Origin of the sequence: uncultured Gimesia sp., assembly GCF_963976445.1 — a bacterium.
Taxonomy (GTDB): Bacteria; Planctomycetota; Planctomycetia; order Planctomycetales; family Planctomycetaceae; genus Gimesia.
This window is the reverse complement of sequence record NZ_CAXBKP010000004.1, coordinates 1-115,343: the sequence shown is the minus strand read 5'-3', so window position 1 is coordinate 115,343 and position 115,343 is coordinate 1. Positions and strand designations below refer to the sequence as shown.

The 115,343-nt window shown below is 49.7% G+C and carries 86 protein-coding genes and 1 tRNA gene (1 of these 87 running past the window's edge); 41 read left to right on the top strand and 46 right to left on the bottom strand.

Features of this window, described 5'->3' with window-relative positions; genetic code table 11:
• Both AAC022_RS06400 and AAC022_RS06395 read left to right on the top strand, forming a co-directional pair.
• Positions 1–883 carry the 3' end of a cation acetate symporter gene (locus tag AAC022_RS06400; RefSeq protein ID WP_339729169.1) on the top strand. Its footprint begins 1,067 nt before the window's first position, so the window shows 883 of its 1,950 coding nt (coding positions 1,068–1,950); its start codon lies beyond the left edge, outside the window; its stop codon occupies positions 881–883.
• Positions 884–886: 3 nt separating this feature from the next.
• Positions 887–1,324 (top strand): DUF695 domain-containing protein, encoded by a 438-nt coding sequence (locus AAC022_RS06395; protein WP_339729166.1) that lies wholly within the window; start codon positions 887–889, stop codon positions 1,322–1,324.
• A gap of 32 nt (positions 1,325–1,356) precedes the next feature.
• Here the strand turns inward: AAC022_RS06395 and AAC022_RS06390 are convergent, their stop codons facing one another.
• Positions 1,357–2,319, bottom strand: coding sequence for a bestrophin family ion channel (locus AAC022_RS06390; protein ID WP_339729163.1), 963 nt, complete (start codon positions 2,317–2,319; stop codon positions 1,357–1,359).
• Between the two features lie 67 nt (positions 2,320–2,386).
• The gene (locus AAC022_RS06385; protein ID WP_339729159.1) at positions 2,387–3,580 is read right to left on the bottom strand and encodes a fused response regulator/phosphatase; all 1,194 of its coding nucleotides are present in this window, start codon (positions 3,578–3,580) and stop codon (positions 2,387–2,389) included.
• A 973-nt stretch (positions 3,581–4,553) separates the two neighbouring features.
• Between AAC022_RS06385 and AAC022_RS06380 the strand changes: the two genes are divergently transcribed.
• From AAC022_RS06380 to AAC022_RS06370, 3 genes are all read left to right on the top strand, one after another.
• Positions 4,554–4,892 carry a zinc ribbon domain-containing protein YjdM gene (locus AAC022_RS06380; RefSeq protein ID WP_339729156.1) on the top strand — a complete coding sequence of 113 codons (339 nt, stop codon included), beginning with the start codon at positions 4,554–4,556 and terminating at the stop codon, positions 4,890–4,892.
• Positions 4,893–4,928: 36 nt separating this feature from the next.
• Positions 4,929–6,263: a PQQ-binding-like beta-propeller repeat protein gene (locus AAC022_RS06375; RefSeq protein WP_339729153.1), complete on the top strand. Its 1,335-nt coding sequence runs from the start codon at positions 4,929–4,931 to the stop codon at positions 6,261–6,263.
• Between the two features lie 1,114 nt (positions 6,264–7,377).
• Positions 7,378–8,802, top strand: coding sequence for a sialidase family protein (locus tag AAC022_RS06370; protein ID WP_339729150.1), 1,425 nt, complete (start codon positions 7,378–7,380; stop codon positions 8,800–8,802).
• 241 nt (positions 8,803–9,043) lie between these two features.
• Here the strand turns inward: AAC022_RS06370 and AAC022_RS06365 are convergent, their stop codons facing one another.
• On the bottom strand, positions 9,044–10,219 hold the full coding sequence (locus tag AAC022_RS06365; protein WP_339729148.1) for an FAD-dependent oxidoreductase: 1,176 nt from the start codon (positions 10,217–10,219) through the stop codon (positions 9,044–9,046).
• A 906-nt stretch (positions 10,220–11,125) separates the two neighbouring features.
• On the opposite strand from AAC022_RS06365, the gene AAC022_RS06360 reads away from it, so the two are divergent.
• A complete protein-coding gene (locus tag AAC022_RS06360; protein WP_339729146.1) occupies positions 11,126–11,413 on the top strand; it encodes a hypothetical protein in 288 nt (95 codons plus the stop codon).
• Positions 11,414–11,462: 49 nt separating this feature from the next.
• On the opposite strand, the gene AAC022_RS06355 is transcribed toward AAC022_RS06360, so the two are convergent.
• The 4 genes from AAC022_RS06355 to AAC022_RS06340 all read right to left on the bottom strand — a co-directional run bounded on the left by AAC022_RS06355 (position 11,463) and on the right by AAC022_RS06340 (position 17,614).
• Positions 11,463–12,200: an SGNH/GDSL hydrolase family protein gene (locus AAC022_RS06355; protein ID WP_339729143.1), complete on the bottom strand. Its 738-nt coding sequence runs from the start codon at positions 12,198–12,200 to the stop codon at positions 11,463–11,465.
• Between the two features lie 122 nt (positions 12,201–12,322).
• Complete coding sequence (locus AAC022_RS06350) at positions 12,323–14,755, bottom strand: prolyl oligopeptidase family serine peptidase (RefSeq protein WP_339729142.1); 2,433 nt, start codon at positions 14,753–14,755, stop codon at positions 12,323–12,325.
• A gap of 197 nt (positions 14,756–14,952) precedes the next feature.
• Positions 14,953–17,019 (bottom strand): FAD-dependent oxidoreductase, encoded by a 2,067-nt coding sequence (locus AAC022_RS06345; protein WP_339729141.1) that lies wholly within the window; start codon positions 17,017–17,019, stop codon positions 14,953–14,955.
• 151 nt (positions 17,020–17,170) lie between these two features.
• Entirely contained in the window at positions 17,171–17,614 is a 444-nt protein-coding gene (locus AAC022_RS06340) for a hypothetical protein (RefSeq protein ID WP_339729140.1), read from the bottom strand.
• A 268-nt stretch (positions 17,615–17,882) separates the two neighbouring features.
• On the opposite strand from AAC022_RS06340, the gene AAC022_RS06335 reads away from it, so the two are divergent.
• From AAC022_RS06335 to AAC022_RS06320, 4 genes are all read left to right on the top strand, one after another.
• Positions 17,883–18,593, top strand: coding sequence for a FadR/GntR family transcriptional regulator (locus AAC022_RS06335; protein WP_339729139.1), 711 nt, complete (start codon positions 17,883–17,885; stop codon positions 18,591–18,593).
• A 65-nt stretch (positions 18,594–18,658) separates the two neighbouring features.
• Positions 18,659–19,615: a DUF1559 domain-containing protein gene (locus tag AAC022_RS06330; protein WP_339729137.1), complete on the top strand. Its 957-nt coding sequence runs from the start codon at positions 18,659–18,661 to the stop codon at positions 19,613–19,615.
• A 220-nt stretch (positions 19,616–19,835) separates the two neighbouring features.
• Positions 19,836–20,126 (top strand): hypothetical protein, encoded by a 291-nt coding sequence (locus tag AAC022_RS06325; protein ID WP_339729135.1) that lies wholly within the window; start codon positions 19,836–19,838, stop codon positions 20,124–20,126.
• Between the two features lie 226 nt (positions 20,127–20,352).
• Entirely contained in the window at positions 20,353–21,723 is a 1,371-nt protein-coding gene (locus tag AAC022_RS06320) for a DUF1501 domain-containing protein (RefSeq protein ID WP_339729133.1), read from the top strand.
• 511 nt (positions 21,724–22,234) lie between these two features.
• Here the strand turns inward: AAC022_RS06320 and AAC022_RS06315 are convergent.
• Together AAC022_RS06315 and AAC022_RS06310 are read right to left on the bottom strand one after the other, a co-directional pair.
• Positions 22,235–22,654: a hypothetical protein gene (locus AAC022_RS06315; RefSeq protein WP_339729131.1), complete on the bottom strand. Its 420-nt coding sequence runs from the start codon at positions 22,652–22,654 to the stop codon at positions 22,235–22,237.
• 133 nt (positions 22,655–22,787) lie between these two features.
• On the bottom strand, positions 22,788–23,684 hold the full coding sequence (locus AAC022_RS06310; protein ID WP_339729129.1) for a dienelactone hydrolase family protein: 897 nt from the start codon (positions 23,682–23,684) through the stop codon (positions 22,788–22,790).
• 232 nt (positions 23,685–23,916) lie between these two features.
• Between AAC022_RS06310 and AAC022_RS06305 the strand changes: the two genes are divergently transcribed.
• The gene (locus AAC022_RS06305; RefSeq protein WP_339729126.1) at positions 23,917–24,630 is read left to right on the top strand and encodes a class I SAM-dependent methyltransferase; all 714 of its coding nucleotides are present in this window, start codon (positions 23,917–23,919) and stop codon (positions 24,628–24,630) included.
• 73 nt (positions 24,631–24,703) lie between these two features.
• On the opposite strand, the gene AAC022_RS06300 is transcribed toward AAC022_RS06305, so the two are convergent.
• Positions 24,704–25,222, bottom strand: a complete 519-nt coding sequence (locus tag AAC022_RS06300; RefSeq protein WP_339729123.1) for a GNAT family N-acetyltransferase — start codon at positions 25,220–25,222, stop codon at positions 24,704–24,706.
• 442 nt (positions 25,223–25,664) lie between these two features.
• Between AAC022_RS06300 and AAC022_RS06295 the strand changes: the two genes are divergently transcribed.
• Positions 25,665–27,248 carry an arylsulfatase gene (locus tag AAC022_RS06295; protein WP_339729120.1) on the top strand — a complete coding sequence of 528 codons (1,584 nt, stop codon included), beginning with the start codon at positions 25,665–25,667 and terminating at the stop codon, positions 27,246–27,248.
• A gap of 104 nt (positions 27,249–27,352) precedes the next feature.
• Positions 27,353–28,333 (top strand): HAD family hydrolase, encoded by a 981-nt coding sequence (locus AAC022_RS06290; protein ID WP_339729118.1) that lies wholly within the window; start codon positions 27,353–27,355, stop codon positions 28,331–28,333.
• A gap of 10 nt (positions 28,334–28,343) precedes the next feature.
• On the opposite strand, the gene AAC022_RS06285 is transcribed toward AAC022_RS06290, so the two are convergent.
• Positions 28,344–28,604 carry a hypothetical protein gene (locus tag AAC022_RS06285; protein WP_339729115.1) on the bottom strand — a complete coding sequence of 87 codons (261 nt, stop codon included), beginning with the start codon at positions 28,602–28,604 and terminating at the stop codon, positions 28,344–28,346.
• A 72-nt stretch (positions 28,605–28,676) separates the two neighbouring features.
• Here AAC022_RS06285 and AAC022_RS06280 point away from each other — a divergent pair, with 72 nt between their 5' ends.
• The 3 genes from AAC022_RS06280 (at position 28,677) to AAC022_RS06270 (ending at position 34,279) form a co-directional block, all read left to right on the top strand.
• On the top strand, positions 28,677–30,311 hold the full coding sequence (locus tag AAC022_RS06280) for an arylsulfatase (RefSeq protein WP_339729113.1): 1,635 nt from the start codon (positions 28,677–28,679) through the stop codon (positions 30,309–30,311).
• A gap of 210 nt (positions 30,312–30,521) precedes the next feature.
• On the top strand, positions 30,522–32,078 hold the full coding sequence (locus AAC022_RS06275; RefSeq protein ID WP_339729110.1) for an altronate dehydratase family protein: 1,557 nt from the start codon (positions 30,522–30,524) through the stop codon (positions 32,076–32,078).
• 380 nt (positions 32,079–32,458) lie between these two features.
• Positions 32,459–34,279, top strand: coding sequence for a hypothetical protein (locus AAC022_RS06270; protein WP_339729108.1), 1,821 nt, complete (start codon positions 32,459–32,461; stop codon positions 34,277–34,279).
• Between the two features lie 79 nt (positions 34,280–34,358).
• Here the strand turns inward: AAC022_RS06270 and AAC022_RS06265 are convergent, their stop codons facing one another.
• Entirely contained in the window at positions 34,359–36,059 is a 1,701-nt protein-coding gene (locus AAC022_RS06265; RefSeq protein WP_339729106.1) for an arylsulfatase, read from the bottom strand.
• A gap of 149 nt (positions 36,060–36,208) precedes the next feature.
• Between AAC022_RS06265 and AAC022_RS06260 the strand changes: the two genes are divergently transcribed.
• On the top strand, positions 36,209–36,892 hold the full coding sequence (locus AAC022_RS06260; protein ID WP_339729104.1) for a hypothetical protein: 684 nt from the start codon (positions 36,209–36,211) through the stop codon (positions 36,890–36,892).
• 21 nt (positions 36,893–36,913) lie between these two features.
• Here AAC022_RS06260 and AAC022_RS06255 read toward each other — a convergent pair whose 3' ends face one another.
• The gene (locus AAC022_RS06255) at positions 36,914–37,222 is read right to left on the bottom strand and encodes a hypothetical protein (protein WP_339729101.1); all 309 of its coding nucleotides are present in this window, start codon (positions 37,220–37,222) and stop codon (positions 36,914–36,916) included.
• Positions 37,223–37,757: 535 nt separating this feature from the next.
• On the opposite strand from AAC022_RS06255, the gene AAC022_RS06250 reads away from it, so the two are divergent.
• Both AAC022_RS06250 and AAC022_RS06245 read left to right on the top strand, forming a co-directional pair.
• On the top strand, positions 37,758–38,819 hold the full coding sequence (locus tag AAC022_RS06250; RefSeq protein WP_339729099.1) for an Ldh family oxidoreductase: 1,062 nt from the start codon (positions 37,758–37,760) through the stop codon (positions 38,817–38,819).
• Positions 38,820–38,831: 12 nt separating this feature from the next.
• Positions 38,832–39,113 (top strand): hypothetical protein, encoded by a 282-nt coding sequence (locus AAC022_RS06245; RefSeq protein WP_339729097.1) that lies wholly within the window; start codon positions 38,832–38,834, stop codon positions 39,111–39,113.
• A 68-nt stretch (positions 39,114–39,181) separates the two neighbouring features.
• On the opposite strand, the gene AAC022_RS06240 is transcribed toward AAC022_RS06245, so the two are convergent.
• The 5 genes from AAC022_RS06240 to AAC022_RS06220 all read right to left on the bottom strand — a co-directional run bounded on the left by AAC022_RS06240 (position 39,182) and on the right by AAC022_RS06220 (position 45,530).
• Positions 39,182–40,894, bottom strand: a complete 1,713-nt coding sequence (locus AAC022_RS06240) for a serine/threonine-protein kinase (protein WP_339729094.1) — start codon at positions 40,892–40,894, stop codon at positions 39,182–39,184.
• A gap of 277 nt (positions 40,895–41,171) precedes the next feature.
• Positions 41,172–42,206 (bottom strand): hypothetical protein, encoded by a 1,035-nt coding sequence (locus AAC022_RS06235; RefSeq protein ID WP_339729092.1) that lies wholly within the window; start codon positions 42,204–42,206, stop codon positions 41,172–41,174.
• Between the two features lie 112 nt (positions 42,207–42,318).
• Complete coding sequence (locus AAC022_RS06230; protein WP_339729090.1) at positions 42,319–43,191, bottom strand: dihydroorotate dehydrogenase electron transfer subunit; 873 nt, start codon at positions 43,189–43,191, stop codon at positions 42,319–42,321.
• Positions 43,188–44,363 (bottom strand): pseudouridine synthase, encoded by a 1,176-nt coding sequence (locus AAC022_RS06225; RefSeq protein WP_339729088.1) that lies wholly within the window; start codon positions 44,361–44,363, stop codon positions 43,188–43,190. The genes AAC022_RS06230 and AAC022_RS06225 overlap by 4 nt, the downstream gene beginning before the upstream one ends.
• 117 nt (positions 44,364–44,480) lie before the next feature.
• Positions 44,481–45,530 (bottom strand): sigma-70 family RNA polymerase sigma factor, encoded by a 1,050-nt coding sequence (locus AAC022_RS06220; RefSeq protein WP_339729086.1) that lies wholly within the window; start codon positions 45,528–45,530, stop codon positions 44,481–44,483.
• A gap of 680 nt (positions 45,531–46,210) precedes the next feature.
• Between AAC022_RS06220 and aceE the strand changes: the two genes are divergently transcribed.
• The 4 genes from aceE (at position 46,211) to AAC022_RS06200 (ending at position 52,947) form a co-directional block, all read left to right on the top strand.
• Entirely contained in the window at positions 46,211–48,904 is a 2,694-nt protein-coding gene (gene aceE / locus AAC022_RS06215) for a pyruvate dehydrogenase (acetyl-transferring), homodimeric type (protein ID WP_339729085.1), read from the top strand.
• Positions 48,905–48,961: 57 nt separating this feature from the next.
• A complete protein-coding gene (locus tag AAC022_RS06210; RefSeq protein WP_339729082.1) occupies positions 48,962–50,287 on the top strand; it encodes a dihydrolipoamide acetyltransferase family protein in 1,326 nt (441 codons plus the stop codon).
• A 58-nt stretch (positions 50,288–50,345) separates the two neighbouring features.
• Positions 50,346–51,773: a dihydrolipoyl dehydrogenase gene (gene lpdA / locus AAC022_RS06205; protein WP_339729079.1), complete on the top strand. Its 1,428-nt coding sequence runs from the start codon at positions 50,346–50,348 to the stop codon at positions 51,771–51,773.
• 94 nt (positions 51,774–51,867) lie between these two features.
• On the top strand, positions 51,868–52,947 hold the full coding sequence (locus AAC022_RS06200; protein ID WP_339729076.1) for a hypothetical protein: 1,080 nt from the start codon (positions 51,868–51,870) through the stop codon (positions 52,945–52,947).
• A gap of 6 nt (positions 52,948–52,953) precedes the next feature.
• Here the strand turns inward: AAC022_RS06200 and bioA are convergent, their stop codons facing one another.
• The 5 genes from bioA to argH form a co-directional block, all read right to left on the bottom strand.
• On the bottom strand, positions 52,954–54,321 hold the full coding sequence (bioA, locus tag AAC022_RS06195; RefSeq protein ID WP_339729073.1) for an adenosylmethionine--8-amino-7-oxononanoate transaminase: 1,368 nt from the start codon (positions 54,319–54,321) through the stop codon (positions 52,954–52,956).
• A 99-nt stretch (positions 54,322–54,420) separates the two neighbouring features.
• On the bottom strand, positions 54,421–55,413 hold the full coding sequence (locus AAC022_RS06190; RefSeq protein ID WP_339729071.1) for a malate dehydrogenase: 993 nt from the start codon (positions 55,411–55,413) through the stop codon (positions 54,421–54,423).
• A 223-nt stretch (positions 55,414–55,636) separates the two neighbouring features.
• Positions 55,637–56,821: a hypothetical protein gene (locus AAC022_RS06185; RefSeq protein ID WP_339729068.1), complete on the bottom strand. Its 1,185-nt coding sequence runs from the start codon at positions 56,819–56,821 to the stop codon at positions 55,637–55,639.
• Positions 56,822–56,923: 102 nt separating this feature from the next.
• Positions 56,924–57,727: a tRNA pseudouridine(38-40) synthase TruA gene (gene truA / locus AAC022_RS06180; RefSeq protein WP_339729065.1), complete on the bottom strand. Its 804-nt coding sequence runs from the start codon at positions 57,725–57,727 to the stop codon at positions 56,924–56,926.
• Between the two features lie 63 nt (positions 57,728–57,790).
• Positions 57,791–59,170, bottom strand: a complete 1,380-nt coding sequence (gene argH / locus AAC022_RS06175; protein WP_339729063.1) for an argininosuccinate lyase — start codon at positions 59,168–59,170, stop codon at positions 57,791–57,793.
• 282 nt (positions 59,171–59,452) lie between these two features.
• Here argH and AAC022_RS06170 point away from each other — a divergent pair, with 282 nt between their 5' ends.
• Positions 59,453–60,112 carry a hypothetical protein gene (locus AAC022_RS06170; protein WP_339729059.1) on the top strand — a complete coding sequence of 220 codons (660 nt, stop codon included), beginning with the start codon at positions 59,453–59,455 and terminating at the stop codon, positions 60,110–60,112.
• Between the two features lie 120 nt (positions 60,113–60,232).
• On the top strand, positions 60,233–60,928 hold the full coding sequence (gene queC, locus AAC022_RS06165) for a 7-cyano-7-deazaguanine synthase QueC (RefSeq protein WP_339729056.1): 696 nt from the start codon (positions 60,233–60,235) through the stop codon (positions 60,926–60,928).
• Positions 60,929–60,936: 8 nt separating this feature from the next.
• On the opposite strand, the gene AAC022_RS06160 is transcribed toward queC, so the two are convergent.
• Positions 60,937–61,893, bottom strand: coding sequence for a nitrilase family protein (locus AAC022_RS06160; protein WP_339729055.1), 957 nt, complete (start codon positions 61,891–61,893; stop codon positions 60,937–60,939).
• Positions 61,894–61,978: 85 nt separating this feature from the next.
• Between AAC022_RS06160 and AAC022_RS06155 the strand changes: the two genes are divergently transcribed.
• The gene (locus AAC022_RS06155; RefSeq protein WP_339729052.1) at positions 61,979–63,478 is read left to right on the top strand and encodes a leucyl aminopeptidase; all 1,500 of its coding nucleotides are present in this window, start codon (positions 61,979–61,981) and stop codon (positions 63,476–63,478) included.
• An 11-nt stretch (positions 63,479–63,489) separates the two neighbouring features.
• Here AAC022_RS06155 and AAC022_RS06150 read toward each other — a convergent pair whose 3' ends face one another.
• A complete protein-coding gene (locus AAC022_RS06150; RefSeq protein WP_339729049.1) occupies positions 63,490–64,938 on the bottom strand; it encodes a right-handed parallel beta-helix repeat-containing protein in 1,449 nt (482 codons plus the stop codon).
• A 48-nt stretch (positions 64,939–64,986) separates the two neighbouring features.
• On the bottom strand, positions 64,987–65,667 hold the full coding sequence (locus AAC022_RS06145) for a hypothetical protein (protein WP_339729048.1): 681 nt from the start codon (positions 65,665–65,667) through the stop codon (positions 64,987–64,989).
• A gap of 221 nt (positions 65,668–65,888) precedes the next feature.
• Between AAC022_RS06145 and AAC022_RS06140 the strand changes: the two genes are divergently transcribed.
• From AAC022_RS06140 to AAC022_RS06105, 8 genes are all read left to right on the top strand, one after another.
• Positions 65,889–66,794, top strand: coding sequence for a YihY/virulence factor BrkB family protein (locus tag AAC022_RS06140; protein WP_339729046.1), 906 nt, complete (start codon positions 65,889–65,891; stop codon positions 66,792–66,794).
• Positions 66,795–66,958: 164 nt separating this feature from the next.
• Positions 66,959–68,338, top strand: a complete 1,380-nt coding sequence (locus tag AAC022_RS06135) for a DUF1501 domain-containing protein (protein WP_339729045.1) — start codon at positions 66,959–66,961, stop codon at positions 68,336–68,338.
• Positions 68,339–68,366: 28 nt separating this feature from the next.
• A complete protein-coding gene (locus tag AAC022_RS06130; protein WP_339729044.1) occupies positions 68,367–68,642 on the top strand; it encodes a hypothetical protein in 276 nt (91 codons plus the stop codon).
• An 81-nt stretch (positions 68,643–68,723) separates the two neighbouring features.
• Entirely contained in the window at positions 68,724–69,260 is a 537-nt protein-coding gene (locus AAC022_RS06125) for a SelL-related redox protein (protein ID WP_339729041.1), read from the top strand.
• Positions 69,261–69,365: 105 nt separating this feature from the next.
• Positions 69,366–70,403, top strand: a complete 1,038-nt coding sequence (locus AAC022_RS06120) for an NAD-dependent epimerase/dehydratase family protein (protein ID WP_339729039.1) — start codon at positions 69,366–69,368, stop codon at positions 70,401–70,403.
• A gap of 64 nt (positions 70,404–70,467) precedes the next feature.
• A complete protein-coding gene (locus AAC022_RS06115) occupies positions 70,468–71,529 on the top strand; it encodes a dihydrodipicolinate synthase family protein (RefSeq protein WP_339729036.1) in 1,062 nt (353 codons plus the stop codon).
• Between the two features lie 203 nt (positions 71,530–71,732).
• Positions 71,733–72,116: a GlsB/YeaQ/YmgE family stress response membrane protein gene (locus AAC022_RS06110; protein WP_339729034.1), complete on the top strand. Its 384-nt coding sequence runs from the start codon at positions 71,733–71,735 to the stop codon at positions 72,114–72,116.
• Positions 72,117–72,252: 136 nt separating this feature from the next.
• Positions 72,253–72,336, top strand: a tRNA-Leu gene (locus tag AAC022_RS06105).
• Positions 72,337–72,401: 65 nt separating this feature from the next.
• Here AAC022_RS06105 and AAC022_RS06100 read toward each other — a convergent pair.
• Positions 72,402–74,504, bottom strand: a complete 2,103-nt coding sequence (locus AAC022_RS06100; RefSeq protein ID WP_339729031.1) for a pentapeptide repeat-containing protein — start codon at positions 74,502–74,504, stop codon at positions 72,402–72,404.
• A gap of 331 nt (positions 74,505–74,835) precedes the next feature.
• Here AAC022_RS06100 and AAC022_RS06095 point away from each other — a divergent pair, with 331 nt between their 5' ends.
• On the top strand, positions 74,836–77,424 hold the full coding sequence (locus AAC022_RS06095; protein WP_339729028.1) for an ATP-binding protein: 2,589 nt from the start codon (positions 74,836–74,838) through the stop codon (positions 77,422–77,424).
• Between the two features lie 27 nt (positions 77,425–77,451).
• Here the strand turns inward: AAC022_RS06095 and AAC022_RS06090 are convergent, their stop codons facing one another.
• Together AAC022_RS06090 and AAC022_RS06085 are read right to left on the bottom strand one after the other, a co-directional pair.
• Entirely contained in the window at positions 77,452–79,143 is a 1,692-nt protein-coding gene (locus tag AAC022_RS06090; protein WP_339729025.1) for an ATP-binding protein, read from the bottom strand.
• Positions 79,144–79,571: 428 nt separating this feature from the next.
• Complete coding sequence (locus AAC022_RS06085) at positions 79,572–80,213, bottom strand: response regulator (protein WP_339729022.1); 642 nt, start codon at positions 80,211–80,213, stop codon at positions 79,572–79,574.
• Between the two features lie 839 nt (positions 80,214–81,052).
• Between AAC022_RS06085 and AAC022_RS06080 the strand changes: the two genes are divergently transcribed.
• Positions 81,053–81,652, top strand: coding sequence for a response regulator (locus tag AAC022_RS06080; protein ID WP_339729019.1), 600 nt, complete (start codon positions 81,053–81,055; stop codon positions 81,650–81,652).
• A 66-nt stretch (positions 81,653–81,718) separates the two neighbouring features.
• Here the strand turns inward: AAC022_RS06080 and AAC022_RS06075 are convergent, their stop codons facing one another.
• The 8 genes from AAC022_RS06075 to AAC022_RS06040 all read right to left on the bottom strand — a co-directional run bounded on the left by AAC022_RS06075 (position 81,719) and on the right by AAC022_RS06040 (position 91,757).
• Positions 81,719–82,750 carry a nucleoside hydrolase gene (locus AAC022_RS06075; protein ID WP_339729017.1) on the bottom strand — a complete coding sequence of 344 codons (1,032 nt, stop codon included), beginning with the start codon at positions 82,748–82,750 and terminating at the stop codon, positions 81,719–81,721.
• An 88-nt stretch (positions 82,751–82,838) separates the two neighbouring features.
• Positions 82,839–83,627 (bottom strand): DUF1080 domain-containing protein, encoded by a 789-nt coding sequence (locus AAC022_RS06070; RefSeq protein WP_339729014.1) that lies wholly within the window; start codon positions 83,625–83,627, stop codon positions 82,839–82,841.
• A 72-nt stretch (positions 83,628–83,699) separates the two neighbouring features.
• Positions 83,700–85,115 (bottom strand): hypothetical protein, encoded by a 1,416-nt coding sequence (locus tag AAC022_RS06065; RefSeq protein WP_339729011.1) that lies wholly within the window; start codon positions 85,113–85,115, stop codon positions 83,700–83,702.
• A 31-nt stretch (positions 85,116–85,146) separates the two neighbouring features.
• Positions 85,147–86,484, bottom strand: a complete 1,338-nt coding sequence (locus AAC022_RS06060) for a sulfatase (protein WP_339729008.1) — start codon at positions 86,482–86,484, stop codon at positions 85,147–85,149.
• A gap of 302 nt (positions 86,485–86,786) precedes the next feature.
• On the bottom strand, positions 86,787–87,554 hold the full coding sequence (locus tag AAC022_RS06055) for a 3-hydroxybutyrate dehydrogenase (protein ID WP_339729006.1): 768 nt from the start codon (positions 87,552–87,554) through the stop codon (positions 86,787–86,789).
• On the bottom strand, positions 87,547–88,491 hold the full coding sequence (locus AAC022_RS06050) for a 3-hydroxyacyl-CoA dehydrogenase family protein (RefSeq protein ID WP_339729004.1): 945 nt from the start codon (positions 88,489–88,491) through the stop codon (positions 87,547–87,549). The genes AAC022_RS06055 and AAC022_RS06050 overlap by 8 nt, the downstream gene beginning before the upstream one ends.
• Positions 88,492–88,521: 30 nt before the next feature.
• Complete coding sequence (locus tag AAC022_RS06045; RefSeq protein WP_339729002.1) at positions 88,522–89,721, bottom strand: acetyl-CoA C-acetyltransferase; 1,200 nt, start codon at positions 89,719–89,721, stop codon at positions 88,522–88,524.
• A 5-nt stretch (positions 89,722–89,726) separates the two neighbouring features.
• Positions 89,727–91,757, bottom strand: coding sequence for an AMP-binding protein (locus tag AAC022_RS06040; RefSeq protein WP_339729000.1), 2,031 nt, complete (start codon positions 91,755–91,757; stop codon positions 89,727–89,729).
• A gap of 310 nt (positions 91,758–92,067) precedes the next feature.
• Between AAC022_RS06040 and AAC022_RS06035 the strand changes: the two genes are divergently transcribed.
• Positions 92,068–94,140 (top strand): M20/M25/M40 family metallo-hydrolase, encoded by a 2,073-nt coding sequence (locus AAC022_RS06035; protein ID WP_339728997.1) that lies wholly within the window; start codon positions 92,068–92,070, stop codon positions 94,138–94,140.
• Positions 94,141–94,158: 18 nt separating this feature from the next.
• On the opposite strand, the gene AAC022_RS06030 is transcribed toward AAC022_RS06035, so the two are convergent.
• Positions 94,159–95,277, bottom strand: coding sequence for a DUF481 domain-containing protein (locus AAC022_RS06030; RefSeq protein ID WP_339728994.1), 1,119 nt, complete (start codon positions 95,275–95,277; stop codon positions 94,159–94,161).
• Positions 95,278–95,906: 629 nt separating this feature from the next.
• Between AAC022_RS06030 and AAC022_RS06025 the strand changes: the two genes are divergently transcribed.
• Positions 95,907–96,599, top strand: coding sequence for a hypothetical protein (locus tag AAC022_RS06025; RefSeq protein ID WP_339728991.1), 693 nt, complete (start codon positions 95,907–95,909; stop codon positions 96,597–96,599).
• 12 nt (positions 96,600–96,611) lie between these two features.
• On the opposite strand, the gene AAC022_RS06020 is transcribed toward AAC022_RS06025, so the two are convergent.
• From AAC022_RS06020 to AAC022_RS05990, 7 genes are all read right to left on the bottom strand, one after another.
• Positions 96,612–99,539 (bottom strand): FG-GAP-like repeat-containing protein, encoded by a 2,928-nt coding sequence (locus AAC022_RS06020; RefSeq protein ID WP_339728989.1) that lies wholly within the window; start codon positions 99,537–99,539, stop codon positions 96,612–96,614.
• 72 nt (positions 99,540–99,611) lie between these two features.
• Positions 99,612–103,163: an efflux RND transporter permease subunit gene (locus AAC022_RS06015; protein ID WP_339728986.1), complete on the bottom strand. Its 3,552-nt coding sequence runs from the start codon at positions 103,161–103,163 to the stop codon at positions 99,612–99,614.
• 24 nt (positions 103,164–103,187) lie between these two features.
• Positions 103,188–104,471 carry an efflux RND transporter periplasmic adaptor subunit gene (locus AAC022_RS06010; protein WP_339728983.1) on the bottom strand — a complete coding sequence of 428 codons (1,284 nt, stop codon included), beginning with the start codon at positions 104,469–104,471 and terminating at the stop codon, positions 103,188–103,190.
• A 69-nt stretch (positions 104,472–104,540) separates the two neighbouring features.
• The gene (locus tag AAC022_RS06005) at positions 104,541–104,996 is read right to left on the bottom strand and encodes a MarR family transcriptional regulator (protein WP_339728980.1); all 456 of its coding nucleotides are present in this window, start codon (positions 104,994–104,996) and stop codon (positions 104,541–104,543) included.
• 199 nt (positions 104,997–105,195) lie between these two features.
• Positions 105,196–106,419: an SUMF1/EgtB/PvdO family nonheme iron enzyme gene (locus tag AAC022_RS06000; RefSeq protein ID WP_339728978.1), complete on the bottom strand. Its 1,224-nt coding sequence runs from the start codon at positions 106,417–106,419 to the stop codon at positions 105,196–105,198.
• Positions 106,420–106,519: 100 nt separating this feature from the next.
• Positions 106,520–107,857: an HD domain-containing protein gene (locus tag AAC022_RS05995; RefSeq protein WP_339728976.1), complete on the bottom strand. Its 1,338-nt coding sequence runs from the start codon at positions 107,855–107,857 to the stop codon at positions 106,520–106,522.
• Between the two features lie 37 nt (positions 107,858–107,894).
• Positions 107,895–108,557, bottom strand: a complete 663-nt coding sequence (locus AAC022_RS05990; protein WP_339728972.1) for a nucleoside 2-deoxyribosyltransferase — start codon at positions 108,555–108,557, stop codon at positions 107,895–107,897.
• A gap of 203 nt (positions 108,558–108,760) precedes the next feature.
• Between AAC022_RS05990 and AAC022_RS05985 the strand changes: the two genes are divergently transcribed.
• A complete protein-coding gene (locus AAC022_RS05985; RefSeq protein ID WP_339728970.1) occupies positions 108,761–110,875 on the top strand; it encodes a DUF2079 domain-containing protein in 2,115 nt (704 codons plus the stop codon).
• A 394-nt stretch (positions 110,876–111,269) separates the two neighbouring features.
• Positions 111,270–112,943, top strand: coding sequence for an energy-dependent translational throttle protein EttA (gene ettA / locus AAC022_RS05980; RefSeq protein ID WP_339728967.1), 1,674 nt, complete (start codon positions 111,270–111,272; stop codon positions 112,941–112,943).
• A gap of 64 nt (positions 112,944–113,007) precedes the next feature.
• On the opposite strand, the gene AAC022_RS05975 is transcribed toward ettA, so the two are convergent.
• On the bottom strand, positions 113,008–113,871 hold the full coding sequence (locus AAC022_RS05975; protein ID WP_339728964.1) for a hypothetical protein: 864 nt from the start codon (positions 113,869–113,871) through the stop codon (positions 113,008–113,010).
• Between the two features lie 363 nt (positions 113,872–114,234).
• On the opposite strand from AAC022_RS05975, the gene AAC022_RS05970 reads away from it, so the two are divergent.
• Entirely contained in the window at positions 114,235–115,257 is a 1,023-nt protein-coding gene (locus AAC022_RS05970) for a Gfo/Idh/MocA family oxidoreductase (RefSeq protein ID WP_339728961.1), read from the top strand.
• Positions 115,258–115,343: the final 86 nt, after the last annotated feature.

Sequence of the window (115,343 nt, the reverse complement as noted above, 5' to 3'; positions counted from 1 at the left end):
AGATGGCTCCGTAATCACTATCTATTTCCCCAAACCCACAACGGGTAAGAAGGTACTCAGTCCTGGGAATCATCCGAAGTTCGCCGGCATTCGAGGTTCCGACCTGAAAGGCAAACTCAACTTCCTGTCGTTGATGCTGGCGCTATTTTGTGGAACCGCGTCCCTGCCTCACATCCTGATCCGCTATTACACGGTGAAAGACCAGGCCAGTGCCCGAAAAAGTACCATCGTCGGCATCGGAACCATTGGTTACTTCTACATCCTGACCTTATTCATGGGTCTGGGTGCGATGACGAGTGGGGCCCTGGATGTCACCAACACCAACATGGCAGCCCCTCTGCTCGCCAAGAGTTTCGGCGACTGGTTATTCGCAATCATCTCAGCCATCGCCTTCACTACCGTACTCGGAACTGTCAGCGGTCTGATCATCGCATCCAGTGGCGCGGTCGTGCATGACCTGATGTCAAGCTTTATGAAAATCGAAATGAACGATTTCGCCAAAGTTCGCATCGCGAAAATTGCCTCCGTTGTCGTTGGTCTTATCGCCATTATATTGGGGATTCTGTTTGAGAAATTTAACGTGAATTACCTGGTAGGCTGGGCCTTCAGTGTCGCCGCATCCGCGAACCTGCCGGCGCTCGTCATGCTCCTGTTCTGGCCGAAAACCACCAAACAGGGAATCACCGTCGCCATTTTCACGGGCATGATTACCTCCTTAGGCTGGATTCTGCTGAGCGCCGATTCCTATAAAGGCATTTACGGATGGAATCCGGAAGATGCAATCGTGCCGTTCAGTCAGCCCGGTCTCGTTACGATTCCACTCGGATTTATCATCTTGATTATCGTCTCCTTAATGACACAACCCAAATCACAGGAAAATTGAAAGTTGACAGAGCCACAACCAGAACAAGAATGGTTAAACGCGACAGCCACGGAAGAAGGGCTGACGGTCCTGTTTCGTCTCCTGCCCGAGATCCCACAGGAAATTTCTCCAGCCGATTTTCCTGCCCGCGTTGAGATCATCTGGAATTACCAGTCTCCCAACGAAACCGGCATGCCCGGGCCGGAAGATCAGGAAAGCATGAACGTATTTGAAGAGACCCTGGTTGCCGCCTGGCAGGAAACAGGCATCGGCTTCCTGACCATGCTGATTACCGGAAACCAGATGTGTGAATGGCAGTGGTATCTCAAAGATGCCGACCAGGCACTTCTGGTCCTGAATGAAGCGGCTACTGAGCTGCCTCCTCTGCCAATCGAAATTCATACCGAAACGGATCCTGAATGGTATGCCTATTCAAATTTCATGCAGCAGGTCACTGAATAAGACGGCCTGCCTCCAGTCAATGCAACTAACCCTCAGGGTGATGGGGGTTGGTCAAAGGTGATGGAAGACATTCCCGGGCGTGCGATTTCACCGGCGTTTTTCCCGAATCGGTCCAGGATTTCGTTCACAGTCGATCGAATGGTAATACATAAACCATCCAGGTCCAAATCGTCCTCATCCAGGCCGAACGGTTCTTCTACTGAGTGAGCAATCACTTCGATCCCGATCATGAAATAAGCCAGAATGACCGTGATGGGGATCGTCCAGAAATCAAAATCCTTAACCAGACCCCAAGGCAGCGTACATAAATAAAGTCCGATACAATGCCGCACAAACAACCGATACGAAGGAGAGAGCCGGGTACGTCGAATACGTTCGCACCCACCACAGATTTCCATCAATTCGCGGGTCTCCGAATCCAGAATTCGGAGTTCGTCTCCGTCAATTAAACCAGAACGCTTCCAGCCGATCACACGGCGGTAGATTAAGTCTGCAATATAAGCTGGTATGTGGCGGGGAGGCGGATCAATCTGTTCCAGTTCAGGGAACATGTCAAAGTCGTCGTCTTCCCGCAGGTGATCTCGCAGTGCTTCTGGAAAAGCAACAATCAGATCCCCCAGTTCACGAAGTTCATCGGAACCAAAATTCGTAAACTCACGAAATTTGATCGCCATGTTGCGGCTGATATTTACCAGTTTTCCCCATAACTTGCGCGCTTCCCACCAACGAGCATAGGAGCTGTTTGTCCGAAATACTAACAATAAACCAAGCACTAAACCCAGAGTGGTGTGAATATCAGAAGACACATCACCCATCTGTCGCACTTCATTAATCACTCCAGGATCGATTCCAAAGACAGTTAAAAAGCCGCTATTAACTTTTAGCACAGGAATCAGACTATAAACTCCGAGTAATCCCGCATAGAGAGAAATTCGTCCCAGGGTCCCCAGTTTTTTCTCAATGAACGTCAGGTTCAGTTCTGCATCAGCAGTCATAAAGCATAAATTCCTATATCAATCAGATAAACTTCTCTAATCAAGTCGTATTGACGATATGGGAACTCTAATTTTTTCGCCCTAATAACACAACAGACGTATCATCGTGTCTGCCAGATCCATCCGTAAAAGTATTTGAATCGCGGAATAAATTTGACAACGCCGTTTCCAGAGTATCCGAGCGAGAATTCTGCAAAGACTTCATAATCCCCGGAATTCCAAACTCGCCAAACGTCTCTTTCTCGCCGGGAAATGCTTCTGCCAGCCCGTCAGTAAAAATCAGCAGGCGGCTGTCGGGAGGCACCACCGATGTGTGAATATCATATTCCACATCAGGCAAGATACCCAGAGGCAGCCCGCCATCGTCGTTCGTCCCGAGTTCATAAATTTTGTTCGTTTCCAGCTCATGCACCATCGGAATCGGAGCGCCGGCTGACGTCCACTGAAATTCATTCGTCTTGGAATTCAGAATCCCATACAGCAGTGTAATAAAGCCGCCGTCATCATTCACAATCGCCTGATCACACAAACGATTATTCACATCAGACACAAACGCTGCCGTATCCAGATACTTATTCGAACGAATCATGCCCACCAGAGTATGCATGGTCATAATCGACATGCAGGCTTTCATTCCATGCCCCGAGGCATCGCCGACTAACAGCACCAGATTATCATCGTCCAACATGAACACATCATAATAGTCACCACCGGCCAGCGTCACAGGTTGACCGCCAAACACACGAATCTGAGAAGATTCATACCGGGCCGTCACATCAAATCGGTCGGGAGATTCGAGATCGCTGGGAATAATCGATTCCTGTAATTTCCGCACCGACTCGATTTCTTCACGTAGGCGCTCCGCCACAAACCGCTCGCGTTCGGCTTTGACGGAATCAACCACACTCTGCAGCGTGGTTTCTATCAGGAACATAAAGTCCCCGCCTTCATCGCGAATAATATAAGCCCGCATCCCCGCAGTTAAGAAACGGGCCACATGAAATGTGCCCTGAGTCGGGCAGGCCCCCACAATAGGAGTATCAAGATGCTTCTGGCGGATCTGCTCAAAATGATCAAACGCCATTTGAGGATCAGGACTCATGATTGACATCAGAATGATGTCCCAGGTGTTATCCTCTAATGCTTGAGACAGAAACTCTTCCGTCGTAGAACAGATGACTAAGTCATTGTCACTCACTCCCAGATAAAGAGAAATGAGATCACTCTCTTCGGGATTATCCCACCCGATCAGAATCCGCATAGTTGGCCCCACAAATTCGAATTCACTGAATATTAACCCGCCTATCATATGAAATTCACGTTCGAATATCGACAGAATTCCCGCAGAATGAAGCAGACAAACAGAGATACCCGTTCAGCGATAATAAACGTGTACAGACTCGCTTCCACTGAAGAGACTCCCCTTGACACGATCCCGCCATTCGAAATCATTCGATGTTACCTGCGTCGCGCGCGAGAAACACTACTGGTTCAGCTGAACCCCTCGAATCTCTGAGAAAATCAGCACTATAAAACCTGCTCGTTTCAGCAAGATTTCCCAAACCACTGCTCGCCCGCACCTCTGTTATCAATCGACATCGCAGCCCTTCACACCGCCTTCCCGTTTCTTCATAAAGCGTTCCCTGGCGATCGCGTGTCGTTCGCGAGATTAATTTCCCACTCCCCATTGACTCCCCCACGCCCCTGACGATGATCCGAATATCAGACAATTGCTCAAATAAAAGTAGCAGCGATAAATGTAGCGGCGAACCCATGTGTATTACCGCGTAATAGTGGGTAGGCCCAAATGCACATTCGGGCCGAGCGCAGCGAGCAGGAAACCGATAGATCGACTCACAAAAACAGAGCATGAATTCATCCATATAATAAGTAGGGGCGAGCCCCATGTGGCCGCCCGCCTGGCGAAGTTCAATCCCAACTCATGGTTGGAACGGAACCAGAGATCAACATCACACGCCAATACCGTCCCACCAGTGATCGGCACGGCGACAGCCGCCGTTTCAAACCAGAGCACCAAAACAAATCAGTGACAAACCAATCCTACCAGATATCACCGGCAGCAACGCAGCTGAACATGCCGCACATCTCACACGATTGAGACAACCTCAGCCTTGACTATTCCTGAAAGCGATGAAACGTTATCTTAAGTATTACGAGATGCCGAGCATGAAACCGGCGAGGAAAGACTGATCCTACAAGCTGCTGGAGATGAAATGAGCGATTTGCCGAATTGCCCGGAATGCGACTTTGAATATACCTACGAAGACCGGGGTATGCTGGTCTGTCCCGAATGCGGGCACGAATGGAGCAAAGACGCCACAGACGATACACCCACCGGCCCCGTCGTCAAAGATGCCAACGGCAACGAACTCAAATCGGGCGATACGGTGACCGTCATCAAAGACCTGAAAGTGAAAGGCTCATCCACGGTCGTCAAGGTCGGCACAAAAGTCAAAAACATCCGCCTGGTCGAAGGCGACCACGACATCGACTGCAAAATCCCCGGCATCGGCGCCATGCAGTTGAAATCAGAATTCGTGAAGAAAGCATAACAAAGTTGTCAGAAGGTAATTGGACAGGAAATGATGATGAAACTGCAAATATTTCTACTTTTGATGCTGTTCTCACCTGAAATCAATGCTCAGGACCGCTGGCCGGGATTTCTTGGTGCGGATGCAACTTCCATCACCGCTGCTTCGATTCCTACGGAATGGTCTCCCCAAGAAAGCATGGCGTGGAAAACCAGTATCCCCGGTTATGGACAATCGAGTCCCGTGATCTGGGGAGACAAGGTCTTTGTCACTTCCGTTGAGGGACCGAACAAGGAAAAGCTACACGTTGTCTGCTATGCCATTGGTACAGGAAAATTGCTCTGGGACCATATTCAGCAGTCAACCTATCCTGAGAAGAACAGCGTCTACATCAGCCGGGCTGCTCCCACGCCGGTCATCGACGAAGCTGGTGTTTACGCTTATTTTGAAAGTGGCGACGTGGTTGCATTGTCACACGAGGGAAAACGGAAATGGACTTCATCCCTGACGGAACGTTACGGGCCACCCAAAAATAAGTTCGGATTATCCGCGTCGCCCGTTCAATGGAAAGATCGACTCATCATCCTGATCGATGACGAGGGACCGTCCTACGTGACTGCGCTGAGTAAAGCAGACGGAAGGGAACTCTGGAAAACCGATCGCAAAAGTCGCGTCAGCTGGAGCTCGCCGATGCGCGTCCCGGTGGGCGATACTGCGCAGGTGGTTTGCAGCTCTGCGGGCAGTCTGGATGGATATGATCCCCAGACAGGCAAACGGCTCTGGTCATTTGACAAAGTCGGCGGCAACAACAAAACCAGCCCTATCTCCGCTGGCAACGGTGAATTCTTAGTCGGCGCGTCTCCGGGACGTTCGGGAGAAAATGACCAGCTTGCCAAACAGTCGAACGGCTTATTCAAAGTGGGCTTAGACGGAGCCGAGTGGAAACCGGAATTTATCTGGACCAATTCGAGCCCGGTTCCTTCCTGGGCGACTCCCATCGTGTATCGCGGCTACGCTTACTGGGTCAATCGCGCGGGAGTCGTTTACTGCCTCGATATCAAGACAGGGAAGGCCGCCTTTACCAACCGCATCAAAGAGTCCTGCTGGGCAACGCCGGTCGGCCTGGGAGACCACATTTACTTTTTCGGCAAGAACGGCACAACGACGGTTCTGCAGGCGGGTAATGAGTTCAAGGTGGTATCAGAAAACGGACTCTGGACAGAAGAGTCACCGCCTGAAAACAACATTCCCACTGCAGCTGAAACATCAGCAGAACGCAGTCGTTCCGCAGCCATGTTCTCCCGACCGACGCTCTATGGCGTCGCGATTGTCAATGAGTATTTAATCCTCAGAACAGGCAGCCAACTTTTCTGCATTCACCCAACAAAATAGCAGCACCAAGAGATAAAATCCCAAAACGGAAGTGTCAGAAACAAATGACGACTTTTTCTGTCCGCATGGTTCTACTTGTGAAGGTGCTGTTATGTTCGGCTTGAGAAGAATAACCAGGTGCTGGGTAGTTCTTGCAATATTATGTATATTCTGTCACGCGTTGATGTACGTATTCGTGGGACCAGACTACATTGTTCCAGCTCAACTCAACTGTGTTGCAACGTTTTTGGTCTCAGTGTCGTGTGCTCTTCTCTCACTATACGATTATTTCAAGTATAAAAATCGATTCGCGATCTACGGATTCGTAGTGGGTGTCCTTACATTGCTTTTTGTTCCTACTTTATATCTTTCTGCCTTCATTTTCGGGGGCAGGTCATAATGACATGCAAAACGTATAAGGGGTCAGAACCTGAATAGAGCCCTCAACCACAGGCCCATATGTATTCTAGCTGATTTGAACTACTCTGCCACAGCTTTTGTTGGCTGCTGACTGAGTTTGAGAGATCGCGTTTTTCTAGCCTGTAATTAAACGGCAGCTAGCGCTTTGCCGCTCAGGGGTTAAAAACTCAGTTCATCCTGTTTGCTGCTTTCGGTACTCGCGACTTTTCATCAGATACCGTTGCGGCGTCATTCCCATTGTGCGGCAAAGTACGACTGGAGACTGCGGACACTCAGGTCGCACGCTGCGGCGAGTTCCGTGACTGTCAGTGGTTCATGAAAGTTTCGGGCCACCAGATTCAGTGCCGGTGCGATCCGTGAAAGGCCGGTTGCATCGGGCGTTGTCTGTGCGGCTGTGTCGCGACGAAGTACGCTGCGATGGAGTTCCTTGATCAGCAGCAGCGAGCGCAGGTTACTGTTGCGATATTCGTCCTATCGCTTCGGCGATCAACAACTTCATCAAGTCATGCAGCGAAGCGTTCGGATTCCCAGACGAACTCGAATCTGCCACCTATTAACTGTCCCTTGATTGAACGCGTCTCCTGACACGTGTACGATGGCATCTATAAAGCCGCTGGTCCCACTCGCGGACGCAAATCAAATCCTGGCGTACCTGAAATGGACCTGCAGCAAGATCTACCGGGGCCGTATGTAGACGGGCCCTAGGAATTCATTAATGAACAAAATGAGAATCACCATGCGTTTCATCGTCCGTTCCTTATTAATTGTGATCGCCTGCACGACCAACGTAGTCGCAGAAGACAACGCCAAGCCCCTCACAACAGAGAAACCCGCCGCACCGATCAAACTCACGATGGGGGAACCACATGTCATCGTGCGGGGCATCCGGCCGGAGGAGCAACTCTGGGGGCCGTATCAGTTTCCGCGTCCCTTTAAACTGGGGGATCGGCTTGTCGTTTCCGTGCATGTCAAAAACGACGACATCAGCAACTACGGTTCAACGGCCCTCTGGTTTGAGAGCCGCGACAAAGGTCAGAGCTGGAACAAGGTCGACGCTTCAATCGCGCAAGAGTGCGGCCTGTTGCTTCCCAACGGTGATCGGGTCTACCTTCCCCCGGAATCAGGCATCGACGTGAGCGATTTTAAAACGACGCCCTGGAACAAATACACGCCCGCCTATGACTTCTCTAAGCAGGCGAAAGAAGGAGTACTGCCGATTCCCGACGGCATGACCTTTTGGATGGGGGGCACGACGATTAATGCCTTTAACGCCGATCGCCTGCCGCCGAGCCTTTCGAAGAAGGAATGGTCGCTCTTTCGAATTCCCGCGGGAGAGACAAAACCCGTTCTCGAACACGCCCAGGTAGACTGGCCGTACCTGACGCGCGTGGTCCACGTCAGCCGCAACGGAAAGAAGGTCCTGAAGTCGATCTTCCCGCGTGGCAATCCGAAGCTGGGCCCCGATGGGGCGATCTGGGTCAGTGTTTTTTCTGGCGAGGGCCATCTCAATCCGGAAAACGGACAGTACAGCCCCTACTACTCTGCGGAAATCTTCCGCTCTGAAGACAACGGTAAAACGTTCCAGCGGCGGGCGCATCTGGAATACGAGGCCGACGGGCACGAGTTCCCCTACAAGAGTGGCGGCTTCAGCGACAGCGACTTTGAATTCATGCCGGATGGCTCGATTGTGTGGTTCCTGCGATCCACCTGGTATTCTTCCACCGGCAAGGAATGGGATCCCATGTATATGACGCGTTCCACAGACGGCGGCCGCACCTGGTCGAAGCCAATCAAGTTCGATAATGTCGGTATCCTGCCACGGTTATGCCAGCTCGACTGCGGCGTGACGCTGCTCTGCTATGCCCGTCCGGGTACCTTCGTGCGTGCCTCTCTCAACGACAGCGGAACAAAGTGGACCGACCCCCTGGTCGTCATGACGCCGAACGACCGCAGCGCGCTGGCCAACAAACCAGTCGCTGATCCCACCTTCCACGACTGGGACGGCTCCTGCAACAATCCGGAAATCATCCCCCTCGACAAAAACACCGCCCTCATCTTCTACAGTGATTTCTACTACCCGGACGAAACCGGTGTTAAACGAAAGACCATCCTCTGCCGAAAGATTACTGTCGAGAGATAGACTGCGGAGAGATTGAAAAGTCATCAAGCTCCAAGGGCACTACCAATGATTGCTAGACGACTTAGTCTGCTTTTAGACAAAAAAAGGGGGCAGCGACTGTGCTGAACGCAGCATTGCCTGGCTGCACAACGATCGCCGCATTGTTACACGCTGGGAATACTACGATCAGCTCTATGAAAGCTTTATGAGTCCTGGTTGCTGATCTACACTGCTAAAACAGTTCTGAGATGCCCTCTCGATTTTATTCCTGAATATCCCAAGGAGGATCCTCCGATGGGATATCGGTGAGTTTGAATTTCTCCAAGATCGTTTTTCGGGTCTCCTCGGCCAGTTGCGGCCAGAGTGTTGCTCGGCCTGGGAAAATGCTGAAGAGATTTTGTCTGCTAGGTGATTCAAGCGAATGATCAATCACGGTCGGCAAAGGAGCCTGCCCTGGTTCGATTTGATCGACATGCATGGCCTGAGTGGCAATGCCTGACCAACTATTAATTTCATGTTCTTCGCGACTGAATGTCGGAATCAATTGTTTTATCGTTTGCAGAGTCTGTTCAATTTCAGCGGGATCGACATCGGGACCGTTAGAGTAGGGAACCGTTTTCCAACGGTTGTTTCCGAAGATAGAATCAGCGGCGTGAGGAATATGATTAAAGCCCCCGCGATCAACGACACAGAACGGAAGATTACTCAATCCAGGTGATACTGAGACTAAGTGCGATTTCAATGCCACCCATGTAAACTCTGATTGTTCGCCTACTTGAATCTCTCGAGAACTTGACCACAGCGATACACCAGCGGCACCACAGGCTAACACAACAGCACGTCCTGGAATTTCCTCACCCGACCCAGTAACCACGCCGGTAATGGAGCTATTCTCTTTCAGAAAACCAGAAATGTGTGTTTGGGTTCGGATTTCGACACCCAGCTTTTCTGCCGTAGTCGCAATTTGATTGAGCAGAATTTCGGGGCGAATAGATCGATCAGGCAGTAGATAGCCGTCATAAATCTGAGACTTGTCGAGTCTTGGAATTTGCTCGAACATATCCTCAACCGGAAGCTTCTTAAACGGAATCCCGACCTTTTCCCAGGCTGTCAACCAACTGGAAACATCCGTATCGGGATTTGAAAACAGATAGGCCATTCCCTGCTGTTGAGGTTCCAAGCAGTCGGGACAGCACTGTATCGTCTGTTGCAGCGACTTGTAACACCGGCTTGCCAAGTGAATGTTCTCTTTTGCAAACCAACCTCCAGAATGCAACCACCCTTGATTGCGCGTGGAAGCACCATGCCCTAAAGTCGATTCCTCGAACAGCGTCACAGGTAAACCGGATTGTGCTAAACGAACCGAGGCCGACAAGCCAGCAATTCCGCCGCCAATGATTAAAATTCGATTTGATGAAAGACTTGGAATCCCTGTCATAATAAATCACTCCGATGGATCTAATCTCGATGCAATTACCACTCAGTCGCACTTCAAGTTCATAAAATTCGTTCCCACTACATTATACTTCATTATACCTCTCGCCGAGACAAATGAAATAATAAAGAATTTAAATACATCACTAAGTAGAATTGAACATGGTTAGAATTGAACATGGTTGTGCCCCACAATCATTGAGGCGCTAAAAAAGTGTCAGCGACGAATGGCACTGCCGGTTGTGTCAGGAACCGTTTTCTATCTAGTCGGGCTCAATCATCTTCGGGCCTGTTACTATTGTCTCAATAATTTACTATTGTCTCAGCAATATTGTCAGAGTCATGCACGAGCTGCGAAACATCCATTTCAAGGCGCACCAAGACAATGACAATTTGATCGATTAACTGTCTGAGAACCTGCCGATAGACGTCTGGTCTCTGTGTCTCCTGCTTATCAGAAGTCAGGAAAATAGTAAATCCACGTCCTTATTTTGTTAAAAGACTGCGGGGCCTTTGATTTCGGGTTCTATGAGATCTGCCTTGGCGCTCATACGGAACATTAGATCCAATTCTTTGGCCTACTTATTGATAAACAAGTTCGAAGGATGTATCTGTTGCGTCATTTCTTTACCAAGATAGACCTGAAAGAGTTGCGAAAAAAGATAATTTACATCGGCTTCGATATAGATCTGCGCGACATAGATATTCACGGTTTAAGCCTTTTCCAATTTTCTATCGATATTGATCCCAGTATTTTTCAACTTTCGGGCGTGAAATAGTTGTCAGTTGACAACTTTTTCTATTCAAACATCGAATTCCCTTGGACTTAAAAAACGTGAATCGATATCATCCACAACGCTAACACCTCTAAATTGTTTCACATAAGTCAAAGAACTAAAGGATTAGAACAATGATCAACTATGATCCGCATGGTGCACCAAGTCAGCCTTCCCAGGAAAATGTGGAACAGGCTAATCAAAGAGGTGCGACGTCGATCGGGGTAGAATGTCAAGATGAAAATAACGAATTCATTTGCGACTTTATTGCCTTTGTTTCGCACATCCCCAGAATTGATGAAATTCTATTCATGAAAGACGGAACAAAATACAAAGTCTACAATATCTCCCACCATGTTTCAGAATCATCCGAGCTCATCACCACAAATATCACCGTATTTGCCAAAAAAGTTGAAGCGTGACAAAGACGTCAGGAACTTTTTCTGCTTCGTCTTCCCGGCCACACAAATATCAGGGTTGAAGAACTTTCAGAATCGCGTCGGCAATCGCCTGCATCCCTTGATCGCCGGGATGGGCGGCGACTCCGGCATGCTGATAGTCTCGTTCCGATCGCGCGTAGTTCGCTTCATCCTTGCCGAGACTGCTGATATCAACAAAAATTCCGCCGGCCTGCTCACAGGCCTGACGCAGCGCTTCGTCTTTCGCCTGATTAGACCAGAAGCTGCTCCGCACGATGATGGTCGGCTGGTTGTCAGACCGCAGCTCCTTGAGCAGTTGATCAATGCTGGCTTTAAACTTCGCTTTCGCTTCCTCTGAGTCCAGCTTCAGAACATTTTCTCCAATCGCGACCACGACCAGATCGGGCTGAAACGCGAAGGCATCCTTCAAGTTTTTTTTCAGATCGTATGTAGCGTACTGCCGTTCAAAACTGGCGATATTCTTAACCATCGTTTCCGGTGTCACTCCTGACGATTTGGCAAGCGAACGCGTCACGATGTGGACGTAGTCCTTATCTTGGTTGCTGGCGGCCATCCCCCAGTTACCCTTCCAGCCAATTTTCGGTGCTGGCCCATGTAGCGTAATGCTGTTTCCCAGGAATAATATTTTCTGAAACTTGACCGCAGCCTTGGGTTCGTCGGCCCGAGCATTTGCGCCAACAGTTCCCAAAACAATGCTGCAGACAAAAGCAAGTGCGATCAAGCAGAACGCCCCATGACTGCGTGATTTATCAAGCGTGTATTTCATCATTTCGTATCTCTCAATTATTACGAACTAAAAAAGGGGTAGCGACCGTCCTAAATATTGAGTCCTGCTAAAGGAGTCAGATTCCCACCTCATGCAATCCTCAGTTTCTTACTTCCGGCTTGCTTTTAATCCACCCCAAGATGCGTTTTCAAGAAGTTCAGACGCTTCCGTGATGCCCACGGTGTTTCGGCGGAACCATGTCCCACTCCGGTTACCAATACAAACTCAAAGTCTTTATTGTGCTTGATTAATTGGTGAACCACTTGTGTGGTGCTGGCAGGGTCCACATTACGATCCAGTTCCCCCACGATCAGCATTAAATGGCCCTCAAGCAAATGGGCGTTTGCGGAATTGGAGTTGGTCACATAACTTTCGTCGACGGGCCAGCCCATCCACTGCTCATTCCACCAAATTTTGTCCATCCGGTTGTCATGACAGCCACAATCGGCAACCGCGACCTTATAAAAATCGTGATGCCAGAGCAAAGCCGCCATCGCGTTCTGGCCACCGGCGGAACCACCGTAGATTCCCACTCGGGAAAGATCCATCTGCGGATATTTTTCCGCCGCTGCTTTGATCCACTTAATCCGATCCTGAAACCCCGCATCGCGAAGATTTTTATAGCAAACATCATGAAATGCTTTTGATCTCCAGGCGGTTCCCATGCCATCGATCTGCACCACAATCATCCCAGCATCAGCAATTCGATGCTGGTGCCGATACCGGGTTCGAAATGCCTTAGGCACATGATGGTCATGAGGACCGGCATAGATATTTTCTACCACCGGATACGTTTTAGTCGGGTCGAACTCAAGAGGCCAATGAATGATCCCCCAGATGTCGGTCGTTCCATCGCGGCCTTTGGCAACGAACCGTTCCGTCATACGTCGCTTGCCGAATTTCATTACCGTATCATCATGGTGAAGTTCACAAATCAGTTCGCCAGATTGACTATCACGCAATTCGGCAACCGGGGCTAAGTCGACCCGAGAATAAGTATCGACAAAGAACTTATCTTTTTGTTCGAATTGAATCTGATGTGTGCCATCCCCTTCTGTAAGGACCTGGAACTGACTGCCATCAAAATTGACGCGGCAGAAGTGTTCGTGGTAAGGGTCTTGATTTTCGCGTACGCCGACTGCGTAGAACCAAATTTGCTTTGATTGAGGATCAATTTTTTCAATCCGTTTCACATTCCAGTCACCCGTTGTCACCTGATTTACAAGTTGACCGGTAGCGCGACTAAAACGATATAAATGGTTCCAGCCACTCCGTTCACTCGCCCAGAGAATTTCATCTTGCCCCAATGCTTCAAAGACAAGTTTACCGGGATTAGAATAATGAATGAAGGTCTCGCTGGATTCCTCAATGATCGGCTTTACTGCGCCATCAACGACCGAGACTTCTAACTCACGCACCATTTGATGCCCGCGTTGGTTGTAATGCAACCAGAAACGATCACCAGATTCTGACCAGCCGCGAAAGCGTAACGTCCAGGGATTTTCAAAAAGGTGATCAGATACCGGGATCTCCTTTTTGCTCGGCACAGCAAATAATCGCAAGGTCTGTTTGGGTAATTCATCACCGGGTTTTCGATATGCATGACTCAGAATCCGTGGTTGCAATTGATCGGCAGGCGAAGATTCGATGAGATGCACTTCGCGTTCCGCCACACTCTTTGTTTGAAATGCCAACAGATGTTTGGAGTCGGGAGACCATTGAACGCGTGGATTCCCCTGCTCTCTGAACTCAAACGTCTTGTCTGGAGTCCCATCTGAAGTAAGCTGCAGCTTCTGCTCGTCGTGGCGAATCCACAGATTATGACCCTGAACGAAAGCCGTCCATTTCCCGTCAGGTGAAGTCGATTTGTTTTGCTTCTCTGCTCGTGTTCGCCGTGGAGTATCTCGACGCAGTTTTTTAAGCGTCCCTGGATCGAGATCCAAAACATCATTGCCTCTGCAGATGAAGCACCCCAGATCACCACCCGACTTATTACGGAGCAACCATGCGTGTCCGATGAAAGTATGTTGTTCATATTTCTGATCGACGTCGATGCTGCCGTAGTATCGTTTCTCACCAGAGGGACTGACCCAATAAGCATCGATCGGCTCCTTCAGTCGATTGTGAATCATAATTGAAGTTGATTCCCCACCCCCTTTGCTGTTGCGAGCCGGTAGAAACAACCGCCGTTCTTTGGCGATCGTATCCTCGTTCTCAGAGGCAATCAATTCATATGCAGGTAATTTCAGGAGCCATGTGGCACCACGAATCTTCAACAGGAATTGTTGCTGAATCTCGGTGAATCCGATCTGTTCGACAGCGATGTTTTCAGCCGACACCTGCTCTTGAAGAACTTTTGACACTGCTTCAGCAAGCCGATGCTTGTCGAAGACCGGCGTGCATTGGCGCGTCTGAACATTCGCAACGAAGTAGTCCTTGTCGATTCGAAACCAACATCGATTGGCATCTTGGGCCCAATTCAGCTTAATGGGCTGTGCGTCAACTTGATGCAGAATTGAAAAGATCAGCAAACAGGTAAGCAGAGTGCATCGTATCATCGCTTTGACTCGATCTTAGTTCCAAAGAATTGATCATTTCCCGTCGTCTTCCCTGCACGAGATTAATTCTGCGCGAGATTAATCAGGGGGCGCATACAAAAGGAAAAAGAGAACAGACCTTCTAATATATAATCTGCGTCCTACTTGTGTCCACACTTCACATCAAGAAGCACCCGATCGCTTACTTCAGATTCAATTCAGGGGACCGGCAGGAGTTGAATTGCATCCAGAATCACAAATCCGTTGGTACCTGCATTCGTAACGGTAATGGTCGTCTCTATATCCCCTGTCAGGTAGACCGTATCGATGGGTCGAAAGTGTTTCCCCTGTGGCATCGGTCTGGTTTGGTCGACAGTAAACGTGTTTTTATTGGTTCCGCAGGAAACGGTCAAAGGTACATTTTTTCCCCGGGTTTCATGTGCCGAGTAAGCCATCAAAATCTGATATCGCCCCGCCTTAAGTGCCTTGAAACGAAAGGTGGCAGACGCGTTACCGTCGCCTTTTTTCTCGTCATGAATATAGTCAGTCCCAATGTAGGGTTTGAAATTGGTAGAACGGGCCCAGTCACCAGAAAGCTTGGCGCTGCTGTTATCCAATACAATACCCGGCAGCGTCTTCACTGCGATCGACTTGACCGTCTGTGGTTCGGGAACGACGACAGGTAACTCAAGCACCTGACCTTGTGCCAGTAGCCGCTTGCGGAGCTGAGGATACGATAGTTCCTGCACGGGCAACATTTCTTGCACAGACATTGCGGCTGCGATGCCGGCACTCTGGCCGAGAATCATCCAGGTCGGCTCTACCCGGATGGAAGAAATCCCAACGTGTGTGCAAGACAGCGCGACCGGAACAAGTAAGTTGGTACATTCGTCAGGGCGAGGCAGAATCGAGCGATACGGAATGTGATAAGCATAACCTTGCTTGGGATTGGATCTCCTCACGGGAAAGATTGTCCCTTCATTAATGACGCTTCCCCCTTTTAACGCAACACGCTGGCAATCATGGGAATCAATCGGAAAGGAAGAGATCACAATCGGATCGTTCTTTTTTGGATGATCGAGAATATCCTTCTGACTAAGCACATACATGCCCCGCATCCGTCTTCCCTCGCGAACATACAGTGCAGGTGAAAAGTGTCCGTATTCAGGAAACTCGTCCTGACACAGTCCCAGCCGGGCATACTTGTTTCGGATTGTTTCGGGCACAGCCGGGTCTGTCGTGAGGAAGTGGTAAAATTCCAGCGTGTATTGCTTGTGTGCTTCCCAGATCGCAGCTCGCCCTGCTGCGTCGGCTTCGCTCCAACCATTGCAGGCACCAACCAGACCCAGCGAGAATTGCCCGCCGATGGAATTATTGCCATCAAGCTTCCCGCCAGGCAGCGGATAGAGATCCCAACCCACACGGCCTCCGGCTTTCACATAGCGTCGCACCACTTCGAAACGGGCAGGATCATAGTTCGCGGGCTGGGGAAAGGGCACGCGGTTCTCAGGATCTTCGGTCAGACAGAGTCGAAAGCTGTAGACCATCACGTTGGAATCACCGTCCTCTTCCGGGCCGGCATCGGTGGTTGTAATAAAAGGCAGTGGCTTGCCGTCATCGTCGAAACCATCAATGCCCATTGTTTTCTTGGGGTAACGTTTTCCTGCCAGCGACTCACCATATTCGGCCTTCCCTTCTCTGCCAATCACCCAGCTGACTCCCGCCGCCGCCATCAGGTCACCTTCATACGTCGCATCGATAAATACCTTCGCAGAGAATGTACCATCGCTGGTGACCAGTTCTGTAATCCGCGTGCCTTCTTTCTTAACCGACTGCAGGTAACATTTCGTCAGCACCTTGACTTTCGCTTCCTGCAACATTTCCCGAGTCACTCGCATTGCCACATGCGGCTCGTAGGTCCACTTTGACTGGTCCTTCACACGAACTTGATAAGGCAGCTTCACTCCCCGATCCGCATAGTCTTTCTCGATGCGTCGGTGCCATTCGTCGAACAATCCCATCATCGTACTGCGAACGGTTTGATTGGAATCACTGAAGCTCAGTCCCCCGGTATTCAGTCCGCCGACATGATCGGTCGGTTCGAGCAGAATGACTGAGGCACCTTCTCTCGCCGCGGCAATCGCAGCACAAAAACCGCCGGGCGTCGCGCCATACACAACAATGTCGGCGCGGGTCACTTCCCGGTTGTCTGGTTGCTGGGCGAAAAGGCACGTTGGTAGCATCAGAAACAGAGAGGCGAGCGCGTGGACTAGTTGTTTCTTCATGGCAAATCGTCTTTGAATTTTCTAAAAGTTTACACAAGTCAAATACCGTCAGTAGAATAGATGACTATACGCTCTTTTTGACTGCTTCACCAGTCGACAGAAACACGCCCCCTTTTTTACGTCTTTTCCCGTGGTCACACAAATCCGATGACTACTTGTTGGTCCAACGCATCCATTCCCATTTTTTCCCCGGATGATGTGAGTGTTTCTCGGGAAAGATCAGCGTTTTTGTTTGACCATCCTCACTGAATTCGATTTCCCACGTGACCGAGTCCGTCTTATCAATTCTGCGTAGTTGGCCAAGAAAACTACCAACGCTAGAAACGCCTTGAAAACGAAGCGGTTCCCAGTACTCAATTGTCAGTCTGTGGTCATCGATGAACCATGTCCCTTTGAAGTCCCCAGTCGCTGTTGAAAAACGGTGGTCGGAATGAAAAATGCGATTAATCCCCCTGACATCATGTGCCCACTCACCAACGAGTCGCGCTTCCAGCGGAGACAACTGGCGTTGCCTGTATCCGCAAAAAACAATACCGGTAAAAAGCAGAATGGCAGCAATACAAACAGTTTTCCGCGATCGAAGTCTTCGAGCCATGGGGCAATTCCTCAAGTTCAAATACAGGTATAAGTATGAGACCCCGTTTCGACTTCTGATTGTTCGATTAATCTAAGCCCTGCAGTTGTTTTCTAAAGAACGCGATGGTCCGTTCCCAGGCCAGCTTTGCTGACACTTTGCCCACCAAATCACATAGAAAGCCAGTGATTCACATAATGTCAGGTAAAATGTTTGACAGACCAGAGACCGATTGGTAAGGTGGTCTTACCAATCAACTGGTAAGACCAATTTAAGGTGGACTTCAATCATGGAACTGGAAGAAGTAAAACGTCATACCCTGGTCGAGAAAGTCTCAGACCAACTTGCGAAAAGCATACGCAGCGGTTTCACCTTTACGGGAGGGGTACTGCCATCGGAACGCCAACTGGCTACTAAGTTTGGCGTCAGTCGACCGGTCGTTCGAGAAGCGACGAAACTGCTGGAGTTCCAGGGGCTCGTTGAAATCCGCCAGGGTTTGGGAATCCGCGTTGTCAATCGGCTTTATGCCCCTTTAAGTGCGGCGGCAAAACTATTGTTACCTGATGATACCGAACGCCTACGTCAAACATTGGACGTACGTATGGTATTGGAACCGAAGATTGCGGAGCGGGCTGCAGTGCGCGCGAATGAAGAAGGCATTGCCCGCTTGCACGCGATTCAAAGCACTTTGGAAAAAGCATCTTCGCTCGAAGAGGCTATGGAAGCCGACATCGCCTTTCATAGTGAACTGGCCCGGATTTCAGGAAATGAAATTTTCGGCATCATGCTCGATTCCATCGCCGACTTAGGACGTGACAGTCGTCGCGCCACAATGACTCAGGTTGGCTTCGATCGCGCATTTCAACAGCATGCCGTCGTCTTGAAGGCGATCGAGCACGGCGACGCCCGTGCCGCAGAGAACGCGATGCAGATTCATATCCAGTCAGCGGTGAGTGACCTGCTGGCCCATTTTGAAACAGGCGACGGTTCAAAACCATAATCGACAATCAAGATACATTTTATATTAATACTGCCCTATTCCACTATTTTTAAAGGGGAAGAGACGTGAAATGGAATCGCTCATCCAAACATGGTTTTACACTCATTGAGTTACTGGTCGTGATTGCCATTATTGCAATCTTAATTGCGCTGCTACTCCCCGCGGTGCAGCAAGCACGCGAAGCAGCGCGACGAAGTACGTGTAAGAACAACCTGAAACAATTGGGACTGGCACTGCATAACTACCATGAAACGCATCGTGTCTTTCCCCCCGGCATGATGAACACAATCGCGAACTGGCCCGAAGATGGGAGCCTGGGAGCATCGGCCCGCGGTGGTTGGTTCGCCTTGGTTTTGCCTTTCATCGATCAAGCTCCTTTGTACAACACCTGGGCTTCGGAACAGTCAGCGGGAACGGCAAACCTGTTTTTTTCCTTACGTACCACGCCTGTCTCTGCATTTATGTGTCCCTCGGATCCTGAAGCAGGAAAGATCACGACCAATGGTTTCGCGGGTAACTATTTGCTGAGTGGCGGCGGGTTTGCCTGGGGACTGAGAGGAACCATCACAGACGTGAATGGTAAGAAACCGACGGGAATGTTTTACACACGTTCGAAGGTCCGGATGCGCGACGTGACTGATGGCACTTCAAGTACGATCATGGCAAGTGAAATCAATCTGGTGAATGATACGGACGGGACCGTCGGTTCTGGCTGCGGCTCACGCGACATGCGTGGTCTGTATTGGAACTACGTCCACATGGGATCATTGATCGTCACCGCACGTCCTCCCAACTCTCCTGCGGGCGATGTCATGAGCTGGGGCGGCAGAACCACACCCCATGCGCCTATAGCCAGTTGTTCCAATGATTATACCATTGTGATTCCGCGTAGTCGGCATACAGGAGGCGTGCACGTGTCGCTCGCAGATGGTGCCGTTCGATTTGTTTCCAGCAATATCGACACCAGTCTCTTCCAGAATCTCGGTACAATTGGCGGAGGCGAAGTGATCAGCGACTTCTAACAGACACGATGGTTGAACGATACCTTCGACCGCGCATTGCCAGTGAAGCGTCTGCGATCAGTATCTTGCTTTGTTGAGCCTATTTTCGTTTAAGGACTGGATGATGGACTTCTTGCGTATCTGCCTTGTACTCATCGGAGTGGCGTGCCTCTCGTCGGGATGTTCGAATTCTGATAACAAAGACGCCCCTGTTCTCTACGATGTCACAGGAGAGGTTTTCGTGAATGGAAAACCTCTCACGAATGGGTCCATCACACTGGAGCCCGCCGATGGAAAAGGAGGCGTCTACGGCGAGCAGATTCAAGCCGGACATTTTTTGATTAAAGCCTCTGCCGGCGAAAAACGCGTGAGTATTACTGCCAGCCGCCCCTCAAACGAATTAGGACCTGACGGGAAACCAATGGACGAGCAGTTCATACCCGCGCAATACAACGCAAAAACAAAACTGACAACGAAGGTTAGCCCGAATCAGAAAAATGTTTTCGAGTTCAAGATCGAAATGGATCAATGAGAATCAGTAAGACGATGTTGCCAGACAATCAGCCTGGCTGTTTACTGCCATTGGGTAATTGCAGTTGATTATTCAAAATACAGAGAGTCGTTTTTAGATAGTTACCGTTCATTACCATGAACCGCAGAGGAAAGTTCGTTTTTCGACTCGCCTCTGAGATGCTGGTAATGTTAAGATATATTCACAGTTGTTCTATTCGAGACATTCGATGAGCAGGAGATCGATAATGAATGAGAGTTCGTCTGAGAGTCGATTCTCGCGCCGGGAGTTACTGCGCGTTGGTGGCTTGGGATCAGTCGGAATTTCACTGCCTCAACTGCTGGCGTCACGCGCCTTGAGCGCAGAGAATGTGATCAGTGGTCTGGCGCCGAAAGCAGATGCCTGTATCATCCTGTTTCTGAATGGTGGCCCCAGTCATCTTGATATGTGGGACATGAAACCCGGGAGCCCAGTCGAGATTCGCGGGGAGTTCACCCCCATCGCCTCGTCGCTCAAGGGAGTGAGTGTCTGCGAACATCTGCCGCGGATGGCCCAACAGATGCACCGCGCAACGTTGATACGGTCCATGAATCATAGTGTGAATAATTCACACGCTGCAGCTGTCTACGCGGCACTCACAGGACATGATCGCGGCGAACAGGGAGGCGGCGCCAAACCAGATGACCATCCTTCACCGGGTTCCGTGCTCGCAAAGCTGCGACCTACGCCCTCCGGTTCGCTCCCTTATATTACACTTCCCTATAAAACCAAAGAGGGTGCCGGCGGTCCGCTGCAACCCGGTTTTCTGGCTGGGTTCATGGGCGCGACCTACGATCCGTTTTGGGTTCTTGACGATCCGAACACGCCTAACTTTCACGTTCGCAATCTGGCGTTGCCAGACGGACTGCCATTAGATCGAATGCATGCACGCCGCAGTTTGCTAGCGTCGCTCGATCGAGGTTTAGGGGCAGAGACCAATCGGTCATTAGGCTCGATGGACGATTTCCAGAGCCAGGCATTTGATCTCTTAACGTCCAATCGGGCACAGCGTGCTTTCAAGCTAGATGAAGAACCAGCGAGTGTGCGAGACAGCTATGGGAGAAACATCTACGGACAAAGCGTGTTGTTGGCGCGTCGGTTGATCGAAGCGAAGACGCGGATGGTAACCATGTCCTGGGCCCCCGATGCCAACGCAACATGGGACACGCACGGCCAGAATTTCAAGAAGCTGAAAACCAATTTACTGCCCCAATTTGATGCCGCCTGCAGCAGTTTGATTGATGATCTTGCCCAACGTGGCCTATTGGAGCGAACTCTGGTCGCCGTACTGGGCGATTTTGGTCGCTCCCCGAAAATCAATAACAACGCCGGACGCGACCACTGGAATTCCTGTTATTCGATCATGCTGCTCGGCGGTGGTGCCAAAGCCGGTCTGGTTTACGGCGCGAGTGACCGCTCGGGTGCGGTGCCCACCCACAGTCCGGTCACTCCCGGCGATATCGTCGCGACCATCTATCAATTACTGGGTGTCAGCCACGATCACATGCTATACGACACACTCAATCGCCCGCATACAGTCGTTCCCGAAGCCCGCATTATTCACGAGCTACTCACCTGACAGGATCTTAAAAAAAGGTCAGGAAAACGGAATCGGTTGTAGATCGCCAAACTCGTCGGCTTGGCTCCTCTGGTTCAAGACAGCGGCAAGTCTAAAGGGCAGAGAGGAACATATGCCGGCAGAAGTCATATACGACGCATGCTTTACATAGCGACCTTAGTGGCAACCCGCTGGAACAGTCGCATCAAAGCATTTTATCTCTCTTTATCGGAAAGCGGCATACCGAAGAAGCTGGCCATCAGAGCCTGCATGAGAAAGTTTCTCACGACCCTGAACTCGATGATGAAAAACAATCAGACGTGGAATCAAATCTCGCTTTACTTCTTGACCTTTTTCAACACAGCCACTACCCCCTTAAAAACCACCCTCTTATGCCGGTCGCGGTTGCTGGCACATCGGGCATCATTGTCGAACCGTGCCCTAAAAAGTAGGGAGAAATCAATGAAAACAAGAAATCCCCACTTTTGAACACTGAAACTAAAAATCGCTTTTATACATACGACTAATGGAATCAACGGGAGAAGATCACGATAAATGTAATTACTGTTGCAAAAATGCCAGCTGCGAGAGCAATTTTTTCAAATGTTTTAGGTGGATATTTTTTTTTAAAAAACAAACCAAGTCCGAACCCGAGAAACGCTGCAAAGATCATTATAAAGAATGGATAGCTATCTAACCAATTGCCACCAGAAATAACTGGGTGCACCGCCTGTGCTATAAAAGCCCCCAACAAACCGAACATCATCGAATACTGTAGGCAGGTGGAGTAATCGAATTTATTTTGTAAACGAAAAGCGATTCGCAAGCCTAAAAAAGACCAAACAACAATAGTACAAAAATAGAAAGTGAGATCACCAGGAAGGAAAGTTCCCGCGACCATTCCTGAAAGTACGATAAGCAATACTACCGAATCTATGATGTGGTTTCTCATCTTCAATACGCAATCTTTGGTCAAATATTTAATCTTCGCTTCACCAAAACATAAGGGGGCAGCGACTCTTTTTCCAGTCGTGGGGCGGGTGATTATAACTAAAGTGGGGTAGACCTCGATTTTGTATGCTGGCTTAATCCTGATCAGCAAGCTGCTTTTTGAAAAACGCGATCGTTCGTTTCCAGGCCAGTTTGGCAGAGGGATCGTCGTAACGGGGAGTCGTGTCGTTGTGGAAGCCGTGATTGGCGCCTTCGTATACGTAAGCCTCGAAGGGTTTATTGTTCTTCTTCAACGCCTGTTCCAACTGAGGGGCGCCGGCCATGATGCGTTTATCGAGCGACGCATTGTGAATCTGTAATGGCGCTTTCAGCTTCGGTATTTCTGACAGAGTCGGCTGGCGACCGTAGTACGGAACCCCCGCATCGATCACATCGGGAATCTGCAGTGCGAGTTGATACACCATACCGCCACCAAAACAGAATCCAACCACTCCTACTTTCCCCGTTGATCGTTCATTCGTTTTGAGCCATTTCGCCCCGGCAATGAAGTCCTGCATCATTTTCTCACGATCCCGTTTTCGCTGCATCACGCGACCGTCATCATCATTCCCGGGATAACCTCCCAAAGGAGTCAAGGCATCAGGAGCCAGCGCCAGAAACCCTTCCGTAGCCAGCCGCCGTGTGACGTCTTCAATGTAGGGATTCAATCCTCGATTTTCGTGAATGACCAGGACGGCCGGAAACTTATTCCCCTTAGCAGGATAAGCCAGCAGCCCCTGCATCTTGCCGGCACCGTCGGGTGAGTTGTAGGTCACTCTCTCGGTTTTAATCCGGGGATCATCGGCTTTGACCTGTTCCGCCCAGGCATAATTAGGAGCGAGACTGGACAGCAGCGATTCCACTGTAAGTCCTCCCACAGCAAACGCACCGAGACGTTTCATATAATCCCGCCGATTCAGTCGCCCGTGAGCATAGTCGTCATACAGATCCAAAACTTCCTGGTCGAATTGTGAAGCTGGCTTACGATCCATTTTGCAGACTCTCTCTTATATAAGGTAAACACGACTTGGTTTCAGACAAACTGTCAGAGTTCATGATATCGACTGCATTACAGAATTGAAAAGTTTTTCCACGAAAAAGGTTTCTACTAATGACATGCCGGGGTTGAATTGACAGACCATCTCAGATCAATTACGTTTAAAACAAATTGAAAAAGACGACTCGATCTCCCTGCTTCTCGACTTAATATTTGAGGAAATTCCGATGCGAATTCTGTTGTTTGCCCTGATGACTGCCATTGCATTGCACGTCTCCCCTGTTTTGGGGCAGGAAGCCGCTCCTGCTGCGCCCCTTAAAAGTGTGAAGCCGGGAATCAATCAGAAATTTCTCGATCCCAAGCTGGATGTGGATGAATGGATTAAGCGGTTCGAAGTCGAAAGTCGCGAAGTCTTTCGCGGCCGAAACCAGATCGTCAAGCAGCTGAAACTTGCTCCTGGTGACCGCATCGCTGACATCGGCGCGGGAACAGGTCTGTTTCTCGAACCATTTTCGATGGCGGTCGGCAAAAAAGGCTGGGTGTATTCGCTGGATATTGTCCCCAAGTTTGTGGAACGTTATGAAAAAATGGCAGACATCCTGAATCTGACCAATGTTACGCCGGTCCTCTGCGGCCAGAACGACATCCGTCTTCCTCCCGGTTCCATCGATGCCGCCTTCATTTGTGATGTTTATCACCATTTCGAATACCCGGCCGCATCACTGGCTTCGATTCACAAAGCAATGGTTCCGGAAGGCCAGTTGATCTTGATCGATTTCGAACGCATCCCCGGCACATCCCGCGAATGGACGCTCGGTCATGTCCGTGCGGGGAAAGAAGTCTTTCGGAAAGAGGTGGAAGAGGCCGGCTTCGAATTTGTGGAAGAAGTAAAGATCCCCGCTTTTCAGGAAAACTACTTCCTGCGTTTTAAACGGAAGTAGGTCTGTAGAGGATAAGAGACTAGCCTTACCACGAAAGTACCTGATACGAATCGTACCCGCTCATCCTTATGGCTTACCGAGGAAAATTCGCGGCACGAATCCGGTACAGCCAGCTTTCCATTCCCGACGGATCTTTTCGGCTGCCATCATGGACGCCGCCGATCTTTTCAACGGCTCGTTGTGAACGCCAATTTTCAGGGCCGATCAGAAATACGACTGAATCAACATAGCGAAACGCATGCTGCAGCATCAACCGTTTCATCTCGCCGTTATACAGACCACCCCAGTGTGAACGGGCCAGAAAAGTCCAGCCGATCTCAACCTCAGAAGCAGCCTCGTTATAGCCGTGGTAACGTGAAGAGCCAATCACACCGTTCGTATTGTTATCAACGGCAATCAACGCGCCACCCGAATCCAGGGCATCCTGAAAGAATTTCTGAAACACAGTCGCTTCGTACCGATCAGATGCCGGATGCTGTTCCCAGATCAACGGATCAGACGCGACGGCATACAGATCGTTATAATCTTCTATCTGCAGCGGACGGAGCTGAAGCAGGTCACCGGTAAGCGTGGGTTGCGCGTCAAATGTCATCTTTACGTTTGCCTTAAAAACACGAGACCTGATCCTCATAAGACTTCTTTTTTAATGATCACATCTCTATTCAGCTCTGACGTCCTGTCGAGTTTATAGCAAGCGAAAGATTCATCAGCAATCACTGCTATCAGGTTCATTCCAGAATTTCATCAATGCCAATATGAGATAAATAGATATTGCATTATGGAAGCATCGTTAAGAATTTCCCAAGCTTCCATATCAAGAAGAATTCAATCTTCACCCATTATTCTTTGGAAATCGCAAAGGCCATCGGTTAGAGTTCATAACAAGAGTGCAGCGCAATTCATTTATTTTTATTTTCACTACTTTCAATTTATACATCTCTGGCTAAAAAGTCTTTGGAACAGTTTTCTTTTCTGAATTCAGATACTTCAGGCGTCCTGTTCGTCCAAAACACTCGGTATATGAGGAACCTCACATGAAATTCTGCACGCTCAAGCGATCTCTCTGGATCGTGTTCGTCACACTACTCCATTTACCGACTTTGTCTTCCGCCGAAGAGCAGAAACCTAATATTCTCGTCATCTGGGGCGATGATATCGGCACCTGGAATATCAGCCACAATAATCGTGGCATGATGGGCTATCAAACTCCCAATATTGACCGGATCGCCCGCGAAGGAGTTTCCTTTACCGACTACTACGGCCAGCAAAGCTGTACCGCAGGACGTGCCGCGTTTATTGGAGGTAACGTTCCTGTACGCACCGGAATGACGAAAGTTGGCTTGCCCGGCGCCAAAGAAGGTTGGCAGAAAACCGACGTCACGATGGCGACCATTCTGAAGAGCAACGGTTATGCCACGGGTCAGTTTGGGAAAAACCATCAGGGAGACCGCGACGAACATCTGCCGACTGCCCATGGCTTCGATGAGTTCCTGGGCAACCTCTATCACTTGAATGCGGAAGAAGAACCCGAGCATGAAGACTATCCCGGCGACATGGTGTTACCGAATGGAAAAACATTCAAAGAACAGTATGGCCCACGCGGGGTGATCCATTCCTGGGCAAAGGAAGATGGCACACAGCAAGTTCAAGACACCGGTCCGCTTACGAAAAAACGCATGGAAACCATTGATGACGAAACGGTCGCCGCTGCCAAAAAGTTCATCAAAGAACAGAACGCAGCTGGCGAGCCCTTCTTCTGCTGGTGGAACGGAACTCGGATGCACTTTCGGACTCATTTAAAAAAAGAACATCGCGGGCTGAGTGGCACCAGCGGCGATGTATATCATGACGGTATGGTCGAGCACGACTTGCACGTCGGTGAACTCCTGAAATTACTGGATGAACTGGGGATCGCCGACAACACGATCGTGCTTTACTCCACCGATAACGGCCCGCACTTCAACACCTGGCCCGATGCTGCAACGACACCGTTCCGTAACGAAAAGAATTCCAACTGGGAAGGCGCTTATCGTGTCCCAGCGTTTGTACGCTGGCCCAAACATTTCCCCGCTGGCAAAACACTAAATGGGATTGTGTCACACGAAGACTGGCTGCCGACATTCGCTGCCGCCGCCGGCGACACCACAATTAAAGACAAACTGAAAAAAGGAGTCGAGCTCAACGGCCGGAAGTATCGCAACTATATCGATGGCCATAATCAACTGGATTATCTCGCTGGAAAAACGAAAGAGCCGCCGCGCAAAAAATTCATGTACGTGAACGACGACGGTCAGATCGTTGCCATCCGGGCGGGAGACTGGAAAGCTGTCTTCCTGGAAAACCGGGGTATGGCATTCGAAGTTTGGCGCGAGCCTTTTATTGAGTTGCGCGTACCACTGTTGTTCCACCTCCGCCGCGACCCCTTTGAAAAAGCACAACACAATGCGACAACATACAACGACTGGTTCATCGATCGAGTGTACGTCATCGTGCCGATGCAGCAAATTGCGGCGAATTTCCTGAAATCAATGCAGGAATATCCTCCCAGCCAGAGCCCCGGTTCCTTTAATCTGGAAAAAATCAAAAAGACGATCGAAAACGCCGCCAGCGGGCGGTAGTCTAAACGCTTCGTTACGAACAACAACGACTGGCTTACGTTATCGAAGCCAGTCGTTCTTTTAAATCTCTGACAACACAGTAAATTCGTTTCCGAGAAAGTTTCATGAGATACACGCTCGTATTATTCATTCTGTTTTCGATCAATGTAACTTCCGCCGCCGATCCACTTCCGTCCTGGAATGCCGGTCCCGCGAAAGATGCGATCATCAACTATGTCAAGTGCGCCACCAATGATGGCTGCCCGCTATACGTGCTGCCGAAAGAGCGGATCGCGGTCTTTGACAACGACGGCACACTCTGGTCTGAGCAACCCGCTTACTTTCAGTTGCTGTTTGCCCTCGATCGGGTCAAAGCGCTGGCAGATCAGCATCCGGAATGGAAAACCGAGCAACCGTTCAAAGCAGTCCTGGAAAATGATTACCAAACCATCGCTGCTTCCGGAAAAGCCGGATTACTCAAAATCATGGCGGTCACTCACAGCGGGATGACGACCGACGAATTCGCAGACACCGTTCGCAATTGGATCAAAACCGCCCGGCACCCTGAGAAAAAAGTCCCCTACACAAAGTTAGTCTATCAGCCGATGTTGGAAGTGATGAACTTCTTGCGCGCCAACGGCTTCAAAACCTATATCGTCTCCGGCGGAGGCGTCGACTTCTTGCGGGTCTGGGCGGAAGACGTTTATGGTATTCCCCCCGAACAGGTCATCGGCAGCAGTATCAAAGTGAAATTCGAAGAGCGTGACGGCAAGCCCGTAATTGTCCGACTGGCAGAGATCGACTTCATAGACGACAAAGAGGGCAAACCGGTTGGCATTCATCGTTTTATCGGCCGCGCGCCGGTCATCGCGTTCGGCAACTCCGACGGCGATCTTCCAATGCTGCAATGGACCGACCGCAGAGAAAATACCCTCCAAGTGATTGTCCATCACACCGACGCCCAACGGGAATACGCCTACGATCGAAACTCACACATCGGACGGCTCGATAAAGCATTAGATGAAGGACAAGAAAAAGGCTGGACCGTGATCGACATGCAGCGCGACTGGAAACGCATCTATCCTGCACCTGCGTCAGATGACTAACCTGTCTGTTCTAGTCACTCGGCCTGCTCGAAAACTCGAACCAGCGCCGCGTTCCTTTCGTCTTCACTCCCACAGCCAGAGAATCGCCTGACCTACTGAAAACCAGATCGACCAGTTCTCCCCGTGGCAGAGGTTCATCCAGAACGATATTCCAGGTGCGAGTATCGTAGATCTCCAGGTGCCCGTCATTTCTGGCCACTACCAGGAGTGGCTCACAGGGATGAAACTCGGCAAAAACCGACGGGGCTTTATCACCGAAAGTTGACGCCACTACAATTCCCCACGACAATAGACAGACTGTTCCCGATTCTTCGCGCTACAATTCAGGAGAACAAACTTCAGCATGGTTCACTCAACACGCCGCCACCTGTTCTACAAACTGTTCATCCTGCTGCTTTTGGTCAGTGCCACGCTCACGCTGCCTTTCGCAAAGAGAGCCGACGCTGCTCCGAATGAGCGTCCCAACATCGTGCTGATCATGGCCGATGACCTCGGCTTTTCTGATCTGGGCTGTTACGGCTCGGAAATCAAAACGCCGCATCTCGACCAGTTAGCGAAAGATGGTCTGCGGTTCTCCCAGTTTTATAATGCGGGCCGCTGCTGTCCCACCCGGGCCTCGCTCATGACGGGCCTCTACCCGCATCAGTCAGGTATGGGCTGGATGAACCGCAATGACAATCTGCCCGGCTACCAGGGTGAACTCAATCAGCACTGCGTCAGCATCCCAGAAGTTCTTTCCTCAGCCGACTACCGCTGTTACCACGTCGGCAAATGGCATCTGACCTATCGCATGCGCGAAGCCAACGAAAACTGGCCCCTCGGTCGCGGCTTTCATCGCGCTTATGGCACCGGAGGAGGCGGCAACTATTTCGCCCCTCGTCCGCTCTATGAAGACAATCAACTGATCAAACCACCAAAAGAAAATTATTACATCACCGACGCCTTCAGCCAGAGAGCCGTCGATTATCTGAAAGATCATGCGCAACAGACTAACGAAAAACCTTTCTTCCTTTATCTGGCTTACACCGCGCCCCACTTTCCACTCCATGCCCTGCCCACTGATATCGCCGCTTATCGAGGCCGTTACCGTACCGGCTGGGATGAACTCAGAAAACAACGCCATCAGAAGATGACCGAACTCGGTCTGATTAATAGTCCCCTCTCTCCCCGCGATCCCGATGCCAAAGCATGGGACTCACTTTCCAAAGCGGAACAGGAAGAATGGGAACTGCGCATGGCCGTTTACGCCGCCATGGTCACCAGTATGGATCGCGGCATCGGTCAGGTCCTCGCCCAGATCGAGCAAATGGGCGACACGGAAAACACACTCGTCTTCTTTCTCTCTGACAACGGCGCCAGTGCCGAATATATTGATCGTGGCCATCACCCCGGCGCCATCACCGGCACACGTGAATCGTTCCGCTGTGCCGAAGTCGGTTGGGCCAACGCCAGCAATACGCCATTCCGCTTCCATAAAATGTGGATGCACGAAGGGGGCATTTCCACTCCGCTGATTGTCCGCTGGCCTGCACAAATTCAACAGACCGGCGGCTGGACGAAACAAACCGGTCACGTGATTGACTTAATGGCGACCTGCGTTGACGTTTCAAAAGCCGACTACCCGGCAGTCAAACAAAACCAGCCGATCATTCCTATTAAAGGCAAAAGTCTCCGTACCACCTTCCGTAATCCAGAGAAAACAGAAGATCGCACGCTGTACTGGGAACACGAAGGCAACAAAGCAATTCATCAGGGGAACTGGAAACTAGTCAAACAGCACAAACAGGGCTGGGAACTCTACGACTTGAATCAGGATCGCAGCGAATTAAACAATCTGGCGAAACAGCACCCCAAACGTGTCGCGTCGCTGGAGGAAGTCTGGAGCGTCTGGGCAGAGCGCGTCGGCGTTGTCCCCTGGGATCAACTCCCCCCACCCGGCTATCGGAAAAAGGGCCCCAGCTTCTACCGCAAGAAGTAAACTGCTTCTCTGTAGAACGGTTCCGGTATCGAAACCCGAAGCAAACAGACCAGATAAAACCGGTGCAAAACGTCCGATCCCTTGATTCTGGACTAAGAAATCGGGATATTCTAGTTATTGTGACCTGCCGGTCTTTTATTGACAGGTTTTGAATCACCGCTGTCCCCGCGATGTCCTTCTGCCCCCTTATTAATAGAACGTCAATTCCCCATGTCATCCGTTGCCTCTTCGCCGCTGTTAAAACTGCACCCGGAAGATAATATTGCCATCGCCCGTAACTCGGTGGCGGAAAACCAGGAGTGTCCCATTTCGGACAACGAAAGCGTGACGGCCCGGGAAGACATCGATCTGGGGCACAAAGTCGCCATTCAGCAGATTGCCAAGGGAGAACCAATCCGTAAGTTCGGTCAGGTCATCGGTTTTGCGACGTCCGACATGCAGCCCGGAGACTGGATTCACAGCCACAACCTGGAAGCAGGGGAACTGAGCCTGGATTACGCCTATTCTAGTAATGTACCTGCTGATCCAGAACCGATTGAAGGTCGGACCTTTATGGGTTACCGCCGTCCCAACGGCAAAGCGGGCACGCGGAACTATCTGGCGATCATCAGCACAGTCAACTGTTCGGCGACGGCATCAAAATACGTTGCCCGGGAATTGGCCAAGACATCACTGGCAGACTACCCAAATATTGATGGCATCATTCCACTAGTCCACAAGGGTGGTTGTGCCATGCAGTATGATGGGGAAGACCATCATCAGCTAATGCGAACACTAGGTGGGTTTGCCAAACATCCCAATATCGGCGCGTATGTCGTTCTGGGTCTGGGATGTGAGACGGGGCAAGGTTCATTCCTCTCCGATTCCGAAGGGCTGGTTCAGTTACAGAATCTCAACACACCCAAGCCCCAGGAACCACTGGTGCTCAACATCCAAGACATGGGGGGGATAGCTAAGACAGTCAAAAAGGTCACTGCACTTTTAAAAGACTATTTACCCATTGTGAATGACGTGAAGCGTGAGCCAATTCCAGTTTCCGAACTGATTCTGGGCACCGAATGCGGCGGCAGTGATGGAAACAGTGGTGTGACCGCCAATCCCGCGCTGGGCATTGCCAGCGATCTACTCGTCGCGCATGGCGCCACATCGATCCTGGGAGAAACCTCGGAGATCTATGGCGGCGAACATCTTCTTACCCGTCGTGCGATTACTCCTGAAGTGGGCAAGAAACTGATCGAACGCATTAAATGGTGGGAAGAATACACGGGCAAATTTGGTGTCGTGATCGACAACAATCCCTCTCCAGGCAATAAACGTGGAGGTTTAACCACGATTTATGAAAAATCGTTGGGTGCCATCGCCAAAGGAGGCAGCACCGCCTTACGCGAAGTCTATCGCTTTGCTGAACCAGTGACCGAAAAAGGCTTTGTCATTATGGACACGCCCGGTTACGACCCTGCTTCCGTCACTGGAATGGTCGCCGGTGGCGCCAATGTTGTCGCTTTCACCACAGGCCGAGGCAGTTGCTTCGGATGTAAACCGGTCCCCAGTATCAAAATCTCGACCAATACCCCCATGTATGAGCGGATGGAAGATGACATGGATCTGGACGCCGGCCGCATTTTGAACGGGACCTCAGTGGAAGAAGTCGGACGGGAAATCTTTGAACTGGTCATTGAAGTCGCCAGTGGTAAGAAAACCAAAAGTGAAGCCCAGGGTATCGGTGACGAAGAATTCTGCCCCTGGAGCATCGGCCCGGTTCTATAAATCGTTTGATTTCTTTGTTCTAACGCCTGTGAGAGCCTCGCCTGGCTCGCATTTTACGCAGAAAAAGTAAAACTGCCTCTAACAGAATCACCTATCTACTTAATATAATGTCACTTACATCCTGTAGATCGTTTTAACCAGGCGGAGACGGTTTGCGAGTTTTGTAAATCACCGCCCAAAAACATAGACGCACGACCACATAAACACACACTCAATACAACCGTTAGATCTATTGAAACAGGAAAATTCGGCATCTTCCGAATAATCGCTACAGTTTACCAGAAGCGATGTCCGATATAACCAGCAACAGACTCCGCGCAATTCCGTATTAGATCGCGCGGATTGTTATCAAAGTTTCCGCTGTTTGTAAGGACGTATAGATGCGGCTTCTTAATTGGCTAGCACCGGTATTGAGTATCGTTCTGATCTCACACGCATATTCCACAGTACATGCGCAGGGATACCCCTCCCCACCTTCGATGCCGCAGTCTGGAATGATACAACCTGTATCTTATAATTCCTCAAGTCTGCCGGGAGTTTTTCAGAACGCACAAACCATGGGTGCCCCTCCACCACCTGATTTCTTTCAGGCGGCAACGGGCGGGTATGGAGCACCAGGTATGCCTGGAATTCCGATGAACGCAGGGCCGCAATCTTCACTGAGTGCGTTCCCTCGAATATCTCCCTTCGAAAAGATGTTTCAACAACATCGGGTCGGCGATAACGGCTTATGGTCCTACAAGTCCAGCAACGCTGGCAAAAAGTACTTCTTCAGTGCGGAAGCACTCTTTGCCCGCTACCAGAATCCTGGTGGTGCCCTGCTTGGAAATAGTAGTTCCATCTCCTATCTGGATATGGTTGAAGACCAACTGATTGATGCAACCGATGATGAAGTCTTTGATCAATTCAGTGAAAACGAAGGTTTAAACTATTTTGATGCAGTCCACTTCAACAAGGTACCCAGCCTGGATGCACCTGGTACTCGTCTACGTTGGGGATGGATGAACGACGACGATAGCGGATTTGAATTCACCGGCTGGTGGATTTCTCAGGCGAATTCATCATGGTCTGCCATTGAGAATTCGACCCACAAACCCAATCCAGCAAACCAAGCGATCATGGACATCCTGCTGTCCCCTCCGAGCTTTATTGATCCATTAGGTAATGGGACGTTTACTTCAATTCCTGGTATTACCCAGACAGAAATCAATACCATTCTGCAAAACGAATTGATGAACCTTGCCGGTCTCCCTCTTGATGACGGCACAGTAAATGGAGTCACGGTTCCTTATGACTTGGATTTCAGAATTAAATCTGTCAGTCAAGCCTGGGGTACTAATGCCACCTGGATGTCAACTCCGCTTGTGGACAAGAAAGCATTGAAGATTCGGACTCTGGCAGGTGCCAGATATATGAAGGTCCGAGAAGGATTCGGATTCGTAGGTGTCGACAGTGGCTTACTCTATAGCGATGCTAACAATGCCGCCAGTATTCTCCCTGACTTAAAACTGTTCTCACTGCCCACCGGTAGTGATGAAAACGAAGACGGAATTGTTGACAATGCAGGTGTAGTCGAAGATGAAGGTGCGGGTGGCGGTACTGACACCGCATTCTTTATTGCTCCTACCGATGCCGTTACTGATATTCCAATCATTCCCACAACCACCTATATCAACAACAAGGTCGATACCCATCTGGCTGGACCTGAATTTGGTATTCAGTATGACATCGGTGGTGACAAATTTAAGATCTGGGGACAGACCAAAGTGGGTATCATGGCCAATCAGGAAACAATTGAACTGGAAGGTGACAACGTTGGAATGATCACCCGCGTCGAAGACCCAAATAACCCCACGTCTGATCGTCCTAAAGCGTTAATCGACCCGACCGCGGGCAACCCAAATCCAAATGCCTTCAGCGACCGCCAGACACACACCCACATTTCACCATTGTTTGAACAATCCATCTTTATGGAAATGTCTATCTTCGACAAAGTTCCGGTACTGAAACGTATGAAAATCCTTGAGGAAGCAAAATTCAAGTTTGGTTATACTTATATTGTCGCTGGAGAAATCGCTCGACCTTATGACAGTATTCTCTGGCAAGGGATGCCCACTAGAGGTTTATTCCCTTCCATCAACGTGAAACGTGAATCCTGGAGTGTCGGAAGCTGGAGTATCGGTATCGACTGGCTCTATTAAACTCGAAATCAAATCACATTCATGCATCCAAACGACCTGGAATCTCTTCCAGGTCGTTTTTTTTGCAAACCAATCACCTCTATTTAATCTGCTTCAGAGTCACATCTCCCAGGGTACTGTTGTTCGCGGGATAAACGCGATCTTCACCGTCCACCTGAAACCAGATATCGAGCATCCCCGTGCCGGCCGACAGTTCAAACTCGGCAGAGACTTCATTCGCTTGTAAATATTCATGAGTCTGCTGACCTCGCCAGTTCACAAACAGCTTACCCGGCTTCTGCATCGCGTTTCTGTGAATCTGAACCTGATATAACCCCGCGTTCTTGATCTGCACCATCCAGCCTTGAGAGACTCCTTGAAAATAGCTGCCATCCTGGTAGCGGCAGAGCACGCTGGGATCTTCTTTTTCTTTATCAACAATAATGGTTCCTGGTGTGAAGTTGCGAGTCTTCTGCACTTCGGTAAACCAGTCCTCGTATTGCTGGCGGAGTGCTACTGCCGTTTCTGGTTTACTCTGCATCAGGTTTGTTGCTTCACCCGGATCGATCGATACATCGTACAATTCCAAAACCGGCTCGGCCTGTTGCATCAGGTTTTCATCACCAAACGTCCCCGGATAGCCAACCAGTTTATAACGCTGTGTCACTACGGCGGTATTTTGATATCGCTGTGGCCTCAACCCCCGGTGAACCTGAAAGAACAGGCTGCGTTCGGGTAATTTCGTTTTTTTCTTCGACAGGAGCGCAGTAAGATCGATCCCATCCAGCGCCAGAGATGCAGGCCGCGGCGTCTTTGTCAGTGAGAGCAGGGTCGGCAACAGATCAATGTGCGCAGCGATTTGATCACTCTTGGAACCACCTTGAAAGTGTCCTGGCCATTGCGCAACAAAGGGAACACGAATTCCCCCTTCATAAACCCAGGACTTTCTGCCTCGCAGACCATCCGTAAATCGTTTTTGCTGTGGGCCGTTATCTCCTAGAAATATCACAATCGTGTTGTTTAACAGATCTTGTTTTTTCAACCAGACCATCAGTTTCCCAACGTTCTCATCCAAATTCTGCACCATTCCATAAACGCGAGCCGTCGTTTCATTCAGTCCCATTTTCTGATACGGCTCCCAGTACGAACGGTCAATTTCCAGAGGGGTGTGCGGCGCGTTAGTCGGCAAATAAACAAAGAACGGTTGCTGCTCCTGTTTTTGCTGCTCCATAAATTCGATCGCTGCCTGGAAAAACACGTCAGTACAATAACCGTCTGCCTGAATCCGTTTGCCATTCTTCCACAGTCGGGAATCAAAATAACTGTTTGGCTGATCCGGACTCTGGCCGATGCCACCACCCTTATGAATCAACGTTTCCTCGAACCCCTGATCTTCAGGCCGCATCGGATAATTATCACCCAGATGCCATTTCCCAAAGATGCCTGTTTTGTATCCCGCCTGTTTTAATAATTCTGCCAGGGTAATTTCATTTCCCTGCATCTTCGCGCCGCCACGCGAAGTATGAACCACGCCGGTGCGATAGAAATAGCGCCCCGTCATCAGACTGGCCCGGGTTGGCGCACACACCGGACTACAATAAAACCGAGTGAGTTCGATGCCGTCTTTCGCCATGCGATCAAGGTTTGGTGTCTTGAGCTGCTTATTCCCATGAAAACCAACATCGCCATACCCCTGATCGTCGGTCAGAATCAGAATCACATTCGGTCGCTCCGATTCCTCACCTGCCCCCCAGACGGAGTAAGCGTTCGTCAGAGAGAGTAGCATTCCCAGTATCAGCATGAGGAATCTGGATTTCGAATTCAATAGAAACATCAACAGTGCCTTTCATCAGTGTAAGACAGTTTTTCGTCAATCAACGAGTTTGAATTCTTATTTCCAGTGCAGTGAAACCGACGATTTCCAAAAAACCAGTTGCCGGATCGCAGCGCATGCCATACGATGAAGAGACGCAACACTGTACGCTTTCCCAAGAGGCCGGAGGACAGATCATGAATGACAGCCGCATCTGGTTCAGCATGCTCTTGATTGGAATTGCCGTTCAGGGTCAACAGGCCCACGCCCAGGCACTCAGAATCCAACAACCTATCGTACAACAATTCTCAGCAGGTACAACGGTGAGTATTCCCGATCGGGGCAGTGCACTCATCGGAGGTTACAGTTCCGGCGCCATCCGCTCCAGACAGACCGGCCCCTTTCGGCGGGGATCAAACTATGGTCACGCATTTCAAAGTTCGACCAGCAGCGTCAGCGTTTATATTCATGACTTCGAAGCCATGGACCGTATGCTGTTGAACTCGGCTCCTTCCGCAATGCGCAACAGTGGTGGAATTCAGAATCGCGACCAGTATTGGACACAGCAGTTACTCTTGCGACAAACACACACGTCTGACATCAGCCGTTATTCCAATTCAAGCGGCGTAATGGAAACCCAACCACTCTCTTCAAAGCAGATCGCGCAAACCAAAGCGGAACGGTTTTACGAGTTAGGCCAGAAAGCAGAACAAAAGCACGCGACTCCCAATATCGCCATCCTGCATTACAGAGTGGCAGAGAAATATGGAAGCGCTCCAGCAAAAGCAAGACTGCAGCAACTGACGAAACTCAAAAATTGAGTGCAGGGTTAACCGAAGCGTTTAAGCAGCGTCTTCTGATTCCTCTTCCGGAATGAACACGCGATTCGGGAGATGCACCTTGGAGTAACGTTCGCCGCGTGCGTCATAAAAGTAGACCATGTTGGAATCAGAGGCCCAGATCGCACCCAGACGAACACTACGCGGACCATTAATCGAAAACTGCAACCCACAGCTTCTTCCGCGTCTCTGCAGTGCCATTTCTGTCATCGTAAACTGCTCTTCGAGCAGGTTTTCTTTTTCACAAAGCGTTTTATGAATATATAGACGGAGTTCGTCAAGTGACTGGATTTTCTCTACACTGATGCTCATTCATTATCCCTCTCGCAAAAATCTTCGTTCACCTGTTTTTCAGTGACGCCTTCTGTCGAGCCACATCCGGCCTTCACGAAATCATCAGGTTGACCTCACGAGTATCGTCCAACCATTCGAACATCTATCACAAGAGTTGAGTCGCCGTCCTCTTTGTTAAAATTCGAGAAGATTATGGATCCGATTTATTCGGTACTCACCAGCGTTATTTCCTAAAATTCTGATAGAACCCTGAAATCGGACTGATGAACGCCAGACGAAGAGGCACGCTGGCAGACAGCAAACCGACTCGATACAACCATTTTCGCTATGTTTTTTTTAACTAATCCGAACAGCTTCTGTACTTTGAGCGCTGCGAGTGCCAGCAGCGATCAGGCCGCAGAGGTGTTTTTTCTGTTCAACACGGAAAATCGTGATATCCCCTAAATTTACCGAAGATAAAATAGTTTGTATGATGTGTAATTAACAAAGCTGCAAAATTTACTTTTGTTCACACTTGGCTCAACAAAACCATTTGAATCGAGGACTCCCTGAAGTGCCTGTCATCACTGCTGAATCGCTGCAAAAATTTACTGAATCTCTCCTGCTCAACGGAGGGGCAAACGAAGAAGAAGCCCGCATCGTTTCCCATAGTCTGGTCGATGCGAATCTGCTGGGACACGATTCTCATGGCGTCATGCGTCTCCCCTTCTATCTGGGTCGCGTAAAAGAAGGCATTCTTAAAGCAGGTGAGACACTGCAAATCCTGAATGAAACTCCGGCTGCAATTACCGGCGATGGCTGCTGGGGATTCGGTCAGACTGTGATGCACGATCTGATGAAACGACTGATCGAGAAAGCAGGCAACCTGGGTGTTGCTTGCGGAACACTGAAACGCGCCTCACACATCGGCAGACTTGGTGAGTATGCAGAGATAGCAGCCGCCCAGGGAATGGCATCGATCATTTGTGCCAACACTCATGGCTCAGCACCCCGCGTGGCACCGGTGGGCGGAAAACGCCCCCGCCTCGGTACCAACCCGATCTGTATCGGAATGCCCGGCGGTGAGGAAGGCCCCTTTGTGCTCGATTTCGGAACCTCTGCCACCGCAGAAGGAAAAGTTCGCATCAAAAAAATTGCTGGCGAACAGGTTCCCCCCGGCTTAATTCTCGATCCGGATGGAAATCCCACTACCGACCCGAACCAGCTGTACGGTGATCCCCCAGGCACCATCCTTCCCATGGGCGGCGACCAGGCTTACAAAGGCTTTGGTCTATCCTTCATGGTCGAAATGCTCTGCGGTGCCCTTTCGGGTGGGCAATGTGCCTTTCCTGATCCCCCACCACCACAGGGAAACTGTGTATTCGTGATTGTTATCGACCCGAAACATATGGGTGGTCAGAATCATTTGCTGAATGAAATCACCAACCTGGAAAAATATGTCAGAAACGTTCCTTTAAAAGAGGGCGTGAATGAAGTCTATCTTCCCGGCGATCCTGAAAAGAAAACCGCAGCTTCCCGCAAAGAATCAGGCATTTCACTGGACAGTGGAAACTGGGCGGCATTAACGAAACTTGCCGAGGAGCTAGAGGTTACAGTACCCGAAGTGGCAGAATAGTATTGGCCTTCCATGACGCATGATCCTGATCGCAATCAGAATGCTCCTGACAGCGATCAGGATGCGCGCCTGTATGTTCCCAGCAATGATGTGGAAAACATTAACGTCGCCGTCAAAACATCGTCATCCAAAGAATACTGCTTTTCCAAATTTCCAGGGCAGGACCATTTTCACCTGTTAATGCACGGTGAAGTTCATGTCACAAACGGGCATGACATGTACTGTGTGGAATGTGCTTTCCGGCACGGCTTTCTCACCCGAGACCGCTTGAACTGGCAATATCAAAAGCGATAAACAGATCGCAATGATCTTCTCTACCGCTTTTCTCTGGCCGCTTTTCTCTACAGTTTTTCTCAGGCCGCTTATGCATTCACAGGTACGATCGTCGTGGCTTTCAAAGAGTCCTCCGACACATCTTCGGTATAGGAGTCATGCTGCGGAACTAGATATTCCGCCTCGGACCACCATTCGGCTGCCTGTTCCTGGGTCCATGCTTTGATCTCTAACTGATTCAGAGCACGACTTAATTCTTCAATTGTCTGAAAACGATCTTCCGGCTTCTTTTCCAGACACTTCAGAATAATCGCTTCCAGTTCTTTTGAAATCCGGGGATTAATCGACGACGGTGGTACTACAGCCTGGCTGGCGTGTGCAAACATAACCTTGATCGCATTCTCGCCATCAAAGACAGGCTTGCCCGTCAGCAGATAATAGACGCTCGCTCCTAACGAATAGATATCGGAACGCGTATCCGGCTTTTCGTCGCCAGTCACCACTTCGGGGCTGGTATACAACGGTGAACCGACCACGGCCCCTTCCATCGTCAGATTCAGAGAATGATTCTCCGAACGACTGCTGTTGTCTTTGACCAGACCGAAATCCAGCAACTTGGCAACATCATACAGACCGCCCCGCTCTGCGGAAAAGATATTGCCCGGCTTGATATCGCGGTGAATCAACCCTTTGTGGTGCGCTTCCGCCAGCGCTGAACAGACCTGCTTCAACAGATAAACAACCCGTTCCGGAGGCAACGCCCCAAAACGCTCGACGATCTCCTGCAGATTGAGTCCTGGCAGAAACTCCATCACATAATAAAAGGTTCCCTCTTCCGTATGACCATAATCGTAGATTTCAATTGTATTGGGGTGCGTCAAACCGGCGGTCGCCTGCACTTCACTTTCAAACCGCAACAGGACATTGCTGTCATTCACCTTATCACGCCGGATCAGTTTAATTGCACACGGACGCTTCAGCAGACGATGTTCCCCCAGATAGACTTCACCCATACCGCCGCTGCCGACCTGCTTGCGCAGCGTATACATGCCGATACTTTTGGCATCGAAGGCTTCACGCCTGAGGCTTCCCACACGATACGATCCATAGATGGCCGTACTACCGGCAATCAACAGCAAAATCACCATTTCCGATAAGCCACCAGTATAAAGCACCTCGGAAACCTGAGGTACCTGCATCCCGGTCATGACAGCTCCCACAATCGGGCTGATCACCATCAGACTCACAACAGAAATCACTCCCCGCAGGGAATTGGGGATGAAAAATCCGTACGTGTAAATCAGAATCATCCAGGGGAAGACTGTTCTCAGTGGAAAAGCAAACGCAACCTTCCCGAGCAAAACAGGATCGCAGGCACACAATTCACAGAAATGCCACCAGATAAAGAACGCCGCCGGGGCACCAAAAGTAATCGCTTCGCAAATCCGTAATCGGACAATACACAGGCAGGACCGGAACCAGAGCCAACCAGAAACGGCAAACAGAATTCCCGTCAGAATAGAATCGAGAACCAGCATTTCCTGGCCGTGCGGTTTATTAAACTCTCCCAGCCACAACCCACGAAGTAAAAACGCCGTCGATGCCAAGGCAAGTAACAGAGACGCCATCCGCAGACGGCTGTGCAAAAGCACTCTGCCTTGCTCTTGAAACATGCCGGAACCACGCGAGATGACACCCGCATGGGGACAAAACTTGCCAGCTTCCTTGATAAGCTCCCGTGGATGCAAGATGGACTTCTTTTTGTTGTCTGCTGATGAAGGGGCTTCTTGTTCTGAACTCATCCTCAAAGTTCCCAAGCATGATCGATTTTAGTTAGGCAACTCTCTGATCAGATTCTGCGAGAAATGCTCTCACTCAACATCGACCATTGTTGATCAGTTTGCAGTCGTTAAAAATAACTCGCAACCAGAATCATAGCCGTCGTTTGAAATCCTCACGTAAAGCACAGCAATTTTAGACCTATTATACGACACCGGAGCCATGAATTATAGTACCTTTTCTTAGTGCCGAATAAATAAGTCATCTCCCTGTAAACTGTTACAGCAGTGACACTTAATGTTAATCAGAATTTTTCTGATAGCACTCTCCCAGATGAATCATCATCTCCAGCGCCAGTAAGTCGGCACGCGACATCACATGCCGCGAACTGCGATTTCCCAATCCACGCACAATGACCTCAACACATTCGAGGTGGAATTCCAGAACGTGGTGGGGGGTTAGATTTACTGCAGCCAGTAATTCCGCGATTTGCAGGATCTCTTCTTTGAGGCTACCCGACCCCATAATTACATACGTTCTCAATAATTCATGATAGTAATCCTGAACTTCTTGAGGAATGAGGCACTCATCGGAAGACTCTGGTAAACCTGTCTGAACCTGACTGCCTCGCAACAACAAATCGCGCTCGGACTCATCGAATTCATTCGGCTCAGCGAGCGTCTGCAATTCTTCCACCATGTTGCGTTGCTGATTCAACAAACGCTCTGCTTCGTCCCGTTCCCGAACCAGACGCCGATGATTGTCTACCTGTAAACGGTGATTCTGTTCTTGCAACTCGTGAACCCACATCGCCCGCTGCATCACTCCCAGTAACGCCGGAGACTCCCACAATGCTGGTGAAATTAAAACCTCAGCCTGATTTTCACAAGCCGCCAGTACAACCTGATCATCGGGTGATGCCAGCATGAGCACAACGGGTTCATGGCAGCCACTCATGCGAATCGCATTGAGTAGCTCCAGCTGATTGGTTTTGGTTTCAGAATCAATCCGCAGCAACAAACAATCAAAGCTGTCATTACGGAGGAGTGTGAGTGCTTCTTCTGAAGTCGATGCCCATTCTAAACGAGGTTCGGTACATCCAACGGCATCCAGCCGCAAAGCCAGACTAACCCAAACGGGTCTCTGCGCACTGACAAACAGTACTTTCAGTCGCGGGGGAATCAACTGCCGTTGGGATGAGAGCGAATGAGGTTCATGCAGATCGCTGTCAGACAGATCCAGATCGACTGTCGCTCGGGACCTCACCTGTCTTTCCGCATCTTCTGCGAAAGAAGGGGGCGCTGCCTGATTGATTTTGTCATGCTTCACGCTCATATTTGGACCTGTATAATCTCAGGACTATATATAAAGGGTCGCAATCAAAACTGTCAATACGAGGTCAACCTTAAGTACCTGCATTACAGGCAATTAAAGCAAATTCCCCATACTAAAACACCAGCGTTTCCGCGTTGAACACAGGGCCTTCGACGCAAGTCCGGCGGTAATCCCATTCTTCTTCGTTGATCCGCACTTTTGCCACACAACTGAAACAGGCGCCAAAGCCGCAAGCCATCGGTGTTTCCAGTGACAGCCAGCACGGAATCTTCGCCTGGAGCGCCATCTGGCTGACTGCTTCCATCATCGGTTCTGGACCACAGCAGAATATGGTCCCCGGCGGCGAAGCACCCTCGATGCGTTGCCGTAACAATTCGGTCACATAGCCATGATGTCCATAAGAACCATCATCTGTCGCAACCTCGACATCCAGTCCATCCAGACGGAAATCATCCAGCCCCGCTAAATATTCTTGGGAACGTGCGCCATAGAGCAAACTAACCTTGTCCGGGAATGCATTCAGGACACGCCGCGGTTGCCCGTACTCTCGTTGCTTCAGTGCCTCACGGGCTGTAGCCAGAAATGGGGTTTGACCAATGCCGCCTGCCACCATGATCAGAGAGCTACTTCCCGGCTGGGGGAACCCGTTACCAAGCGGGCCCCAGATTTCCACCTGATCTCCCGGTTGCCAGTGCGTCATCCGCGCGGTTAGTTTGCCAACCACCACGTAACCAAAGTCAAAACCAACCGGCGTTCCCGACTCATCCAGAAATGTATCGTAAAGCGCAAACGGGCGTCCCAGCAATGGGTCATTCACCCCCGGCTCTCGGACCATAAAGAACTGTCCCGGCAAAATCACATCTGCAATCGGGGGACACTCCAGCCGCAACCGATAAGTGTCGCGTGCCATCTGTTCTTGTTCTACTACAGTCGCAGAGAGATATTGCGGCGAGGCACAATCACTGAATTCCGAGGCTGCTGTCATTTCCGCTTCCCTTGACTTGTTCGCTTCGCTTGAACATCACCGATGATCCTGCGTCCCGTCGTCTTCTGCCCTGAAGACGCTGCACCACTTTTCTTGCCGGCTCCCACTGGTTTTCTACCTGTTGTTTTTTTTCCCGTTGGTTTTTTGCCTGTGGTCTTTTTACCTGTCGGCTTCTTATCAGCGAATTTTTTACCGGTCGGTTTTCTTCCAGCCGGTTTTCTTGCAGCCGGTTTTCTACCTGTGGGCTTTCCGTCAGCAGGTGTGACATCAGCGGGTGTGCGATCAGAAAACTTTCGTTCCGATGTTTTTTTCACAGCAGGGCCACGGGAAAATCGAGCTCTTCCAGGCGACACATTTTTTCGCCCTTTACGGTGACGAATATCGGGCGAATGTTTTTCGTTCAACATTTCCCGTAATTTTTTCAATTCCCAGTCGGACAATCGCTTGTATTCACCCGCTTTGAGCTTGCCAATATTCAGTGGCCCAAATCGCACGCGTATCAGTTGAATCACTTTATGACCAATTCGTGCCATCATCCGGCGAATTTCCCGGTTCTGACCTTCGTGCAGCGTCAATTCGAGAAATGTGCTCTTCCCCTGTTTTTTCAAATATTTTAACCCGGAGATACGGAAGAGGCCTTCTTTAAAGCGGACCCCCTTGCGCAACTCGTCGAGCTTTTCCCGTGCCGGATTTCCTGCTACCTGCACATGATATGTCCGTGCTACCTTGTAACGGGGATGCGCCAGTCTCTCAGCCATCGCACCGTCGTTCGTCACCAGAATTAAGCCTTCGCTGTTTTCATCCAGTCTCCCGACGGTAAACAGACGCTGGCCATCATTCGGAAACAGATCAACAACTCGTCTGCGACCAGCCGGATCATTGTTGGTGCAGAGAAATCCTGTCGGCTTGTTCAACAGATAATAGCGGCGTGGCTGAAGACGAACCCGCTCGCCGTCCACACAGATCACTTGCGTCTCCGGATTGATCTTCGCCCCTAATTCGGTGACGGCATCACCATCGACGGTTACCCGACCTGTTTCAATGTACTCTTCACAATGGCGGCGGGAACCCAGGCCGGTCGAAGCAAGAAATTTCTGCAGGCGGATTAATTCCGCATCATCTGTGGGTAGATCCGCATCGGAATCGGATTCTGGAACTGTACGGGGACTCATGATATTTCAACTATGGTAAAACGCAAAAACAGACAAAAACGGCTTCAAAGCCAGATTTTGTTATACCACAGCCGGAAGACGATACCAATTAGGAAGAACGGATTCTTTTCAGGGATCTCAAATGATTTCGGGAATTTCCGGTATTTCCAGATTTTGCTCTTCAATCACATCCCGCATTCGCTGCAGCGACCGAATTGTGAGCTGGCGCACGCGCTCGGTGCTGATGCCCAGATCAGTCGCGATTTCACGGAATTTTTCCGGGTCATCTGAATGATACAACCCAAAACGTCGCTTCAGAATCAGCTGTTCGCGTTCATCCAGGGTGTGCAACACCTGTTTCAGTACATCCTGAATCGAACGGTGATACGATTCATGCGAACGGGGAGTCGAACGAAAATCGCTTAACCCCACTGCCGCCGACTCCACACCGCTCACAAATGTTTTCCGGTATTTCCGCCCTTTTTTCGTAGCACGAAACAGAAAATTTCGAATCGCCCACGTTCCATACGTACTGAAGCGGTTGCCGCGATCAATGTCAAAAATCTCGACCGCCCGAATCAACGGCATTTGACCATCGCTGACAATATCTTCAAAGGTGTTCGCCCGATCTGTCAGGCCTTTGGCAATGGAGACCACCAACCTCAAATTGGCCTGAATAATGTAATTACGCAATCGATGCGCATCCTTCAGCTTCTGCTCAATCCGATCCAACAGACCGACACAAGGAGACTTCAGATCAATTTTGTCTCTCAACAAGGCAGCTCGATACTTCAGATAATTCATGCCCTTGAACAGGATCACTTCCTGCTCTTTTTCCAGTAAAGGCACCGAATACAAGGGCGCATACTGAACGGGCATTCCTTCTGATTCGGCATCTGTACCAGAGTTTAACTCCAGACAGAGCTTGTGTAACGGCTGCAGGATCTGCTCACACGCGTCTTCCTGATCGAAATCATCACTGAAGACATATTCAATTTCTGTGGAGTGAATCTTCTCTGCGCGCTTCTGTAATTCCCGCGTAACACAATATTTTTTTATCCGGGCCGCTTTTTTGACCGAAAGCAACTCGCACTGACACGGCTTTGCCTGATTAGCAACAAGCGCACGCGCTCCCAGTTCGGAAAAAGAATCGGAGTCCGATGGATTATCTGTTACAGCACTGTACATAAATGAAAACTCGCAGAGATTGTTCTTACAGGAAAAGGAAATCTGAAAGACAGATACTCTCCCGCGTATCGTATGCAATACCAGCCTCTAAAACAATTTTAACAGGCTATATTGTTTAAATTCCGCGATAAAATTATAATCGACACTCTGAAAAGGAGTTAAATTACCGGAGATGATATGAATAGAGCAACGGTTCTCGGGAAACAGATGTGAAAAACAGCAAAAACAGAGAGCATAGGTGGGCTGGGTCGCTGCAAAATCTACTCACGAAATGATAGGGAAAGAGCCGATTATTACCACAAGGGAGCCTTCATCCCTTTCCCCTCAAAACTGATACCAAAAGTACACATTTTCATCAAATTTCCCGTCTCTAGACCGTGATCCCCTTCCTCGAACGTTTGCTATGTCTATTAAAGAGTTTAGACCTGATGCTATGACTCGCAAATCAGACAGAAATCCGTTAGCATTTGCTTAATCGAGGTCTGTTTCGACGTGTCTCACTCTGAAGCAGATGTGGGATCACCTCAAAATGATCCAGTATCGTTCCCATAACGACGATGCATTCCTAGAATAGTTTTATCACTCATCTGTGTGATTTCTTCCGGGCTGACTCTGGAGAGTCGTCTTAGAGGAGTTACGCTCATTGAAAATACTTAAGCAGGTTGAAAGAACCTTATCCCATGGCAGAACAAACAGTTACAGGTGCTGTGCCTGGAGTCGATCCAGCAGAACTTGAAGAATGGTTTGAATCACTGGACGATTTGATCATCCGGTATGGTAAGGAAAGAGTAAAAAATGTGTTAGCAATTTTGCAGGAACGCGCTTACCGTCAGGGAGTGACGATGCCTTTCACTGCAAATACGCCTTACATCAATACGATCCCCCTTGAAGAACAAACACCGTTTCCAGGCAATCGTGAAATTGAACGGCGAATCAAAAGTATTATTCGCTGGAATGCGATGGCGATGGTGGTTCGTGCCAATAAAGATAACGATGGCATCGGCGGACATATTTCAACTTATGCATCAGCGGCGACGCTCTGGGAAATCGGTTTTAACCACTTCTTTCATGCACGAACCGAAGACCATTCAGGTGATGTAGTTTACTTCCAGGGTCACGCTTCACCAGGTGTTTACGCTCGCGCATTTGTGGAAGGTCGGCTGACCGAAGAAAACCTGGAACGTTTCCGGCAGGAACTGCCTCGGGGCGGCGGACTTTCTTCTTACCCGCATCCCTGGTTGATGCCAGACTTCTGGCAGTTCCCTACCGTCTCGATGGGTCTAGGTCCCATCATGTCCATTTACCACGCCCGTTTTCTGCGCTACCTGCATGACCGTGGAATCATGGATACATCCAAGTCCAAGGTCTGGTGTTTTGTCGGCGATGGGGAAACAGACGAACCTGAAACACTGGGCGCCATCACACTCGCCTCTCGGGAGCATCTGGACAACCTGATTTTTGTCATTAACTGTAATCTGCAGCGTCTAGACGGTCCTGTGCGTGGAAACGGCAAGATCATTCAGGAACTCGAGGCCGCTTTCCGTGGTGCAGGCTGGAACTGCCTCAAAGTCATCTGGGGTAGCGACTGGGATCAAATGCTGGCTGATGATGAAGACGGCGTCCTTACGAAACGGATGGGCGAAGTTGTCGATGGTCAGTATCAGAAATATGTTGTGGAACCCGGTTCCTACATCCGAGATCATTTCTTCGGCGATAATCCGGAACTGGCCAAAATGGCAGAACATCTGTCCGACGATCAAATCAAACGCATGGGACGCGGTGGTCATGATCCAGAAAAAGTTTACGCCGCCTTTAACGCCGCAGTGAATCATACCGGATCTCCCACGGTCATTCTGGCCAAAACAATCAAAGGTTACGGACTCGGCGAAGCCGGCGAAGGTCGCAACGTCGCCCATAACGTGAAAAAAGCCAACGAAGAGGAACTGCGCGATTTCCGCTCTCGCTTCGGAATTCCCATCCGCGATGAAGATGTGAAAAACACGCCGTTCTACAAGCCTGATGAAAACAGTCCCGAAATGCAGTACCTGCAGAAAAAACGGGAAGAACTCGGCGGATACCTCCCCAAAAGAACGCCAACAGAAGAACGGTTGGAAACGCCTACGCTGAAGTCGCTTGAGAAATTCATGAACAGCATGGCCGGCAAAAACGGATCGACCACGGGTGCCTTCGGCATCCTGCTGGGCAACCTGCTCCGTGACAAAGTCATCGGCAAACGCATCGTGCCTATCATCCCCGATGAGGCCAGAACCTTCGGTATGGAAGGTCTGTTCAAACAATGTGGAATTTATGCCAGCCAGGGTCAGCTCTACGAACCAGTCGACCGTGACCAGTTGATGTATTACCGGGAAGCCAAAGATGGTCAGATCCTGGAAGAAGGCATCAACGAAGCCGGTGCGATTTCTTCCTTCATCGCTGCCGGAACGGCTTACTCCAATCAGGGCGTGAACATGATTCCGTTCTACGTCTACTACTCGATGTTTGGTTTCCAGCGCGTCGGTGACCTGGTCTGGGCCGCCGCTGATTCACGAACCAAAGGGTTCCTGGTCGGCGGAACTTCGGGACGCACCACACTTAATGGTGAAGGACTCCAGCATCAAGACGGACACAGCCATCTGATGGCTTCAACCGTCCCCACACTCCTGGCATACGATCCTGCCTACGCCTATGAATTAGCAGTGATTATTCAGGACGGGATGCGTCGGATGTATCAGGAAGGCGAAGAGATCTTCTACTACATCTCCGTCTACAATGAAAATTACGAAATGGCGCCCATGCCGGAAGGCGATCATGTCGTCGACGGCATCATGAGTGGGATCTATAAATTCCGCTCACAAGAAGTGAAAAAACCGGCCGCTTCCCTGCGTCCTCAACTATTCGGTAGCGGTCCAATCCTGCGAGAAGTCCTCCGCGCTCAGGAGATACTGGCAGCGAAATTTAAAATCGCCACCGACGTCTGGAGTGTGACCAGCTACAACCAGTTGGCCAGAAACGTGAAAGATGTCGAACGCCATAATCGTCTGCATCCCGATGCGGAACCTCAGAAATCCTATCTCGAGACGACTTTCGAAGGCGTCAAGGGACCATTCATCGCTTCCAGCGATAATATCAAGCTGGTAGCCGATCAGATTCGCGAAGCGATTCCTGGAAATTACTGTGTTCTCGGAACCGATGGTTTCGGACGCAGTGAGACACGCGAATCACTCCGACGTCACTTCGAAATTGACGCCGAAAACATCGTCGTCGCAACACTGGTATCCCTGGCAGAAGAAGGTCAGTACGACAAAACAAAACTGCCAGCCATTATCAAAAAACTCGGAATTGATCCGGATAAAGTAAATCCTCGTCTCGCATAACTGGCAACGGAAAAGAAAATATTTAAAGCAATATTAAACGGATAGAACGACAAAACTATGGCTACTGAATTTAAACTTCCCGAAGTAAGTGAAGGTGTCGAAACGGCGGATGTCGGAGAAATCGCGGTCGCTGTAGGCGATGCCGTCGAAGAGGGGCAAGTCCTGATGGACATCGAAACGGACAAAGCGGTTGTCCAACTCGAATCCCCCTACAATGGGACCATCGCCGCATTGAATGTTGCAGAAGGCGACTCCGTTGCGATTGGCGCTGTTCTGCTTTCGATTGAAGAATCAAATGGCGCCCCGGCAGCATCTGCTCCCGCAGCCAAACCGGCTGAACCAGCAGCCGAAGAAACCAAAGCCCCTGAAGCCGCATCCAAACCGGCAGCCGCACCTGCTGTTGCCCCGGCTGCCGCTCCGGCCGCCAAACCAGCAGCCAAACCGGCCGCGGCTCCTGCTGCTACCTCTTCTAACAAAGCTCCTGCTCCCGCCGGACCTGCCACGCGGCGACTGGCCCGTAAACTGGGTGTCGACCTGCATCAGGTCAGCGGCTCAGGCCCTGGAGGTCGCATCACGCAGGAAAACGTCGAAAACTATGTCAAAAACCTGATCGCCGGCGGTGGCCCTGCTGGTGGCGGTGGTGGCATTGCAGTTCCCCCTCTGCCTGACTTCAGCCAGTTTGGCGATGTCGAACGCACCAAAATGAAAAAACTCGCGCGTGTTTCTGCCAACAACCTCAGCCTTTCCTGGCAGGTTGTGCCGCACGTCACGCAACAGGACCTGGCAGATATTACGGACCTGGAAACAGCACGCAAACTGTTCATTTCCAAACCCAACTATTCTGGTCCTAAAGTCACCATGACTGCACTTGCGATGAAAGCCATTGCCATCGCGCTGCATGAATTCCCTGTGTTTAACTCCAGCCTCGACACACAGACCGATGAAATTATATTGAAGAAATTCATCAACATCGGTGTCGCCGTGGATACGGAAAATGGACTGATCGTCCCGGTAGTCAAAGATGTCGACCAGAAAAACATCATCACTATTGCCCAGGAAATGAACACGCTGGCCATCAAAGCCCGTGATCGCAAACTGGAAATGAGTGACATGCAGGGCGGCACCTTTACCATCACCAACCTGGGAGGGCTGGGGGGAACCTCATTCACACCGATTGTGAACTACCCGGAAGTTGCCATTCTGGGAATGTCCCGCTCGCGGCACGAATTCCAACTGGTGAATGATCAACCCGTTCCCCGCTTGATGCTGCCACTGTCGCTCTCTTATGACCATCGGGTGATTAACGGTGCTGACGCAGCCCGCTTTATCGTACGCCTCTCCAGTTTACTCTCTGACCCATTCAATCTTCTGGTTGACTGCTAAAGACCGAAACTCGAATCGTATTAAAGCTCAAAACATAAACAGAAGGTGAATGCATATTATGTCTGGATCAGCAACCAGAGAAACGGATATTGTTGTCATCGGTGGTGGTCCCGGCGGTTACCCTGCTGCATTCGACGCTGCCGACAAAGGCTTCAAAGTGATCATGGTCAACGATGACGTCGCCCCCGGCGGCGTCTGTCTGAACCGAGGCTGTATCCCCTCGAAAGCCCTGCTGCACGTTGCCAAACTGATCAACGAAACCAAAGAATCGGCCGCATGGGGCGTTTCCTTTGAAAAACCAAAAATCGATATCGACCAGTTGCGCGAATTCAAAAACAAAGTCGTCACCCAGCTGACCGGCGGCATCGGACAACTGGCGGGCGCCCGCAACGTCGAGATCGTCAAAGGCTTCGGTCGCTTCAAAGATTCCCAGACTGTCGAAGTCAGCAAACAGGATGGCACGACCGAAACCATCGGTTTCAAATATGCTATCGTTGCCACCGGTTCTTCACCGGCGGTTCCCCCTGTGTTTGATCTGGATGACCCGCGCATCATGGATTCGACTGGCGCCCTGGAACTGGCAGACATTCCGAAGAAACTACTCGTCGTCGGCGGCGGTTATATCGGCCTCGAAATGGGCAGTGTCTACGCCGCTTTGGGATCGGAAGTCACCGTGGTCGAAATGACTGACGGTCTACTGCCGGGTGCCGACCGCGATCTGGTTCGCCCGTTACAAAAACGACTGACCGAGAGTTTTGCCGCCATCCACCTGAAGACCAAAGTCGAAAAGCTGACTCCCGACACCAGCGGTATCATCGCCGACTTGAGTGGTGAAGGAGTCGAACCCAAACAGACATTCGACCGCGTTTTGATTTCCATTGGCCGTCGTCCGAATAACAAAGGCCTCGGTCTGGAACACACCAAGCTGGAACTCGACGAACGCGGCTTCATTAAACACGATTCGAACCAGCGCACCGCAGAACCGCACATTTTTGCCATCGGCGATATCGCCGGCGAACCGATGCTGGCACACAAAGCCACCCGGGAAGCAAAAGTGGCCGTCGAAACGATCGCCGGTGAACCTGCAGAGTTCGATAACATCGCGATACCAGCGGTCGTCTTTACCGACCCCGAAATCGCCTGGTGCGGCGTTACAGAACAAGAGGCCAAAGACCAGGGACTCGAAGTCGAAATCACGCGTTTCCCTTGGGCCGCTTCCGGTCGGGCACAAACATTGGGCCGCACGGAAGGACTGACCAAAATGATCTTCGACAAGAAAACAGGGCGCGTCCTGGGTGTCGGCATCGTGGGTCCTGGCGCTGGGGAGCTCATCGCCGAGGGAGTTCTCGCAGTGGAGATGGCAGCAGTCGCCGGAGATGTGGCGGAAAGCATTCACGCTCACCCCACGCTTTCCGAAACGCTGATGGAAGCGGCCGAAAGCTTTCTCGGCCAAGCCACTCATATGTACAAACCTAAGCGAAAATAATACGATTGGCTACAGGCACTGCGTTCGTAAGATCGCAGTCGCCTGAATTCCAGAAACACGGATTGTGGTAACGAGAATAAAGGGACGTTGGTGAATGCGATTTCATAAACAATCGACAACGCCTTCTTATTTCAGCCGCCGCGACCAGATCCGCCTATTCCGTCTCGTCGCAGCGATTGGCGTGATCTTCATCGCCATGCATTATGCATCTCAACCCAGCCGCTGGTACTGGCTCACAGGTCGCCCTAAAGACGAACCCGCTGCACAGCAAACTGATATTTCCCAAGATGAGATTGATTTCAGTGTCAAACAGGAAACGGAATTGAAACCGGATGAGTTCCGAACCGAGCTCGCACCGGAAATCAAGCCTCCTGATACCGTGAATTCACAACTGGAAAACGGGGAATATGATGTGCGAGTCGATCCGCGGCTGCTGAACCCGGTCACTGACAGCACACTAGGCATCCGCAAACATGAAGCGGGCGCCCTGTACTATCTGCTCGCGAAAGCAGCCGCTATCCCCCAGAACTTTTTGGAACAGTCCGCTGATCCTGCTCCCCCTTTCGTCGTCATCATGACCGAATCACCCAAACACCGCGGGCAACTCATCACAGTCAAAGGGCAGCTCAAAAGGTTGACCCCGCTGACAGTGAATGAAAATTCGTATGGCATCCAGAAACTGTATGAGGGCTGGTTTTTCTCGAAAGACTCTGGAACCCATCCCTGGCGCGTGCTTTGCACAAAGATCCCTGAAGGCATTCCGCAAGGCACGAACCTGGAAAATATGCCGTCCGTTCAGATTACCGGTTATTACTTCAAAAAGTACGGATACCCTTCTGCCGCCGGTAAACTCCAGACAGCCCCACTGCTCATCGCCGGGCAAATCCGCTGGTTTCCTCCCGCAGCTACGGAAACCGCATCCTCATCCGGCGCCGCCAAATACGTTGTCAGTCTGTTCCTGGTGATCAGCGTCGCGTTGGCGTTTATGATCTGGCGATTTACCATCAACGATCAACAGTTTTCCCGCAGTAAAACAGCCCGGTTAATGGAACGGCCCGACATGTCCATGGACAGCCTCAAAGACATCAAAACCGTCGATATCAACGATGTCCTCAAACAACTGGGACAACAGGACCAATCGGCTTCTGACAAAACAGATGAAAAGAAGTCCTGATTGCGGTTATGCGACCTGCAATCGCACTGCTTCATCAATGGCCGCAAATACCACATCACAGAGTTGATGAATCAAGTCAGCAGACATCCCAGGAGCTGGCATCAGAACCACGACATCTCCCAGCGGACGGATAATGACTCCCTGCTTGCGGGCGGCCAACGTGACCTGATGTCCCATTCGCTTGTCTGCGGGAAACGCAGTTTTGGTCTCCCGGTCGGCAACCAGTTCAATTCCCACCATTGCCCCCTTGTGACGCACTTCGCCCACATGGGGATGATCTTTGAGTTCGGATAACCGTTGGGACAACACCTCTGTGATTTGCTGAACGTTGTCTAACGTCTGTTGTGTATCAAACAGCTCTAACGTCGCCAGCGCCGCGGCACAGGCCAGCGAATTGCCAGTATAAGTGTGCCCGTGGTAAAACGCTTTATATTCATCAGGCTCCGCATCGAAGGCCGAGAAAATTTCGTCGGTGCTCAAGGTCGCAGCCAGAGGCAGATAGCCACCGGTGATTCCCTTCGCCAGACAGAGAAAATCAGGCGTGACCCCTTCCTGCTCGCAGGCAAACATGGTTCCAGTTCGCCCCAGTCCCACAGCAACTTCATCGGCAATCAGCGGGATCCCATAGCGGGCCGTCAATTCACGTACCCGCTTGAGATAGCCGGGCGGATGCATCAACATCCCGGCTGCCCCTTGTACCAGCGGTTCAATCACAAACGCCGCCAGACGCTGATGATTCTCAACAATCAGCCGTTCCAGCTCCTGTTCACAGAACTTGAGGAAGCCGGCTTCCGTATACTCGTCCGGACGGTGATAAGCACTCGGACAGGGAATCTGCACCGACTCAAACAGCAACTGACCGAAGATCTGATGAAAGATCGAGATTCCCCCGACACTCACTGACCCGATCGTATCTCCATGATATGCATGCTGCATGCAGGCAAACAGAGTGCGAGGTTGTGCGTCCGGCGTCTCCTTCTGTGCATGATATTGATACGCCATCTTCAGCGCGATCTCCACCGCCGTCGAACCACTGTCAGAATAGAAGACTTTCGTCAATCCAGCCGGCGCGCGTTTGACTAATTCTCCCGCCAGCTCGATGGAGGGCACACTCGCCAACCCCAACAGAGTCGAATGGGCGACTTTGTCCAACTGCGCTCGAATCGCCTGATCGATTTCCGGGACACAATGACCGTGCACATTGCACCACAGCGAAGAGACACCATCAAGATAAGTATTCCCGTCGACATCGGTTAGAAAGAATCCCTCTCCCGACTCGATAATCGGCACACCTTCATCCCGGTGAGCCCGCATCTGAGTAAAGGGATGCCAGACATGTTCGTTATCGATGGATCGTAATTCTTCAGGCTGCATAATCGACTCTGAGAGATTTCACAAGAGGGTGCTATAAATAGAAAGAGCCACGTCGATGAGGCGTGACTCTTTCACTAAGACTTTACATCTGATACCGAATTAACCTGGCAGCAGATCGCGAACGACATCGCGTTCGTCACGCAATTCCTGCAATGTTGCATTGAATTTTGCCTGAGCAAAATCATCGTGTTCAATGCCTTCAACGAGTTTCCAGGTTGTGCCATCGCTGGTCAAAGGGAAACCGCAGATCAGGCCTTCATCAACACCATAGCTGCCATCACTGCAGACAGCAGCACTGAAGCTTTCTCCGAGCGGGGTCGGAGTGATGATGCTCTTGATGGTGTCCAGAGCGGCATTCGCAGCGGAAGCGGCACTGGAAGCACCGCGGGCTGAAATCACAGCGGCACCACGTTTCTGAACGGTTTCAATGAATTCACCACGCAACCAGTCGTGGTCTTCAATGATTTCAGGAACAGGACTACCATGAATCGTCGCGTGATAAAAATCAGGGAACTGAGTGGCGGAGTGATTCCCCCAGATGTTCATATTTTTCACAGCGGAAACAGGCTGACCGGCTTTATTCGCAATCTGTGATACCGCACGATTCTCATCCAGACGTGTCATCGCGTACCAGCGATCACGGGGTACTTTAGGAGCATTGCTCATGGCGATCAGGCAGTTTGTGTTACAGGGATTCCCGACTACCAACACCCGCACATCATCAGCAGCGGCGGCTTCAATGGCTTTGCCGGTGCTGGTAAAAATCGGACCGTTGATGCGAATCAAATCGCCCCGTTCCATGCCTGCTTTTCGAGGAATACTTCCGACACAAATCACGAAGTTACAATCCGCAAAGGCATCTTCCAGATGATCACTGTCTGCTTTCACAACCCCTGCCAAAGTTGGGAAGGCACAATCTTCCAGTTCCATCTCCACTCCGTCCAATGCAGACAGCACGGGAGGAACTTCGACGAGATGAAGAATGACTGGCTGATCGGGGCCAAAAATTTCCCCGGATGCCAGACGGAACAACATGGCATAACCAATCTGGCCTGCTGCCCCGGTAACTGCAACTCGAATCGGATGATTCATCTCTTTATCACTCCTTAACAATGAATTTTGCTCAGTGAACCTATCTCAAGGCTAAATATTGAAGTTATCTCTGTTTTTTTACCTCCCTGCAGGCTGATCAGCAACCGTTCAGAGGCATCAGTTTCTAATTTCTACAGACTCATCCAAATTGAGGAGAAAAAAGGTGTTAAGATAGCCAGCCACGCTACGATTTCACGTCTACCAGGGGACAATGGGCACTAAATCAGCTTTGTGAGAGCGCAAATCCTCCTATTCCCACAACCGCCGCCGCCAGCGAGGCCAACATGATTTTCACCCAACTGTAAGGACGCTCCCCGTGTACTTCTCCGGTCGCCGCATTTACGGCCACCTGGTACAGCTTGTCCTTATACTTATAAGTCATCAGCCACAAAGGCAGTAACAAATGCTTATAAGTAATCGCATCGTACTGGCTCTGTATCGAATCGATCCGTTGGGTATCGCCGCCAATTCGACTGCAGGCATCAGAATACAAGGCAGAATCGATCCGTTCTCGGCCTAAGCCGAAACCAGCTTCCAGTTCCACATCATAAGTCCGGGCAGTAAACCCCGCCAGTAATGCGTGACGAAACGGAACGAGCAGCTGCATCGGAAACGGTTCCAGCTCCCGAATCAATTTTCGAGGCAACCCCCTGGAAGCCAGAATAACCACATCATCAAAAAAACGTTGAAATTCTCCTGAAGCGGGATACCAGCGCGTCCGTCGTACCTGACGGCGATTCTTTCCCGTGCCCACTGTCACATAATAATACTCACCACGCTGCCCGCGGTATTGTGTGCTGGTCATACTGTCAAATGTGAAATACGGCAGGTAGACGCCATGAAAGGTTCCCTCGGCCCCTTTTTCCACAAACTCGTTGGGAGCAAACCATAACGATTTCACCCAACTGCGCAGATTCTGCCGCGCCACCTGCTGCTCAATTTGAAACGGCAAAACCGCATCTACGGGAACGCGTTTGTCAGATGTATGTGCGTTTTCCAGTTGCATGGGTGAAGCACAATAAGGACACTCGGAACTCGTCACCGTATCCACAAACATCAAAGTGGCGCCACAGCTTTCACACCGGACTTCCTGCTCCCCCTCTTCTTCTTCCCCCGCATCAAGCTGCTGTTCGCGCTGTTCCTGCAGGTGGACCAGCATCCCATAAAAATCCTGCTCGTCGATCGATTCGTCTTCCGAAAAGCCGATCGCTTTCTCAAAGCCACAATGCGCACATTTCAGACTTTGCGTTTGAATGTGAAAGACCAGATCAGAGCCACAACCCTCACATGGAAAAATACGCCCCTTGTCATCATCGATCCGTTCTCCCCCTTCCTCAAAAGAAGATTCTTCGAGGAAAAGAGGCTCATCTGCGTCTTGAGGAGGCAAAGGAGGGGGTTGTTGACTCATCGTTCCCTTTCCGGATTGAGTGACGATCAATAGTCCTATCGACAGACTGACATTCTGATAACGGTATTCTGCACCAAATGGATTAAACCTAATGTGAGAAAATCAGCTCTCATAGTCAACTCGAACCAGATACAGCCCACCAGCGGCTGCGGTGGCTCCGGCTTGCGAACGGTCCATGGACACCAGAATCTTTTGTACACATCCAGGCGACCAGCGTCCGACTCCTACTTCGAGTAACGTCCCGGCAATCGCACGCACCATATTGTATAAAAAACCATCTGCGACGATATCCATCGTAATAAATTCCGCAGACAATGATTTCTCATCTGGCGTTGCCTGTAGCACATCCGCGCCCCACACCGGCCAGACTGACGTACGCTGCACCGTCAACTCCTGAATAGTGCGTACACTCGTCGCTTTATTGGGAAAGTGCGATTCAAAGCAGCGGAAATCGTGCTTGCCCAGCAAAAACTGGCCGGCCACATGCATCTGTGCGGCATCCAGAGGCCTGCCGAATTCACAAACATACCGCTTCAGAAATGGATAACCAACAGACGTATTATGAATCACATAGCGATATCGCTTGCGAACCGCCGAATAAGTCGCATGAAATTCCGTAGCGACCTCTTCGGCCTGTCTCACACAAATGCTGTCTGGTAGAAAACGCTGTAAGCCCGATTGAATGTTCTTACAGGGAATCGAGGAGGTCGTTTGAAAATTCGCCACCTGCCCCAGCGCATGCACGCCGGCATCGGTACGCCCTGCTACCAGGACGCCGCTTTTCTGTCGCGTCAACTTTTCGATAGCCGATTCCACACACGCCTGAACCGAGAGGCCGTTCGGCTGCACCTGCCAACCGGCATACTCCGCTCCATCATAGGCCAGCGTTAGTTTGATATTTCTCATGAACGTTTAATGTCAGTTTTCAGCAGATCGAATGAGACGAACCAGAATCGGGCAAACTCTATGTTATAAGCCAAGCTTTTCTTTCCAGTATTGCCATTGCTCTTTCACCGGTGCTTCGCCCCCGGAACCGTAACTGCACAAAGCCGCCATCGCGTTGCGTGCGCCCAGTACCTGATAAATATCATCTTCAATCTGCGGGCAGGCTTGCTGTAACTCTTCCAGCGAGAGATCAACCAACCGACACGGCCGTGATTCGCACAACGCCACCAGCTTGCCGACAATGCCATGACCGGTTCGCATCGGAGTTCCTTTTTTGATCAGGTACTCCATTAACGCGGTCGCATCGAGGAAACCATCTTCCAGCTTGGCAGTAATCGTTTCCTGCTGCAGTTCGGCCCCTTCGACCATCGCCGCCGCCAGTTCCAGACAAGCGGCGACTGTATCGTAAGAGTCAAACATCGCCAGCTTATCTTCCTGCATATCGCGGTTGTACGCCATCGGCAGCCCTTTGAGCAGCACCAGAATCTGCTGCACGTCCGCAATCGGTCGAGCCGACTTTCCGCGAATCAACTCCAGTACATCCGGATTCCGTTTTTGAGGCATAATCGATGAACCGGTCGTAAACGCATCAGGCAGTTTGATGAACCCGAACTCGGTCGAAAACCAGGCGATCCATTCTTCCGCCCAGTTGCTCAAGTGCGTCGCCACCAGAGCCATGCAGAAACAGAACTCGGCCAGGTAATCCCGGTCACTGGAAATATCCAGACTGTTACGGGCCACATCGGTAAATCCCAGTAACTCCGCTGAATAGTGCCGGTCGATCGGCAGTGACGTCCCCGCGAGTGCCGCGCCTCCCAAAGGAGAGATATTCACCCGCTTCAGACAATCCGCCAGACGCTGACGATCCCGATCAAACTTCTCACAATACGCGAGCCAGTAATGGGCGGCCTTCACCGGCTGGGCTCTCTGCAAATGCGTAAAGCCGGGCAGCACCAGATCCTTGTCCTGTTCGCACCGTTCGACAAACGCCACCTGCAGATCTTTGAGCAGGCCGTCAATCCGCTGAATCGCTTCACGGGTATAAAGTTTCAAATCGGTCGAAACCTGATCATTGCGACTGCGGGCCGTATGCAGCTTACGGCCTACATCGCCGACGCGTTCTGTCAGCGCACTCTCAATGTGCATGTGGATGTCTTCAAGCTCAAAGCGAAACTCAAACTCGCCCCGTTCAATTTCGCCGCCGATCTGCGTCAACGTTTCAATAATCTGCCGGCATTCGTCATCGGTAATCAGACCGACTTTGGCCAGCATGCGGGCATGTGCCTGTGAGCCCTGAATGTCCACCGCCGCCAGTCGGCTGTCAAAACTGATCGATTCTGTAAACGCTTCAACACGCGCGTCAGTCTGCTGTTGAAATCGTCCTCCCCAGGCTTTTGCGGCCACGGTGTTTCTCCACTGCATTACGTATATGAATGTAAGTCCCAGCATCGCTTGCCGTATTGTTCAAACGACGCATAGGCAGATTAATCTGCGGACCGCCATCCATCAAGCCGATCACCGGCCCCGAGTCAAAATGACACCATAATTTATGCATTTTCGCCGCAGAATCGGGATTTTTGTTGGTAAATGGTCTATTTGTCCCCCTAGGATGGATTTCAGCGTTTTTAGAGTTGAATAACGAGACGATCGCTGCCGTCTCTCGATCCAAGTTCAAAAGTACTGACCATGAAAAACATCCTGACATTCATCCTGACCGTCTCCGCCATTCTGATCAACAGTGCGCAGCCAACATCTGCCGCAGCGATTGAAGCGTCTAAACCAGAGCCGTCCTCTACAAAACCGGACACAACGCCAACCTGGACTGTTGAGATTTCCCCCGCACCCGGGCTGGACTCTTATGCCACTCGGGAATTCCACTTTCCCATCGTGAATGGACCTGACCTCAATGACTCATCAGAAAAGGCGACTGATTCTGCCACTGATTCTATCATCGTTGTCCCGCGAAACGTCCCTGCGGTAGCTCCACAACCAGAGTGCTCGCACTGCAAACCATCCTGTCATCCCGTGATGAATCGTGTAACTTCACGGAATCGATATTCGTATCCCTCGTCGCAGAACTCCTATTTTGCGAACCTGCAATCAATCCCCGCTCTTAACATGTATAGCGATCTGATCCGATCTAACTGGTTTGGTACTCCCTATCCAGGTCACTCTTTCTACTACAGTGGTTACCGACCTTCGTTCCGTTTTGGCTCGCTGCAGTTCCGCGGCTTCGGCAATTATGATCGCATGTATAACCCACGCATCATTCCATTCGGCTATCAATACACGGGATCGCGAAATCGCTTCGCCGCACTTGCTCTGGCGGAGCAGTATGGATTCTGATTGAATCTCGCCCTGAGTTCGCGAAAAACCAGATCCCGCTTTCCGAGAGGATTGCATCCTCTGAACGCTCCTGATAGGTTTCTTGTTTAGCGCAAGATCTACTGAGGAGTGTTGATATTAATGACAAATGATCCCCCCAAAGCCGTCGTCCTGGTGAGTGGCGGTCTCGATTCCGCAACCACACTGGCCATCGCTGCGGACGCCGGATTTGAATTGTATGCACTCTCGTTCGACTATGGACAACGGCATCGCCACGAGCTGGAAGCAGCCAAAAAAGTCTGTCAGACGTTCGACGTCAAACAGTTTGTCATCTTTCCACTCGACTTGCGCGTCTTCGGAGGCTCGGCACTGACGGCAGACATCGAAGTCCCCAAAGACCGGAGCGAACACGATCTGGAAACCGGCATCCCGATCACCTATGTTCCCGCACGCAATACCGTGTTCCTTTCACTCGCTCTCGCCTGGGCGGAAACGCTGAATGCCTTCGATCTCTTCATTGGCGTGAACGCCGTCGATTACAGCGGCTATCCCGATTGCCGCCCGGAGTTCATCAACGCGTTTCAGAAAGTGGCTTCGCTGGCGACGAAAACCGGTGTGGAACATTCGGGGAACTGGAAAATGCATACTCCGCTGATCTCGTTGACCAAAGCCGAGATCATCAAACAGGGCATGGCGCTGGGAGTCGACTACGGTCTGACCCACAGCTGCTACGATCCCCTTCCTGATGGCACCCCCTGCGGTCACTGCGATTCCTGCCAACTCCGCACCAAAGGATTCGCCGAAGCAGGCTTCGACGACCCGGCCTTGAAACCATAGTAGTCGTTTCAACTGGACGGTTTTAATTCCCACCCTGGTTCCGTCACCGATGGCGTCTCAGATGGCTCAACCAGTTTGCCATAGAGTTCCGGGCGTCGCGCACGAATGTAACGTCGCCCCCCGGCCTGGCCCAGTTTTTCTTCCGTGCAGAGCGCGATGGCAATGTCATCACCCAGCTTCGTACATTCGGCGATGATTTCACCGAACGGATCCAGAATCATTGACAGCCCCGGTTTGACTTCCTCATCATCCATGCCAACCGGATTGGTGAACACCACGTAGACTCCATTATCATAGGCCCGCGCTGGCAGCCAGCGCATCAGCCAGCCTTTCCCTTTTGGTCCCTGAAATTCCTGTCTCAGTCGCACCGGGTCCCGATCCCGATTGTGCCAGAGCTTCGGATCGACCAGACCCCGACCGGGCATGACCGACGGCAGACAACAGGTAACATGCGGCATGAAAATAATATCCGCCCCGAGCATCGCCGTCATCCGCACATTTTCGACCAGATTATTATCGTAACAGATCAGAATTCCGCAACGACACCCCCGCACATCAAACACGACGTATTCATCGCCCGAAGAAAGATGCGAATTCACAAATGCATGCAGCTTTCGAAATCGAGCCAGCAGTTCAGTTCCATCCACGCAAATATACGTATTGTAGACTTCCCCCTGATCGACTTCGAACAGACCTGCCAGAATGGGAACGCCAACTTCCTTTGAAATCTGCATCAGCTCCTGCGTACTCGGCCCGTTTGGAACAGGCTCGGCCAATTCAATCAGTTCTTCCTTAGAAAATGATTGCACGAACGTGTAAGCCGGAATACAACATTCATGAAAGCTGACAATTTCTGCTCCCTGCTCCACCGCTTGATGAGCGAGTTCACGGATTCGCTGCAAATTCGCAGCTTTGTCCCCATTGTGGTGCTCAAACTGGACGGCAGCGATCCTGATATCTCTCATTGGGTTTTTACTCCTGATTTGTTAAACTGTCAGACAACTTATCTTACTCTGCACTTTTCCATCGATAAAGGGATTTGAAGAACTAATGGGAACGCAATTTACGAATGAATCCATTTCCTCTCTCTCTGCTGACTGGCTGGTCATCGGTCTGGCCGAGTCGGCTCCGTTAAGCACCACAGTTGCGCAACTGGATAAAACATTAAACGGGTTGATCTCTCGCCTGATCGAAAGCGAAGATTTCACCGGCAAACTGGCGACAACATCGTCCCTGCTTGGCTTAACAGAAATCAAAACACCGCGAATCCTGCTGGTTGGCTTAGGTCCTGATGCTGAGGTCTCTCTGGCATCGCTGGAAAAAGCGATGATGACTGCCGCCCGCACGATCTCCGCCAAACAAAACACAACAGCAGCAGCTCTGCTTCCCGAATTGGAAAACAAGACTCTTTCTACAGAACAAATCGCGTGTGTGGTGACGTCTGCAATGAACGTCGGTTCGGTCGGACAGGATCTCTACCGGAAAGAAGCAGCACGATTTCCATTTCAGGAATTGCTAATTGTCGGCACGGACGCAATAGACCAGAGTGCCGGTCAGCAGGCGGTGGAACGCGGCACGATTTTAGGAGACTCGATCAATCTGGCGCGGGAAATGGTAAACCGTCACGCTGGTGATATTTTCCCGATCACTTTTGCCGACCGCGTTGTCGAAGTCGCCAAAGAATATGGACTGGACTCCGAAATTCTCGATGAAAAACAGCTCAAACAGGAAAAGATGGGCTCCATGCTGGCAGTCGCGCAAGGTAGTGATCAACCAGCGCGCCTCGCCATTCTCAAACATGCAGGCGCCGATCCCTCTGCACCAACGCTGGCTCTTGTAGGAAAAGGGGTTACCTTCGACAGCGGGGGCTTGTCACTCAAACTGGGTGATGGTATGAAAACCATGAAATGCGATATGGGTGGAGCAGCCGCCGTGCTGGGCGCTATGACTGCCATCGCCCGGCTCAAATTGCCCGTGAATGTCATCGGCTATATGGGACTGGTCGAAAATATGGTGAATGGTTCCTCGTATAAACTCGGCGACGTTCTGACAGCACGTAACGGCAAGACAATTGAAGTGCTGAATACGGATGCCGAAGGCCGTCTGGTCTTAGCCGATGTGCTCACATTCGCCGTCGATCGTGGTGCATCCAATGTTATCGATCTTGCAACGCTAACCGGTGCGTGTGTAGTTGCGTTGGGTGAAGAAATCACCGGCGTCTTTTCGAACAATGCCGACTGGTCAAAAGCCGTTCAGCATGCCGCACAAAACAGCGGAGAAGATGTCTGGGAAATGCCCATGCTTCCTCAGTTTGGCGAACAACTCAAAAGTGATGTCGCCGACTTGAAGAATATCGGAACCCGCTGGGGTGGTGCGATTACCGCTGCGAAGTTCCTCGAAAACTTTATCAATGAAACCCCCTGGGTTCACCTCGATATCGCTGGCCCGGCGTTTGCCGCGGCGAATCTCCCTCATCGTGAAGGAGGCGGCACAGGCTGCATGGTCAAAACGCTGGTCGAAGTCGCCGGCCAATACCCGTCGAGCAAGTAAACGAAGTCTGCTTACTCTTCCGATTCTCTACCGAGCGCCCCCAGATCTTTTAATGAATCTGCGGGGCGTTTTTTTATTCCTCGAGGACCTTTGAATTGTTTTTGAATCGGGAAGTTTTTCTGAACCGCTTCTGGTAATCGCCCCGCTTTGTTCAAGCAAGCGGATTTCGCCGTCAGAAAAAATAGATTCTTTTCTTCATCCTGAAATCCGGGATCGTCGCCGGAATAAATTTCGTGTTCCGAACTAACATTCCCAAATCGACTGGAATGAGCGGCTTTCCAGCCTTTTTTAATCCAGTTATAGCTGAGACTGGCTGTTCCCTTTTCATCCAGAATCGAAAAGCTATTGCCCGCATTTGATGTATATAAGATGTTATTACGACAGGCCAGATGTTCGCTATTCGTCGATAATCGAACCAATGTCGAGGAAGGACGGCGGGTGACAACTGTGTTGTTATAAAAGAAGAGCGTACCCTTTCGATAGGCGCTCTCATCACCACTATCTCCACCATAGTGGACCACCTGACTGTTGGAATCTTCTTTTCGTTTGATAAGCACGTTGCCATACACATAGGTCGATCGATAGCGGGGATCATAACGAATCGTATCGCCTCCCTCGGTATCAACGAGGTCAAGTTGACGGTTGCCGCTTTCAATCCAGTTGTAGCGGACGACAAGACCGGCCGAACGATCTTTGAGATTATTGCCCAGACAGTCTTTGCGCAAGGGACCCAGATAATTTCCCTGGAAGATAATTCCAGCGGCTTCCGTATAGACATTGTGTTCGTAATAGCTATTCGCGATCCCGTTATGATAGATCGAACAGTTTTCGATCAGCAGATCCTTCGTCTCATACGCCACAAACAGACCGTTTCCACAATCGTGCAGATAACAGTTGCGAATCGTGATGTGCTCCCCTTTTTCAATAAAGATCGCAGCCGCATTCTGGAAGTATTTCTGCAATCCATCAGAGCTGAAATAGAAAAAAGAGGGCCGCGCGCTGCGAATGTCCAGATTCTCTATCACAATATAAGCGGGCATGGTATCCGCCGGATCCCGGGCACCACCAATTTTGATGATCCCCCGCTGTTCGCCCCAAAAGCGTAATTGGGGACGCGTGACCGCACGACGCCCGTCGATTACCGGTAACTCCCCCTTCTCGGAAGGAATCCCTTTGACCACAATCGGCTTGTCTTTCGTTCCCCGACGACAAAGGACCCACTTGGTATGATAAGGCTTAGGCCGCCAATGAATGCGAACCTCATCACCCGCGACCAGACTTTCCCAGGGAACTTTCTCAACAGAAAGATATTTCTGCTCGGGGCCGACTTCATAAATCGTGGCAACAGCCTCTGTTGTGAACAGGCTGAAGAAACCGAGTGAAGCCAGGATCAGAAAGGAATGTCTGCCAAACCAGTTCTGTTGAGGCCCCTTCTGATTTGTAAAATCATACTGAGACACTCAACACCTCCTTTGGATCGAATCGCCAGTCGTACTCAAGATGTCCATTTAATGAATCTGAGCGGGTACCCATTGCACCGGACGTGCTCCCGGATTCGGACTGGCACTATTGGGGATCATGGTCGGAGCGTGTAACAACGCCGGTGGTACATAAGACATCGGCTCTTCTGCAGCAGGTGCTGGAGCCGGCTTATTGATGACGCCTGGATGTCCGTGTTCTGGAACGGGTGTAATTTTCTGTGGCACAATGGTCGTCGGTGCTTGCAAAGCCGGCGAACTCATTTCGGGCATCATGGATTCATTCATCATCGACTCGTTCATGAACGTCCCGCCTTGACCGCCTTGAGGCCCACAGGTGGGACAACTTGACTGGGGTGCATAAGTCGGTGTGGGATAAGAGTTCATCGGCGAAGTTTCCATTGCCCCATCATCCGAACCATAGCTGAAAGTTCCCGAAGACAACATACCGGGAATGGACGATCCAAAACCGCCGCCGCGACAAGGATCACAGGTATTGCATGTGTTACAAGGATTACAGCACTGCTTTTGCATTCGCTGTGCGCGGTGCTTGGAGAGAGAGCATTTGATATCATCCATCATATTCGTAGGGCCATACATATCGCCGCTACAGACCATGCCGGTCGCAGGGTCATAATAGCCGGGGCCAGCACAGCCAGTTAAGGGCAGACACAGTAAAATTCCCGCACTTAGTTTCAGCAACGAATTCATTTTGAAATCCGGTCAATCTCTGAACGTAAAAATTTGAAGACAACTCACAGTTTGAAATCGGACCCTTTTTGAAAAAGAGTTCCCATTATCTCACTTATCGGTATTTCAAAATGTTAACCTTTAACGATTATGTAAATAATGACGATATTTCTTATCAGAGAGTTTTTTGTAGACTTCCATTAGTAACTTATTTTCACCGCAACACTTAAGAACGGTCAGATATGACGGAGCAGGAACAGATACAACTGGGAAAAATCGGTTTTCGGGCCATGTGGCGATTTGGCGGACTGACTCCCTGGGATTTGATTTACCAGTCCATAAAGGGCTACAACAAGCACAGACTCAGCGCCCAAAGCGCACAATTCGCCTATTATGCAATATTCACACTCTTCCCTCTGTTAATGGTCATCATCGCCTGTGTGGCTCAACTGCCGATCCAGGGTCTGATTCTGAGTATGGAAAATGCCATCAATCAGGGACTACCATCAAACGTCTCCGCGCTGCTGTTTGCCCAGATCGCAGATATTCAACAGAAAACAAGCATCAGCCTGATTACCGGTGGCGTCTTTCTACTCTCTCTGGGAGGCACGCGGCTGTTTTTCACGATGGGAACCGGCCTGGACGCCGTATTCGAAGTCGACCGTCGTCGCACCTTCTGGAGATCGGGAGGTGTCGCTTTGCTGCTCACCTTTGGCGTTTTAATCCTGTTACTGCTTTCCATGATCCTGCTTGTCATTGGTCCGGAACTGGCGAAATTACTGTTGGCCAACTTTTACGCGCCCTGGTTACATCTACTCCTCTCTGCCGGTACACGCTGGTCGGTTGCCTGCGGCTTTATGCTGATTTCCACATCGGTGATCTACTGGGCCGTTCCCAGTGTGAAACTCCCTTGGAAAATCGTTACGCCAGGCAGCCTGTTTGTGGTCATCAGCTGGGTGACCATGCTACAGGGCTTTCGAATTTACGTCGAGAACTTTGCCCATTACAACGAAACCTATGGCACTCTGGGGGGATTCATCGTGCTCCTGGTCTGGCTCTACCTGACCGGTGCCATCCTGATGATGGGGGGCGAAATCAATGGCGTCATTTATCGCGCTGCCAAACTGAAAGCAAATGGCACCAATTAAGACTCCAGCGAGAAGCTCAGTCCCGTAAAACAGTACTATTCTCAAAGAGACGTGCCAAAGATTCGAAATCGAAGCACTTCATTATTGACGAAACCGGATTCTCAATCATAAAATGAACACATAAATGATCTCTTATCGTTGATTCGCACAAAGGATCCCGAATTATGTTCCGTGTTGAATTTGGAAATACTGGTAAGTACTGCGATGGCATCAATCGACGTCATTTTCTGCAAACCGGTGTCGCAGGAATGGGTGCGGCAAGCCTCTCTCAAATTTTACATGCGAAAGCCCAGGCCGAGCAAAACGGAGTCACGAAGAAAGATACTTCCGTCATTCTACTCTGGCTCGACGGCGGCCCCAGTCATATGGATATGTATGACATGAAGCCCGAAGCTCCCAGTGAGAATCGGGGAATTTGGAATCCGGTCCACACCAACGTTCCCGGGATGGACATCACAGAGATGTTTCCCCTGCAGGCCAAATGTGCGGATAAGTTTTCCATCGTTCGTTCGCTGCATCATAATACCGGCGACCATTTCACAGGCGGACACTGGATGCTCACCGGTCGCGGCGGTGTCAGCGGCGGCAGCACCCCCGGGCGTAATCCTTCCATCAGTTCCATGGCAACCAAAGTGCTCGGCCCGCGCGATCCCAGCATGCCCTCTTATGTTTCCGTCCCTTATGCATCCAGTATCGGTTTACGACCGGGTTACTTCGGGGGAAACTTTCTGGGAGTACAAAACGATCCCTTTGAAACCGGCTCGGACCCCAACAATAAGAACTTTCAGGTCAAAAATTTGAATCTGGCGAATGGACTATCAATCGAACGCCTCAAAGATCGCAAACAACTCTTAAAAACATTCGACACACTTCGTAAAGACGTGGATCAGTCGGGCATGCTGAGTTCCATGGACCGGCTGGATCAGAAAGCCTATGAGATGGTGACCGGTGATCGAGCCCGGTTAGCGTTTGACTTGAATTCAGAAGACGACCAAATCCGGGATCAATACGGCCGCCACACTTGGGGCCAAAGCGTGTTGCTCGCACGCCGTCTAGTGGAAGCAGGAACCACCTTCGTCACCGTTCACTTCGGTGGCTGGGATCATCACTGGAATCTGAAAAGCGGTTACGAAAGTTATCTTCCCCGCGTCGACCAGGCCGTCAGTGCGCTGTTTGGAGACCTCGCCCAACGTGGCTTAAGCGAAAAAGTTCTGGTCGTCCTGTGTGGTGAATTCAGTCGTACCCCCCGCATGAATAATGGTGGGAACGGTGGCCCCCCGTTGAGCAAGGGAACTCCCGGCCGCGATCACTGGGGCAATGCCATGTTCTGTCTGATGGGCGGCGGCGGCGTGAAGGGGGGACGCATCATCGGAGCAACAAATCGACTCGGAGAAGCACCCGCAGATCGTCCTGTCCGACCCGGCCATATTCATCATACGATTTACCGCGTGCTGGGCATGGATCCCCGAATCCACTTCCTTGATCATTCCGGCAGACCGACGGTCGCCATTGATCATGGCGAAGTCATTCACGAACTTTTTTAAGCAGCCAGCGAACAGATCGACCTTTACCGTGCCGCAATCGCCATCACAAGCAGATACCCTGAAAGCCGGAACCACTAAACGCCAGTGGGGTTGGTTCACATTACTAACGGTCTCACTGGGACTGCTCTGGCTAGTCGTTTTTCCGCAACTGGCACAAGTGCCGCAGCTTCGTTCAGAAATCGATTTTCTGGAAGAGAAAAAGATCGACCCGACCGCCATGTTCTATTCCGATCTTGAGACGATTGAGGACACCGTAAAAAACATCCGCGATTTCCATGCAGAAAATCCGAACGCGTTATGGTAAAATAGACCTGTGAGAAAAACTCTCTTCACAGAGAACCAACACAGAGAACTAACATAAAACTTCAATGGCCGAGCGCGTCTCATGGATCAAAATCAATTCAAAGCAGCACTGGCCGCTTTCCCGTCATCGCAGGGAAAAACGTTAGACAAGCTTTCCGAAGAGCGGCCGGTCTTGGTGGTCTTTCTTAGACATGGCGGCTGCCCCTTCTGCCGGCAGGTTCTGGCACAACTGCAGGCGCTATCTGCAAAAATTGAACAGCGGAACCTGCAACTGGCTATCGTTCATATGATGGATCTCGAGCAGGCAGACAAATTGTTATCCCGTTATGCACTGGAAAACGTACAGCATTTCAGTGACCCGGAACGCAAACTCTACGAAGTCTTCCAAGTCAGGCGAGGCAAACTGTCTGAAACTATCGGACCTGCCATCTGGTGGTCCGGTTTTAAAACGACAATTCTTTCCGGATATCTGCCGGGCATTCCCGGAAAAGACATTCAACAACTGGGCGCCGCGATCATTCTCGACAAAGGAAACGTAGTCGCCAGCCACTTCTCACAAAACTCGTCTGACCTGCCCGACTGGGATCAACTCCTCGCCTGTGAGATCCCCCACGACTAAACCCACCTTGATTTCCATTTCAAAACCGAACCTGCCATAATGGGGGCATCAGATAATGATGCTTATTTCTCCCCTTGATTTCACTTTCCTGATAGACAGAAGCAGATGTCCGACTTCCCCAAAACCATTGATAATATTGAACAGTTAGACGAACTCCTGAGCCGCCCGACCCCCCAGGTCATTCAGGCACTTCAGCAAACGGAAGGTGATCTAATTCTGCTCGGCATCGCCGGCAAAATGGGACCGACGTTAGCACGTATGATTATTCGAGCCGACGAAGCAGCCGGCATCCAGCGACGCATTCTCGGCGTGAGTCGCTTCTCCGATGAATCGAGCCGACAACCTCTGGAAGACCTCGGTATTGAAACCTTCAAAGGGGATTTGCTCGATACCGAATTCATCAACAGCCTGCCTGATGTACCAAACGTCATTTATATGGCGGGAATGAAATTCGGCGCGACGGGAAATGAATCGCTCACCTGGGCCATGAACACGTATCTGCCGTCCCTGGTCTGCAATAAATATCGCAACAGTCGCATTACCGCTTTTTCAACGGGAAACATTTACGGTCTGGCGCCTGCATCAAGCCAAGGCTCGGTCGAAACTGATAAACCGAATCCGATCGGCGAATACGCAATGAGCTGCCTGGGACGCGAACGGATGTTCGAACACTTCAGCCGGACCTTGAATATCCCGATGACCATCATTCGCTTGAATTATGCCACCGAATGTCGTTACGGCGTGCTCGTTGATCTCGCGCTGCAGGTGTATCAGGAACAGACGATTGATATTTCAATGGGTTACGTCAACGTCATCTGGCAAGGCGACGCCAACGCAATGACGCTTTGCGCCCTGCCCGATGGTTCATCGCCCCCCTTCAACCTGAATGTGGCCGGCCCCAAAATTCTTAAAGTCCGCGAGATCTGCGAACAGTTTGGAACGCTTTTCGGCAAACAACCGCAGTTCACCGGCTCCGAAGCGCAAGACGCGTTACTCAATAACGGCCAATACGGACATCAAAAATACGGGGCTCCCCAGGTCGAAGTCGAGCAGATACTCCACTGGATTGCCAACTGGATCCAAAACGAACGTCCGCTACTCGGCAAACCAACGCATTTCGAATCGCGGAGCGGCAAATTTTAACGCCAAGTTTTAACACCCTATCGTCACACGCCACCAACACGAATTTATACAGGAAAACAGCATTGTGAACTCTTCTCTCATCACACAAACCTTGCAGCAGGGAACCGCGATCCCCGCGCATCCTCTGGCGTTAACGTCTGCCCGCAAACTGGATGAACGTCGACAACGGGCCCTCTCGCGGTATTACATCGCCAGCGGTGTCGGCGGCCTGGCCGTCGGCGTGCACACAACGCAGTTTGAAATCCACGATCCGAGCATTGGTCTGTTACAACCTGTCCTGGAACTGGCAGCCGAAGAAATGAATCGTGCCGACGAACAACGCAGCGTCCCCCTGTTACGCATCGCTGGCATCTGTGGTGAAACCGCACAAGCCACACGGGAAGCAGCCCTCGCCCGAGACGCCAGCTATCACTTCGGCTTACTCAATCTGTCGGCTCTGAAAGATGCCGACGAAGACTCATTGATTGAGCACTGCAAAGCGGTCTCGGAAATCATTCCCGTGTTTGGATTTTATCTGCAGCCTGATACGGGCGGTCGCCTGCTGCCTTACTCATTCTGGCGTCGCTTCTGTGAAATTGAAAACATCGCCGCAATCAAAATGGCCCCCTTCAACCGTTATCACACGCTCGATGTGATTCGCGCCGTCGCAGAATCAGGCCGGGAAGATATCGCACTATATACCGGGAACGATGATAATATTGTCCTCGATCTCGTCACGCCATTTCGATTTCAGTCAGGTGGTAAATCGCTCGAACGCCGTATTGCAGGGGGCTTGCTCGGGCATTGGGCCGTCTGGACGCACAAGGGAGTCGAGATTCTAAAAGAATGCCAACAAGTCGCCAAATCAGGAACGGCGATTCCGCTTTCGATTATACACCTCAATACCGAAGTCACCGACTGTAACGCGGTTTTGTTTGACGTCGCCAACCAATTTCAGGGCTGTATTCCCGGCATTCACGAAGTCCTCCGACGTCAGGGATTACTGGAAGGAACCTGGTGTTTAAATCCCAAAGAAACACTCGGCCCCGGACAGTTAGCTGAGATTGATCGGATCTATGAATCCTATCCGCATCTGAACGATGACGCCTTTGTGGAAGAACATCGCACGGAGTGGTTGAGCGGCTGATCTGCAGAACCGCTTCGCTTCTATCTCGAATTAACTTGAGTCAAAAATCAATTAGATCGTTCGTAACCCAAGTTTTGAGTCGGGGTTGACGATAATGATATTACCGGTTAAATAATGGGGCTTCTCTCTCAAGAGGCCCCCTCTACCGATCATATATTGTAAATCGTATCCAGATAAGCATTTACCGACGAAGGAACGTCAAAATGTTTGATGATAACACCACCCGCATCCTGCAGGAAGCAATCAACGAAATGTTGGTCTGGGTCGGTTTTGGCACTTTAGTCGGACTCGCAGCCAAAGCCATCATGCCAGGCAAAGATCCGGGCGGCGCGGTCAGTACGCTGCTGATGGGCATTGGCGGCAGCGTTGTTGGCTGTGGCACGCTGATGTTTTTCTGGGATGGCGCCCGCGTGACGCCAATTAGTACAGTCGGTTTTCTGGCTGCAACAGGCGGCGCCTTCATCCTGTTATTCTTCTATCGTTTGCTGTCCGGCTCCTTTTTCGCCGAGGCAGAAGATGGCGAACGTTGGCTGCACCGCCGTCGCAGACGCCGTCGTTCCCGAAAATTAGCCGACGAATCCTATTAAATCACGGGCAAACAGGCTTCTCATTTTCGTTTTGGGACGAAAACGGGTGGGGATTTGGCAGGGATCACAATTGAGATAATTTTTCTCCCTTGCTTGCACGATGCAAGTCAATATACTATATAGTCTTAAACAGCTTGGCCGAGTGGCGGAATGGCAGACGCACGGGACTTAAAATCCCGGGTCCGTAAAGGGCGTGTGGGTTCGAGTCCCACCTCGGCTATTGCTTTTAAATGATGCCTCCTAAAGATCAATACTAAATGAACCTCAATAGTACTGATTAGTGGCTCATTTGAGGGGCATTGATTTAATGGGGTTGGTTAGTGGTTGCGGAAAGATCATATGAATTTCTGCGGGGCCGACTAGTACATAGATTCCATCGCCATTTTGATTCTTCCTTTCCTCGATGGACCAACGCTTATAATCAAAATTGGTTTCTGAAGGATCGTGTTTTCGAAAGTCTTCTATCCAGTCAGGAGTATCTATGATGGCTCCTTCAAGTTTAGCACTGGCTAAATTGGCTTTTTCCCATTCAATAAATGTTAATCGAGCTCCTTCCAGATTCGCAGCAGAGAGGTTGGCTCCTTTTAAGTCTGCTTTCCATAAGTTGGCCCCTCTCATATGTGATTTAGAAAAGTTGGCTCCTTCTAAATGAGCACCAGCTAAGTCAGCTCCTTCTAAGTAAGCGCCAGAGAAGTCGGATCTTTCCAGATGAGCATTACCCAATCTGGCCCCTTCCAGGTGGGCGGCAGAGAAATCGATGTCATTCAAATTCGCTTTAACAGAAAAACTTGCATCCTGCAGATAGGCGTGAGAAAAGACGGCACCTTCTAAACGAGTTTCATGTGCTGCAAGGTTTTCATTAATTCGCCCGTTTCCATTCCACTGGTTGATTGATCTTTCAAGTGATTCAAAGCTCGCTTTTTCTAAGTGTGCACCTATGAAATAAGCCCCTTTTAAATCAGCTCCTCTGAAGCTGGCCCCTTCCAGGTGGGCGCCACTCAAGTCAGCTCCTTCCAGGTTATTTCTAGACAAGTCAGTCCCATTCAACGATGATTCTCGCAAATCAGCCCCGTTCAAATCTGAACCACTCAAATCAGCTTCATTCATAATAGCCTTGTACATATTTGCCTTTTGTAAATCGCATCCACGTAGAATCACCTCATTTAATTCTGCCCCTTCGAGATTTGCTCGCCAAAAAAAAGGAACATAAATATATTTAGCACATAAGCTAAGACCTACTAGAATTAAAAAGGAAGACAATGAATGCCGATACTTCACCAGCCAAGACCATCTTCCTTTTTTTCTCACATACACACTCCCACTTATCGTTGATATCGCTAATCGATAGAAATAAAGTCTCATTTCGATCGACACCAAGCACCAGAGAATGATCCAACAAGCCGGGAGTAGGTTATGCGTCACCAGATACCGCTGCCAAAGCCCCACCAACGTTATTGGAACAATCCACCACACCAGAAAAACAATCAACCAGTATTGGTACTTATCCCTCTCATTAAGATCAATGCTCGATAAATGACGTCTAATAAATGACAAAATGATCCAAGGATCTGCTTGTTCGTCAAGAGTTTTCCCATCTGGGAATACCGCAGGAGCTAAACTGAGCCGCTCTAAAAGCTGTTGGAAATACAAAAGAAAATAAGCATACACAGCAAGCACGATACATGGTGTAACCCAAAAGAATGCAGTAACAGGCAAAGAGACGTTAACAATTGGCAGAGTTAAGCCAGAATTGTTTGTGATAATATTAGCATCACTGGCAGACCACATGGTCAACCAGGAATACATACAGGCAATGATCAACGTAAGAAACAAAGTTCTTGAATATTTCACATGATTTGAAACATCCGCCATACTTTCCAGTGATTTAATATCGACTGAAGCAGGTAAGTCAACACTTCTTAGATTAACCCCACCAAGCTGTTTTGCTTCGAGCCCTTTTATTTTTTTGAAACCAATTGCACCACCAAAATTTGCGTGCCGCAATTTAGCCCCAGTAAAATCAGGTACAGCCGAATCAGCAGCACACAAGATAGCATCACTCAAATCTGCGTTCACCAAATTAATATTAGTCATCGTGGCACCAACAAAGTTGGCCCCACTTAAATTGGCTCCGCTCAAGTCAGAACCGCTCAAATCTGCCCCCGTTAATTCAGCGCCTCGTAAATCAGCATGATTTAAAAACGCTCCCTGCAAATTAGTCTTTGACAAATTGGCTCTGGATAAATTGGTTCCCCTCAAATCAGCCCCGCTTAAATCCAGGTTTTGGACCATTATCTCTGAAGTTGGACTTAGTTTATTTGATTCCCGCCACTTTCTAATAGCCTCAGCTCCCTGCTTCACAATCTCAACATGCACAGGATTCGCCATAGCCCACTTCTCCCTATAAAATTTGAACCTACACCAAAAATCAATTCTGACGGATTAAGAACCAATGTGCAATTGATCACAAATGTAATTCGCCACTTCTACCGACGGCCTGCTTTTCAACAACGGCATCTACTCATCCATTCACAAAATCAAACCCTTTTAAATAAACGGGGTTTATAATTTTTTCGATTTAAGGCATAATCAATTATCTCTGTCCCGTCACACTGATTGTTCTTGCAAAAGGATTTAAATCTGAAGCGATAATCAGGCGAGTGTTTACTATTTCTGGAATGGATCTTCTTTCGATTCCATTGATGAACAGGGACCGTCTATGGCCACAAAGCGAAATCGTTTGCGACTGCTGGAGTTCAGCGGTTTGCTGACTCTGATCGTTTTTCTGACTGATCTACAAGTCTCGTTGAATATCGCGGTCCCCGCTTTTTATGCGGTCGGAATTGTGCTGGTGGCGAGGCAACAACGCATCGGGCCGGTCTTATTCGCTGCCAGTATTTGCTCCTTCCTGACATTCGTACCTGTGATCGCGGAAATTGGCACAAACATTCCGCAGTCTGCCTGGGAAAATCGTTTTATCGCAATCGGCATGATCTGGATCGCGGCGGCAGGCGACCTGATCTATCTGCGACAAGCTCAGTTGAAACAAAATATCCAAAAACAATTGGCTCCCTTTTTTGAAAACAGTTCCCTGGCCGTTTCGATTAAGGATTTCCGCAATCATTCCGTCTGGATCAACCAGCAATTCCGCAAACTGATCGGCCCGGCAGATCAAGTCCCGGGCTTCACCATCGTGAATGCAACACAACCTGCCACCGGGGAACCTATTGTCACAAATCTGGTCAATCACCGGGAAATCAAATGGCATCACAATCCATTGATCGATGATTTGAATCGAACTGTCGGCACACTCTGTCTGGGTATGGATCTGACTGATCAAAAACGATATGAACAAGCATTAAAGACCAGCGTCGAACAAAGAACGGCAGAGCTTACGCAAATTAATAAAAACCTTCGGCAGGAAATTGCAGAACGAAAACGGGCTGAGAAAGAACTCCTGGCTGCATCAAAACGAACTCACGATATCCTGGATAGTCTATTTGTCTTTGTCAGCGTGTATTCAATTGAAGGAATTCTGCTGGAAATCAATCGCGCGCCACTGGATGCCGCGAATATCAAAAAATCGGACGTCATTGGGAAACCGTTCTGGGAGTCTTACAGATGGACCTACTCTGCTGAAGTTCTGTCAAAAATGAGAAACGCAATGAAAGGGGCTGCTGCAGGTCAAACGATTCGCTATGACACCAAAGCCCGTATTTCAGACCAGAAACTCATCGATCTGGATATCACCTTCAGCCCCCTGTATGACGTTAATGGAAATGTGATCCAGATCATTGCATCGGCTGCGGATATCACCAACCGCTTACTCGCTGAAAAATGCGTCGTAAAAAAAACTGCACAGCTGCAAGCCATGCTGGAAGTAAATCCGGATTTCTTCTTTCATTTAAAAGCAGACGGAACCATTCTCGGGTATGAGAGTGGCAAACAGAACAACTTATTTCCGATAGCAGATGATTCACTTCACCGAAATATCAATGAACTGCTTCCACAGTCCGTCGCCCATCAGTTTGATAGAGCGATTCAATGTTTCAGCCATTGCAGAACACCCACATCATTTGAATATTCTTTAAATTTCAATCAAAGGCCCCACTGGTTTCAAGCCCGCCTGCTGCCTTATCAGTCCAAAGAAATCCTGGTCATTATCCAGGACATCAATGAGCGAAAAGTAGCTGAAATTGAAATGAACAACATGCACAACCGCCTGTTTGAAGCACAACGTCTGGCGCATATTGGCAGCTGGGAATGGAATATCCAGGACCAGACCGTGTGGTGGTCGGAAGAAGTCTATTGTATTTTCGGTTTAGACATAACAGAGTTCCAACCCAGTTATGTTTCCTGCATGGAGATGATTCACGAGGATGACCGGGAATTGGTACAGCGTGTGATCACCAATACCCTGCAGAACGATTTACCATTCAACATTGAGCTTCGAATTAAACGTCCCAACGGCGAAGTCCGTCATGTGCTTGCTCAAGCAGCCTTGAAAAAGAGTCTCGAGGGAGAAAAACTGTTGCTGTATGGCACAATTCAGGATCTAACCGAAAAACACGAAACCAGCAATATGGTCCAGGAATACCGGGACGAACTGGCACACGTTTCTCGGCTGGCTGTGATGGGAGAATTAGCAGCGGGACTCTCGCACGAGCTGAATCAACCACTCACGGCAATTGCCAATTACAGCTCTTCCCTGAGGTATCTCCTCGATCAAGGCGGTGATATTTCTGAACTGGTTTCAAAAATAGAAGCCCAGTCGCTCCGCTCCGGCGATATTGTCCGTAGATTAAAAAATCTGGCTGAAAAGCGAAAACAAGAACGGCTGCTGTTTAACATTCACGAAAGTGTTCGAAATGCGCTGCAGTTAATGAATTACCAGATCCGCTTGAATCAGATTCAAGTGGAAGTCAAGAGTGAGAATAAATTCCCAACAGTATTTGCTGATCGAGTACAAATTGAACAGGTGCTTCTGAATCTCGTCAAGAATGCGGTGGAAGCAATGGAAGACACAGCAGTGCCAAGGGTATTGACGATTACCATCGAAACCGGCAACGATTCAGCGACATTAATTTCAGTCGCCGATACCGGAAATGGAATTCCTGAAGAACTCAAGCAACGACTCTTTACGCCTTTCACCACGAATAAGAAAGAGGGGCTCGGCATCGGTTTATCATTGAGCCGATCGCTGATTGACGCCTCCGACGGAAAAATATGGTATCGCCAGAATTCAGATGGCGGAGCCACGTTTCATATCTCCCTGCCGTTTCCCAAGCAGACCAAGAAAGTGGGATGAACACAGGAAAACAAGGTTTTCTGACAGTCAGTTTGAAAACATTGCCGCAGTTTCCGGTAGATAGCAATTCACCATTTCATGCAATACCTCATATTTGATTGGCTTACTCAGATATTCAGTACATCCGGCAGCCAGACATTTCTCTCTGTCTGACACCAGAGCATGAGCAGTGATCGCGATAATGGGAATCTGATTTCCCTGGCTTCTTAACAGTTGCGTCGCTTCATAGCCATTCATGACCGGCATTTGCATATCCATCAGAATCATATCGTACGGGGCATGCTGGTTGGCGACATCATTCATTTGATCAACGGCTTCTTTTCCGTTCAAAGCAGTTACGACTTCCAAACCCATTTTATTCAACATATAGCTAAACAGTTTGCGGATTTCTTTTGTGTCGTCTACGAGGAGCACCTTCCCTTTGTACTCGTCTCGCTCTGTTTTTATTTTCTGCTGATGACGATCTTGTTTGACCGAATTCCCCAAGCTAAACCGGTGCCTCTGCTTATTGTTGAGCGTCGATTGAACTGACTCGCCTACATTCAACGCAACACAAAATACACTTCCCTGATCCAATGTCGATTGAACAGATAAATTGCCCCCCAGCAATTGGACCAGTTTATAACTGAGAGTCAGCCCCAATCCGGTTCCACCATAGTTTCTTGACGTCGAACTATCAGCCTGCGCAAACGGCTCGAAGATATGATTCACCTTCTCTGCCGGAATCCCGACCCCCGTGTCAGCGACTGTAAACTGTAATACTCTGTCATTTTTTGACTGAGAGAAAACGCGGAGCTCGATCTCAATCCGTCCGGACTCGGTAAATTTCACCGCGTTACTTACAAGATTCCAAAGGACCTGCCTCAACCTTACTGGATCTGTCTTGATCAGTTCGGGAACAGAATCCTGACACTGAGTATGAATCGGAAGCCCTTTCTCCGCTGCTTTCAACTGGTAGGCATCAACCACTTCCTGCAAGACCTGCTTAGGACAACAATTGACTTTCTGTATTTCAAAGTCTCCCATCTCGATCTTTGAAATGTCCAGAATGTCGTTAATCACCTGCAACAGGTGCGTGCCATTATTTTGAATAATTTCAATCAATTCAAAATTGTCCGGAGAGCCAGGGTTTTCTTTTAAAATCTCTGCGTACCCCAGAATCGCCGTCATGGGTGTCCGAATCTCATGGCTCATATTTGCCAGAAATTCACTTTTTGCCTGATTGGCGCGTTCGACTACTTTTCGAGCCGCTTTTAGTTCGTAATCTTTACGCTTAAGCTCCCGGCGGGACTGCTTCAACCGCTCCAGGTATTCATTCTGTTTATTCTGGGTCTTCAGTCGCTCGCTGATATCCCTGATGATTCCGATATAGAGTATTTGATTTTGAATGTCGTCTACGCGACTGATTGTCAATTCGCAAGGAAAGCAGGAACCATCCTTTCGTTTCGCAATGATTTGCCGCGTCTGTCCTTCTAAGTTTGCTAAATTAGAACATTCAGCCAAATATTGCTCACAAGAATTCAGATAGGGATCAGATAACAGAAAACATAATTCTTCACCAATCACTTCCTCTGCTTGCCATCCAAAGGCATGTTCAATTGATGCACTCGACATGAGAATGCTGCCCGTCTCATCAATCGCAACTGACACATCTCTACTGAATTTTAAAATCTGCCCTGCTATCTGATTGTCATTTAGTCTGACTCGGTCCGATGTCATTACAGGCCCTTTTTAGTCTACTGAGATCTAAGCTTATACGGCTACACACCACTCCTTATGATTAAACTTCATAGTGAAAAACCCCGTACTGTCCACACTGCAATCTCACCAGTTGTTCATCTAACCGGTCTAGGTCATATCGACTTTTGCTTGATCAATAATACATGGGGAATTCCCCCCATAAACACATCGCCATATCTCTATTTCTGTTCGGGGACGTACTTATCAGCAAGACAAATGCAATGTCATGCATCGACCTGACAACGGAGTCTCATTTAGACTCAAACAGAAATGGGAATGCGAAGAAACGATTCATGTGAGAAAGGACGGAAATTGAAGCGCATTGAAAGAGGCCCGTTCACAGAAAGAAGAATACGAGCTGGCTACCGCGTTCTCAAAGCAGATAGGAGAAACGACAGTACCGTTCGTCAAGAATCGATACCGTTTTTCTTATATCCCGGCATATCCTTGATTTTGTATAATAGATGAACGATATCTGTCGCACTGGAAATTCCTAATTTGCTTAACAGATTTGCTTTATGTTTTTCCATAGTTCGATAGCTGATCGACATGGAACTCGCGATCTGTTTGCCGGAATGACCTTCGGCTATCAGATGAAAGACCTGTTTTTCTCTTCGCGTTAAGCCATCGTACAGTCGAAGATAGTCTCTTCCCTCTTCATTGGATTCGTCTTGATTGGGCTCCAAAAGAGACATGGCGTACTCAATTGCCTGGAGACATTTTTCTCTTCCAAACGGTTTTTCAAGATAATCACAAGCCCCCAATTTGACTGCAGAAACGGCTTTTTCAATATCCCCGTAAGCACTCATCATAATCACAGGCAAATGGAGCTGTTGTTTTTTAAATAGCTGCATCGCTTCAATCCCTGATATTTCAGGCATGATCAAGTCGATCAAAATACAGCCAGGATCCACCACTTCTTTGGATTCTAAAAACGAATGCACACTATCAAATGTTTTAACCGTGTAGCCTGAAGTACTCAACAAAAATGCAATCGAGTCCAGGACATCTGGATCATCATCAATAATGTAAACAACAATAGCGTTCATTCGGCCCCTCAATTAAAGTGCTGACTGGCACAAAACAACTCTGGTTACAGGAACTGTCCTGTAGACCAATACTCGATGTGCTCGATTTTGGATCATTTGTTACGTGTGTATTCATAATAACCATCACTACTGTTATGGCTTATGAATTCATTCAGCTTGAAACAATCGGGAATAAACTGTTTGGAGGGGAAAGCAAACAAACATAAATGCGTATGATGGTTTTTCAGGTTTCAATCTTCAATATTTTCGAACACTTTTCTCAATGATCTACTTTTGGAGAAAGACAGATTTCAAAGGTGTAGGGAAGAAACTCAGATTTTATGATTGACCAGAAAGTCTTAATAGCAACAGTCTCGTCATGCCATTGAAACAAAACAAGAATTTCCGATATAGGCTGTAGCAGTTAGAGGCCGGATACAAACTGAATCTATAAAAAGTGCCATCAATAATTTCTCACCAGTTCAAAAGAAGTGAGCAATCATGCCCATCAGCTATCAATATGAAAACAATTTTCTATTGAACTTCTTCTCCCAGTCTTGCACTGAAAAGTACCTTTTGAATCCGTACTTTGAGAGAGCCCTAAATCGGACATACGAATCTTATAATACACTTCGGACAGCAGTATCCTTATCTTTAACTCTACCACACAAGGCACACCCATGTACCCTGTTTTACCTAAAGCATTCTATATATTCAACAATGAGGCAAATACTCCACGCCTAATTGGGTAATATCCCCCATTTTTATTTCAATTCCAGAGGGCGATAGAAGATAAAGTGAAAGACCCCCAAATCAAATGCAACGTGCGAATGATTTTAAATTCACAGCAGGATAGGATTATGAAAATACTGATTGTCGACGAAATTGGGTTCATACGTCAGAGCCTTACCCAGAAACTGGCCCGCTATGACTTTGCTACAGTCGCTGCAGAAAGTGGGGAAGAGGCTCTTGCCATTTTAAATACAGACTTTTCAGTAGACGCGGTTCTTACCAGTCTCTTTTTGCCTTCAATGAATGCAATCGATCTCTACAAAGCAGCCGCGAAAATTGAACGATTTAATGATGAAGGAGTGATTCCTCCACTTCACTTTTACCTCATGGTGACGCGTGAACATGGCACCTCATCACCCAAAATGAAAGAACTGACAAGGGAAGCACTTGCCGTTGGATTTAGAGATCTACTGGTCAAACCCATCGACATTGATTTGCTAGTCAGTAAATTAGAAAGTTCGAGTTCCAATGGACCTGATGAAGAATTTAAAGAGAGTCACATAGCGAAAAAACAGCTTGTCAACGAACCTGCCATTGATCCAAAAAAGATCACAAATCGAATCGATGGGTTGGTTGTCATGAAAAATAGTCTGCATGCTTTAAAAAAAGAAATGTGTGAATCAATCGATATTCTGTTGGAACAAGTCAGTCAGAATTCCAGCAAATAGCGATCTTCTAATTGATTCCACATGGACTATCAATAAATGAAGTGATTGAAAATAGACATAGAATATTTAGCGTGATCCCAAGTTCAAAGGAGGTTGGCTGACGAAACTCCGTAACGCTTCCCGGACTTGAACGGCCTGCATCGAATTCATAATCAGATATCGATCGCGCCCCTGCTTTGCCGGCACAAAGCTGACAAAACCATCATTGGCCACACTCACTCTCCCTGGTGTTGAAACGTCAAAGTATTTGTCTTGGGGACGGACCGCGTAAAGTACACTTGTCAAATCCCAACTGGGTCGATCATGATTCGGTCCGCTATGCAGGAGATACGATTCCCGGACAATGTGGTGTTTACAATAACCAAAGTCCCGGGCAATACTGTCGCGAGGGTATGTGACTGCGATTCCAATTTCAAAGCCACTCCAGACCACAGGCACATCATCGGGCCACAGCTTCGCAAACCGTTGCATCGACTGAATGCCATTTTTCACATTTGCTTCCAGAAAGTGCTTGTTTCCGTTGATTGGTTCAAAAGCACCTGCCATCACAGAGACAAGCTTGACTTTGCGACGGACAAGTTCCAAACCATTCAACGGACTGAATTCATCTGGCTTTGATTCCACCAGATCTGCCAGGTTTGCAGCAAGTCCAACCTGAATGATTACCACTGATCGATCCGGCTCAGAAGCCAGCGTTTTCCTTAACAACTTCACGGCATCAGGCAGCGTTTTGTTGGATCGCACATCATGCGGATATCGCCACGCTTCCCCCTGTTTTTCATTAATCAGTTTCAGATATCGACTCTCCCGACGCTGTGCATCACGCGTCACGCCGATTGGAATTTCCCCCCGACCGTAAAACGTATTTGTCGCGTCAGTAAATGGTCCCGTCAGTGGATTAATCTTGGAAATCGTCACTGCCAGCAATTCACACTCTCCTCGATCAGCCAGTGTGTGCAACATGGCTAAAGCAAGCACATCATCAACGTCGCCCGAGATATCTGTATCAAAGATGACCTTCACTGGTTCTGCCGCAATAGACAAACTGGTCATCAACAATAGACTCGATAAACCGATGATTAAGCGCTGACACAACATTTCCACAACCATTTCTATCCAGAAAACTCAAACCGAATGATTCAGTCAATTAAACAGTAGCAGACCATTCGCCTCAACAGAAAAGTGATTACTTTGTTTGTTTCTGTTTCTGACGTGCGCGGCCTTCCATAATTCGTTGCAACTTGCGTTGCTCGGCTGCCATGGCGGCATCGGAGACTTCGGCCGGCTTGACAGGGCTTCGATCCAGCTTCTCAGAAACCGGAATCGTTCTCAGCGTCATCCCCCGATACCATACGGGGTCACCGTGATCCTGCAGCGACAAGTAAGCGCCGCGGTCCGCTAGATTGCCACCACGATTCGCCAGTAATTCAACGTTCCAGGCGTAGCGGGGATCAGTGTAATCCAGATCAATCACTTTCTTACCATTCAACCAGTGCTGAATCACCGTACCCTGACAAACAATGCGACCTTCATTCCAATCGCCTACCGGTCGAGTCGCATCATGCGACGGAGGCAGGCAGAAGTAAATTGAAGCAGCACTGGTTCGCGGGTTCTTGCCATCAACATGTTTTTGATTATCGAGAATTTGATACTCATATTGACCAGGGCGATAATAAACGCCGCTGTTGCTGCCCTCCGCCACCTTCCATTTAAATCTCAATTCGAAGTCATCCGGAAGAGGCTGTGATGCATAAACCAGACTTCCCCCTTTTCCGGAGCGTGTAATCACACCTGATTCCACTTTCCAGTTACCGCTATGTTTCCAGCCTTTCAAGTCTTTGCCATTGAACAATGGCTTAAACCCCTGTTTCTGTTTTTCTACTGTCGATTGATTCGGGTCAGAAGCACAACCTGTCTGGCTGGCTTGAAACACGCACAGTGTCACGAACCACATAAGTACGAGCGGCATTCTCATATTCAGTTCCTCTGATCATTCTATTTCTGGTTGATCTTGTTGATGCGATTTCTTGCTCACCGAAAGTCTAATTCAGTCAGCAAGTTGATTTAGCATTCCCAATACCTGATCGTTAATTTTATTCGACGCATCGACTTCCAGATAACTCCAACCAGAGCGCCAGGTTTCATACCCCTGCAAAACATGCTGCTCTGGTGTGGGTAAATAACCGTTATAGCCATTGGCTAACGCAATCACAAAAGTCGGTTTGAGCGGGCTTTTCTGTTTGATTTCCAGACCAATTTCCGCGAAAACTTCACACGGTATCGCGACAATTCCCAATTCACCAATCCGCAATGCCTGTAGTTTCAGGTTCACAGTCTCCGGTCCTGCGTTGATCCGAACCGTTTCCCGTGCATAGACTTCGTTGGTGGTTAACCGTTGCGGATCTTTGGCATCTGCCAGCAACTTCTCGGCATACTTCAGTTCTTCCGGGTTCGGTTTTCGTATCCCCAAATCAATCGAACGTTCCTGCATTTCCAGCGGAACGTCACTGCGATACTTTAGCGATTTGACAGCTTGGAACGTCCGGTCGGCAATCACATTCGCCACTGCAGTAATTCGTTCGAATACCGCCGCGCGCGGCCGGGGCTCTCTGAAATTATAATTATTGATATCGCCGCTGGATCCATTCGACATCATTCCGATGAACGACTCATCTGCACCGAGTCGTTTTTTTATCTGTCGCGCAAATTCACCAAAGTAGTCCGCCGAAAGTTGATTGGGTGGTAAGCCACCAACATAATGCAGTGAATAATTTGCCAACAGCGCCAGCGGTCGGCCATCTGCGTATTGTACTGAGAGAATCGAAATATCAGGGTCAGTTGGCCCAGCCGGTTTGATCAACAGATCGCTTCCCCGGGGAGGGTTCATGCGAACCTTGTCGGTCGTTTTGCCAAAGGGATTTGGGCGAATGCCCCCTTCTTTCACATACCAGCGGCGATTATTCACTTCGGCTGGCTCACGAGCAACAGTCCACGCCACTTGGGCAGGTTCCAGGCGGGCATGCGCCTTGATGATGGACTGGGCAATACTCTCGGTTAGAAACTGCACATATTCCGGACTGGGATGACATTGCGCCAGCGGAACCGCAGTCGGCGCAGTATGCGTGTGAGTGGCTGAAGTCAGCATATGACTAGTGGGAATGCCCGTTTTTTCTGACGCCTGTTGCTTGGCAGCATCAAAGATTTCCCGTGAGATCAAACAGATATCACAGACCACAAAAGCAATCCGAGTGTTTCCACTTTTTAATACCAGTGCTCTGGCATGCAAAGGATCATGGGCCGATGTCGCCTGACGATCCTGGAAACTGCCGATCATCGAAACCGGATACTTCCGCGGATTAATATTCACCTTGGCGGCTCCCGCTTGCAGTCCGTTTTTTGCCTCTTCCGCGGCAAACAGGTTTATGGGAAGCAGTACCAGCAATAATATTGTAAGTCGAAACATCAAATCGTCTCCTGACCAAAATCGGTGTGTTTTATTTTGTGGGTTGGAGTGTCGCCGTCTGAGTCACCTCTTTTTTCCAGTCAGCAAACGCAGCCTGCATCTGCTGCACGCGCTCTGGATTCTTTACAGCGAGGTTGTTTGATTCCGCTAAATCGTCCTGCAAGTTGAATAATTCCACAGGTGCTTTATGATTCTGATTCAGTACCAGTTTCCAGGGTCCCTGGCGAACGGCCGAACGGCCGTTATAGTCCCAGAAAACCGATCGAGGCTTTAATTTCTGCTGCTCTTTCAGTAAGTGAACCAGGCTCACACCATCCAGTTGATGATCGTCAGGCAGAGTAGCTTGTGCCAGTTCTAAGATCGTCGGCATCAGGTCGATACTGATCACAGTTTCTTCACATACACTGCCGGCGGTTATCCGACCGGGCCAGCAGGCAATGGCCGGTACACGATGCCCACCTTCCCAAACGTTCCCTTTAAAGCCACGTAATTTGCCATTGGAGCCTTTTTTATTCGCGCCGTTATCGGACAGGAAAATAATCAACGTGTTGTCCGTTAATTTCAGTTCGTTCAGAACAGCGACCACCTTGCCGATGCCCCGATCCATTTCGGTATTCATTTCACGATACGCGTTTGTGATATCTTGTCGCTTGGCAGAGTTGATATCCCCCACGCCCTCTTTCCGCATCGGTTTATCCTTGGGTCCCTGATAGGGATAGTGCACGGCTTCATGCGCGATATAGACAAAGAAGGGCTGATCTTTCTGTTGCCGAATAAAATCGACTGCATGATCGGTAATTAAGTGCGTCACGTAACCTTGCTCATCGCGATTTAACTCTGCGTCATGCCACCAGTCAAATACACCCGTGCCATCCAGATGCGCGAAATAGTCTACGTTCCCGCTGACATAACCCACGAACCGCTGAAAACCGCGAAATGTGGGATTGTATTGTCGCTGATATCCCAGATGCCATTTTCCAAACATACCCGTGCGGTAACCGGCTGACTGCAAACATTGTGCGAGCGTGATTTCATTCTTCTGCAGCCCGTGATGCCGATTCTTTTTCGGATTGGCGTAGACCACGCCATCAATGCCCGCCCGTTGCTGATAGCGGCCCGTCAGTAAACCGGCTCGAGTGGGACTGCAGACGGTTCCACTGGAATGAAAATCAGTAAACTTCATTCCTTGAGACGCCAGGCGATCTAATTGGGGAGTATCGCAATTCTTACTGCCATAACAACTTAGATCGCCATACCCCAGGTCGTCGGCCATAATCAGCACAATATTCGGCTTGTTAGATTTTTCCTCTGCTACCGCAAGAACGGGAAGAAAAACAAAACAAAACACCGCGATGATCAGAGATTTCATAAGGAGTACCTCAATACCAATGGAATCGTTCAACAGGAAGGCGACAACAAACAGTTTGTTTCATAGAATAGTACAGAAACAGTACGTAACTGTTTTGGTATGCGATTCGTAACTTCGCTCACCTTTATTAGACTTCAGACAGCGACACAAATCAATCGTGCAATCAAAGTGAAGGCCGAGATCAGATGCCATCTGCCATTTTCAGATAGCGCAACAGCAGGCTAGAGTCAACGCTCGCTGTTAGTGTCGCTGAATTTCACTGCATCTACATTTCTCTGCGGCCATTTCAACACTCCGAAATGCTATTGTGCCGTCCATCCACCATCAATCGTCCAGCAGGCTCCCGTAATTGACCTGGCCTGATCAGAGCAGAGATAACGCACCATCGCGGCGACTTCCGCAGGTTCAATCATTTTACCCGTAGCCGAGGCTTTCAGAAATACCTGACTTTCTACCTCTTCCGCGCTGATCCCCAATGTTTGTGCCTGTGACGCAATCTGCTGTTCAACGAGAGGCGTGCGAACATAGGCCGGACAGATGACATTAGCTGTGACCCCAAACGGCCCCCCTTCCAGCGCTGTCGATTTCGTCAGGCCCACCAGTCCATGTTTGGCGGTAATATAGCCGGCTTTGTTGAGCGATGCGACCTGAGAATGAATCGACCCCATATTAATGATGCGCCCCCACTGCTCTTGTTTCATTCCGGGCAACACATATTTTGTGAGCAGAAACGGCGCTGTTAACATCACCTGCAGCATTTTCTCCCAGACGGTTTCCGAAAACTCTTCCAGCGGTGAAATATGCTGAAATCCGGCATTGTTAACCAAAATATCGACAGAACCAAATTCCTGAACCACACGCTCTACAAGTGCCTGGCAACTTTCCTGCCTAGAGAGATCGCTGGGAACATACAACGCGCGTTGAGTTTCAGATGCCAGACTTGACAGATAATCGGGTTCATTCAAATCAGCAATCACGACGTGGCAACCATCGTTGAACAGGGTCTTCGCAATTTCCGCACCGATGCCACTCGCGGCTCCGGTAATCAAGGCCGTTTTGGGATCAGACATCTCTTGACTCCTCGCGCAATACTTGTTGAATCCGAGCCAGTTTCTCGTCTCGCCAGGCTGCCCATTCGCTACGGCTTTTCTGTTTCAGATAAGCCTGCGTGCCAGCAACCGCTTTTTGTTTTGCCGATTCAGGAATCGTCGTCCACGTTTCCATATCGTTCAAATACTCTTCAAATGAAGCGCCGATGGTATCAATAAATTTTTGATAGCCCCCTTCACCGCCTCCCAGCTCATAAATCAGATGTTGCCCCATCATCGCCCAGCGTAAACCGGGGCCCTGACACAGTGCCGCGTCAATGTCTTCCACACTGGCGACCCCCTCATCGAGTAGCGCCAGCGACTCCCGCCAGACTGCCGCCGCCAGACGATTCGCAATGTGACCGGGCACTTCCTTATTCAGAACCACCGGATGTTTGCCGAGCTTGAGGAAAAAGGCTTTGACGGTTTCGACCGTTTCAGCAGCCGTCTGCTCGCCGGGCACCAGTTCAACCAGCGGAATCAGATGCGGCGGATTGAAGGGATGCGCAATCAACGCACGTTCGGGATTCTCCAAAACAGACTGCATCCGCGTCATTAACAGCCCCGAAGAACTACTCGCGAGGATCGCTGTGTCAGGGGCGTGCTGTTCAAATTCACGATAGACGTCTGCCTTGATCGCGTAATCTTCAATCACCGATTCCTGGACATAATCCACATCCGCCAGTAATTCCTGCATCGAACCGACGAGCCGCAGGTTTGCTTCTCCGCGCTGTGCCTCTTCCGGTGCGAGCAACTCCAGACCAGCCAGTCGCTGCAGGTTCGTTCGAGCAATATCTAGTGCCTTTTGTTTCACAGCTTCGTTCACATCATAAATGCGGACGTTTAAACCCTGTGCGGCAAAAAACGAGGCCCAGCTCGCGCCAATCAGTCCTGCGCCCAATATTCCGATTTCCTGCATGCTGCTGTCTCTCTGTTTTATGAATGATGATTATTCTGCCGCTTCAAATAACATCGCGATTCCCATCCCTCCGCCGATACACAGTGAAGCAATCCCCCGCTTAGAGTCTCGCTTCTGCATTTCGTGCAGTAACGTCACCGCGACCCGGGCACCACTGGCGCCCAACGGATGCCCCAGCGCAATCGCACCGCCATTTACATTCACGCGTGATTCATCCCAGTCTAAGACCTTGCCGACTGCGAGCGACTGAGCGGCGAACGCTTCGTTCACTTCTAATAAATCGATGTCTGCTAACGTCAGCTGTTCCGCTTTCAGCAAGTCTTCGATCGCATGCGCCGGCCCCATGCCCATATATTGTGGGTCGAGTCCCACATTCGAAAACGCGCGAATCCAAGCCAGTGGTTTTAAGTTGTGTTCTTCAACAAAACTTTCCTCGGCAATCAACAGAGTCGCAGCACCATCATTGATGCCTGACGAATTGGCAGCAGTCACCGTCCCGTCTGTTTTAAAAGAAGGTCGTAAACAGGAAACCGTTTCCAGACTAGTCTCTTTGCGCGGGAATTCATCAACGGAGATCAATTCCGAATCGCCTTTCCTTCTGGGTACCGAGACACTGACGATCTCGGCTTCAAATTTCCCGGCTTGCATCGCAGCCTGACAGCGCTGCTGACTTTGCACCGCATAGCGATCCTGTTCTTCACGCACTACTTCGTATTTTTCGGCTAGATTCTCCGCAGTGATCCCCATATGACAATCATAGAAGGCATCCCACAATGCATCGTGAATCATCGAATCGACCAGTTGCTGATTCCCCATTTTGAAGCCGGTCCGCGCGCCCTGCAGCAGATAAGGTGCGTTGCTCATGCTTTCCATACCCCCCGCCATCACGACACGGGCCTTGCCACACAAAATCGACTGCATGCCCAAAGCGACCGATTTCAAGCCGGAACCGCAGACCATGTTCACCGTGGTCGCGGGCACATGATAAGGCATCCCAGAATGAACGGCCACCTGCCGCGCCGGATTCATCCCACAGCCGGCAGTAAAGACCTGCCCCAGAAATACCTCATCGACCTGATCCGCGCTCAAGCCGCACCGTTTTAGTGTTTCTTGGGCGACAATCGTGCCCAGCTGCACCGCCGATAGATCTTTGAAAGCACCGTTAAAAGCGCCAATGGGCGTTCTGGCGGCACTCAAGACGGCGACCCGTTTTTGTTTCTGCTGATTCATATTTCTCAACCTTGAAATAAATCTCGTAATTTGCGACGCATTACTTTATTAGAAGCCGTGCGAGGCAGTTGTTCAATCTCGCGCACAGCATGAATTTTAAACAACGGATTGAGCTGGCTACGTATGATCTGCTGCATTTCCTGCTGTAACTGATCTGCGACCCATTTGGTATCGGCCTGCAGCACTACAAATATCACCAGCTGACTCGGGCCGCCACCTGCGGGAGGCACAGCAATCGCAGCGACCTCTCTGACGCCACCAGCCTGCATGAGTAACTCTTCAATCTGTACCGAACTGACTTTGATCCCCCCTAAATTCATCGCATCGTCAATCCGACCCTGTGCCCGGAAATATCCATCGGGCAGTGATTCAATCTGATCGCCGTGCCGCCGAAGTACCTGCCTGTCGGGGCCCGGAGGGATGTCGGCGAAATAGACGTCATGATGATCACGATTGATCAGCCGCGTCGATAAGCCAATCACCGGAGGCACAAAAAAGACTTCCCCGTTCGAGGTTTCCTGACCGGCTTCATTCAACAGCAGCCAGTCAAAGCCAACCGCCGGACAGGCAAACAGACCAGGCACTCCCGGCTTCAGAACCGTCCCTGTAATATAGCCACCACCGGTCTCAGTGCCACCGCAGTATTCAATCACCGGACGATAACCGGCGCGCGACATCAGCCATAACATATCATCGGGATTCGAACACTCGCCCGTCGAGCTGAAGACTTTGATCTGCGACCAGTCCAGCCCCGCCACGCGATCCTGCCCTCTCCAGGTAGAGACAATGCTGGGGACGAGTCCCAACATTGTGACGTTTGCATTTTGAACAAATTCGCAAAACGCACGACTGGTCGGAACCGCATCTGTCACTGCGATCGTGGCGTCATTGATCAACGAGGCATACACAAGCCAGGGTCCCATCATCCAGCCCAGATTGGTCGGCCAGCAAACCACATCACCGGCATGAATATCATGATGCAGATACCCGTCTCCCGCAGATTTGATCGGTGTCGTCTGATCCCAGGGGATTCCTTTGGGGCTGCCCGTTGTGCCTGAGGAAAAGAGAATCGTCGACTCATCATGCGGACTACGGGGCACACACGTTAATTCCTGATTCTCAGAGAGAATTTCAGACCAGAGCCGATCCCCCGATCGTAGCGGAATCTGACAGGTCTCGCCTTCAGGAAGCACGATCGCCGGCAATGGAGTTTGCTCACCCAGCTTGGTGTAAAGGGGAAGTTGCTTGCCGTTTCGGGAAATCACGTCCTGAATAAAAATCAGACGGGGTTCGGTAATTTCAAGCCGCACACGCATTTCTTCGGCCGAAAAACTGTCAGCGATTGTGACCACCACACAACCGGCGGCTATGATACCCAGGAAAATCGCCACTGACTCCGGCGTCATAGGCAGCATCACGGCGACACGTTCTCCGGGTTGAATGCCAGCCTCTTCTAAACCGTTGGCCACCTGCGCGGTGAGTGCTTTCAATTCCTGGTAACTGAGTTGTTGCAACTCGGGCGATCCTTTCTGAAACACAATCGCCGTCTGATCCGCTTTCTCTCGGAAACAACTTTCCACAATATTCAGCTGCGCTCCCGTCAGCCATTCAATCTGTTCGACGCCACCACTCAGATCCATGATCTGCTGCGGCTGTTGTTGAAATGGAATGTTGAGCGAGTCAATCAGTTTCTGTGTAAATGCTTCCCGGTTCTGAACGGACCACGTTTGCAATTCTTCCATGCTATTTAATTTTAAATCGCGCAGCCACTCGGCCAGATGCGAGTGAGTCCGTTCCTGTTCTCCCGGAAACCAGGCCGGCGCGGGAACGCCTTGTTCGATTCGCTGCTGAAATACCCGTTGATACAAGAGTTGATGAACGGGAAACGGCATCTCGGGTAATAACACCAGAGCTGTCAGAGTCTGCCAGGCTTCCTTGTCATGTTGAACGGGAAGCTGTTTGAGCGTATTGGCCAACTGCTGTGCTGCATCTGAAGACAGTCCACATCCCATGAGCATCTCTGAGGGAAGATCCATTGCTTGTCTCATTTTTCAAGCGGAGTTCATATTTGTATCGAAAACGTTAAACTCTAACCGTTCCGGTTTCAATTCGCCAGTTCAGGGTTGATCCTCGTAACATCAACAATAAAAATGAGTTCGGAACCGTGACGATTTTTGATTAATCTTAAGTCACTGACTTCCATTCAGCACGTGAAGTGCGAAAATGGGAGTAGGAAACCTGCTCGCGTGGTATCCTCGCAAGTGAATCTTCCAACACACTTAGATGAGTCCACGTAGTGACAGTAGGCCGGTTTTTCGCGCTAATTCATTCAGGGAAAGAGGATAAATGTCTGTTCTGAAAACCAATCGAACTCCGAATCGTTTTATTGCCGGATTCTGTTTTCTGGGATTAATCGGATTAGCTCTCGGCCCCTTGTTTCAGACTTCCCAAGTCTGGGGTGAGACACCCGCCAAAACGGCAAAAGCCAACGATCAAGCGGGGGTCGACTCCATCAGCGGGCAGCGAATGCTGGAAGCGATCAAGTACCTGGCTTCCGATGAGTTGGAAGGACGCGGCGTTAATACACGTGGCATCAATCTGGCCGCTGATTATGTTGAGAAAGAATTCAAAGCAGCCGGGTTGAACGTACAAGCGGTCAACGACAGTGCCTTTCAGAAATTTACGATTAATACCGGCAGTAAGCTCGGCCCCTCGAATGAACTCCAGCTAACAGGGCCCGACGGCAAAACGATTCCGCTGGTTTATGACAAAGACTTTCGCTCCTGTTCATTTGGAGGTTCCGGGAAGTTTGATGCGGAACTGGTCTTTTGCGGATATGGAATTGACGCAAAAGATGTAAAATACAGCGATTACGCCGGCATCGACGTGAAAGACAAAGTTGTCATTCTCATGCGACGGACTCCTCAACAAGGTGACAAAACCAGCCCCTTTGCAGGTGCGCATGGGATCTCGCGCTATGCCGCGTTGCGTTACAAAGTCAGTACCGCTTTCGGCAAAGGTGCCAAGGCCATTTTATTTGTCAACGATTATTATTCGACCGAAGAAAATAAAAAGGAAGCCAAAGAACTCGAAGAAGACGCGGTGGAAGAACTAATCACAGCCACCGAAATCTGGGAAAAAGCCAAAGAGGACAAACGGGCCGAAGTAGACCGAGAACTGAAAAAATCCTTGCACAGCGTTCAGCAGACACGCAAGCGTTTGAAAGAAGGCAATTTCGATGAGTTGATGAAGTTCGGTTACGCCGGTAGCGGCGACGGACGTTCGATTCCGATCGCGCACATTTCCATCGAGAAATGTAACGAGTTATTTAAAGATGCTGGTAAACCGACACTGCAGGAACTCGAAGGACAAATTGACGCTGACCTGAAACCGGAAAGCTTTGCTCTGCCACAGTGGAAAGCAGAAGGGGAGATTTCTGTTAAGCAGATTCGCACCGAAATCAAAAACGTGATCGGCGTGCTCGAAGGCAAAGGGCCTCATGCAGACGAAACGATTGTGATTGGCGCCCATTATGATCATGTCGGCTATGGTGGCGAAGGTTCTCTCGCCCCCGGTTCTACCGATGTGCACAACGGCGCCGACGATAACGCGTCTGGCACGGTGGCACTCATTGCACTGGCACGTAAACTAGCAGCCCGTAAAACACCGCTCCCGCGACGTCTGGTATTTATCGCATTTACCGGCGAAGAACGCGGACTGATCGGGTCCGCTCATTATGTAAAAAACCCTCTGTTCGATATTAAAAATACGGTCGCCATGCTCAACATGGATATGGTAGGCCGCCTGACCGATGATAAACTGACGGTCTTTGGAACCGGAACAGCACCCCGCTGGAATAAGCTGGTGGAAGAAACCGGCAAAGCGTATGACCTGAAGCTTTCACTCAAGCCAGAAGGTTTCGGACCTAGTGACCATAGTTCCTTTTATGGAAAAGAGATCCCCGTATTACACCTGTTTACGGGAACGCACAGCGATTACCACCGCCCCTCTGACGACTGGGATAAAATCAATATTCCCGGAATGAAGCGGATCATCGGGTTTCTGGAAGAAATCACGATTGCAACGGCCGAAAACCCGAAACGCCCTGAATACGTTAAAATTGAACGTCCTGCCACCACCATGCGGTCAGGCAATCGTCCCTATTTTGGCAGTATTCCTGATTTCGGCGGTGAAGGCCCCGGTTATCACATCTCAGGAGCCTCTCCCGGAAGCCCAGCGGATAAAGCAGGCCTCAAAGCCGGTGATGCCATCATCAAGATGGGTAAGACCAAAATCGGTAGCCTTGATGACTTCGACTTGGCATTAAGAATGTTTTCACCCGGCGAAGAAGTCGATGTCACAGTCATGCGCGATGGAAAACGCGTGAAACTGAACGTCAAACTGGGCAAACCTAAATAAGCCCTTGACCTTCTGTCCTTATTTCCGCGTGTAAACCAGCGAGACATTACCTGTGTAATCGCTTTTCTTACGGCCTGCGTTTGGAAATGAGTTATAAACCTGAAGAAACCCAAATTTCAGGTTCCAGCGGTCTTTGTTATCCAGCTTGAACAGTATTCCGGTCTCCGTTGTAACACGCAATATTTGTGCCACATCCACACTGGGAGTCCAGGTCTGTTTGTGTTCCAGCTGCGCATGATCGGAAAGAGGCCAACGGAACTCAATTTCTACGAACACGTCTAAAGTAGTACGGCGTAAACGAGGGCTGTTATATATTTCGCGCGTCCCACCAGGACCAACACGCACGATCAAGCGTTTATCTTTTTCATTAATGAATCGATATCCTAAACCAGCCGAAAACGTTCCGCGCCAATCCAGGTTTTCGAACTCGTCATACGTATTCTTGTTTGTCACGAAGACAATCCAATCGGTTGTACGAGCGATATCAAGTGTCGCATTACCATACCAACGATTGGCGTCCCTGACGCCGTTGGCTTGCCCCCAGCGACCACCAATTTCAAATTCGAATAAATTGTCATTGTCTGATTTTTCCAGATACAATCCAGTGGTTAAATAATCCTGCTGAGTATTGCCCGCTAGAAACGTCCCTCCAAGCTCGAATCGTTTGGTCCAGATTTCAACATAGTCCCAGCATTGATCACAAACGTCCTCAATCTGCTTGAACTGAGACTCGTCTTCTGCTTCAGGCATTGGCGAAACATCCAAGGGGTCCATCACTGGCACCTGATCGATCAATGAAGGAAGCGGCGGCAAGCTGGTATTGTCGTTATTCACCAACAGCGTTTCATTCGAAGCGGCTGAGTCGGACGCTATATCGGTTGAGTTATATTCCAGACGATCAACCAACCCCAATAAAATCGAACGCACCTGACCGTCTGAGAGACGGAACAGAATATTTCCGTCTTCAAAGCCGATGCTTTCACCTGAATAATCTTGTCCATCTTTCAGGTAAAGTGTTTCTGCTGGCACAGCATCGTCTGCGCAGACAACTCCAGAACCACATAACACTGTGATCAGCGAAACCAGCACCAGGAAAATCAAATAGTAAGTTTGGGAAAGGAGTCGGGAACGACCCATGAAACCGTTCATGGCGAGAAATCAATCACAGGAATGAGAAATAAATAGAATCGTGGAAATGATAAAAACAGCAGTCGGAAGGGACAGTAATACTAATCCTGGAAGCGATTTACTGCAATGTGTTTATTTGACTGTACTGCTCCTTTATTCTGATAAATAAATGGCATCATAACCACCACAAAAAAAAACCGCCTAACACACTACCACCAAAAGCATTACGACACATATCCAGTTCATAACTGCGACTTTTTTCGATTGATCATCGTCATGTTTAACGGTGAAAGCGAACACGACAATCCTACCAGTTCTATCCCCTCTGATTCTGATCGGCATCTTACCTGATCCACACAACCGGACCTTTTAACTGTCTGTCACTCTCACCTTATCTACTCCTTCCGGCTCTTCCGACGCATACTCATCGAAAAATAGAGCAAGATTTGGAGTACTTCAGGCCTCCCCTCAATTTGCGTGCTAGAGTTTTTTTGATTCCAGTTCGTTCCTGGGCAACAACTGAGAACAAACTGACAAGTCAACAGATCAATTCAAATTACAACACTCAGCAAAATTGGCGGTACAAGCCTGTTCGACAACATGATTGTTGTCTGTCGTGCGAGGGGGAAGAGTTTACTATGGGATTCTTAAAAAAATTCTTGAAGACGACCTATCGAGATAACTCTGCGGGTAAATCACGCAGCAGTTTCGAAAGTCTCTCGGAAGATCAATTGGAAACACATTTGAATATTGCCAAATACGGAAACTTCATGCTGACGGACGCAATCCGTCCTTCCTATGATCTGGAAGTAGTACCACAGGCAGGTTACCGGCACGATGTTTATACCGATAAAGAAACGGGCATTAAAATCCCGGTTCTGATGGCGTCGGCATCCAAGGAAATTTTATTCGACCTGTTCATGGATCTACTGGATCCTCTCGGAGCTGAAGTCGATGTGGTACTCGAAACCAGTCACGAAGGTTCAAACAATCAGCATCAGGATCTGTACCGCGAGCACATGGACTTACCGGTTCTTAAAAGTACGCTCTACGATTACGAAGATCTGCTGCTGAATGATGGTTGTGCCGGGCTTGCTGTCCTGAACCCACAGATTCCGCTGGAAGTCCAGTTCGATGAGCATAAATTGCTGATTATGTATGGTCAGGGAATCGAGCAATTCGAGCACACGTTGGAAGAATATGGCATTCCACATATTTCAGATCTGAAATTCATCACGGAAGCCGAACACGTTCATTCATCCAGCGATGAGTCCATTGAAGAACTGGATCAGTTGAAATATCGTCTCGGAATCGATTTCGATTTCGAATAAAAGAATTCGATATCAGTTAAGGGCTTGAATACGGAATAACTGCGGCTGCCCTTCAATCAAATGGATTTCCTGATCAACAACGCCCCCCTCAAACTGTTGTTGCTCCCCGGAAGGCCAGATTACTTCGAGTGAATCAATCTGCTCCGCATCTCCCAAACCAAAGACCAGCGTTCGCTGGTTACTCGCGAAATACCCATCACCGGCGGTCAACTGGCGAACCAGTGTCTGCCCCTTGGTTTTCACGCGAACAGTCGTCCCAATCGCGTCCCGGCTGGATTTTGTGCCGGTCAAACGGACGACCAGACGATGGCCATGGTTTTGTGTGGAATTTTCTAACAGCACAAAGGGTTGATCTAAACTCGAAATCGCGGCTTCTTCCAGACCGTCCCGATTCCAATCCAACCGTGCCATTCCCCTACCCAGTCTTGGTGTTTGAAAAAACGTGCCGTGCCCGGGTGAATTCAATTCCTGAAATTTGCCCTGCCCCAGATTCTTCATCAATTGCGGCCGCATCTGATTGGGAACGTCCTCAGTTCTTAAATCTTCCACATGTCCATTCACGATCAACAAATCCAGTAAGCCATCGAGGTCCGCATCAAGAAATTGCGTTCCAAAGCCTAACTTGTATGTGGTCGAATCAGACATGTTCGCTGCCTGGGTTTCATCAATGAACAAATCGGGACTTACCTGACGATAGAACGTATTTGTTTCGCGATAATAGTTTGTCACATAAAGATCCAGCAGACCATCGGCGTCGGCATCGCCGACGGCAATTCCCATACAGGCTTCCGTCCTCCCCTCTGCGTTGAGTGCCAGGCCGGATAACAGGGCTTGCTCTGCAAACGCCAGCTTTTCGGAGCCTTGATTGACAAAGTAAAAATTAGCAACCGCGTCATTGGCGATGAACAGATCAGGATACCCCGTGCCATGCAAGTCAGCAGCGATAATCCCCAAACCTTTTCCATCCGGAACCTGAATCCCTGATGTTTTGGTGACGTTTTGAAATAGTCCATTTTGTTGATTGGAGAAGAGTTGATCCTGCGCTCCCGGAAAATTCAAGGGCATACAGGAACGCTCAGAGCCATCCGCATTTTTGCAGACGCGATCAAACACATCCGCACCAGTCAAATAATTGACGGCATAGATTTCCGGTGCACTATCCCCATTCAGATCTGCAATCAGACAACTGGTTGTCCACTGTTCCGCGGTTCCCTGCGCCTGGTGTGCCTCGGAATAAGTTCCATCTCCATTATTATGGTAAAGGCGATTCAGACCGATATTACCGACATAAATGTCAGCAAACCCGTCATTGTTCACATCGCCGATGGACACCCCCTGACTGAACCGAGTTTCGTTCAATCCAGCCTGTGTTGTAACATCCTGAAAGGTCCCGTCACCAGAATTCAGAAACAGGCGATCCCGATAACGGTTCTGCTGTTCATTCACAGGCCAGTTGGCCCCTTGCGTCAAATATAAATCAGGCCAGCCATCGGCGTTGAAATCGAGAACTCCGACTCCGCCGCCGGTAAACTCATACATTTTATGCTGATTCTCTGGCCAGGTCTGGCCGTTAAAATATTGAAAGGAGATTCCTGCACGAGCGGTCACCTCTTCAAAGGAAATGCTTGATCTGGTTTGCGCATCTCCTGTTCTGGAACCGGACGCGACTACGGGCTGTTCCGACATCATATGAGAATTCGGCAGATTTAAATCTCTAACGGGATTTTTTTCGGCAATGACCCGAACCAGTTTCAGTTCCACCAACCGGGGCTCTAATTCCTGTTTGACTTGATTGGCCCAGTCAGATTGTGGATCGAGTAATAAGGCCGCCCGACTCCAACCATAGGCTTCCCACACCAGCCCTGATTCCTGTGCCAGTAAAACCGCTTGTTGAACTGCCGCTAGATCTTTGTCGCCATAGGCAACTTTCACCATCCCTTCGTACGTCTGCAGCTGCTTCGAATAATCAAGCAATCGTTCGGCGGCTTCCTTTTTCCCATCCTGCAATAAAAGTTGTCCCAGTTGGTAGCAGGCTGTTGAGTTGGTAGCATCTCGCTTGATCGCTTCTCCATAACATCGAATGGCTGACTGCTGATCGTTCTGCTTCTGAAACCACTGCCCCTCAATCCCCAAGATCTCTGGAAGCAGTCGGTCCTGATCTGACAATGATTGCTGCCAGCCCGTAAATTCGCCTGATTCGCCATCATTCAGCAGGACTTTACCTAATAGCGCTTGTGCCTGGCTTAATTCAGGCTGAGCAGAAATTAGTTTTTGCAACCGTATTTTGGCCGCGACATACTTTTGTTGATCGACTTCCAGCCGCGCTAGCCCGAGTTGCACCAGCGGATCGTTCGGATTTCCCTGCTCATATTCTGTAAGTAACTGTGGATTCTCCAGAGAACGATCTCCCATCGCCAACAGATATCCCAGCATTGCATCGTATGGTTCCTGCTGGAGCAGTTTCAATCGGAAGGGAACGGCTTGCCAGCTGCGCGACGTGAGTCCATAAATAAACGATAGACGTTGCAGTATTGTCACATCATCGGGAAACGACTGGAGTGCCCGTTGAAACTCGTTTTGCGCCGTAGAGAGTTGCTTTAACTGGAATAGATACAAGTCGCCCGAACGTGTCCGGGCTTTCAACGATTCGCGACTGGCATCATCGGGTACATAGCCATAAAAACGAATCGCCTCGGTGAAATCGCCTGATTTGAGAGCAATTTCGGCTCCCAGCATGGCCGCTGCCACTTGATGCGAGGGGATCTTCAGAAGTTTCTCTATCTGCCGTTTTGCTTCCTGGTCGTTTTGGTTACGGAACGCATATGAAGCCCTTTGCAAAGTGGCGTCGGGATCCGGCACAAACAGTCCTGAAAAATAGACCGCCAGCCCCAAGATCAGAAGTATCGAGATGATACTGATGACACGAATCAAGATACTCACACTTTCATTCTGCAGAACAGGGATGGCTTCTTAAAACAGACACAGCGATACCCGCTCACTGTTGTCCAGAGTTTAAACTGTGGCACTCTCCTGTTTTTCTACTTCTACCGGAGGTGGACTCGATCTCGTCTGTTTCACCACACCAGGCCTTAGCAAATTCAAGCCCCACTGCTTGGCATCCATTGTCAAACTGAATAAGGTCGGCACCAACACTAACGTAAACAAAGTAGAAACAATCAGCCCGCCGAGCACCACGCTTCCCAGTCCGCGGTATAATTCACTTCCCGACCCTGGAAACAGGACCAGCGGTAATAAACCAAGCACTGTGGTTGTGGTCGTCATAAAAATCGGTCGAATTCGGGTACGAATACTTTCCAGAATCGCTTCCCGTGGCGTCATATGGTCTTCGTTAATATGATTCAGGGACTGGTGAATAATCAAAATCGGGTTATTCACCACCGTTCCAATCAGAATGATAAAGCCCAGCATGGTGAGCACATCCAGTGTCTGTAGCATAAACAGATTCAAGACACTCAACCCCAGAATTCCACCAACGGCTCCTAATGGGACACTGAAAATAATCACTAAGGGATATAACCACGATTCAAACAAGGCCGCCATTAACAGATAGGTAATCATCAGCGCCAGCAGCACATTGAACTCCAGTGCCGCCCAGGTATCTCGTAATTTGTCGGCGGTTCCCGATAACACGATTCGATAGCCACCCGCCAGTTGGCCACTTTCTCGCATCGGCTGCACAATTTCCGACTGAATCTGACTCATGGCATCTTCCAATGCCATTTCTTCAGGGGGAGAGACTTCAATCGTAATCGCGCGTTGACGCTCGCGGTGATTGACCTGCTCTGGGCCACTGGTAATTTCCACAGTGGCCAAAGCTTCCAAAGGCACCAGGGCCCCCATCGGCGTTGCTATGGAGAGCGCTTTGACATCCTGCGTATTTTGAATATGTTTAGACTCTCCGATAATTGTCAGGTCGATTTTATCGCCGCCCAGATAATAGTCGCCGGCATATGCACCATCAATCAATGCATTTGCTGTATAACCCAGGTCCGTGCTGCTGACTCCCATTTCCGCTGCTTGAGTCAGTTTGGGCTCGATATGAATTTCCGGGCTGGAAAGATCCAGGCTGGGAATGGGACGAACCTGCGCGGTCGGAATCATCTGCTTGACTTTCCCCAGTACCTGTCCTCCCATACCAACCAGTTTTTGTAAATCTGGCCCGATGATTTCGACTTCAATCGTGCGACCGCCGGTCAATCCCCGTTCGAACAAACTGGATTGTTTCGCCACCGCAAACGTACCGGGGAGTTTCATGCCAGCTTTTTGAACGAGCGGAATTAATTCACCAACGCGTTGAGAATCAAAGGCACGAATCCCCATAAAGACCTGACGTCCCCGAGCAACGAAAAAGAAATCGCCAATCACCGGATAGTCCAGTTTTTTTGCTTCTTCACTATTAGGATCAATGTCCCAGTAAGGCCGTAAATCGGTTTCCACACTCTCCCCCAGTTCCATTAACTGATTGAGATTGTATCCGGGGGGAGGCAGGAGAATCGCAAAAATCAAATTGCGGTTCCCGGTCGGCAGGTATTCCACTTTAGGCCATAACTGCCAACTCACCCCAACCGCAGCGCCGACCAATATTCCCACCACCAGCACTCGTCGAAGCAAACCACTCTGAATCCAGTGATTCACGCCCACAACCATGCGCACAAACGCCGCGCCTGCTGACTCGATCGGTTCTACCAGTGTTCGATGTAACCAGTTCTTTTTCGTAGTCTCCTCCGCCTGATCTTTTGCCTGATGTGCGACATGAACATCTTCGATATCCTGCCCCTTTCGTTTAGGCAGCAGACGTGCGGACGCGGTTGAGATCAAGGTCATTGAAACAACCAGCGAAAGGCCGACAGCAGCACTAATGGCTAAAGCAATATCCTGGAACAACTGGCCTGCTTCTTCCTCGATAAAGACAACCGGTAAGAAGACCGCAATCGTCGTCAGTGTTGACGCCAATACGGCCCCCCAGACTTCTTGTGTCCCTTTAATCGCCGCATGAAACGGTGATTCTCCCAGAGAATAACGTCGAAATATATTTTCCAGAACGACCACGGCATTATCGACAAGCATCCCGACGGCAAACGCCAGACCGGCCAGACTGATCACATTTAATGATCGCCCCATCGCACCTAAAATCAAAAACGTACCGATGATACTGGTGGGAATCGCCAGTCCCACCACCAGCGCCCCACGGGCAAACCAGAACCCTGATCCGATAATCAAGGCCAGACTAACCGCGAAAAACCAGGGAGAGATAAACGTCGCTGCGACTGCCGTGATAACGATCAACGGCACGACGAGCAGAGTGCGCACTCCCAGATGCAGGAACGACATCAACACAATCATCGTGAGCGCCCCACCGATGAAGATGTTATTTTTCACCAAATCGACAGACGAATAAATATAATCGGTTTCATCATAGACCTGTACCAACTGAAGACCACGCGGTTTGAGAACATGCTCATCAATATCATTGACGGCTTCTCTCAAACCATCCATGATATCCAGCACGTTGGCTCCGGTCTCACGCACGCAGTTCACCGCAATGCTCGATTCGCCAAACCGTCGCACCAGACCATCGGGCTTCTTATATCCCAAGCGGACTTCCGCAACATCCCGAACATAAACCGGGGCACCATCACGAACCGCCAGCAACTGATTTTCCACTTCTTCTATATTGCGAAACTGGCCCAGGGTACGAACGACCCAGCGTCGTTTACCTTCCCAAAAATCGCCTGCGGATGTATCGGCATTTTGTCCACGTAATACACGCCGTACATCGGCAATCGTTAGCTGCCGCGCTGCCAGTTGTTCAGAATCGACCACCACCTGCAGTTCATCTTCCAGCCCCCCTAACACATTTGACTGGGAAACTCCCGAGACGCGTTCGAAACGTGCTTCGATTTCGTCTTCCGCAAAACGGCGCAATTTTGTGACTTCGACATCTTTTTCGGGTAAGATGCCCCCTCTGACTTCGGGGTGCTCTTCGGCTAACAGCCTCAGCCGCAACATCGCCAACCCAGGATTGGGAGTATTGCGAATCACATCCAACTCTTCTTTTATTTCAGGATGTGTTTTCTGAAATGCCACAATTTTTTCATCAGACGGTAGACGACTGCTAAGAATGAACCAGGCAATCGGTCGGTCTGCGGCATTCGAAGTACTGATAATAGGCTGGTCTGCGTCTTCCGGATATTCCGGTACCTGCTGCAGACGGGAATTCACCTTCAGCAATGCTTCATCCATATTCGTGCCGACCAGAAACTCCAGCGTGATCGAGCCTTTGGAATCGGCACTTTCCGAACTCAGTTTGGTAATACCCTCCACACTTTTCAGCTGCTCTTCCTGCTCCAGGACAATCTCACGTTCGACTTCCTGCGGACTGGCTCCCGGCCAGCGCGTTTCTACGGTAATCGTCGGCCTCTGGACCTCGGGCGTTAGTTGCATCGGCATGCGGATGAGTGCCACCAGACCGAACAAAACGGTCATTAATACACCTACGGTTACCTTTACCGGATTGTGCACAATGGCATTAATCAAATTCATTGGACTTCCTCTTTAACCATTTATTTAAATCGCTTTGGCTTTGGGCTCTGCATCGGGTGACAGAATCTCGGTAATCACCACATCCTGTCCCGGTCGTAAGCGCTCATTTCCCCGGATGACAACATGCTCACCACCTTTTAAATTTCCCTTGACCTGGATCAGTCGTCCATTGGCCACGCCTACCTGAACGGGAACAGCACGGGCTTTCCCCTGATTTTTTTTATCGGAACTCGGTTCCACCACATAGATCATGGGAGTGGGGCCTCCCAGAACCAGCGCATCCTTGGAAACCAGGAGTGCCCTTTGTTGGGGACCGGTTGGCAGAATGGCCCGCGCCAACATTCCTGATTTCAACAACGGACCATCTTTGGTAATCGTATTTTTAATTCGCACTTTGACCGGGAATGTACGTGATCTGACATCTGCCTGAGGAACGATTAACACAACCGTTCCGGTAAAGACCTGATCTGGAATTGCGGGGACTTCTACGCGGACTTCCATGCCTAGTCGTACATGTGGCACATGATTTTCCAGAACCTGAACCTGGACATCGACTTCGCCGAGCGCGATCACCTCAGCGACCAATTCTCCCGAATTGACCCACTGTCCGACTTCTGTGTGTTCGGCGACTACGTATCCATCAAAGGGGGTGATGATCGTATGTTTGACGACCTGACTTTCGAGTTTATCTACAAGCGCCTGTTGAATGGCGACCTGGGATTTTGCCTGTGCAATTTTCTCCTTGCGAGGGCCTTCAACCGCCAGGTTATAAGCGGCCAATGCTTCCTGAAATAATTCTTCTGAACGAATCGATTCCGAAACCACCTGCTGAATATCATCGTCATTGACGGCTTTACGGGCATATAGCGATTCCAGACGTTTGAGGCGTTTCTGCTGATACTCGCTGTCTGCCTTCGCAGCCTGCATGAGTGCTTTCGCTCTTCTGATTTCATCGGGGCGAGAACCATTCTCTAGCTCTGCGAGCTCATGTTTCCGAAAGTCCAGTTCGGCTTTTTCCGCAGCAACTTCGAGATTGATCGTATTCGTCAATAACTGTGCCAGTGGTTGCTTCGCACGAACAAAATCACCTTCATTGACCGAAAACTCGGCAACCCGGCCACCTACAGCACTTCCGATAGAACTGCGTTTGATCGGCAAGACTGTTCCCACAAACATCTGCCCCGATGCGGTCTCGCGCTCTACAATTTCTGCCACAGCGACAGCCGCCGGGCCCCGCTGTGCCATGAGTGGCCCTGAATACAGAGCAAACACACAAATCGATGCAACAAGACTGGTTGCTAATCTCATAAGTTTCCTCAACGTCATATTAAGTGTTTGACCGCAGTAATGACTGCAGAAGTTCTAATGCGTTCTCTTTTAAACTGTCTCATATTCTGAAATGGTCACTCCCAGATTTTCCTGCACCTGCTTTAATAGTGACTTTAAAGTCTCGACCTGATCTGCTGTCATACCTTGTGTTGCTTTTTTTCGTAGTCGCTTCAGACAGGCCACCATTTGTGACCAGACCGGCTTCGCTTCCGGCAGCACTTTCACGACCTTACGGCGTCGATCTTCCAGATCACTCTCGCGTTTGATCCATTGATCCCGCTCCATGCGATCCAGAATGCGAACCAGCGTCGGCGGCTCAATCATCATTCGTTCGGCTAAATCCACCTGGGAAAGTGGTCCTTCATAAACCAACCAGCCTATGACCTGAAACTGACGAAACGTAATCCCATACGGCTCCAATTCCTGATTCAACGCATCCTGATAAAAGTGTGACGTAATGGTGATCCAATAACCCACACTTTCTTCAAAGTCATATTGCAACATCAGTTCCTCCTCTGGAGTGAAACGCCCCTGATTCATTAGCCAGGCTAATTATTAGCCCTGTTATACTATCCTGGCAAGACCAACAGCAAGACCTAATTAGTCTGCTGTAGTTGCTTTACCGAGATTTACAGGGAGCCGAGCCACGACATACTCAGGGAGAATGAGCGGAAACACAGAGTGGACACTTAAAAAGTGTGAATCAAAACGAGCTGGCTGGTTTTGATTTTTCCGTATCAGCGTTGGGGGCATTGGCGAGATTCAGGACGCAGCGGAATCCGACATCAACAGGAGGTTTCCGCATATTTTCGCCAACCCGTTTCGAAACTTCCCAGGATTTTTGATTTCCACGCACCACTCGCATACTGGGAACAACAGATCGTTTGGGACCAGTCCAGCCACGAACCACCCCGGCATCAGATAGAGACAGCGCAGCCTGATAGGCATTCTCGGAGTACCAGTCATCGCACCATTCGCGTGCATTACCGGCCAGATCCATTGCACCGTACGGACTTTGGTCGCCGGGAAACATTCCGACCGGATCAATTTGTCCTGGCTGACGTGTTTTGTGCCATAATGCACGCCCATTGCCCCAGGGATACAGAAAACCGCTTTCACCTCGGGCCGCTTTTTCCCATTGAGTCTCGTGCGGCAGATGCTTTCCCATGGTCCGTGCATAATTCAAAGCATCAGTATAGGAGACCCCCATCGCGGGAAAATTGGCAAGCTGACTGTCATTACCGGCGGGTTCGGGAATCTTGCCTTTTGCGGTAATCATTTCCGAACGCCAACGACGATATTGCTCAAGCGTCACTTCATGCACATCAATATAAAATGCATCTTGGTAAATCGTGAACTCCGGTCCCGCATTCTTCTCCCCGTTACTCTTGCCCTGCACCGAGATCCCAGCAGGAACTAACACCATCTCACTAGAATCATGCTCACAAAGGATCCGTTTCGGCAGCCCTTGTGAAGAATATCCGGCTTCTTTGACAGCGGAAAATCGTTTGGGCAATTCGAAGGATGAGTCTGGAGTAGCCTGTTCCGCTTGCGTGTCGGTTTTGACAACGGTAAAGGTTGTTGAATTGATTTCTGGTTTGTCTGGAAAAATGACGGCGACCTGCTCATCGGACTGATCTGCAACACCTGTTTTTTTAATTTCGAAATTGTGAATATAATCCACGACTTCAAACATGTCATCAGGATTGCCTGCCAACTCCGGTTGTTTCGCTTTTTTCTTTTTACGAATGGTCGATTTCGAGGACTTCAATTTTGGCGCACGCATTTGAGAATTCGATGTGTCTCGCTGTGTCCTCTGAGGTTGTTGCACGACAGGCTCCGCTCCGCCACAGCCAACAGCAAGCAGTAGAACTGCTCCCATCAGAGCAAATAAAACTCCCTCACTGTGTTTTGAATTTCGCATCATCTTCAGTACCAACTTTATCGAACTATTTCAAAACGGAACGGTGTATCACTTGATTTTAGCATTCTTGAAACTGAATAACAGCCTTTTCAGGCAATTCTGGTCAGAATGACTCTTGAACAGATTCCACCAGCAGTTTCTCAAAATCCTGCATTTCAGCGCACTGACGGGCAATTTCGGGATGCGCAAACACACGAACCCGTTTAACAAAATCATCAAACTGTTTCCGAGCCAGCGTATCTATGACGGGTGATACAATATGCAGTGGTTGATATTTTTCTTCGCGCGCAGAATAAATTTCGACATCAAACTCCACTTCACGATGCGTGGGCGGTGCATCAATCAGAATATCAGTCGACTCGACCGTTTGATTCAAACGCTGCGCAAGCCGTCTCGCCAGGTTCTCGCTCCAAGTGACGAGTGAAGAGACCGGTTGATGCGCGATTAGCTCAAACACATCAGCCGATTCATAGAAGCTGAATTCAGCGACCCGCTTATACAATAAACGTTTCGTACTAAAAATGCCTTCAACCAGCCGTTCGCATGCAGTCCCCTTTGCCTCTGCGCGTAAGACAGCAATGGAGTCTGCCTCGGTTAACTTAAAATATTCGGTCAGATCCAGTTTCGGATACAGATGGTAAAACGCGCGGGCAAACATCGTGCTGGCAGAACGGACTGCATGATGCCAATAGACTTCGCTGAACATGACATACCGGGCAAAGACCATCAACTCCGCCGCGGTTTTTCCTTTCGAACCAATCGCCAGTCCATCGCCGGCTTCATTGACCATCAGCGAATGGACCAGACGATTCTTATCAAAATTACGGCCGTAAGGCACACCGGCATGCAGACTGTCCCGATCCAGGTAGTCCATTTTATCGATGTCAATGGGTCCGGATAAAATCGATCGAACCAGGCGCATCTCTATCGTATCGGAGCGTGGTACTAGAATATCCAGAACCTCTTCCGGCTCAATTCCCCATTCGGACTTCAAGATGCCTGCCAGTTCGTGGCCCTCTGATAAAAATTCCCGCGCGAACATTTCGTGACGAGGAATCCCTTCCAATGACATGTCTTCAATCAAATGACAGAAAGCCCAGTGACCAATATCGTGTAATAACGCCGCGGCAATCAGCACCTCAGCCGTATGCACGTCAATGATCGCAGCAAACCGGGCATCTTTTCCCAACTGCCACAGATACTGCAGCGCATTATGGTAAACGCCTAACGCGTGCTCGAACCGGGTATGCGTTGCGCCGGGATAGACCTGTGCCGAAAACCCCAGCTGAGTAATATGCGACAATCGGCGAAACTCTGACGTATCGACCAGCGACTGCACGCGTTTCGTAAAAGGGACATCCTGCTGATATGGAATGCGAACCAGACCGCTGCCTGACTGTAAATTCGAAAGTTCAGGTATCTCAACATAAGGATGGTTCATAAAGCATCATTCAGTGTTACGATGTTCGTGTTACGGTTCAGGCCAGCAGGGTTGAGCGATCGTTGGGAGCAAATAACTCTTCTACGACTGTCGCTATCATCTCGTTATCTTCCTGTGCCCCCTCGGAACACATTGCTTCCCACAAGACGCGCCCCGCCTGGACCGCCCGTTGCACTTTCATTGGTAACAGCGTACTTTGAACCGATGGGCGCAGCCCTTGATCCTGAATCGCATCCAACAAGGCATTGGGAATCAAATCAATCTGATCAACTGATGCAAAATCCACCATGCCTACCAGAAGCGGATTCACGCGTCCCTGAATCAGAGAACGGACATCGTCCTGATACGCTACTAAGGGTTTTCCCAAAACCCAAGCCATGGCTGCTTCTGAAACAGCCCCCTCATCAGGCGTTCGACCGTTCAGATTCCAGACCATCGCCTCACATTCTTCAACAAGCTGATACACATCCAGGGCAAAAATGGCTTCATGTAAAAACTGAGCTGCTGTCGGCGTATCCCAGTTCCGTTCCACGAGCACATCCAGCACCAGACGAAACTCCATACCATCCCGGTGAGGTAAATAGACTTGGTATCCGTTTTTTGTTAACTGATCGGCGATCGCCGTCATTTCTTCACGTTCAGATCGATTAAATAATGGGCCAGCGCAGTATACGCGAATCTGCTCATCAGAATGTTTCATGGTCAAACCTGTAATGCTTCCCTGCTTGAGGAAAACCATTTAGAATATTGTTTAATGATGGGTTCCTGCGAGCTATTGTAGCAATACCCCAAATTTTTTCACCCAAACCAGATTCTTTTCAGCTTTCTTCTCTAAAATTCGTAATCTCAATCGCCTATCTTGTCACCATCACTATGTGTGAACCGGAATCCAGATCGAAATTCATGAATCAAAAAACGACATCCCCATCCCAATTTGACAGCCGGAGTTTCGCCTACGGGCTACTCTGCGTTCTGCTGGGAAGTGGTACGGTCACACTGGCGGTGCAATCCCTCTTCAGCAATCTGGATATTGCCACCTTATACGTCAGTTCCGATCTGTGGCAAAGCCTCATCCAGGCCTGGTCCGGTCAGATCGAACCGGCAACGCGATCCGCGATCATTCCATTTTTCCCTTTGATGGGTTACCTGATGATTGCCGCCATCGGCACCTGGGTCTGTGGCGCGTTGCTGATTTCTAAAATAAACCGCCGATCATATAAAATTGCATTAGCGGAGTGGGGTTGGAAGGGATATCGCTGGTGGCTTCTCCCAGGCCTTTGGGAAATCCTGCGAATCACTGCCTTCATTGTTGGCTGGACTGGTGCGGAAAGTCTGTTGCTGGCAACGTCTCAATTCTGGTTTTCTATAACCATCGCAGGCTGGATGGCCGCCTTTGCTTCGTCGCTGCTCCCCGTTTCCTCGTTGGATTCAGAACTGGGATCAGCAGCGGCAAAAGAGCCCCGCAAGATAGGAATCCCCTTTTCTACCTGGTTGATGATGGGGCTGTTTGTGACCTTGTTTACCTTCATGAACTGGCGGTTGTATGAAGGCTTACTGCTGCCGCACGGCGATTCTGCCATGTACGAAGAACACCTCTGGAATGTATCGCATGGACAAGGCTTTCGCAGCTATCTGGATCAAGGCCTCTTCTGGGGCGAACACATTCAGTTCATCCACTTGTTCTTACTGCCGCTATACTTGATCTGGCCTTCACACTTGATGCTGGAATTGTGTGAAACACTGGCCCTGGCCATGGGAGCGATTCCCCTGTATCGCATGGCCGTGCGTCACAGTCGTTCAATGACCGTCGGCAAAGCAATCGTCGCCGCTTATTTATGTTATTTTCCACTGCAGTTCCTCGATATCGCCATCGACCTGAAAACGTTTCGCCCGATTTCGTTTGGAGTGCCCCTCATGCTGTTCGCTCTTGAAGCGATCGAGTTGAAACGCTGGAAAACGGCAGTCGTACTCCTGTTCCTCACATTAGCCGCCAAAGAAGACTATGCCATCATTCTCGGCCCGCTGGGACTCTGGATTGCCTGGCAGCAATGGTGCATACGGCGACAGGAAAGTGCCATAACCAAACCAAATTTCCTAAAAACGGTTGCCCCGGGTATCGGCCTTTCACTGTTTGCGGTCGTTTATCTGGCGTTCGTTGTTAAAGTCGCCATCCCCTGGTTTCGCAGCGGGGAACAGGTGCATTACGTTGGTTATTTCAGCAAATTCGGAAACTCACTCGGTGAGGTAGTCCAGAATATTTTGTTCAACCCGGCACTTCTGCTGGGCGAACTGTTTCGGCCCGAAACCTTCATTTATGGCCTGGCGCTGATCGTACCTTTAGGTTTTCTGCCTCTGTTTTCGCCGAGCCGAATCCTGGTGGCGGCGCCGATTTTTGGTTTACTTTGTCTTAATGAATTAGCCCACGATCCCCGCCATCACTTTCATGCGCCGATTGTCCCCATTCTCTGCTGGGCAGCGGCAGTCGGTATCGGCAACATCCCGGCGTTTATTGAACGTTGGAAATGGTACATCAAATCAACGACAGCACAAACATTTGCCACACATTTTCTCTGGTCCTCAGCCATCTCGACAGGCATCTTCTTCAGCCTGAGCCCCTTAGGACTGGTTTTCTGGGATTCCGGTTCAGCCTGGCACTGGCAGCGTCTCTACATCCCCGGCGAACGTGCCAGACAATTTGAAAAAGTGGTATCACTGATCCCACCTGACGCTAAAGTCGCGTCGACCGATTTCGTGCATCCTCGCTTCACACACCAGGCACGCTCTTACGACTACAGCAACTACCGGCGAAAAGTCAACGAGTACCAGTCGGGAGTGCCCGCGGATACAGACTTTATCGTAATCGACACACAACACCCCTACAGCGAAATCAAAACCCCTGATCAGATTCCTGAATATCATAACCATCCCGATCAATGGGAGTTGATCCCAGACCAGACGAACGGCTATTTCATTATCCTGAAACGTAAATCGGTACCAGACTCTGATTTGAAGGACTGATAGAACAGAACATCAGTCTGATTTTTCCGCGACAAAGGGCTTCACTTCCCGCTGACTATGGTAATAATATAAAGGACACCCAACCGCCGGTATTCCAGCCTGGCAAAGTGTAGGCACTAGAGCTTTCTCCAATCTGAGCAAGTCACTCTCGAAGAAGTCCTCAGCGAAATTGTCAGAATTGGCCCCATTTCCCAGAGTTTTTTGAAGAATTCACTGAGTAGCCCCCCTGTTTCCAGTGACTTGTGCAGAATGTCCAGCTATGGTAGGCGGCAAGTGAAATGTTGGTTTTTTCCTAGAGCCAGATAGAGTTCTTCAGCCTGTGGTTTGAAGAAATGCATACGAATAATCGTTTAGTCACAGAAAGTTTAAGTCCAGTCGGACACGAGATTGAAACATGGCACAACAATACATTATGCAACTGGAAGGCGTCACCAAAGTCTACGAACAGAAGGAGATTCTGAAAGACATTTGGCTTTCGTTTTTGCCCGGCGCTAAAATCGGGGTTTTGGGGGCTAATGGTGCTGGTAAGAGTACACTCCTGAAAATCATGTCAGGTGAAGATACCAATTTCTCAGGCGATGCCCGACCCGCCAAGAATATTAAAATCGGTTATTTCAAACAGGAACCAGATTTAGATCCTAACCAGACAGTTGATGAATGTATCGTAGAAGCAGTTGCCGAATCAAAGGCGATTCTCGATCGCTATAACGAAGTCAACATGCTGTTCGCTGAAGATCCTTCTCCGGAAGAAATGGAAAAGTTGATCGAAGAACAGGCCACCCTGCAGGACCAGATTGACGCTGCCAATCTCTGGGAACTCGACCGAACTCTGGAGATTGCCATGGATGCGATGCGCGTTCCACCCGGCGATTCGGTTATCGGCAGCCTGTCCGGTGGCGAGCAACGCCGCGTCGCCCTCTGTAAAATTCTGCTGCAAAATCCCGATCTGCTACTGCTCGATGAACCTACAAACCACCTCGATGCAGAATCGGTTGCCTGGCTGGAACGATATCTACATAACTTCGCTGGTACAGTTGTCGCGATCACCCACGATCGTTACTTCCTGGATAACGTAGCCGGTTGGATCCTCGAACTGGAACGAGGAAGAGGCATTCCGTTCGAAGGGAATTATTCCTCTTGGCTGGAACAGAAACAGTCACGTCTGGCGGTCGAAGAAAAACAAGAATCCAAACGTCAAAAATTCCTCAAGCGGGAACTGGAATGGGTTCGCATGTCGCCGAAAGCTCAGGCGGCCAAGAACAAAGCCCGTATCCAACGTTATGAAGAATTAGCCGCCGAAGATTACGAAAAACAGGACGATGCGTCTGATATCCAGATCCCGATCTCACGACCGCTTGGAAGTCGGGTACTTGTTGCAGAAAATGTGACAAAAGGTTTTGGCGATAAGCTGTTATTCGAAAACTTCACTTTCGAATTACCACGGGGAGGCATCGTGGGTGTCATCGGTCCGAATGGTGCCGGTAAGACGACGCTCTTTAAAATGATCCTGGGACAGGAAAAACCTGATAGTGGGAGTTTACAACTAGGAGACTCGGTTGAGCTTTCGTATGTAGACCAGAGCCGTGATTCACTGAATCCGAAAAAAACGGTCTACGAAGAGATTTCACAAGGACACGAACACCTGGTGGTCGGCAAGTCCAGTATTCATGCCCGAACTTACGTCGGCCGTTTTAATTTCAAAGGCGCGGATCAACAAAAACTGGTCGGAGAACTTTCCGGCGGTGAGCGAAACCGCGTGCATATGGCAAAACTACTGCGTTCTGGTGGAAACCTTTTACTATTGGACGAACCGACAAACGACCTGGATGTGGAAACCCTGCGTTCATTGGAAGAAGGCCTGGAGCACTATAGTGGTTGCGCACTTGTTGTGAGCCACGATCGCTGGTTCTTAGATCGACTGGCCACGCATATCATCGCCTTCGAAGGGGACAGCAAAGTCCGCTGGTTCGAAGGTAACTACAAAATGTACGAAGCCAAACGTCATGAGGAACTCGGTAATGACGCCGACTCGCCTCATCGCATCAAGTTCAAACCACTTTCGCGTTAACAGCGTTCCGTTTTGCTCTCAAAATATCCAGGGGTATTCCTGAAAAGAATACCCCTGTTTTGATTTAGCGACGATTTCCTCTCGCTCTACTTAAAATGGAAGTCGGATCAAGTTCGGTTTTTGAGTTCGAATAGAGTTGAGATCCCTGCTGCGATGCGGGCTTTCTATTAGATTCAATTCGAGCCAGCTCAACGACTGTTTGTGCCGACATTAATTGTGCCCTTGAGAAATAAGGCACGCCCCCACCAATGTGGCGATTCTTCTTTTTACTGGCCAGCTCCTGCCAATCCATATGACTGCCCAAATGCCAGGCGATGGCCTGCATCATTTCCAGGTCATCTCTGCGGGGATTGAACTTTTTCAGCAATAACACCAGAGCCTTGTCTTTGACCTTTGTTTCAATGGGCCTTAACTCATATTTCTTCAAACTGGTAGGACAAGGCTTTCCATGTTCCAGACAGACAGACCGCAATTTCAGACGAACCGTTTTTTCGGCAGGAATGGTAAACAGGCCTTGGAAGTCAAAATTCTGGTTATTCCCCACCGGTGACAAATTCCCACCCACTGCCTGACTATCCCCGGCCTGCGGTTGTTGATTCCCCTGAAGTCCCTGCAAGAAACCATTACCCGGATCAACCTGCGCCAGAATATGCACCGAAGAAACGGCGGACGGGATTTTCACTGTCAGTGGTTTTGTTGTCAGATTGGTAATGAAGACCGACGAGCTATAGGCGCTTTTTGGAAAGACTCTGGCAGAGAGTGTTGCCTGCTTGATCCCCTCAAACAGGTTCACCTGAGGCGCATCCGGCCTCAGGGTCAGGGTCGTAATCACACTCTTTTTAGGAGTTCCCTTTACCGGTTCAATCGATGTTCCACCAATGAACATGATGATACCCGCAATCGCCAGAAACTGTATTCGTTTGGTCATTTTCCACTCCTGTCTACCAGATTTACCAGTTCATACACGTAATGATTTGGAATTACTGTTCAATGCCAGCATTAATACAGCGGGCATATGTTCAAGGCCTGCACACAAGAAACGTGTGTAGGCACTTCAGCGTGTTAAAAAATGATTGCTTCTTTGAGCGCGGCTTCAATTCTGACAGGTCAACTGAACGACGATCACTTTACAGAGCTTTGAAAGTCTGTGATATTGAGCAAAAATATTGAAAGACAAAAGAATGGATTCAAATTATAGATATGCTGCTCTATATATAACGATAACAAGCTGGTTTGAAGATTTCAATTTTTTTTCATAAATAATATTTCATAACTCACTGGAACTCATCTTATGAAAGACTCAAACCGAACTGTACGCTGGGGAATCCTGGGCACAGCTCGTATTGCAGAAAAAATCAGCATTGCAATTCATCAGGCTGATAATGCAGAACTAACCTGTATCGCCAGTCGTGACGCTGTAAAAGCTGCCGACTGGTCACAACGACACAGTGCGAAGCGAAGCGTCGGCAGCTACGAAGCACTGCTGCAGGATCCGGACATCGACGCGGTTTACATCCCACTCCCCCCCTCAATGCATGGCGAATGGACGGTTCGCGCTGCCAAAGCCGGCAAACATGTTCTCTGTGAAAAACCGTTGGCCTTAAATGTCAATCAGGCCAGAGAAATGCGACGCGTCTGTCTGGAAAACCAGGTCCAACTGATGGACGGCGTGATGTGGTATCACCATCCCCGCGCTCATCAAATGCTCAAGATGCTTCGAAGTGATGCACTGGGAGAACACCGTCGCTTCACTTCTTCATTCACATTCTGCTGGGATGATGTCCCAGAAAATGATTTACGCCTGCAGCGCGATCTCGGTGGCGGTTCGCTCGGAGACCTCGGCTGGTATTGCATCGGCGCCGCACTCTGGGCATTCAATGAACTTCCCCAAAAAGTGTTCGGCACCGCGCGTCCTTATAACGATGTTGACTATAACTTTTCCGGCATTATGTGGTTCACGAAAAACCGAATTGCTTCGTTTGATTGTGGGTTTGACGTGAGTATGCGGAAATGGTTTGAACTGGCTGGCACCAAAGGCTCACTGGTCTGTGATGATTTCACACGCCCCTGGGAAAACAAGAAACCTGCCTTTTCCGTCAATGATGGATTTGGCAATGCTACCAAGTACGAGACTGAGGCTCCCTTACAGGAAACCTGCATGATCAATCATTTTAGCGATATCATTCGCTCTGGTCGATTGGAACAGCAATGGCCTGACCTGGGGATCAACACACAACGGGTTCTGAATGCGCTGGACTATTCTGCTCGTACAGAAACGGTGGTAAATTTAGCAGACTTCTTTCCCACATCATAATCACAAAAAAAGCACCCTCACCATTTACGATGATGAGGGTGCCTGAGGTGGAGACTTCCCCCTCGATGCAAGCCTGCTTCCTGTTA

Bases quoted from the DNA above. Each gene is read 5' to 3' on its own strand.
- AAC022_RS06270 (WP_339729108.1), top strand. From the start codon at position 32,459: ATGCGGCTTCTTAATTGGCTAGCACCGGTATTGAGTATCGTTCTGATC.
- AAC022_RS06120 (WP_339729039.1), top strand. From the start codon at position 69,366: ATGTCCGACTTCCCCAAAACCATTGATAATATTGAACAGTTAGACGAA.
- AAC022_RS06060 (WP_339729008.1), bottom strand. From the start codon at position 86,484: ATGAAATCTCTGATCATCGCGGTGTTTTGTTTTGTTTTTCTTCCCGTT.
- AAC022_RS06365 (WP_339729148.1), bottom strand. From the start codon at position 10,219: ATGACAGGGATTCCAAGTCTTTCATCAAATCGAATTTTAATCATTGGC.
- AAC022_RS06010 (WP_339728983.1), bottom strand. From the start codon at position 104,471: ATGAGATTAGCAACCAGTCTTGTTGCATCGATTTGTGTGTTTGCTCTG.
- AAC022_RS06260 (WP_339729104.1), top strand. From the start codon at position 36,209: ATGCCATACGATGAAGAGACGCAACACTGTACGCTTTCCCAAGAGGCC.
- AAC022_RS06100 (WP_339729031.1), bottom strand. From the start codon at position 74,504: ATGGCGAATCCTGTGCATGTTGAGATTGTGAAGCAGGGAGCTGAGGCT.
- AAC022_RS06280 (WP_339729113.1), top strand. From the start codon at position 28,677: ATGGTTCACTCAACACGCCGCCACCTGTTCTACAAACTGTTCATCCTG.
- AAC022_RS06295 (WP_339729120.1), top strand. From the start codon at position 25,665: ATGAAATTCTGCACGCTCAAGCGATCTCTCTGGATCGTGTTCGTCACA.
- AAC022_RS06030 (WP_339728994.1), bottom strand. From the start codon at position 95,277: ATGGGTCGTTCCCGACTCCTTTCCCAAACTTACTATTTGATTTTCCTG.
- AAC022_RS06345 (WP_339729141.1), bottom strand. From the start codon at position 17,019: ATGAAGAAACAACTAGTCCACGCGCTCGCCTCTCTGTTTCTGATGCTA.
- AAC022_RS06070 (WP_339729014.1), bottom strand. From the start codon at position 83,627: ATGAGAATGCCGCTCGTACTTATGTGGTTCGTGACACTGTGCGTGTTT.
- AAC022_RS06265 (WP_339729106.1), bottom strand. From the start codon at position 36,059: ATGCTGATACTGGGAATGCTACTCTCTCTGACGAACGCTTACTCCGTC.
- AAC022_RS06220 (WP_339729086.1), bottom strand. From the start codon at position 45,530: ATGTACAGTGCTGTAACAGATAATCCATCGGACTCCGATTCTTTTTCC.
- AAC022_RS06210 (WP_339729082.1), top strand. From the start codon at position 48,962: ATGGCTACTGAATTTAAACTTCCCGAAGTAAGTGAAGGTGTCGAAACG.
- truA (WP_339729065.1), bottom strand. From the start codon at position 57,727: ATGAGAAATATCAAACTAACGCTGGCCTATGATGGAGCGGAGTATGCC.
- AAC022_RS06045 (WP_339729002.1), bottom strand. From the start codon at position 89,721: ATGAATCAGCAGAAACAAAAACGGGTCGCCGTCTTGAGTGCCGCCAGA.
- AAC022_RS06360 (WP_339729146.1), top strand. From the start codon at position 11,126: ATGATCAACTATGATCCGCATGGTGCACCAAGTCAGCCTTCCCAGGAA.
- AAC022_RS06255 (WP_339729101.1), bottom strand. From the start codon at position 37,222: ATGAGCATCAGTGTAGAGAAAATCCAGTCACTTGACGAACTCCGTCTA.
- AAC022_RS05990 (WP_339728972.1), bottom strand. From the start codon at position 108,557: ATGAAACATTCTGATGAGCAGATTCGCGTATACTGCGCTGGCCCATTA.
- AAC022_RS06080 (WP_339729019.1), top strand. From the start codon at position 81,053: ATGAAAATACTGATTGTCGACGAAATTGGGTTCATACGTCAGAGCCTT.
- queC (WP_339729056.1), top strand. From the start codon at position 60,233: ATGACAAATGATCCCCCCAAAGCCGTCGTCCTGGTGAGTGGCGGTCTC.
- AAC022_RS06190 (WP_339729071.1), bottom strand. From the start codon at position 55,413: ATGAATCATCCGATTCGAGTTGCAGTTACCGGGGCAGCAGGCCAGATT.
- AAC022_RS06160 (WP_339729055.1), bottom strand. From the start codon at position 61,893: ATGAGAGATATCAGGATCGCTGCCGTCCAGTTTGAGCACCACAATGGG.
- AAC022_RS06370 (WP_339729150.1), top strand. From the start codon at position 7,378: ATGAACAAAATGAGAATCACCATGCGTTTCATCGTCCGTTCCTTATTA.
- aceE (WP_339729085.1), top strand. From the start codon at position 46,211: ATGGCAGAACAAACAGTTACAGGTGCTGTGCCTGGAGTCGATCCAGCA.
- AAC022_RS06085 (WP_339729022.1), bottom strand. From the start codon at position 80,213: ATGAACGCTATTGTTGTTTACATTATTGATGATGATCCAGATGTCCTG.
- AAC022_RS06075 (WP_339729017.1), bottom strand. From the start codon at position 82,750: ATGTTGTGTCAGCGCTTAATCATCGGTTTATCGAGTCTATTGTTGATG.
- AAC022_RS05995 (WP_339728976.1), bottom strand. From the start codon at position 107,857: ATGAACCATCCTTATGTTGAGATACCTGAACTTTCGAATTTACAGTCA.
- AAC022_RS06315 (WP_339729131.1), bottom strand. From the start codon at position 22,654: ATGAGAAACCACATCATAGATTCGGTAGTATTGCTTATCGTACTTTCA.
- AAC022_RS06000 (WP_339728978.1), bottom strand. From the start codon at position 106,419: ATGATGCGAAATTCAAAACACAGTGAGGGAGTTTTATTTGCTCTGATG.
- AAC022_RS06155 (WP_339729052.1), top strand. From the start codon at position 61,979: ATGGGAACGCAATTTACGAATGAATCCATTTCCTCTCTCTCTGCTGAC.
- AAC022_RS06320 (WP_339729133.1), top strand. From the start codon at position 20,353: ATGAATGAGAGTTCGTCTGAGAGTCGATTCTCGCGCCGGGAGTTACTG.
- AAC022_RS06230 (WP_339729090.1), bottom strand. From the start codon at position 43,191: ATGACAGCAGCCTCGGAATTCAGTGATTGTGCCTCGCCGCAATATCTC.
- AAC022_RS06310 (WP_339729129.1), bottom strand. From the start codon at position 23,684: ATGGATCGTAAGCCAGCTTCACAATTCGACCAGGAAGTTTTGGATCTG.
- AAC022_RS06095 (WP_339729028.1), top strand. From the start codon at position 74,836: ATGGCCACAAAGCGAAATCGTTTGCGACTGCTGGAGTTCAGCGGTTTG.
- AAC022_RS06035 (WP_339728997.1), top strand. From the start codon at position 92,068: ATGTCTGTTCTGAAAACCAATCGAACTCCGAATCGTTTTATTGCCGGA.
- AAC022_RS06015 (WP_339728986.1), bottom strand. From the start codon at position 103,163: ATGAATTTGATTAATGCCATTGTGCACAATCCGGTAAAGGTAACCGTA.
- AAC022_RS06355 (WP_339729143.1), bottom strand. From the start codon at position 12,200: ATGATGAAATACACGCTTGATAAATCACGCAGTCATGGGGCGTTCTGC.
- AAC022_RS06200 (WP_339729076.1), top strand. From the start codon at position 51,868: ATGCGATTTCATAAACAATCGACAACGCCTTCTTATTTCAGCCGCCGC.
- AAC022_RS06385 (WP_339729159.1), bottom strand. From the start codon at position 3,580: ATGCGGATTCTGATCGGGTGGGATAATCCCGAAGAGAGTGATCTCATT.
- AAC022_RS06380 (WP_339729156.1), top strand. From the start codon at position 4,554: ATGAGCGATTTGCCGAATTGCCCGGAATGCGACTTTGAATATACCTAC.
- AAC022_RS06275 (WP_339729110.1), top strand. From the start codon at position 30,522: ATGTCATCCGTTGCCTCTTCGCCGCTGTTAAAACTGCACCCGGAAGAT.
- AAC022_RS06110 (WP_339729034.1), top strand. From the start codon at position 71,733: ATGTTTGATGATAACACCACCCGCATCCTGCAGGAAGCAATCAACGAA.
- AAC022_RS06375 (WP_339729153.1), top strand. From the start codon at position 4,929: ATGAAACTGCAAATATTTCTACTTTTGATGCTGTTCTCACCTGAAATC.
- AAC022_RS06185 (WP_339729068.1), bottom strand. From the start codon at position 56,821: ATGAGTCAACAACCCCCTCCTTTGCCTCCTCAAGACGCAGATGAGCCT.
- AAC022_RS06225 (WP_339729088.1), bottom strand. From the start codon at position 44,363: ATGAGTCCCCGTACAGTTCCAGAATCCGATTCCGATGCGGATCTACCC.
- AAC022_RS06235 (WP_339729092.1), bottom strand. From the start codon at position 42,206: ATGAGCGTGAAGCATGACAAAATCAATCAGGCAGCGCCCCCTTCTTTC.
- AAC022_RS06390 (WP_339729163.1), bottom strand. From the start codon at position 2,319: ATGACTGCTGATGCAGAACTGAACCTGACGTTCATTGAGAAAAAACTG.
- AAC022_RS06170 (WP_339729059.1), top strand. From the start codon at position 59,453: ATGAAAAACATCCTGACATTCATCCTGACCGTCTCCGCCATTCTGATC.
- AAC022_RS06240 (WP_339729094.1), bottom strand. From the start codon at position 40,894: ATGAGTTCAGAACAAGAAGCCCCTTCATCAGCAGACAACAAAAAGAAG.
- AAC022_RS06125 (WP_339729041.1), top strand. From the start codon at position 68,724: ATGGATCAAAATCAATTCAAAGCAGCACTGGCCGCTTTCCCGTCATCG.
- lpdA (WP_339729079.1), top strand. From the start codon at position 50,346: ATGTCTGGATCAGCAACCAGAGAAACGGATATTGTTGTCATCGGTGGT.
- AAC022_RS05985 (WP_339728970.1), top strand. From the start codon at position 108,761: ATGAATCAAAAAACGACATCCCCATCCCAATTTGACAGCCGGAGTTTC.
- AAC022_RS06135 (WP_339729045.1), top strand. From the start codon at position 66,959: ATGTTCCGTGTTGAATTTGGAAATACTGGTAAGTACTGCGATGGCATC.
- AAC022_RS06065 (WP_339729011.1), bottom strand. From the start codon at position 85,115: ATGTTTCGACTTACAATATTATTGCTGGTACTGCTTCCCATAAACCTG.
- AAC022_RS06335 (WP_339729139.1), top strand. From the start codon at position 17,883: ATGGAACTGGAAGAAGTAAAACGTCATACCCTGGTCGAGAAAGTCTCA.
- bioA (WP_339729073.1), bottom strand. From the start codon at position 54,321: ATGCAGCCTGAAGAATTACGATCCATCGATAACGAACATGTCTGGCAT.
- AAC022_RS06040 (WP_339729000.1), bottom strand. From the start codon at position 91,757: ATGGATCTTCCCTCAGAGATGCTCATGGGATGTGGACTGTCTTCAGAT.
- AAC022_RS06300 (WP_339729123.1), bottom strand. From the start codon at position 25,222: ATGACATTTGACGCGCAACCCACGCTTACCGGTGACCTGCTTCAGCTC.
- AAC022_RS06090 (WP_339729025.1), bottom strand. From the start codon at position 79,143: ATGACATCGGACCGAGTCAGACTAAATGACAATCAGATAGCAGGGCAG.
- AAC022_RS05970 (WP_339728961.1), top strand. From the start codon at position 114,235: ATGAAAGACTCAAACCGAACTGTACGCTGGGGAATCCTGGGCACAGCT.
- AAC022_RS06025 (WP_339728991.1), top strand. From the start codon at position 95,907: ATGGGATTCTTAAAAAAATTCTTGAAGACGACCTATCGAGATAACTCT.
- ettA (WP_339728967.1), top strand. From the start codon at position 111,270: ATGGCACAACAATACATTATGCAACTGGAAGGCGTCACCAAAGTCTAC.
- AAC022_RS06340 (WP_339729140.1), bottom strand. From the start codon at position 17,614: ATGGCTCGAAGACTTCGATCGCGGAAAACTGTTTGTATTGCTGCCATT.
- AAC022_RS06140 (WP_339729046.1), top strand. From the start codon at position 65,889: ATGACGGAGCAGGAACAGATACAACTGGGAAAAATCGGTTTTCGGGCC.
- AAC022_RS06050 (WP_339729004.1), bottom strand. From the start codon at position 88,491: ATGCAGGAAATCGGAATATTGGGCGCAGGACTGATTGGCGCGAGCTGG.
- AAC022_RS06245 (WP_339729097.1), top strand. From the start codon at position 38,832: ATGACGCATGATCCTGATCGCAATCAGAATGCTCCTGACAGCGATCAG.
- AAC022_RS05975 (WP_339728964.1), bottom strand. From the start codon at position 113,871: ATGACCAAACGAATACAGTTTCTGGCGATTGCGGGTATCATCATGTTC.
- AAC022_RS06290 (WP_339729118.1), top strand. From the start codon at position 27,353: ATGAGATACACGCTCGTATTATTCATTCTGTTTTCGATCAATGTAACT.
- AAC022_RS06305 (WP_339729126.1), top strand. From the start codon at position 23,917: ATGCGAATTCTGTTGTTTGCCCTGATGACTGCCATTGCATTGCACGTC.
- AAC022_RS06005 (WP_339728980.1), bottom strand. From the start codon at position 104,996: ATGTTGCAATATGACTTTGAAGAAAGTGTGGGTTATTGGATCACCATT.
- AAC022_RS06055 (WP_339729006.1), bottom strand. From the start codon at position 87,554: ATGTCTGATCCCAAAACGGCCTTGATTACCGGAGCCGCGAGTGGCATC.
- AAC022_RS06145 (WP_339729048.1), bottom strand. From the start codon at position 65,667: ATGAATTCGTTGCTGAAACTAAGTGCGGGAATTTTACTGTGTCTGCCC.
- AAC022_RS06350 (WP_339729142.1), bottom strand. From the start codon at position 14,755: ATGATACGATGCACTCTGCTTACCTGTTTGCTGATCTTTTCAATTCTG.